General features: G+C 47.2%; 104 protein-coding genes and 1 tRNA gene (2 of these 105 running past the window's edge). 51 read left to right on the forward strand and 54 right to left on the reverse strand.

From position 1 onward, the window contains the following. Positions 1-2,724, reverse strand: the 5' portion of a protein-coding gene (gltB, locus tag KME11_14195) for a glutamate synthase large subunit (GenBank protein MBW4516357.1). The gene continues 1,875 nt to the left of window position 1, outside the view; the window shows 2,724 of its 4,599 coding nt (coding positions 1-2,724); its start codon is at positions 2,722-2,724; the stop codon falls past the left edge of the window. 337 nt (positions 2,725-3,061) lie between these two features. Here gltB and KME11_14200 point away from each other — a divergent pair, with 337 nt between their 5' ends. From KME11_14200 to cysE, 3 genes are all read left to right on the forward strand, one after another. Beyond that, positions 3,062-5,113: a sensor histidine kinase gene (locus KME11_14200; GenBank protein ID MBW4516358.1), complete on the forward strand. Its 2,052-nt coding sequence runs from the start codon at positions 3,062-3,064 to the stop codon at positions 5,111-5,113. A gap of 64 nt (positions 5,114-5,177) precedes the next feature. Then, on the forward strand, positions 5,178-5,540 hold the full coding sequence (locus tag KME11_14205; GenBank protein ID MBW4516359.1) for a resolvase: 363 nt from the start codon (positions 5,178-5,180) through the stop codon (positions 5,538-5,540). A gap of 157 nt (positions 5,541-5,697) precedes the next feature. Then, a complete protein-coding gene (gene cysE, locus KME11_14210) occupies positions 5,698-6,432 on the forward strand; it encodes a serine O-acetyltransferase (protein ID MBW4516360.1) in 735 nt (244 codons plus the stop codon). Positions 6,433-6,476: 44 nt separating this feature from the next. Here the strand turns inward: cysE and KME11_14215 are convergent, their stop codons facing one another. Both KME11_14215 and KME11_14220 read right to left on the reverse strand, forming a co-directional pair. Further along, positions 6,477-7,058: a pyridoxamine 5'-phosphate oxidase family protein gene (locus KME11_14215; protein MBW4516361.1), complete on the reverse strand. Its 582-nt coding sequence runs from the start codon at positions 7,056-7,058 to the stop codon at positions 6,477-6,479. Positions 7,059-7,228: 170 nt separating this feature from the next. Then, positions 7,229-8,293 carry a pentapeptide repeat-containing protein gene (locus KME11_14220; GenBank protein ID MBW4516362.1) on the reverse strand — a complete coding sequence of 355 codons (1,065 nt, stop codon included), beginning with the start codon at positions 8,291-8,293 and terminating at the stop codon, positions 7,229-7,231. Positions 8,294-8,443: 150 nt separating this feature from the next. On the opposite strand from KME11_14220, the gene ybaK reads away from it, so the two are divergent. Continuing rightward, positions 8,444-8,920 (forward strand): Cys-tRNA(Pro) deacylase, encoded by a 477-nt coding sequence (ybaK, locus tag KME11_14225; protein ID MBW4516363.1) that lies wholly within the window; start codon positions 8,444-8,446, stop codon positions 8,918-8,920. A 196-nt stretch (positions 8,921-9,116) separates the two neighbouring features. On the opposite strand, the gene thyX is transcribed toward ybaK, so the two are convergent. Together thyX and KME11_14235 are read right to left on the reverse strand one after the other, a co-directional pair. Next, on the reverse strand, positions 9,117-9,842 hold the full coding sequence (gene thyX, locus KME11_14230) for an FAD-dependent thymidylate synthase (GenBank protein MBW4516364.1): 726 nt from the start codon (positions 9,840-9,842) through the stop codon (positions 9,117-9,119). A gap of 40 nt (positions 9,843-9,882) precedes the next feature. Further along, positions 9,883-10,740, reverse strand: coding sequence for a hypothetical protein (locus KME11_14235; protein MBW4516365.1), 858 nt, complete (start codon positions 10,738-10,740; stop codon positions 9,883-9,885). A gap of 223 nt (positions 10,741-10,963) precedes the next feature. On the opposite strand from KME11_14235, the gene KME11_14240 reads away from it, so the two are divergent. Next, positions 10,964-11,272: a methylated-DNA--[protein]-cysteine S-methyltransferase gene (locus KME11_14240; protein ID MBW4516366.1), complete on the forward strand. Its 309-nt coding sequence runs from the start codon at positions 10,964-10,966 to the stop codon at positions 11,270-11,272. Here the strand turns inward: KME11_14240 and KME11_14245 are convergent. Then, the gene (locus tag KME11_14245; GenBank protein MBW4516367.1) at positions 11,241-13,559 is read right to left on the reverse strand and encodes a CHASE2 domain-containing protein; all 2,319 of its coding nucleotides are present in this window, start codon (positions 13,557-13,559) and stop codon (positions 11,241-11,243) included. The two genes, KME11_14240 and KME11_14245, sit on opposite strands and share 32 nt — an antisense overlap. Positions 13,560-13,978: 419 nt before the next feature. Here KME11_14245 and glgB point away from each other — a divergent pair, with 419 nt between their 5' ends. Then, on the forward strand, positions 13,979-16,282 hold the full coding sequence (glgB, locus tag KME11_14250; GenBank protein ID MBW4516368.1) for a 1,4-alpha-glucan branching enzyme: 2,304 nt from the start codon (positions 13,979-13,981) through the stop codon (positions 16,280-16,282). Positions 16,283-16,471: 189 nt separating this feature from the next. Then, a complete protein-coding gene (locus KME11_14255; GenBank protein MBW4516369.1) occupies positions 16,472-16,954 on the forward strand; it encodes a sterol desaturase family protein in 483 nt (160 codons plus the stop codon). A gap of 13 nt (positions 16,955-16,967) precedes the next feature. Here KME11_14255 and gyrA read toward each other — a convergent pair whose 3' ends face one another. Continuing rightward, a complete protein-coding gene (gyrA, locus tag KME11_14260; protein ID MBW4516370.1) occupies positions 16,968-19,484 on the reverse strand; it encodes a DNA gyrase subunit A in 2,517 nt (838 codons plus the stop codon). Between the two features lie 200 nt (positions 19,485-19,684). On the opposite strand from gyrA, the gene KME11_14265 reads away from it, so the two are divergent. The 4 genes from KME11_14265 to KME11_14280 all read left to right on the forward strand — a co-directional run bounded on the left by KME11_14265 (position 19,685) and on the right by KME11_14280 (position 22,594). Next, positions 19,685-20,083: a response regulator gene (locus tag KME11_14265; GenBank protein MBW4516371.1), complete on the forward strand. Its 399-nt coding sequence runs from the start codon at positions 19,685-19,687 to the stop codon at positions 20,081-20,083. A 70-nt stretch (positions 20,084-20,153) separates the two neighbouring features. Then, positions 20,154-21,473, forward strand: coding sequence for an aspartate aminotransferase family protein (locus KME11_14270; GenBank protein ID MBW4516372.1), 1,320 nt, complete (start codon positions 20,154-20,156; stop codon positions 21,471-21,473). A 63-nt stretch (positions 21,474-21,536) separates the two neighbouring features. Then, positions 21,537-22,190 carry a uracil phosphoribosyltransferase gene (gene upp / locus KME11_14275; protein MBW4516373.1) on the forward strand — a complete coding sequence of 218 codons (654 nt, stop codon included), beginning with the start codon at positions 21,537-21,539 and terminating at the stop codon, positions 22,188-22,190. Between the two features lie 56 nt (positions 22,191-22,246). Beyond that, entirely contained in the window at positions 22,247-22,594 is a 348-nt protein-coding gene (locus tag KME11_14280) for a hypothetical protein (protein MBW4516374.1), read from the forward strand. On the opposite strand, the gene mscL is transcribed toward KME11_14280, so the two are convergent. From mscL to tmk, 3 genes are all read right to left on the reverse strand, one after another. Further along, on the reverse strand, positions 22,591-23,013 hold the full coding sequence (gene mscL / locus KME11_14285) for a large conductance mechanosensitive channel protein MscL (GenBank protein MBW4516375.1): 423 nt from the start codon (positions 23,011-23,013) through the stop codon (positions 22,591-22,593). The genes KME11_14280 and mscL overlap by 4 nt on opposite strands. Positions 23,014-23,155: 142 nt before the next feature. Next, positions 23,156-24,118 carry a DNA polymerase III subunit delta' gene (locus KME11_14290; protein ID MBW4516376.1) on the reverse strand — a complete coding sequence of 321 codons (963 nt, stop codon included), beginning with the start codon at positions 24,116-24,118 and terminating at the stop codon, positions 23,156-23,158. Continuing rightward, positions 24,115-24,777 carry a dTMP kinase gene (tmk, locus tag KME11_14295; GenBank protein MBW4516377.1) on the reverse strand — a complete coding sequence of 221 codons (663 nt, stop codon included), beginning with the start codon at positions 24,775-24,777 and terminating at the stop codon, positions 24,115-24,117. Before tmk ends, KME11_14290 begins: the two co-directional genes overlap by 4 nt. Positions 24,778-25,108: 331 nt before the next feature. On the opposite strand from tmk, the gene KME11_14300 reads away from it, so the two are divergent. From KME11_14300 to KME11_14315, 4 genes are all read left to right on the forward strand, one after another. Further along, entirely contained in the window at positions 25,109-25,456 is a 348-nt protein-coding gene (locus KME11_14300; protein ID MBW4516378.1) for a hypothetical protein, read from the forward strand. 266 nt (positions 25,457-25,722) lie between these two features. Further along, positions 25,723-27,633 carry a GAF domain-containing sensor histidine kinase gene (locus KME11_14305; protein ID MBW4516379.1) on the forward strand — a complete coding sequence of 637 codons (1,911 nt, stop codon included), beginning with the start codon at positions 25,723-25,725 and terminating at the stop codon, positions 27,631-27,633. Between the two features lie 3 nt (positions 27,634-27,636). Next, the gene (locus KME11_14310) at positions 27,637-28,521 is read left to right on the forward strand and encodes a YihY/virulence factor BrkB family protein (GenBank protein MBW4516380.1); all 885 of its coding nucleotides are present in this window, start codon (positions 27,637-27,639) and stop codon (positions 28,519-28,521) included. A gap of 129 nt (positions 28,522-28,650) precedes the next feature. After that, positions 28,651-30,276 (forward strand): AMIN domain-containing protein, encoded by a 1,626-nt coding sequence (locus tag KME11_14315; GenBank protein ID MBW4516381.1) that lies wholly within the window; start codon positions 28,651-28,653, stop codon positions 30,274-30,276. A 43-nt stretch (positions 30,277-30,319) separates the two neighbouring features. On the opposite strand, the gene KME11_14320 is transcribed toward KME11_14315, so the two are convergent. The 3 genes from KME11_14320 to KME11_14330 all read right to left on the reverse strand — a co-directional run bounded on the left by KME11_14320 (position 30,320) and on the right by KME11_14330 (position 32,044). Continuing rightward, positions 30,320-30,973 carry a glutathione S-transferase family protein gene (locus tag KME11_14320; protein ID MBW4516382.1) on the reverse strand — a complete coding sequence of 218 codons (654 nt, stop codon included), beginning with the start codon at positions 30,971-30,973 and terminating at the stop codon, positions 30,320-30,322. Positions 30,974-30,985: 12 nt separating this feature from the next. Further along, the gene (locus KME11_14325; GenBank protein ID MBW4516383.1) at positions 30,986-31,210 is read right to left on the reverse strand and encodes a ferredoxin family protein; all 225 of its coding nucleotides are present in this window, start codon (positions 31,208-31,210) and stop codon (positions 30,986-30,988) included. Positions 31,211-31,276: 66 nt separating this feature from the next. After that, positions 31,277-32,044, reverse strand: coding sequence for a methyltransferase domain-containing protein (locus KME11_14330; GenBank protein ID MBW4516384.1), 768 nt, complete (start codon positions 32,042-32,044; stop codon positions 31,277-31,279). A gap of 61 nt (positions 32,045-32,105) precedes the next feature. Between KME11_14330 and sixA the strand changes: the two genes are divergently transcribed. Continuing rightward, positions 32,106-32,603 (forward strand): phosphohistidine phosphatase SixA, encoded by a 498-nt coding sequence (gene sixA, locus KME11_14335; GenBank protein MBW4516385.1) that lies wholly within the window; start codon positions 32,106-32,108, stop codon positions 32,601-32,603. On the opposite strand, the gene KME11_14340 is transcribed toward sixA, so the two are convergent. Both KME11_14340 and KME11_14345 read right to left on the reverse strand, forming a co-directional pair. Then, on the reverse strand, positions 32,600-33,799 hold the full coding sequence (locus KME11_14340; protein MBW4516386.1) for a site-2 protease family protein: 1,200 nt from the start codon (positions 33,797-33,799) through the stop codon (positions 32,600-32,602). The two genes, sixA and KME11_14340, sit on opposite strands and share 4 nt — an antisense overlap. Positions 33,800-34,194: 395 nt before the next feature. Then, positions 34,195-34,452, reverse strand: coding sequence for a hypothetical protein (locus KME11_14345; GenBank protein ID MBW4516387.1), 258 nt, complete (start codon positions 34,450-34,452; stop codon positions 34,195-34,197). 129 nt (positions 34,453-34,581) lie between these two features. On the opposite strand from KME11_14345, the gene KME11_14350 reads away from it, so the two are divergent. From KME11_14350 to KME11_14375, 6 genes are all read left to right on the forward strand, one after another. Further along, positions 34,582-35,421 (forward strand): DUF1186 domain-containing protein, encoded by an 840-nt coding sequence (locus tag KME11_14350; GenBank protein MBW4516388.1) that lies wholly within the window; start codon positions 34,582-34,584, stop codon positions 35,419-35,421. 63 nt (positions 35,422-35,484) lie between these two features. Next, complete coding sequence (locus KME11_14355) at positions 35,485-36,096, forward strand: hypothetical protein (GenBank protein ID MBW4516389.1); 612 nt, start codon at positions 35,485-35,487, stop codon at positions 36,094-36,096. Positions 36,097-36,343: 247 nt separating this feature from the next. After that, a complete protein-coding gene (locus KME11_14360; GenBank protein MBW4516390.1) occupies positions 36,344-36,613 on the forward strand; it encodes a hypothetical protein in 270 nt (89 codons plus the stop codon). Next, on the forward strand, positions 36,610-37,029 hold the full coding sequence (locus KME11_14365) for a PIN domain-containing protein (GenBank protein ID MBW4516391.1): 420 nt from the start codon (positions 36,610-36,612) through the stop codon (positions 37,027-37,029). The genes KME11_14360 and KME11_14365 overlap by 4 nt, the downstream gene beginning before the upstream one ends. A gap of 1 nt (position 37,030) precedes the next feature. After that, a complete protein-coding gene (locus KME11_14370) occupies positions 37,031-37,183 on the forward strand; it encodes a hypothetical protein (GenBank protein ID MBW4516392.1) in 153 nt (50 codons plus the stop codon). A gap of 30 nt (positions 37,184-37,213) precedes the next feature. Next, complete coding sequence (locus tag KME11_14375; protein ID MBW4516393.1) at positions 37,214-37,690, forward strand: hypothetical protein; 477 nt, start codon at positions 37,214-37,216, stop codon at positions 37,688-37,690. Positions 37,691-37,784: 94 nt separating this feature from the next. Here KME11_14375 and KME11_14380 read toward each other — a convergent pair whose 3' ends face one another. From KME11_14380 to KME11_14395, 4 genes are all read right to left on the reverse strand, one after another. Continuing rightward, positions 37,785-38,192 (reverse strand): type II toxin-antitoxin system VapC family toxin, encoded by a 408-nt coding sequence (locus KME11_14380; protein MBW4516394.1) that lies wholly within the window; start codon positions 38,190-38,192, stop codon positions 37,785-37,787. After that, positions 38,189-38,413, reverse strand: a complete 225-nt coding sequence (locus KME11_14385) for a hypothetical protein (GenBank protein ID MBW4516395.1) — start codon at positions 38,411-38,413, stop codon at positions 38,189-38,191. Before KME11_14385 ends, KME11_14380 begins: the two co-directional genes overlap by 4 nt. 21 nt (positions 38,414-38,434) lie before the next feature. Beyond that, positions 38,435-38,506, reverse strand: a tRNA-Thr gene (locus KME11_14390). An 82-nt stretch (positions 38,507-38,588) separates the two neighbouring features. Then, positions 38,589-39,830 (reverse strand): molybdopterin molybdotransferase MoeA, encoded by a 1,242-nt coding sequence (locus tag KME11_14395; protein ID MBW4516396.1) that lies wholly within the window; start codon positions 39,828-39,830, stop codon positions 38,589-38,591. A gap of 79 nt (positions 39,831-39,909) precedes the next feature. Between KME11_14395 and KME11_14400 the strand changes: the two genes are divergently transcribed. Continuing rightward, positions 39,910-40,470: a restriction endonuclease subunit R gene (locus KME11_14400; GenBank protein ID MBW4516397.1), complete on the forward strand. Its 561-nt coding sequence runs from the start codon at positions 39,910-39,912 to the stop codon at positions 40,468-40,470. A 115-nt stretch (positions 40,471-40,585) separates the two neighbouring features. Here KME11_14400 and KME11_14405 read toward each other — a convergent pair whose 3' ends face one another. Continuing rightward, positions 40,586-41,518 (reverse strand): site-specific DNA-methyltransferase, encoded by a 933-nt coding sequence (locus KME11_14405; protein MBW4516398.1) that lies wholly within the window; start codon positions 41,516-41,518, stop codon positions 40,586-40,588. Positions 41,519-41,612: 94 nt separating this feature from the next. Between KME11_14405 and KME11_14410 the strand changes: the two genes are divergently transcribed. Both KME11_14410 and KME11_14415 read left to right on the forward strand, forming a co-directional pair. Continuing rightward, on the forward strand, positions 41,613-42,908 hold the full coding sequence (locus KME11_14410; protein ID MBW4516399.1) for an adenylosuccinate lyase: 1,296 nt from the start codon (positions 41,613-41,615) through the stop codon (positions 42,906-42,908). A 220-nt stretch (positions 42,909-43,128) separates the two neighbouring features. Further along, positions 43,129-45,435 (forward strand): NACHT domain-containing NTPase, encoded by a 2,307-nt coding sequence (locus KME11_14415; GenBank protein MBW4516400.1) that lies wholly within the window; start codon positions 43,129-43,131, stop codon positions 45,433-45,435. Positions 45,436-45,714: 279 nt separating this feature from the next. Here the strand turns inward: KME11_14415 and KME11_14420 are convergent, their stop codons facing one another. Further along, on the reverse strand, positions 45,715-45,924 hold the full coding sequence (locus KME11_14420; GenBank protein ID MBW4516401.1) for a hypothetical protein: 210 nt from the start codon (positions 45,922-45,924) through the stop codon (positions 45,715-45,717). 223 nt (positions 45,925-46,147) lie between these two features. Between KME11_14420 and KME11_14425 the strand changes: the two genes are divergently transcribed. Next, a complete protein-coding gene (locus KME11_14425; protein MBW4516402.1) occupies positions 46,148-46,549 on the forward strand; it encodes a fasciclin domain-containing protein in 402 nt (133 codons plus the stop codon). A 516-nt stretch (positions 46,550-47,065) separates the two neighbouring features. After that, the gene (locus KME11_14430) at positions 47,066-47,620 is read left to right on the forward strand and encodes an NYN domain-containing protein (protein MBW4516403.1); all 555 of its coding nucleotides are present in this window, start codon (positions 47,066-47,068) and stop codon (positions 47,618-47,620) included. 19 nt (positions 47,621-47,639) lie between these two features. Here KME11_14430 and KME11_14435 read toward each other — a convergent pair whose 3' ends face one another. From KME11_14435 to KME11_14465, 7 genes are all read right to left on the reverse strand, one after another. Beyond that, entirely contained in the window at positions 47,640-48,686 is a 1,047-nt protein-coding gene (locus KME11_14435) for a chemotaxis protein CheB (protein ID MBW4516404.1), read from the reverse strand. A gap of 10 nt (positions 48,687-48,696) precedes the next feature. Then, positions 48,697-52,905: a PAS domain-containing protein gene (locus KME11_14440; protein ID MBW4516405.1), complete on the reverse strand. Its 4,209-nt coding sequence runs from the start codon at positions 52,903-52,905 to the stop codon at positions 48,697-48,699. Between the two features lie 84 nt (positions 52,906-52,989). Further along, on the reverse strand, positions 52,990-53,259 hold the full coding sequence (locus KME11_14445; GenBank protein ID MBW4516406.1) for a helix-turn-helix domain-containing protein: 270 nt from the start codon (positions 53,257-53,259) through the stop codon (positions 52,990-52,992). A 551-nt stretch (positions 53,260-53,810) separates the two neighbouring features. After that, positions 53,811-54,668, reverse strand: coding sequence for a polysaccharide pyruvyl transferase family protein (locus KME11_14450; GenBank protein MBW4516407.1), 858 nt, complete (start codon positions 54,666-54,668; stop codon positions 53,811-53,813). Positions 54,669-54,738: 70 nt separating this feature from the next. Next, positions 54,739-55,158, reverse strand: coding sequence for an acyl-CoA thioesterase (locus KME11_14455; GenBank protein MBW4516408.1), 420 nt, complete (start codon positions 55,156-55,158; stop codon positions 54,739-54,741). Then, complete coding sequence (locus KME11_14460; protein MBW4516409.1) at positions 55,148-55,642, reverse strand: DUF4149 domain-containing protein; 495 nt, start codon at positions 55,640-55,642, stop codon at positions 55,148-55,150. The genes KME11_14455 and KME11_14460 overlap by 11 nt, the downstream gene beginning before the upstream one ends. 141 nt (positions 55,643-55,783) lie before the next feature. Next, positions 55,784-56,428 (reverse strand): TonB C-terminal domain-containing protein, encoded by a 645-nt coding sequence (locus KME11_14465; protein MBW4516410.1) that lies wholly within the window; start codon positions 56,426-56,428, stop codon positions 55,784-55,786. Positions 56,429-56,515: 87 nt separating this feature from the next. On the opposite strand from KME11_14465, the gene petN reads away from it, so the two are divergent. Next, positions 56,516-56,605, forward strand: coding sequence for a cytochrome b6-f complex subunit PetN (gene petN / locus KME11_14470; GenBank protein ID MBW4516411.1), 90 nt, complete (start codon positions 56,516-56,518; stop codon positions 56,603-56,605). Positions 56,606-56,643: 38 nt separating this feature from the next. Further along, on the forward strand, positions 56,644-56,796 hold the full coding sequence (locus KME11_14475; protein ID MBW4516412.1) for a hypothetical protein: 153 nt from the start codon (positions 56,644-56,646) through the stop codon (positions 56,794-56,796). A 4-nt stretch (positions 56,797-56,800) separates the two neighbouring features. Here KME11_14475 and hppD read toward each other — a convergent pair whose 3' ends face one another. The 3 genes from hppD to KME11_14490 all read right to left on the reverse strand — a co-directional run bounded on the left by hppD (position 56,801) and on the right by KME11_14490 (position 59,740). Next, positions 56,801-57,859, reverse strand: coding sequence for a 4-hydroxyphenylpyruvate dioxygenase (hppD, locus tag KME11_14480; GenBank protein ID MBW4516413.1), 1,059 nt, complete (start codon positions 57,857-57,859; stop codon positions 56,801-56,803). 59 nt (positions 57,860-57,918) lie between these two features. Further along, the gene (locus KME11_14485) at positions 57,919-58,737 is read right to left on the reverse strand and encodes a hypothetical protein (protein ID MBW4516414.1); all 819 of its coding nucleotides are present in this window, start codon (positions 58,735-58,737) and stop codon (positions 57,919-57,921) included. Between the two features lie 190 nt (positions 58,738-58,927). Further along, on the reverse strand, positions 58,928-59,740 hold the full coding sequence (locus tag KME11_14490; GenBank protein ID MBW4516415.1) for a WecB/TagA/CpsF family glycosyltransferase: 813 nt from the start codon (positions 59,738-59,740) through the stop codon (positions 58,928-58,930). 705 nt (positions 59,741-60,445) lie between these two features. On the opposite strand from KME11_14490, the gene KME11_14495 reads away from it, so the two are divergent. Then, positions 60,446-60,925: an ATP-binding protein gene (locus KME11_14495; GenBank protein MBW4516416.1), complete on the forward strand. Its 480-nt coding sequence runs from the start codon at positions 60,446-60,448 to the stop codon at positions 60,923-60,925. On the opposite strand, the gene larC is transcribed toward KME11_14495, so the two are convergent. Further along, on the reverse strand, positions 60,890-62,314 hold the full coding sequence (gene larC, locus KME11_14500) for a nickel pincer cofactor biosynthesis protein LarC (GenBank protein MBW4516417.1): 1,425 nt from the start codon (positions 62,312-62,314) through the stop codon (positions 60,890-60,892). The two genes, KME11_14495 and larC, sit on opposite strands and share 36 nt — an antisense overlap. 42 nt (positions 62,315-62,356) lie before the next feature. Between larC and KME11_14505 the strand changes: the two genes are divergently transcribed. From KME11_14505 to KME11_14515, 3 genes are all read left to right on the forward strand, one after another. Continuing rightward, positions 62,357-62,995 (forward strand): threonylcarbamoyl-AMP synthase, encoded by a 639-nt coding sequence (locus tag KME11_14505; protein ID MBW4516418.1) that lies wholly within the window; start codon positions 62,357-62,359, stop codon positions 62,993-62,995. 462 nt (positions 62,996-63,457) lie between these two features. After that, positions 63,458-64,684 (forward strand): HetZ-related protein, encoded by a 1,227-nt coding sequence (locus tag KME11_14510; GenBank protein ID MBW4516419.1) that lies wholly within the window; start codon positions 63,458-63,460, stop codon positions 64,682-64,684. Positions 64,685-64,900: 216 nt separating this feature from the next. Beyond that, positions 64,901-65,503 (forward strand): ABC transporter permease, encoded by a 603-nt coding sequence (locus KME11_14515; GenBank protein MBW4516420.1) that lies wholly within the window; start codon positions 64,901-64,903, stop codon positions 65,501-65,503. Between the two features lie 430 nt (positions 65,504-65,933). On the opposite strand, the gene KME11_14520 is transcribed toward KME11_14515, so the two are convergent. After that, positions 65,934-66,632: an ABC transporter permease gene (locus KME11_14520; protein ID MBW4516421.1), complete on the reverse strand. Its 699-nt coding sequence runs from the start codon at positions 66,630-66,632 to the stop codon at positions 65,934-65,936. Between the two features lie 252 nt (positions 66,633-66,884). Here KME11_14520 and KME11_14525 point away from each other — a divergent pair, with 252 nt between their 5' ends. Further along, positions 66,885-67,175, forward strand: a complete 291-nt coding sequence (locus KME11_14525; protein ID MBW4516422.1) for a DUF3598 family protein — start codon at positions 66,885-66,887, stop codon at positions 67,173-67,175. A 129-nt stretch (positions 67,176-67,304) separates the two neighbouring features. On the opposite strand, the gene KME11_14530 is transcribed toward KME11_14525, so the two are convergent. Next, a complete protein-coding gene (locus tag KME11_14530; GenBank protein MBW4516423.1) occupies positions 67,305-67,580 on the reverse strand; it encodes an HU family DNA-binding protein in 276 nt (91 codons plus the stop codon). Between the two features lie 269 nt (positions 67,581-67,849). Then, complete coding sequence (gene fba, locus KME11_14535; GenBank protein MBW4516424.1) at positions 67,850-68,932, reverse strand: fructose-bisphosphate aldolase class II; 1,083 nt, start codon at positions 68,930-68,932, stop codon at positions 67,850-67,852. Positions 68,933-69,251: 319 nt separating this feature from the next. Between fba and KME11_14540 the strand changes: the two genes are divergently transcribed. Beyond that, positions 69,252-71,399, forward strand: coding sequence for a polyribonucleotide nucleotidyltransferase (locus tag KME11_14540; GenBank protein ID MBW4516425.1), 2,148 nt, complete (start codon positions 69,252-69,254; stop codon positions 71,397-71,399). 38 nt (positions 71,400-71,437) lie between these two features. Here KME11_14540 and KME11_14545 read toward each other — a convergent pair whose 3' ends face one another. Beyond that, on the reverse strand, positions 71,438-71,989 hold the full coding sequence (locus KME11_14545) for a GNAT family N-acetyltransferase (GenBank protein ID MBW4516426.1): 552 nt from the start codon (positions 71,987-71,989) through the stop codon (positions 71,438-71,440). A 67-nt stretch (positions 71,990-72,056) separates the two neighbouring features. Between KME11_14545 and KME11_14550 the strand changes: the two genes are divergently transcribed. After that, positions 72,057-75,284, forward strand: coding sequence for a DEAD/DEAH box helicase (locus KME11_14550; GenBank protein ID MBW4516427.1), 3,228 nt, complete (start codon positions 72,057-72,059; stop codon positions 75,282-75,284). Between the two features lie 34 nt (positions 75,285-75,318). Here KME11_14550 and KME11_14555 read toward each other — a convergent pair whose 3' ends face one another. The 5 genes from KME11_14555 to KME11_14575 form a co-directional block, all read right to left on the reverse strand. After that, entirely contained in the window at positions 75,319-75,969 is a 651-nt protein-coding gene (locus KME11_14555) for a Uma2 family endonuclease (GenBank protein MBW4516428.1), read from the reverse strand. A 68-nt stretch (positions 75,970-76,037) separates the two neighbouring features. Beyond that, positions 76,038-77,174, reverse strand: a complete 1,137-nt coding sequence (locus KME11_14560; GenBank protein ID MBW4516429.1) for a geranylgeranyl reductase family protein — start codon at positions 77,172-77,174, stop codon at positions 76,038-76,040. A 115-nt stretch (positions 77,175-77,289) separates the two neighbouring features. Further along, positions 77,290-77,838, reverse strand: a complete 549-nt coding sequence (gene frr, locus KME11_14565; protein MBW4516430.1) for a ribosome recycling factor — start codon at positions 77,836-77,838, stop codon at positions 77,290-77,292. Further along, positions 77,825-78,553 carry a UMP kinase gene (pyrH, locus tag KME11_14570; GenBank protein MBW4516431.1) on the reverse strand — a complete coding sequence of 243 codons (729 nt, stop codon included), beginning with the start codon at positions 78,551-78,553 and terminating at the stop codon, positions 77,825-77,827. Before pyrH ends, frr begins: the two co-directional genes overlap by 14 nt. A gap of 140 nt (positions 78,554-78,693) precedes the next feature. Further along, on the reverse strand, positions 78,694-79,230 hold the full coding sequence (locus KME11_14575) for a thioredoxin family protein (protein MBW4516432.1): 537 nt from the start codon (positions 79,228-79,230) through the stop codon (positions 78,694-78,696). 127 nt (positions 79,231-79,357) lie between these two features. On the opposite strand from KME11_14575, the gene selD reads away from it, so the two are divergent. Further along, entirely contained in the window at positions 79,358-81,607 is a 2,250-nt protein-coding gene (gene selD / locus KME11_14580) for a selenide, water dikinase SelD (GenBank protein ID MBW4516433.1), read from the forward strand. Positions 81,608-81,698: 91 nt separating this feature from the next. Here selD and KME11_14585 read toward each other — a convergent pair whose 3' ends face one another. The 10 genes from KME11_14585 to KME11_14630 all read right to left on the reverse strand — a co-directional run bounded on the left by KME11_14585 (position 81,699) and on the right by KME11_14630 (position 93,646). Then, on the reverse strand, positions 81,699-83,684 hold the full coding sequence (locus tag KME11_14585) for a glycosyltransferase family 39 protein (GenBank protein ID MBW4516434.1): 1,986 nt from the start codon (positions 83,682-83,684) through the stop codon (positions 81,699-81,701). 8 nt (positions 83,685-83,692) lie between these two features. After that, positions 83,693-84,556 carry a class I SAM-dependent methyltransferase gene (locus KME11_14590; GenBank protein MBW4516435.1) on the reverse strand — a complete coding sequence of 288 codons (864 nt, stop codon included), beginning with the start codon at positions 84,554-84,556 and terminating at the stop codon, positions 83,693-83,695. Positions 84,557-84,600: 44 nt separating this feature from the next. After that, the gene (locus tag KME11_14595) at positions 84,601-85,995 is read right to left on the reverse strand and encodes an FAD-dependent oxidoreductase (GenBank protein MBW4516436.1); all 1,395 of its coding nucleotides are present in this window, start codon (positions 85,993-85,995) and stop codon (positions 84,601-84,603) included. Between the two features lie 67 nt (positions 85,996-86,062). Beyond that, positions 86,063-87,052 carry a class I SAM-dependent methyltransferase gene (locus KME11_14600; protein ID MBW4516437.1) on the reverse strand — a complete coding sequence of 330 codons (990 nt, stop codon included), beginning with the start codon at positions 87,050-87,052 and terminating at the stop codon, positions 86,063-86,065. A gap of 40 nt (positions 87,053-87,092) precedes the next feature. Next, positions 87,093-88,073, reverse strand: coding sequence for a polysaccharide deacetylase family protein (locus tag KME11_14605; protein ID MBW4516438.1), 981 nt, complete (start codon positions 88,071-88,073; stop codon positions 87,093-87,095). 34 nt (positions 88,074-88,107) lie between these two features. Further along, the gene (locus KME11_14610; protein MBW4516439.1) at positions 88,108-89,448 is read right to left on the reverse strand and encodes an NAD(P)/FAD-dependent oxidoreductase; all 1,341 of its coding nucleotides are present in this window, start codon (positions 89,446-89,448) and stop codon (positions 88,108-88,110) included. A gap of 128 nt (positions 89,449-89,576) precedes the next feature. Next, positions 89,577-90,197 (reverse strand): N-acetyltransferase, encoded by a 621-nt coding sequence (locus tag KME11_14615; protein MBW4516440.1) that lies wholly within the window; start codon positions 90,195-90,197, stop codon positions 89,577-89,579. 17 nt (positions 90,198-90,214) lie between these two features. Beyond that, the gene (locus tag KME11_14620; GenBank protein MBW4516441.1) at positions 90,215-91,237 is read right to left on the reverse strand and encodes a Gfo/Idh/MocA family oxidoreductase; all 1,023 of its coding nucleotides are present in this window, start codon (positions 91,235-91,237) and stop codon (positions 90,215-90,217) included. 76 nt (positions 91,238-91,313) lie between these two features. Next, positions 91,314-92,549 (reverse strand): DegT/DnrJ/EryC1/StrS family aminotransferase, encoded by a 1,236-nt coding sequence (locus KME11_14625; protein ID MBW4516442.1) that lies wholly within the window; start codon positions 92,547-92,549, stop codon positions 91,314-91,316. Positions 92,550-92,617: 68 nt separating this feature from the next. Next, the gene (locus tag KME11_14630) at positions 92,618-93,646 is read right to left on the reverse strand and encodes a glycosyltransferase family 2 protein (GenBank protein MBW4516443.1); all 1,029 of its coding nucleotides are present in this window, start codon (positions 93,644-93,646) and stop codon (positions 92,618-92,620) included. 947 nt (positions 93,647-94,593) lie between these two features. Between KME11_14630 and KME11_14635 the strand changes: the two genes are divergently transcribed. The 14 genes from KME11_14635 to cysC all read left to right on the forward strand — a co-directional run bounded on the left by KME11_14635 (position 94,594) and on the right by cysC (position 113,584). Further along, complete coding sequence (locus KME11_14635; protein ID MBW4516444.1) at positions 94,594-96,828, forward strand: polysaccharide biosynthesis tyrosine autokinase; 2,235 nt, start codon at positions 94,594-94,596, stop codon at positions 96,826-96,828. Between the two features lie 34 nt (positions 96,829-96,862). After that, positions 96,863-97,963, forward strand: a complete 1,101-nt coding sequence (locus KME11_14640; GenBank protein ID MBW4516445.1) for a polysaccharide export protein — start codon at positions 96,863-96,865, stop codon at positions 97,961-97,963. A gap of 84 nt (positions 97,964-98,047) precedes the next feature. Then, the gene (locus KME11_14645; GenBank protein MBW4516446.1) at positions 98,048-99,847 is read left to right on the forward strand and encodes an ABC transporter ATP-binding protein/permease; all 1,800 of its coding nucleotides are present in this window, start codon (positions 98,048-98,050) and stop codon (positions 99,845-99,847) included. Between the two features lie 95 nt (positions 99,848-99,942). Beyond that, entirely contained in the window at positions 99,943-100,911 is a 969-nt protein-coding gene (locus tag KME11_14650; protein ID MBW4516447.1) for a glycosyltransferase family 2 protein, read from the forward strand. A 62-nt stretch (positions 100,912-100,973) separates the two neighbouring features. Further along, positions 100,974-102,272, forward strand: coding sequence for a glycosyltransferase family 4 protein (locus tag KME11_14655; GenBank protein MBW4516448.1), 1,299 nt, complete (start codon positions 100,974-100,976; stop codon positions 102,270-102,272). 1 nt (position 102,273) lies between these two features. Then, on the forward strand, positions 102,274-103,596 hold the full coding sequence (locus KME11_14660) for an O-antigen ligase family protein (protein MBW4516449.1): 1,323 nt from the start codon (positions 102,274-102,276) through the stop codon (positions 103,594-103,596). A gap of 65 nt (positions 103,597-103,661) precedes the next feature. Continuing rightward, the gene (locus KME11_14665) at positions 103,662-104,666 is read left to right on the forward strand and encodes a glycosyltransferase (GenBank protein MBW4516450.1); all 1,005 of its coding nucleotides are present in this window, start codon (positions 103,662-103,664) and stop codon (positions 104,664-104,666) included. Positions 104,667-104,733: 67 nt separating this feature from the next. Continuing rightward, positions 104,734-105,837, forward strand: coding sequence for an endo-1,4-beta-xylanase (locus tag KME11_14670; protein MBW4516451.1), 1,104 nt, complete (start codon positions 104,734-104,736; stop codon positions 105,835-105,837). A 98-nt stretch (positions 105,838-105,935) separates the two neighbouring features. Continuing rightward, a complete protein-coding gene (locus KME11_14675) occupies positions 105,936-107,084 on the forward strand; it encodes a glycosyltransferase family 4 protein (protein ID MBW4516452.1) in 1,149 nt (382 codons plus the stop codon). A gap of 309 nt (positions 107,085-107,393) precedes the next feature. Then, positions 107,394-108,605: a glycosyltransferase family 4 protein gene (locus tag KME11_14680; GenBank protein MBW4516453.1), complete on the forward strand. Its 1,212-nt coding sequence runs from the start codon at positions 107,394-107,396 to the stop codon at positions 108,603-108,605. Positions 108,606-108,669: 64 nt separating this feature from the next. Next, positions 108,670-109,887 (forward strand): glycosyltransferase family 4 protein, encoded by a 1,218-nt coding sequence (locus KME11_14685; GenBank protein ID MBW4516454.1) that lies wholly within the window; start codon positions 108,670-108,672, stop codon positions 109,885-109,887. Positions 109,888-110,318: 431 nt separating this feature from the next. Next, positions 110,319-111,776 carry a sugar transferase gene (locus tag KME11_14690; GenBank protein ID MBW4516455.1) on the forward strand — a complete coding sequence of 486 codons (1,458 nt, stop codon included), beginning with the start codon at positions 110,319-110,321 and terminating at the stop codon, positions 111,774-111,776. 61 nt (positions 111,777-111,837) lie between these two features. After that, positions 111,838-112,887 (forward strand): tRNA 2-selenouridine(34) synthase MnmH, encoded by a 1,050-nt coding sequence (gene mnmH, locus KME11_14695; GenBank protein MBW4516456.1) that lies wholly within the window; start codon positions 111,838-111,840, stop codon positions 112,885-112,887. A gap of 154 nt (positions 112,888-113,041) precedes the next feature. Next, entirely contained in the window at positions 113,042-113,584 is a 543-nt protein-coding gene (gene cysC, locus KME11_14700; GenBank protein MBW4516457.1) for an adenylyl-sulfate kinase, read from the forward strand. A gap of 15 nt (positions 113,585-113,599) precedes the next feature. Here the strand turns inward: cysC and KME11_14705 are convergent, their stop codons facing one another. The 3 genes in view from KME11_14705 to hrcA are tightly spaced (at most 53 nt apart) and all read right to left on the reverse strand, a layout consistent with a single transcriptional unit that may run on beyond the window. Beyond that, the gene (locus KME11_14705) at positions 113,600-114,526 is read right to left on the reverse strand and encodes an FTR1 family iron permease (protein ID MBW4516458.1); all 927 of its coding nucleotides are present in this window, start codon (positions 114,524-114,526) and stop codon (positions 113,600-113,602) included. Between the two features lie 53 nt (positions 114,527-114,579). Then, on the reverse strand, positions 114,580-115,017 hold the full coding sequence (locus tag KME11_14710; protein MBW4516459.1) for a bacterioferritin: 438 nt from the start codon (positions 115,015-115,017) through the stop codon (positions 114,580-114,582). 48 nt (positions 115,018-115,065) lie between these two features. Continuing rightward, on the reverse strand, positions 115,066-115,343 hold the 3' end of the coding sequence (gene hrcA / locus KME11_14715) for a heat-inducible transcriptional repressor HrcA (GenBank protein ID MBW4516460.1). 802 nt of this gene lie beyond the right edge of the window; only the last 278 of its 1,080 coding nucleotides appear in the window; its start codon lies off the right edge, out of view — the gene reads right to left on this strand; it ends in the stop codon at positions 115,066-115,068.

The raw sequence follows: 115,343 nt of genomic DNA on the forward strand, positions 1-115,343 counted from the left end.
GCCCAAGCGGTTCATGGCGATCGCCAACGATTCATGCGCCTCCTGCGAGATCGAGCCGTAGCTCATTGCGCCTGTTTTGAACCGTTGCACGATGGATTCCACCGATTCTACTTCTTCAATCGGCACGGCTTCCCGTTGCTTAAACTCCAGCAATCCTCGCAGCGTGTAATGGGTTTGGTTTTGCTCGTTCACCAGCGCCGCATACTGTTTGTAAACTGCGTAGTCATCCGTGCGTACCGCTTTTTGAAGCGTGTGAATGGTTTGAGGACTAAATAAATGCGCCTCGCCTTCCTTCCGCCATTGATATTCGCCGCCCACATCTAAGGTATGCCCGTTGACTTGGCGATCGGGGAAAGCGTGGCTGTGGCGGAGGAGAGCTTCCTTTGTAATGACTGCCAAATCAACGCCTTCAATCCGAGAGGCTGTCCAGGTGAAGTAGCGATCGATCACGGCTGCATTCAAGCCTACTGCCTCAAAAATCTGTGCGCCTCGGTAGCTTTGAATCGTTGAAATGCCAATTTTGGAAGCCACTTTTGTAACGCCTTTAGTTGCCGCTTTGATGTAGTTTTTACAAGCGGTTTTGTAATCGACATTCACTAGCAAGCCTTGCTGAATCATGTCGTCTAATGTTTCAAAAGCGAGGTAGGGATTAATGGCACCGCAACCATAGCCAATTAAAAGGGCATAGTGATGAACTTCGCGGGGTTCGCCAGATTCTAAAACCAGTCCGACGCGGGTACGAGTGCCTGTGCGAATGAGGTGGTGATGGAGTCCGGCAACGGCGAGGAGGGCGGGGATGGGGGCGCTTGTAGCGTTGATGGCGCGATCGCTCAGAATCAAAATATTGGTGCCGTCTTCAATCTGCTGATCGGCTTTAGCGCAGATTTCAGCGATCGCCGCTTCCATCCCTTGCACACCCGCTTTAGGATCAAACACAATCGACAGCGTCACCGACTTAAATCCGTTCTCCGAAACATACTTTAATTTCGCCAGTTCAGCATTGCTCAAAATCGGCGTTTTTAGCTCAATTAAATGACAGCTTTCTGGCTCTGGCTTCAACAAATTGCGTTCAGAGCCGATTGTCGTTTCAGCCGATGTAATAATTTCTTCTCGAATCGAATCGATCGGCGGGTTTGTCACCTGGGCAAAAAGCTGTTGGAAATAGTCGTACAGCAGCTTGGGGCGATCGGACAACACCGACAGAGGCGTGTCTGCCCCCATTGCCCCGATCGCCTCTACGCCATCCCGCGCCATGGGAGTCAGCAGCAAGCGCAGATCCTCGAAGGTATAGCCAAACGCCATTTGACGCTGAATAATCGTCGTTAGATCTGCCGACGAAATTTCTTCTACAGCAACAGGCGCATCGGGCAACTGAGCAATCTCAACCATGTGTTGATTGATCCACTCTCGGTAAGGATGCTCTTTAACAATCTGGTTCTTAATTTCCTCATCAGCGATAATTCGCCCTTGCTTAGTATCCACCAAGAACATCCGCCCCGGCTCCAGCCGACCCTTTGCCGCCACCCGCTCTGGCTCAATGGGCAAAACGCCTGCCTCCGATGCCAGAATCACGAGATCGTCCTTAGTAATGTAGTAGCGCGAGGGACGTAGACCATTGCGATCGAGCACTGCCCCAATCATGGAGCCATCGGTAAAGGCGATCGAAGCAGGACCATCCCACGGTTCCATCAAGCACGAGTGATATTCGTAAAACGCCTTTTTCTCGTCGCTCATAGACTCGTGAGCCGTCCAGGGTTCGGGGATCATCATCATCATGGCGTGGGGGAGCGATCGCCCCGACAGCACCAGTAGCTCTAAGGCATTATCAAAAATAGTGGAATCGCTGCCCTCGACATTGATGACGGGCTGAATTTTCTTCATATCCTCGCCAAACAATTCCGACTCAAACATCGACTGCCGCGCCATCATCCAGTTGATGTTGCCGCGCATCGTGTTAATTTCGCCATTGTGGGCAATGTAGCGATAAGGGTGCGATCGCTCCCAGCTAGGGAACGTATTGGTACTAAATCGCGAATGCACCAGCGCCAGGGCACTCTCCATATCGGGATCATGCAATTCTGGATAATACTGTCCCACCTGCACAGGCATCAGCATTCCCTTATAAACCATCGTCCGACAAGACAGACTTGATGGATACCAGCAAGGATTTTCCCCCGATGCCCGCAACGCCTTAAATGACAGTTTCCGAATGACATACAGCTTCCGCTCAAACGCCACCTCATCCATCCCGGCTGCCCGTTGGATAAACACCTGCTCCATAAACGGCTCACTCGACTTTGCCGTGTTGCCCAGGGAGGAATGATCCGTAGGAACATCGCGCCAGCCCAGTACCTTCAAGCCTTCTGTCGTCACAATCTGCTCAAAAATTTGACGGCTTTTATCTCGAACATTGGCATCAGGTGAAGAGTAAATCATGCCCACGCCATACTGCCCCGATTCAGGAAGGGTAACACCTTCTGCGGCTGCCACTTTTTTCAGAAACTTGTGGGGCACTCCCATCAAAATGCCTGCACCGTCGCCCGTGTTCGTTTCACAGCCGCACGCCCCGCGATGGTCTAGGTTCAACAAAATTGTCAAAGCTTGCTCAATGATATTGTGTGACTTCTGCCCTTTCATTTGGACAATAAACCCAACACCACAGGCATCGTGCTCGAACTGAGGGTCGTATAGACCCTGTTTGGGTGGCAGGTTATTGCTGTGCATTTTTTAGATATCCTAATCTAGTGTCTGGCTGAGGGGCTGTTTGGAGCTAATTGAATTTTCTAACGACGAAGGCTTCCAAGGGCAGTCCTTAATAAAGGTTTTAGCTGATACCGATCGCTCTAGATCATCTCATGGGAGATTACTGATCTCCCATCGCTCGTTACTAAAGATTCTGAGGGTATAGCGCTATTCTCTGCAACGTCAAGCAGGTAACATTTTGTTGCTGAATTCAGCAACGCCCTGATCGTATCAATGGATGATTGGTAAAACCTTATCCTGATTCAATAGACTGATGCAAGTTAAGCTTGATGCTATGGGTCTTAATGCATCTTTTCCTATGGTCTTTCCGTTGTTGCGCCCAGTTCTAAGCAAGATTTCTAGGAAAGTCTCTCTTCAGGTCATTCTTGCTTGTTTAGTGCTGCAAATTCCGGCAATGGTGGGGCTAACAGGCTATCTATCTTTCAAAAATGGTCAAGAAGCCGTCGATGATCTCGCGAATCAACTAACGAATAAAATTGGCGATCGTGTAGAACAGAAACTGAAAGACTACTTGATTGTTCCTCAATTAATCACTCGGCTTAATGCCAATCAGGTGCGCGCCGGAACGTTAGACCTCGACAATTTATCCGAAGTGCAACTCTACCTATGGCAACAGTTTCAGCAGTTTAACGATCTCAAATTCAACAACCCCACCTTTATCACTATTGCGACCGAAACAGGTAACTCTATTGGCATTGGCTATCGCCCTTTCAATCGCCTCGTCGTTGACATTCGAGATTTAAGCAAAGGTAAAAAAGTAGAGGTTTGGCGGCTCAATGACTGGGGCGATCGCGTCCGTCTCCGTCAAGTCTTTGCTAATTATGATCCGCGAAAGCAGCCTTGGTATCGAGCGGCTCTCGCAGCGGGCAAGCTGTTTTGGGTCAATCCATCCGTTGGCATAGGCGAGGACGATTTATTACTCTCCGTCGATCGCCCCCTCTACAATCGTCAAGGCAAGTTGGTCGGTGTTACTCATGCCGCCCTTAGCCTGAGTGATGTCAGTCATTTTTTGCGAAAGCTAGAGATTGGGCAAACAGGGCAGGTTTTCATCATGGAAACCAACGGGACCTTAGTGGGTACCTCCACATCTGAGAAAATTTTTTCTGGTAGCACCATTAAAAGTCAACGAGTTAATGCCTTAGAAAGCAAAAATTCTCTCACGCGCCAAACTGCTGGCTTTCTGGAGAAACGCTTCAATGGCTTTACAAGTATTAGTCGTCCCCTATCGGTTCAATTTAACGCTTCTGAAGATGGGCAAACCCATTTTGTTGCAGTCCGTCCCTTTCGGGATTACCAAGGATTAAATTGGTTGGTGGCGATCGTGATTCCTGAACAAGACTTTATGGGAAAAATTCACGAAAATACGCGCCACACGGTTTTGCTCTGTTTGGCGGCGCTGGGGGTTGCCGTTGCTGTGGCGATCGCGACTAGCCGTTGGATTGCTCGCCCCATTTTGCAACTCAGCGCTGCCGCCGAATCCCTTGCCCAAAATGACTGGCACTATCCCATCACCATTCAACGCTCTGACGAACTCGGCATCCTTGCTTCCTCTTTTCAACAAATGCGCGATGAACTACGGCGATCGCGCTTGCTGCTCGAGGAATATGCCTCTGGTCTGGAACAAAAAAACGAGAAACTCAGCACCCTGGAAGCCGAACTGCGCCAACAGCTTAATCTATTTCTGCACGCTGTCTCCCACGACCTTAGAAACCCAGTGATTGGCACCTCCATTGTGCTGAACAACCTCAATGCCCAGCCTGGAGAAGCGATCGCCGTTTCCCGCTTAGTGCTGCACCGCATGATTGACAGCAACCATCGGCAACTTGAACTGATCAATTCTCTTATTGACACGCACGCTGCCGAAATTTGGGGCATTACCCTCCACTGTCAAAGCCTGGTGCTGAGAGATCTGGTAGAATCTGCGATCGCCGACCTCCAGCCCCTGATTGAGCGAGAAAACGTCCTCCTCAAAAACCTTATTTCAACTGCACTTCCACTGATTCATGTAGACCCTCTTCAAATCGCCCGCGTCTACCAAAACCTGATCGCTAACGCCCTCAAACACAATCCCCCTGGAGTGATCCTCAACCTCCATGCCCAGCAAGTACCGGGCTGGATCAACTGCTCAGTCTCCGACAACGGCGCTGGCATCAGCCCAGAACAATGCGAAAAGATCTTCAACCCCTACTTTCGGGGCAACCCCCGAACAAAATCTGTTGGTTTAGGCTTAGGTCTTTATCTTTGCCAACAAATTGTGCAAGCCCATGGTGGTCGCATCTGGGTTGAAAGCCAGCTTGGGCAAGGAACCACCTTCTGGTTTACTCTTCCCATTGACAAGTTAGCAGCATGATACGCCTGAGTCTCACTATAATACAGAGCGTATTCCTAATCCCTTCTTTTAACGACCCAGAATGATGGACACCGAAGCCACAAATCCTCAAGGACTCATGACCATTGAGTCCCTTCAAAGAATTCTGAACCGCTCCCGCGCCTCGGTTTACCGCTATGCCAATACCGAATCTAACGACCTCAATCCGCCCTACAACCCTCAACGGCTCAACCCTGAACTCCGCCTCAACAAAGATGATCCCCTCTTGTTTCACCCCAATGAAGTTGCCCGCTTTGCCAAAGATGCTCTAGGTATCAAACAGGTCACCATTGAAGTTCAGCAACCCACCGAAACAGTTACTCAAGACTTGCTCCGAGAAATTTTGAATGAACTGCGAAAAGTCCGAGCGGTACTAGAAGCAGAGCGATCGCCAGCAGCGCCAAAATAAGCTCTGTTCAAAATTCGGTTTCCTTATTCGGTTCTACCTACTATCTAGAACTCCATCAACGCTAAGATAATTGAGGAGTTTGTAGGCTCACAATCTGTGAGGCTACTCACTTAATCACAGAACTTGCTAGACAGGGTAGTTATTTGTGCAAAAAACCATGCTCAAAACCTTAGCTGCTGATTTCCAAATTATCTTTGAACGTGACCCAGCGGCTCGGAGCAAGCTAGAGGTACTATTTTGCTATCCTGGCTTTCAGGCATTAATTTTCCATCGATTTGCTCACTGGCTGCATAAATTGCATCTGCCCTTAATTGCCCGTCTAACCTCTCATTTAGCGAGGTTTTTAACTGGCATTGAAATTCACCCTGGCGCTTCAATTGGGCAGGGAGTTTTTATTGATCACGGCATGGGCGTGGTTATTGGCGAGACGGCAATTATTGGCGACTATGCCTTGATTTATCAGGGAGTGACTTTGGGTGGAACGGGTAAAGAATGCGGTAAGCGGCACCCAACCTTGGGGGAGAATGTGGTCGTTGGAGCAGGCGCTAAGGTTTTAGGCAACATTCAAGTTGGCAATAATGCTCGAATTGGCGCCGGATCGGTAGTCCTGCGCGATGTGCCTGCTGACTGTACAGTGGTCGGGATTCCGGGTCGTATTGTCTACCGAGCAGGCGAACGAGTAGGGCCCTTAGAGCATGGCAGTATGCCTGACTCTGAAGCGCAAGTGATTCGGGCGTTGGTCGATCGCATTGAGGCGTTAGAGCAACAAGTCCAGGGTTTAAACCCGCCCGTTGCCCAACCCGAACTGGTCATGGCAGGCACCTCTCTACCGGCTCGCTGCCGCATTCAAGACAAAGTCTTTGAGCAGTTTTTTGACGGTTCAGGGATTTAATAGATTAGTCGTCTGATTGCTCAAAGATCTGATGAATTGCAGCTTTAAGGATTCACTTCTTCCATAGACCAGTCTTCTAGATGAGGCTCTTTTTTAGAGTAAAGATAACGATTTTGTGGATCGCCTCGTAGCTCTAAATGGTCAACTTGAGTCGGTTCTAGCAAGAGCAGGCAAAAGTTTGATAAGGGAGTCAGTGGCTCGGGAGTCGTTTGTTCAAGCGGCTGGGTTTTGGGCTGTTTAGGATGCGCCCAAGCAAACTGCGATCGCCCCGCGTCGGATAAATCGTGCCACAGCATTTTTCGAGCTTTCAGCAATGCTTCATCGCCATAATCTGCTGACACCACAATTAACTTCCCCAATATCCGAAACTGTTCGCGGGTTTTAGGAAAGTACCAGCAAATTTCTCCCCAAGGCTGAGCTTGAAGCTGATCTATTTTTTCACTGCGGCTATCTGCAACAAACCGTAGATGGTTAGTGTTTTCTAAAAAACCACGGAATACTATGGTGCGATTGGCAGGTCGCCCATCCATCCGGGCGGTTGCAAGCTGCATATAGCGAGCATAGGGGAGAGCACGATTACGATGAAGAGCGTGGGTTAGGGGCGATCGCCAGGGCGCTAAAGGCATAAAGGAAAAGTTAAAAGGTCAAAAACTCTAGTCAAAGGACAAGACACAATCAATATTTTTTTGTCCTATCGCTTTGCACTGATCAAACCGTGATTGCGCATGTCCGACCATAAAAATAAGTGCCCCGACAAAAACCACTGCAACTAACTTATCCACACTTATCATTCAATTTATCTCCTATACCCACTAGCGCCCAACGGCTCGTCAAGAATAGCCCCCCGTGCCTTTAAGTTGACCTTCTCTGTCGATTTCAGCCCAAAGTTATTGCTAAATCGAGCGCCTTTCACCAAAATAACGCTTAAATCTACTCCGCTAAAGTTTGCTCCATTCACTGTTGCTTCCCGAAAGTCTGCACCACTTAAATCTGCATGACTCAGGTCAGTATCATTCAGTTGAGCGCGCCCCAAACTTGCCCAGCTTAAATTGACGCTACTCAAATCAGCCCGGCTCAGCTTTGCCCAGCTTAAGTCTGCTGCACTCAGGTTGGCTCCACTCAGTTTGGCTTCCCGTAAGTCGGCTCCACTTAAGTCGGCTCCGCTGAGGTCAACTTCTCGCAGGTCGGAACCCCGCAAAACTGCCTCACATAAATCGGCATCACTCAAATCTACGCCTCGCAGATCGGCATTTTGGAGGTTGGCTCCGCGCAAAATTGCTTCTCGTAAAATGGCTCCTCGGAGGTCAGTGTCGCTCAGGTTAGCATCTCGCAGATCAACTCGACTTAAGTTTGCGTGGCTGAGGTTGGAGTAGCTTAAATCTGCGTCACTTAAATCAACTTTGCTCAGTACTGCCCAAAGAATGAAGAGCATGTTGGGGTTTGCCCAGAGGATGTATGCTCCTTCGGCATAGACCGAAACGCGGAGCGACCACAGGAGGGCTGCCCACACTAGAATAATGCCAATCAAGACGGCATTTCTAAGGTTAGTCCCGCGCAAGTCACCTTGGTTAAAACTGACCTCGCGCAAATTAATCCAGACTAAGATGCTCCAGATCAAATTTGCCCAAACTAGGATAATTCCGGGTACGCCTGCTGCGTTAAAAAATGTCCAAATAATGACAGCCCAACCAAAATTGGCACAAAGGAGCATATTGCCAATCAAATCGACTCGGGTTAGATCAACCCCTCTTAAATCAATGGCGTTAAATTTCTTCTTGCCTCTCCAAATCGCAAAACGAGTACTCAAGCCCCGGAGGAGTCTGGGCGATCGCGCTTTATAGTCAGTCTGGCTGTTATTCATAGAGATCCAGGAACGATGGGAGGGCTTAAGTTAAAAAATTATCAAGCTTTAGGATTCATCTGATGAATATCAATCGATCAGGCTGTTTATCGGCTTTATCTAGCTTCATACAACCATAACTTAGACCGAATCTATCGCTGCATTTTGCGTATGAAAACTAATGCTGTCCGTATCCTAGATAACCTGGGCATATCCTACCATCTCCTTTCTTATGAGGTTGACCCCAATGACTTAGCCGCCGAACAGACTGCCCTTAAGGTTGGCTTACCGCCAGAGCAACTCTTTAAAACATTAGTGGTGCGGGGCAATAGCATAGGAGTTTTGCTTGCGGTTATTCCCAGTCATTATCAACTCGATTTGAAGCGGCTGGCTAAGCTGACGGGCGATCGCAAAATAGACCCTGTTCCTCTCAAAGAAGTACAGTCGTTGACAGGCTACATTCGCGGTGGGGTCACAGCGTTAGCCTGTAAGCGGGAATATCCCGTTTACGTGGAAGAAGTGATTGCAGTATTTGACCAAATTGCGGTTTCTGCGGGAGCACGAGGACGGCTAGTGCAGCTTACCCCGGCTGATTATCTGCAAGCAGTTCACGGAAAATTAGGGTCAATTTCCATAGAAAAACCTTAGTTGCGGCTGACGCGACGAGGCGTAAAGAACACCCGACCTGCCAAGCTTTGAAAGTAGGTTGATCCAAGGGTGAAGAGGAAAAGGAAATAGGCGATCGCTCGGACAAGATAAGCCGTTCAGCTTATTCAAACAAGGCACTTAACAAAGTTCGGTTCATACCCTAATTCAGCAACGCCGAAAAAGATTGCAGTAGTGCTTAGGGTGATAGTTTTGCTTTCTTTAAGCGGTTTGCTTCGTACCAGGTGGCGATCGCTGGAACCCACTGCTTAAAAGGCTCCCACATTAACTCACAAAGCTGTTGCGCCTCCAGTTGAGCATCTAGTTTCCAGCGCAAATCTAACAAGTGCAACATCGATCGCACATTTGCTGACATGACCCAATGCTGCCGAACATCAAACGCAATCAACCCGCGTGCGTGTTCTTCTGAAAAGCCCTGGTTAATTCGCTCTTGATAACGCTTACAGCCCATCAAACACCACTCCAAATCTTGTTGCCGCAGTGCTTCAGTATATTCGTAGCGCTTGCCCTGGCGATCGCTGTACGCTCCTAAGGGACGCAGGTAAAACACCTCTTCAATATCTCGCTGACCGTCTACAACCTCAATAATTCGGTTTCCGGTATAGCGGAAAGACTGGACATCAAAAGAAATTCCGACGCGATGAGTTCGCATCTGTTGCATCGTCGAGTGGGGAAAGAAACCGCAGTTTAAGGTAATTTGCGGATGCTCCAGCGGTCCATAGTGTCCTCGGTTACCTGCCAACAGTTGCTTAACGACAACTTCGCCACTTTTGTCTTCAGAGGGGAAGCGATCGCGCTCTGCCCAGACAAATCCTTCTGCATAATCTTGATGCATTGCAGCATAGATAGTTTGCTGAGGGTTAGCAGTTTGAGAAATAACCTCGACAGTAAAAAAACGATCCATATATTCAACTCTCACAAAACCTTCAACTCTCACAAAACCTTTACTCTTCTATGATCTGTCGCATCGCTGTTACAGAAACTGCTTGCCGAGTTGCAGCATTCAATCGCCCTTGCCCCAGGCTTTGCAGCCCATCCAGCAGCGCGCTACAAACGCTCGGCTCAGTCTCCCGATTCAACATCAACCGAAAACAATCTGCCAGGTCAGCAGGCGATATTGAGTTTGAAGCAGGCGAAGCTTCTGTCAATTCGACCTGAAGCCGATGAGTAATCTGTCGAACCGCAATCAAACGCTTTAGCGGGTCGGCATCTGATAGACGATCCAAAAGGCTATCCAGCTGCTGGTCTTCTCTCAGACCTGCTGTCTCAAACTGCCGATTCAAGGTTTGCCAGGTTAGCAGTAGTAAAACTGTCAACGTGCCAAAGCCTTGCAGAATTACGCCTAAAGCCAACCAAGACCGCTCTGCTTCCAGCCAAATTCCTGTAGTGACATAAGCACTAAAAGCCGCAATCCCGCCACTGGCGATCGCCAATGTCAACGGACGATGAGAACCTGTCCACAGCCACCGCCAATCTATGTTAGGAATTTTCCATTGTCCTTGCTGTGCCAAATAGATAACTACAAGGACTACGATCCCAATAGCCAGCGCCAGCACCAACTGCCAGTTCCAAATCAGCAGTGCAACCACAATCGCAGCGCCCCAAAGCTGCTCTGGAGAAAACCAGCCTTGTCTTAAAAAGCGACCCAGCCGCCGAAACTCTCTGGAATCCGCGATATGGAGAGAGGCGGATTCAAGCCAATGAACGAATTGTTGCAACTGTGAAGAAGCCTGTGACACGATGCCAAATAACCAAGAGGGAACTGCCTTTAGAGCATACCAGAGGAACCGAAATCTAGACATGACAGAACAGATTCGGTTAGGTTAGGGGGTTGCGTGAAAATAACACCCCAATGGGATGCATTGACTTATCAGCCCCCTAAATCCCCCATTCTGGGGCAGGACTTCCGAACCTGTCAAAGTCCCCCAGAATGGGGGATTTAGGGGGCGGTTCGGGGCGTTATTTAATTGCAACTCCCTTAACTGTTCTACAAGTCCTCCTGCAAATTTCCTTTTGTGTCAAGTTGTGTCAAGCTACCCCGCTATCTACAGAGTCGTTCGCCAAATTCCCTATGGCAAAGTGGCAACCTATGGGCAAGTTGCAGAATTAGCCAATCTCCCTCGCCGAGCCAGGCTGGTGGGCTATGCATTGTTTCGGGTAGACATTAGCTCTGATGTGCCCTGGCACCGGGTGATTAATGCTAAAGGTGAAATTTCAGAGTCGCCCTTTCGTCAGGGTGGAGACTACTTGCAGCGATCGCGCTTAGAATCTGAAGGTGTTGAATTTAGCCCTCAAGGAAAAATCAATCTACAGAAACATCAATGGCGGCCGTAGCGATCGAGGGCTGAAAAAATGCGTAACAATTCTTGCCCTTCTTTTTGGCTTGGTACATGGCTGTATCTGCCTGGTTGAGCAAACTCTTCATTTCCTGATCTTCCCCTTCTCTCTCTCCCGCATTGTAGTTAGCAAAACAGTCGTTGGGATAGATGCTGATGCCAATACTTGCAGAAATCGACATTGCCTTGCTATCAAACACAAAGCTTTGATTCAGCGTCAATAAAATCTTTTCAGTGACTCGACAAACTGTTGATACACTCGGAATATTGGGAAGAATTGCCACAAACTCATCGCCTCCTAGCCGCGCCACAGTGTCGCTACTGCGCAGACAATTTGTTAGACGGTGAGCAACTGCTTTAAGCAATGAATCGCCTACTTGATGACCATGGGCATCATTGACCTGCTTAAAACCATCTAAATCTAAAAATAAAAGCGCAACCAAATGACCTTGCTCCCTCGCCCGATCCAAAGATTGCTGGAGTTGCTCGTGGAAGTGCTTGCGGTTGGGTAAGTTTGTTAAATGATCATGGTGGGCGATATGAGACAACAGATCCGTTGCTTTTGCCAGTTCAGAGTTAGAACGCACTAGTTCTTCTGCGGTACTCCGTAGCGCTTCCTCCATCTGTTTCCGATGGGTAATATCTCGAATGACTCCGACCAGAAACAAATCGCCTGCCGTGTTTTGGTAGAGCGATCGCTTGGTTGCGACTAAATAGGTTTTTCCTTGAGCATTGGTTAGCTCCTCCTCGCACTCTTGCTCCACTCGGCTGTCAAAGGTCAGTTCATCCTGTTGCCAAAAATGTGCCGACTGCTGAGGAGGAAAAAAGTCTTGATCAACTTGATTGATCATCGTCTCGCGCGATCGCCCAATAAAGCTACAGTAAGCATCGTTGACAATGACCCAATGATGTCGCTGATCTTTAACATACACAGGGTCGGGAATTGTGTTGATGATAGAGCCGAAAAACTCTTTAGACTTTTTCAATTCTTCTCGCAAACAAGAAAAGTACGCTGTCACCCCTGCCGCCGAACCAATCAGAGCCACCAGAGGCGGCACCAGGGGCAACCACCAGCCCCACTGAAACGCCAAATTACAGAAACCAAATAAGCCCGTACCTGCCAGCAGTATCCCAGCGGCAGCTTTTTGAGGGGCTCGAATTTTCCAACTCAAGAAGGCTCCTATCCATGACCAGCCTAAAATCCATGACCATTCCATCGGGTCATCCCAGAACCGAATCAGCGATCGCCCATCTAACACAGCACTTAAAATCTGGCTCACGAACTGCCCTTGTAGCTCTACCCCCGACATGCGCTCAGCATTGCCGCCTTTGCGGCTGCTATGGGAAGTCAAGAAAAAATCATTAGAACTTTGAGCAGTACTCCCTAATAAAACAATGCGATCGCTTAGTAAATTCGTCATCTGCTCCTGGCTCTGAGGCGATCGGTTCGATGCCAAGAGTTCTGATAAAGATACTTGCTTGAACGGTGATACCTGATGCTTGATCGGCAAAGAACTGCGAGGATTCGCCAAGATCTGATAACCCCTCAGCGCGTCAGCATTGATATACGCGCCATCATTAGGATTGAGGGGAGGAAACTCTACACCCTTTAACTGGGTATGTTTCGAGCGGTTCACCTTCAGCCTAACGTTATCAGGCTCTAAATACTTCAACACCAGTTTTAAGGCAAAACTTTGATGAACAGGCTGACCTGTGGGCTTAATGAATAGCGTGTTCCTTCTCACTAACCCATCTAAATCAATGACCACATTGTTAAAGCCGACTTGCTGTTTTGCCTTTAACTCAGGTGGAGGCATAACGGCCGCAAAATCTGAGTCGGAAAGGGTTTCTATGCCAATCAATTGAGGGGTATTTTGAAAAATTTCTTTTAATTGCTTAGAGCCAGGGGGAACTGGGAGATCTCGGTAAATATCTAAGCCAATGGCTCTAGGCTGACGGATCTTAATCAGAGTCAAAACTTCTGCTAACCGTTGATCTGAAAGCACTCCACCTATGCCCAACCGCTGAAGATCAGCGTCATCAATACTGACTAACACAATCCGGTTATCTTGAGGCTCTAAGGAACGCCTCTGAAAAAGCTGATCATAGGCAGTCAACTCGAATAACTGAAAAACACCAAACCCTCGCAGCACAATTACTGCTCCAGCGACTCCAATTGCAATTCTGCTCAGCCAACGACCCTTGCGGTATCTGCGAAGCAGCGCACTCCAAAACCATTTACTCAGCCGTTTTCGGGAAGCTGAGGCTTGAACTATTTGCGCCATATTTAGAGGCAAAAACGGAATTTCAGGACACTTATAATGGAATACATAGAGCCTCTGCTAGGGAGTTAAAACCGTGAAACCACGGGTTTTCTCCGGCTACCTGGGCTTTTTTTAGAGGAGCGAGCCAGAAAAACCTGCGGTCAAAGAGGCTTTGAATGGTAAGCTAATCGCAACACTTTGTTAAAGTTTGTAATGAGTTGTATATAAAAGCTGACAACGAGGTAGACGCATTTCGCTATCATGCTTTTTGGCGATCGTACTTATATATTAGAAAACTATCTGCAGTGTGATCTCAGATGCATTTTGTCAGCTTAAACTAATGCGAATTGCATAGCACGTCAGTAGCACGTTAATAGATTTTCTGGGAAATTCAATCCCCACCCTGCCCCTTAAATAACTTGTTTAGATAGGTAATTCTCATGACCATGACCGTCACTCCAGAGCAGATCGAACGGATTGTTTGGAACCAGCACCACGACCCGTTTGAAGTCCTGGGCCCTCACCTCATTGAGCAGGAGGGTAAGTCAGTCTGGGTGATTAGGGCTTACTTGCCCCATGCCGATGAGGCTTGGGTCGTTTGCCCCGAAACACGGGAAGAGTTTCCCATGCATCAGATTCATGATCCTCATTTCTTTGAATGTGTTCTAGGGGTTGAAACGCTTAGCAATTATCAATTTCGCGTTAAAGAAGGTGAGCATGAGCGGGTCATGTACGATCCCTATGCCTTTCGATCGCCCCTCATGACCGACTTTGATGTTCACTTATTTGCCGAAGGTAATCATCATCGCATCTATGAAAAATTAGGGGCACATGTTACCCAGCGAGAAGGGGTTCAAGGTGTTTACTTTGCAGTTTGGGCACCCAACGCTCGCAACGTTTCCCTCCTAGGCGACTTTAATAACTGGGATGGTCGTCAGCACCAGATGCGTCTACGCGATGGCGGCATTTGGGAACTGTTTATCCCAGGCTTAGACGTGGGCACTCACTACAAATACGAAGTTAAAAACCAAGCCGGACACATTTATGAAAAGTCCGATCCTTTTGGGTTTCAGCAAGAAGTGCGTCCCAAAACAGCCTCGATCGTAGCAAATCTAGATGACTATCAATGGCAAGACAGCGAGTGGATGGAAACCCGCCGCCACACAGAACCGTTAGTTCAACCTGTCTCGGTTTACGAAGTCCATCTGGGTTCCTGGCTTCATGGTTCTGCATCTCAACCTGGATTAGATGTACAGGGCAACCCTGTTGCTCCCGTAATTGTGGCAGACCTTAAGCCCGGCGCACGGTTCCTGACTTATCGTGAACTTGCCGATCGCCTCATTCCCTACGTCAAAGAGATGGGCTTTACCCATATTGAAATCCTTCCGGTTGCTGAACATCCTTTTGACGGCTCTTGGGGCTATCAAGTCACGGGCTACTATGCCGCTACCTCTCGTTTCGGTAGTCCTCAAGACTTGATGTACTTCATTGATCAATGCCACCAAAACGGCATTGGCGTGATTGTAGACTGGGTTCCGGCTCACTTCCCCAAAGATGGACATGGGCTGGCTAACTTTGATGGCACCCACCTCTACGAACATGCTGACCCCCGGAAAGGTGAGCATAAGGAGTGGGGCACCCTAGTCTTCAACTATTCCCGTAACGAAGTTCGTAACTTCTTGGTGGCAAACGCGCTGTTCTGGTTTGATAAGTACCACATTGATGGGGTTCGCGTTGATGCTGTAGCCTCTATGCTTTACCTCGACTATTGCCGTAATCCAGGTGAGTGGGTCACCAACCAATACGGCGGTCGAGAAAACATCGAGGCTGCCGACTTCTTGCGCCAACTCAACCATGCCATCTTCAGCTACTTCCCTGGCGTACTCAGCATTGCCGAAGAATCGACTGATTGGCCTATGGTGTCTTGGCCGACCTACCTGGGTGGGCTAGGCTTTAACTTGAAGTGGAACATGGGCTGGATGCACGACATGTTGGATTATTTCCATATGGATCCTTGGTTCCGACAGTTCCATCAAAACAATGTCACGTTCAGCATTTGGTACGCCTTCAACGAAAACTTTATGTTAGCGCTCTCCCATGATGAAGTCGTGCATGGTAAAAGCCCGATGATTGGCAAAATGCCCGGAGATGAATGGCAGAAGTTTGCCAATCTCCGCTGCTTGTACACTTTCATGTTCACCCATCCTGGCAAGAAAACGCTGTTTATGAGCATGGAGTTTGGGCAGTGGAGTGAGTGGAATGTGTGGGGTGATCTGGAGTGGCAGTTGCTGCAAAACTCTGCTCATCAAAACCTTAAATACTGCATCAGTAAGCTTAACCACCTCTATCGCACCGAGCCAGCGCTTTATACTCAAGAGTTTTCACAAGATGGCTTTGAGTGGGTAGATTGTACTGATAACCGTCATAGCGTGGTGTCTTTCATTCGGCGGGCAAAAGATTCTGAGGAGTTTATTGTGACGGTGTGTAATTTTACACCTCAACCTCATTCTCACTACCGAGTTGGTGTGCCTGAGCTAGGGTTTTACACCGAGCTCTTTAACAGCGATGCCCGTGAGTATGGGGGTAGCAATATGGGTAACCTTGGTGGTAAATGGGCTGAAGAATGGTCGTTCCATAATCGTCCTTACTCGATCGATTTATGCTTGCCGCCTTTGGGTGTGTTGGTGTTAAAGATCGATCGCCAAAAAACACTTGAAGCAACTCAGTTAAAGCCTGCTGAATAGGCTTTAGAGGGTTTTATCCTCATTCAAAACTTTTCTCCTATTCGAGGGAGAGAAGTTGGAATCAACGCTGAAAAACGGTAGACAGTTTCTCTCTCTGACCCTTCTGCGCTGAACTCTTGAGCGAGAACCGTTAAAATACTGAGAATAGTCTTTGTATTTTTGGGTGTGGGGAAAGTTATGGCTATGTGGATGGTTGCGATCGCCTGTTTTATAGCTGCATTTATTCTGGCAAGCCTAGTCGAGTATTGGCTGCATCGCCTCATGCACGTCTCGCCCAAAATTGGCGAACGCCACCGCGACCATCACCGTCGCAATGAAGGGCAGGGCGTTCTGTGGGAGTTTTTAGACTACGTTAAGGGCAGCATCATTGTCATGTGCCTGGTGTTTTTTGTGTCTTGGCAGGCAGGACTGGGCTGGTTTTTGGGAGCATTATCCTTTGCTGCCTTCTCAGCATATGCCCACCAGCTTCAGCATGAAAATCCGGCAAAGGTATTTTGGATGAAGATGCCCGTGCATTATGTTCATCACAAATACGGGATGTGGCACCACAACTTTGGTCTGGCTGTGGATTGGTGGGATCACGTTTTTGGAACTTATAAACTGGTGGAATGGAATACTGAGGAGGAGCAAAACCGTCCAGCGCTAGGTTACTTAGAATTGCGCTGGTGGTAGGTTTGAGGGTTTTTTAATCTACTACGGGTTCAATATCAGCGATCGCCACTTCCTTCACCACTTCTTGTTTGTTTAACTTGAGCAAGCGATCGCCCTTCCCTTCTCTGCCCTGTTGAGGAATTGCCTCAATGGGGTTTTTCATCATGCGGTCTTCACTGGTCATAAACGTGACTTCAGTGTCGGGAAACGCCGGGGCGATCGCTGCCAGAGCATCGGTTTTCAGGGCAAATTGCATCCCCTGAATCCCTAAGTCTCCTCGCTTGATGGTGCGTACCAGCTTCACCTGCATTCGCTTCGCATAGCCTTGGGCAGACACCAGCAACATTTCGTCTTCAGTGCCCAAAGCCACACAGCCGACCAAGGCTTCTTGCTTCCGCAACCGCACAATTTGTATCCCTTGCGCCGCCCGACCCATCACCGGAATTTGCTCATCATCAACCTGAAACCGCAAGATCCGTCCACCCGTCGTGGCAATCACCCACTGATCGCCCACCTGGACTTGAATGGCATAGGCTAATTCGTCATCTTCTTTGACTTTTGTAGCCGTTAAACCTCGTCCGCTGAGGTTCGTAAATTCTGATAGAGCGACCCGCTTAATCCGTCCCTGTTGTGTCAGCATTGCCAAATACCATCCTTTCAAGTCCTCCGGGTCGCTAGGCAAAACAAATTGCGCGACAACCGTTTCAGCTTCACCCTGCGTGGTGGGGAGAAGTGTAACCGTAGGAGTTCCGCTAGACTGGCGCGGCGTTAAGGGAATATCGCCAACATTGATGGTGTAGGCTTTGCCGCTGCGGGTCAGGACTAAGAGTTGCTGCTTTTCGATCGCCCGATGCATTTCAGTTGTAAAATCATCGCTTTCCACTAACTTGCCCATGGGCAGTTCCTCTAGCTTCGACTGCTGCCGCTTTTGAAATGCCTTAGGGGTAAAGCGACGCACATAGCCGCGTTGCGTGATCTCAACGATCGTTTCCTCTGCCACCAATTCTTCAGCCGCAATTTCAGCAAGTTGAGCCGTTTCGGTCGCGCGTTCAGTGGCAGTCAAAATCCGGGTGCGGCGCGGGTCGGCGTATTTGCGTTTGAGCGATCGCAAATCTTTTTTTAAGGACTTCAGCAACTCTTTACGGTTGTCGAGCAGCGTGTGCAGTTCCTCCATGCGCCGGCTTATTTCTTCAAACTCGGTCTGAAGATTTTGCCGCTCTAATCCAGTCAACCGACGGAGGGGCATTGAAAGAATGGAATCGGCTTGGCGATCGCTAAACTCCAACTGCTCTTTCATTTGTATTTTCGCCGTTGTCCCATCTGGGGCATTGCGCAAAATATGAATGACCCGATCCAAATTTTCTAGCGCCAACAACTGCCCTTCTAAAATATGGGCGCGCCCTTCAGCTTTCTCTAGCTCATGGGAATATTGCCGAGTGAGGGTTTCTTCGCGGAAGTCGAGGAAGGTTTGCAATAGCTCTCGCAGCGGCAACTGGCGGGGCTGACCGTTGACGATCGCCAGCATAATCACCCCAAAGTTACTTTGCAGCGGCGTGAGTTTATAAAGCGTATTCAGCACTACCGCAGGCTGGGCATCACGCTTTAGCTCAATGACCACGCGCATTCCATCGCGATCGCTCTCATCTCGAATATCAATAATTCCTTCAATTCTGCCCTGATTTGTCAAGTCAGCAATTTTTTCAATCCAGCTTGCCTTATTCACCTGAAACGGTAGCTCGGTGACCACAATTGCCATCCGCCGCTGTCGTCCTCGCCCCGTTACTTCTTCTAGAGCCGCAACTCCTCGCACCGGAATACTGCCTCGCCCAGTCGTGTAAGCATCCTGAACGCCCTCCAGACTCAAGATTTCACCGCCCGTAGGAAAATCCGGCGCGGGAATCAGCCGGAACAAATCAGCATCGGGCAAGTCTGGACGATCAATCAGGGCAACTAAACCATCGACCACTTCGCCCAAATTGTGGGGCGGAATATTGGTCGCCATGCCGACTGCAATCCCAGAACAACCGTTCAGTAGCAAGAAGGGCAACTGAGCGGGTAGAACGATCGGTTCTTGCTGGGAATTATCAAAGTTCCCAGTAAAGTCAACGGTCGCTTCTCCAATCTCGTTCAGCAAGCCTTCATTACCCACTGATGCCAGCCGCGTCTCGGTGTACCGCATTGCCGCCGGAGGGTCATCGTCCACTGAGCCAAAGTTGCCGTGCCCCTCTAATAACGGGTAACGGCTGGAGAAGTCCTGCACCATTCGCACCAGGGCATCGTAAACCGACTGATCGCCGTGAGGGTGATATTTACCCAGTACATCTCCGACGACACGGGCGCATTTACGATAGGGGCGATCGGGCGTTAAACCCAACTCATGCATGGCGTACAAAATCCGTCTGTGCACGGGTTTGAGTCCATCTCGCACATCGGGTAGCGCTCGCCCCACAATGACACTCATGGCATACTCCAGATAAGACTGTTGTACTTCAAGGTGTAATGCGGTCGGAATCACCTGCCCTGCGGGGAGAATGCTTAATTGGTCAGCCATGAGATCGGGTTCCTGAAGATTAAAAAAGTGGAGAAGACGAAGCGAATGAGAAGCTTAAAGGGTAAAGTGAGCGTTCCTGTTTTTTTAACAGGTTGTTTTAACAGTAATATCGTAGGCTTATGAATAGGCATCTAACTGTAGATTGATTGATAAAAAACTAGCAAAGTACAGCATTTTGAGATTGAACAGGTAGACAGCTTATGAAGACGGTTCTGATAGTAGAAGATGATTTGATTAACGCACGCGTGTTTTCCAAGATTTTGACGAAACGGGCTGGGCTGGAAGTTAAGCATACTGAAAACGTGGATGAGGTGATGAAAATTGCCCAATCGCGGGAAGTAGACTTGATATTAATGGATGTTTCGCTCTCTCATAGCGTTTATCAGGGTAAGCCAGTCGATGGTATTCGGATTACGCAAATGTTGAAAGCCGATCCAGAAACCGCTAGTTTGCCTATTATTTTAGTAACCGCTCACGCTATGGAGGGCGATCGCGAGAACTTCCTGTTACAAAGCGGTGCAGATGATTACATCTCTAAGCCTGTAGTGGATCATCAACAATTTGTGGATCAAATCGTGGCATTGCTCCCTCAAGCGTAAGTTGTTTTAGAAGTCATCAGCTTCTAAAACCAGGTTATCTCAAATAGTATACACGTACTAACTAAAAGCCATGCACTCACTCACCCGCCCCGATCTAGAAGCATTCTGGATGCCCTTTACGGCGAATCGGCAGTTTAAAGCTGCCCCGCGCATTATGGTATCGGCAAAAGATATGCATTTCACCACTGAAGATGGACGACAGGTGCTAGATGGCACGGCGGGTCTGTGGTGTGTCAATGCCGGGCATGGGCGAGAGACGATCGCCAACGCAGTTCAAAAGCAGGTGATGACGCTAGACTACGCCCCTGCTTTCCAAATGGGGCACCCTGGCGTTTTTGAACTTGCCGATCGCCTCGTCAAACTAGCGCCGTCTGGATTTGACCATGTGTTTTTTGCCAACTCTGGCTCCGAAGCAGTTGATTCAGCCCTCAAAATTGCGATCGCCTATCACCGGGTTTGCGGGCAAGGCACGCGCCAGCGGCTTATTGGACGGGAACGCGGCTATCACGGGGTTGGCTTTGGCGGCATCTCAGTGGGCGGCATTGGCGGCAACCGCAAGTTCTTTGGAAGTCTGCTTAACGGAGTTGATCATCTGCCCCACACCCATAGCCTGGAGCACAATGCCTTTAGTCGGCAGCAGCCAGAATGGGGTGCCCATCTCGCCGATGACCTAGAGCGAATTGTAGCGCTCCATGATGCCTCTAATATTGCCGCTGTTATTGTTGAACCTGTGGCGGGGTCAACAGGAGTTTTGATTCCGCCGCAAGGTTATTTACAGCGGTTGCGATCGATTTGCGATCGGCATGGAATTTTGTTGATTTTTGACGAAGTGATCACAGGTTTTGGCAGGCTGGGAGCCAGTTTTGCCACTGAATATTTTGGGGTAATGCCCGATATGATGGTCGTTGCAAAAGGCATTACAAACGGGACTGTGCCGATGGGAGCCGTTTTTGTCCGTCCTGGCATTTACGATGCCTTTATGAGCGGCGCAGAAAATGCGATCGAGCTATTCCATGGCTACACCTACTCAGGTCATCCGGTCGCCTGTGCCGCCTCACTAGCCACGTTAGATATTTACGAGCAGGAAGGGCTGTTCCAGCGATCGCAAGAACTGGCGGGCTATTGGGAAGAGGCGGTTCACTCTCTCAAAGGTCTGCCCCATGTAATTGATATTCGCAACTTGGGCTTGGTTGCAGGTATTGAACTGGCGGCAATTCCAGATCAGCCGGGTGCTCGTGGCTTTGATTGCTTCCTACGCTGCTATGAGAAGGGCTTACTCACCCGGACAACGGGCGACATTATTGCGCTTTCGCCGCCGCTCATTATTGAGAAACATCACATTGATCAGATGATGGGAATGCTAACAGACATCTTGAAGGAATTGACCTAACTGCCTACTGCTCCCGATGAATGGTAATGTAATCGGTAATCTAATCGTGACCTTTATCATTCAATGGCTCTCCAACTCCGCGTCTATGTTCCGCCCCATCCTCTGATTCAACATTGGCTAGCCGTTGCCCGCGATGAAGGAACGCCTTCAGTTTTATTTCGCAGCGCCATGACTGAGTTGGGTCGATGGCTCACCTACGAAGCCATCCGAGACTGGATGCCAACGGTGGCAACTACGGTTAATACGCCCCTTGCCCCTTGCCCTGCTACCTTTATTAATCCAGAAGCGCCCGTGGCGATCGTTCCTATTTTGCGGGCAGGGCTGGCGCTGTTAGAAGGGGCGCAGTCGCTTTTGCCCCTCGCTTCGATCTACCATATCGGGGTCGTTCGCAATGAGGAAACTTTAGAACCTGCTGTTTATCTCAACAAGCTGCCCCAACAGTTTACGCCAGAAACACGGGTCTTAATTACAGAACCGATGCTGGCAACGGGGGGCACGATCATGACAGTAATGGGAGAACTGATAAACCGAGGAATCGAGCCAGCACAGGTACGGATTATCTCGGTTGTAACGTCACCGACAGCGCTACAAAAGCTGAATGTGGCGTATCCCGGACTAGTCATTTACGCTGCCGCGATCGATGAGGGCTTGAACGAGGTTGGCTATATTGTGCCGGGCTTGGGAGATGCGGGCGATCGCACCTTTGGTACGCTCTAATCACTACTGCATTTAGGACAGTTCACATTCAATTTAGAATCATAAGGGGATTCAGAATGAGCCAGCAAGATGATAACTTTTTCGGTGGGTTTATTTTAGGAACTATTGTCGGCGGTGTTGTGGGAGGCATTGCGGGTGTGTTGGTTTCATCGCGACTTTCTCAGCCTGAAGAGTTAGATGCAGATGGGTTAAAAAAACTGGACTCGAAAGCGAACAAAAAGCGCCGTCTAAAAGCCCCTACCGAGCAGACTATGGAAGTTGCAAGGCGGGGGCTAGAAGATAAAATTGCGCAATTGAATGATGCGATCGATGATGTTCGTCAGCAACTGGGCGCAGTGAACGGCAACACAGCGGTCGAAAGCAGCGATCGCCCTCCGTCTTCAGAAATTCGTAGCAGAGATTAACGAGACTCGATCACTTGAGACAAACGCTCGACCGCAGTAGTCAGACGCTCTTGAGATAACAAAAGCGGCTCAACTGCTTCTTCCACCACTTCATCTTGCTGCCGTAAAACTCTTCTCTTTGCTGCTTCAAGCATCCGAATTAAGACAAAAATTGACAGAGCAATCACAAGAAAGTTGAGGATCGCTGCCAAAAACGAGCCATACCTGATCGTTCCCGCCGTCAGTTGTGACAAGTCATCAACATTCGCTGCTTGTAGCGCTGGCGTAAGAATAGCAGGCGTAATTACATCTGACACAAAAGAATCGACGATTTTGCTAAAAGCAGTCCCAATGACCACAGCAACCGCCAAATCGACGACGTTGCCCCGCTGAATAAATTCTCGAAAATCTGACAGAAAATCAGTTGCATGTCTTGCCATAGTTGCATTATCTCAACTTCAGATGTACGTATAGGGGGCTTTAACGTTGTAGGTATTTAAACAGTATTGCTACTGTTCATCTAACAAACAAAAGTATATTAGCAGCATTTAATTAATGTGATGTGTTTATTCTTTTACAGGTTCAGAAATGATCATTCTCACCTTGCATTCCTAAAAACGTTACTTCCCAGACCAAACGCGGCTGCACATATTGCAACAGATAACGACGAGCTTTCTCCAAATAATGTAAATAAGCAGGCTGACGATGGGTTTCCCAGTAGTGATATTGCAGGTAGTCCAATAGCCAAAGCTGCGATTCGGTATCTAACGATTGAACAATTTGCCGAGCCAGGTCGAGGGCACTTCGCAGCGACCTAGGCGGCTGAGAGACTGCTTCTAGAAGCTCCGGCGGGATTGCTTGGATTTGTTGCCATTGGGCGATCGCCTCGCCGGGACTGCCCTGCGCCAGCGCCATCACTTCTGGATGCTGCAAAATTTCGCCATGACCCGTCTGGTTTAGCACTTGAGCGATCGCCTCCCTGTCCAACCGTCGAAACGGAATGCGCTGGCACCGAGACACCAAGGTTGGTAGTAAACTCTCCGCACTGGGCGCAATCAAAATTAGCGTTGCCCTGCCTGGCTCCTCCAAAGTCTTCAACAGCCCATTCGCTGCCGCCTCTGCCATCGTTTCGGCATCCTCTAACACCACCACCGATCGTGGCGCTTCAAGGGGCGGACGACCCAGAAACCGCGCCACCTCTCGCACTTGCTCCAAACGAATCTCGGGCGGCGATTTGCGCTTGACCCCTTGTTCCACTGCTTCTGCTGCCGAGAGGCGCTTGCCCTGGTGCAGATAAGTCGGTTCTACCCAAAATAAATCAGGATGGTTGCTTTGCTGGGCGCGGGTTGAAATATTTTTTGAGGACTGCCCCCCCTGATTGAGAGGAGCCAGTAGAAGTCCCGCAAAGTCTCGAGCGGCAAGGCTGCGCCCTACGCCAGGTGCTCCGGCAAAGAGATAGGCGGGTGCAACACGGTTTTGAGCGATCGCGCTGCTCAAGAGTTCTACCGCCTGGGATTGTCCAATCAGGGTAGAAAAGGCGGTCATGATTCGCACCAGGTTTTAATTCGGGTTGCTAAAACTGCCTGTACTTGGTCAAAGACCTCTGCCTCCGTGCGGCTGGCATCAATGCGGACAATGCGCTGAGGATAGGCTTGGGCAAGCTGGGTAAAGCCTTGTTGAACGCGCTGGTGAAAGGCAATCGTCGCTTGTTCAATGCGATCGCGCCCTCCTCGCTGCTGCGCCCGAGCTAAGCCAATTTCCACGTCCACATCTAACCACAGTGTTAAGTCGCTCTGTAGTCCACCTGTCGCAATTTGATTCAATTGGTCAATCAGTGACCGATCTAAGCCCCGACCATACCCCTGATACGCAATAGTGGAGTCGGTGTAGCGATCGCACAGAATCAGCGCTCCTAGGGCAAGCTGGGGTTTCAGTAGCCCTTCCACATGCTGCGCCCGATCCGCTGCATAAAGCAATAGCTCTGTTCGATCCTGCATTGGTTCTTGAGTAGAAGGAGTTAGCAGTAATTGTCGAATAGACTGGCATAAATCTGTGCCGCCCGGTTCTCGAGTCACAATAAGTGGCATAGAACTCAAAGCCTTGTTACTTCTAAGCAACTCTGTGAGCCAAACTTGCGATCGCTTCACCTGTGTTGTTTTGCCACAGCCTTCGACCCCTTCAAACACTAGCAATCGACCCTGCATGAACATTCCTTTTTGAGTTATTCGCAAATATAGAAATTAATGCCAAAGTAGTCTAGATGACAACAGCAAGAAATAAAATTTTCCGGGAAAATGCTCATGGCATACGAACTTCTAAAGCAGATGCAAGATTAGCCTGTTTTGACAGGCTAATCCAGTATTTAACTTGACTCACTTAAGGTACTCGATGCTACAGGCGCAAGAAGCTGCTTAAAATCGGCATTGATCAAATCCGGCAATTTACGCTAGGGTTTTACTACTGCATCTTGGCGATAGATCTGAAAATGAGTCAATCATGACTAGAAAACCTACAAGTTAACCGTCGGGGTTGCCTATGGCTCGTTATACCAGTCTTTATACTGTCGCAGTGTCGCTAGATCGCTTCCGGCAACTGCTCACTGATATTCTGTGTTCCTGTAGCCTAGATGTAATTTATGCTTCGGAAGATTACTGGGTTGCCCGCGAACTACCGGGGCATGTTTCTTACGCAAAATTAGTAACTGTGGAAGTTCTGATTGATCAACCTCAGACTCCGAATGCAGAAGTCAAAATGAATTTTGTGGTCAAAAATGAAGAATTGCCGCTAAAGAGTAACAATCATTGTCGGCAAATTTTCAACTTGGTGAATCAAGCGATCGCCGAAAATCGTCATTGGCACTTGATCGAGAGTGTTGCGAGTTAACCTTGCCTCACCATTAAGACTGATTTTTTCCAAACATGGGGATAACCGCCGAGTTATCCCCATGTTTTTTAAGTTTTATTTAGGGAACACTAACGGCTAGTTATCTCTTTGGATAGTGAAAAATGATTAAAAATTTGTAGTATAAAATCGCAATGTTCGCTTTTTACTCAACCGCACCCTATTCTTGACACTAATAGGCGATTGCGGTCAGCATCAAAATTAAAGAGAAACTGGGTTTGGTTTCCAAGGCATCAGGAACAAAGAGTATGGCAATGAGTGGAAACATTGAAGAAATTACAACCATACAAACATCGCGCTCAGCGACCCAATTGCATCATCTTGATAATAGTATGGCGGCTTATCATCAAGTAGTCGAAGAGCTAAACTGTTATCGCAACATGGGTAGAATCGCTCAGAATTTTCGGCAGGCTTTGCACCCTAATGAAGTTTTGAAGCAAGCGGTAGAAACTGTTCGGCAACTGTTTGGGGTCGATGGTGCAGTGCTTTATCGCTTTCAAACCTCGGAAGAAGCGATCGCCGCTATTGAATCTACGCCCCATAGCAGCGTTTCTATCTTGTTTGACCCGGTTGATCAAGCCACAGCCCAAGACCTCAACAAAATTTTTCACCAGTTATCTTTATTTATTATTGACGATTATCAATCAAAAGACTGTCCTGTCGAGATCTATCGCTTGATGCAGCAGCATCGGGCAAAAGCAGCGCTGATTACTGTGATTCAGGGGGAAGGTGAGTTACTTGGCATTATTTGTGCTTACCAAATAAACCAAATCCGTCACTGGAAAACTTTTGAGGCAGAAGCTTTGCAGCAACTTTCGATAGAAGTGGCGATCGCCTTGCAACAAGCTGCTCTTTATCAAGAAGCCAAACAGCTTAACGTGCAAGTGCAAGAGCAGACTGTTGAGTTAAAGCGATCGCTTGACTTTGAATCGGTTCTGCGTCGGATCACTGACAAAGTTCGCGATTCTTTAGACGAAACTCAAATTCTTCAGGCAGCAGTCGAAGAACTGACCTTAGGGCTGAAGCTGGGCGGCTGTAATGCCTCGCTCTACGATTGGGCAGAAGGCACCTCGACTATTCGCTATGAGTACATTCACTCCATTCCCACCTATTGGGGAAGAGTGGCGCAAATGGCAAACTTTCCTGAAGCTTACCAACAACTTCGGCAGGGACAGTACTTTCAGTTTTGTTCGCTTCTGCCCAACCCCGATCGCGGCAGGGTTTCGACATTGGCTTGTCCCATTTTTGTTGATGTTGAGTCGGCGGAAAGCATGGAACAAACCGTTTTGGGCGACCTTTGGTTAATCCATCACGAAGACTATATCTACAAAGAGTTTGAAATTCGCTTGGTTGAGCAAGTGGCAAACCAATGCGCGATCGCCATTCGTCAAGCTCGTCTCTATCAAGCTTCCCAGGTGCAAGTCCAAGAACTTGAAAAGCTCAACCGACTCAAAGACGAATTCCTCAGCACCGTCTCTCACGAGCTCCGCACACCTCTCGCCAACGTCAAAATGGCGATCAAAATGTTAAGATTAGCGCCCACCGAAGAAAAGCGCACTCGATACCTGGATATTTTAGAGGAGCAATCTTTGCGCGAATCTAACTTGATCAACGACCTCCTGGAATTTCAGCGGTTAGAAGGAGCTTCCTGCGCGATCGCTCTTCAACCCTTACGTCTACACCCGCTTGCGCTCCAGCCCTTACGCCTACAAGAATGGTTGCTAGAATTAGTCGAACCTTTCCAGGCTCAATTCATTACCCGTGAGCAAACCTTTATCTTAGATTTACCTGAAAACTTGCCCACCTTATTTTCCGATATCATCATCTTGCAGCGAATTCTATTTGAGCTACTGAACAATGCCTGCAAATATACTGTTCCTGGCGGCAAAATTTGTCTAAGCGTTACTTACGAACCGACCGAGCCCCCTACCGTTATCTTTCAAGTTGGCAACTACGCCCAAATTCCTCAAGCAGAGTTAGCTAAAGTGTTTGATAAATTCTATCGCTGCCCTAACGCCGATCCTTGGAGTCAAGGGGGAACAGGGTTGGGTTTAGCATTGGTTTATAACCTGGTTAAGCAATTACAGGCAGCGATCGCTGTTGATAGTCAAAATGAGTGGACTACATTTACTGTCAAACATCCCATGAGAATAGAGTAACCAATGGGCAAATCAACGGGCAGGTGGGGTAGTTTCTTTCATCACTTCACACCCAAAACCCTACGCAAAGTCATTGTTGCCTCTAATCGCCGCCGCCTCTCAGGTTTGGCATCAGAAATGGCGTACAACGCGATGCTGGCTCTTTTCCCAACCATGCTGGCAGTCTTAACCGCGATCGGCTTATTTAAGCCCCTTCAAACAACATTTCAAAACTTTGCAGGGAGAATTAGCGAAGTTGCACCTGTTGAAGCGCTTAGTTTAGTCACAAACATTGCCGAGCAGATTAGCGCTAGTCAAAACGGCGGGTTGTTTTCTTTAAGCTTTATCTTTGCTGTTTGGTCGGCATCGGGTGCTTTAACGACTGCCATGGCTGCTCTCGACGAAATCCATCAAACGCCTCGCAAACTCAAGCGTCCGTTCTGGAAAGCAAGACCCATTGCTATTTTGCTGACAGTGAGTGCCATTTTGATGCTGATGCTAGCTGCTACCCTAATTTTTGTCAGCGATATTATTGTTCGGGCGATCGCCAACCAAAGCGGCGTTTTTTCAGGCAATTTGCTTGCCCTTTGGTGGCTGCTAAGTTTTCCCTTAGCCTTGGCGACGATGGCAGTATTGTTTGCCTTCATTTATCGCTTTGGCCCTAGTCGATGGAACCCAGGGCAACCCATTATGCCAGGAGCGGTTTTAGCGGCAATTTTCTGGGCAATTCTTTCTAATGTGCTGCGCATTGCTGTTCGGTTCGTTGGCACCAATCAGGTTTATGGCGTAGTTGGAGCCGTAATTGTTCTATTACTTTGGCTCTATATGAGTTCATTGGCGCTGTTGATTGGCGCTCAAATTAATGTAACGATTGGCAGTGAGATTCGACGTTCGCGCGTGCAGGTATGAAGCGATCGCTTCAATTTATCGTGACAAAACTGAAATTCTTTTCTAAGAAACGTGTCAACTTTTTGGCAAGATGATATAACCTTTAGGACTTGAAAAATAGACCTAGAGTTAATCAGTCGTGAGGACGCTATGCGGAGCGCTACGGGACAAAAGTTTTGGCTGAGCCTTGGGCTAATGACAGCGATCGGTAGCCCTGGAATCGTTGCGGTAGAGATTTTGGGAGCTATGGGCGCGATCGCCTTCACTGCAACTGCTGCCCAAGCTGCTACCCTCAGCAATTGGAGCTTTAATCCCAATACTAATCAGTTAGAAGTTTTACTCCCGGCAGGCGTTCAGCCTCGCTACTTCTTAGTTGCAGAACCCGCCCGTATTGTTTTAGATTTACCCAGCACTCAAGTTGGGGCAGTTCCCACTGAAGGCAGCTATGGCGGAGCGATTCAACAAATTCGTGTCGCGCAATTTCAGCCAGATTTAGCACGCATTGTCCTTCAGCTTTCTCCTGATACTGTCCTAGCGCCAGGACAAGTCCAACTCGAAAAAGTTGGCTCTGTTGAGCAAGGCGCACAGCGTTGGACGCTTCGCCCACTGGTTGCCGATGCCGCCTCGCCCATTACTGCCTCTGAACCCGCCCAGCCTGCACCGACTGCTATCGCCCCTCCTTCTATCATTAGCCCTGCTCCTACTCCCTTACTCCGCTCGGAGGTGAGTACGATTCCAACTGGCTTACCGCCTGCGCTTGCTCCGATCGCCCCAAGCCCTTCTACAGTTGCGGTGCCTGAGTCAGCGAGCTTGCCTCCCGTTTCTCCTGGAGCAGTCTCTATCCCCGTAGAAAATCCTCCTGAAGAACCGCGTACTCGCCCTTCTGCCAGCGATCGACGATCGGCTAGCAGAGGGGCTCGCCAAGCCCGCCGAGATCGACAAGAAGCTCGACGAGTTGAACGTCAGTCTGTTGCACAATCTACTCCCCAACCTGCCTCACAGCAGCCCCCGATCGCTCCAGCCTTACCTCCTGCCACATTTACGCCTCCTGTCGCTAGAACAGTCAACGTCCCAGCCCTCAATCCCCCAGTAGCCCCTATGACTCTGGCTGCTAATGATTCTATTCCTTTTGGACAACCGCTCCCAGGTAGCCCAGTAGATACGCCATCAGCCCAGCCGACTCAGGAACCCACTCCCCCTCAGGAGCCCACAGTTATTCCCGATCGCCCGAACGATAGTTCCACAAATTCTGCGCCGCCAATCACTGAGCTTTCAGTCGATGCCACCTTCAATACGTTGATTCCTGCTGATACTGAGTTAAGCCTCTACTATCCTCAAGACACCCCTTTAGATCTAACAACCGAGCCCCAAGACGAAGTTTTATTTCTGGCTCAAAATGTGCGCGATCGGGCAGGCAATCTGCTGGTTCCGGTCGATAGCCAAGTAATTGGGAGGTTTGAAAGCAATAGCGATGGCAGTCAGTTTATCGCGCGATCGATTCGGATCCAGGGAGAGAACCGTCCTGTTTCTGCCGAATCAGACTTCCTGGGCGGCGGACGTGAGGAGGCTTCTGGCAACCGAATTGTTCGTAACTCTGCTGCGGGGGCAGTGGTTGGTCTTTTGCTAGGATTAACGACTGGGATAGGCGTATTGGCAGGGGTTGCCTTAGGCGCTCTTTCAGGAGCAGGCAGTGTTCTCGTCTCAGATCCGCAGACTGCCGTTATTCAACCTAACCAAGTTATAGAAGTGCGGCTCTTAGAAGACTTACCTCGGTAAAGACTTACCTTGGTAGACAGTTCAAAGCTTAAGCTGAACGTCTTTAGGGTTTAGAAGTCTCAATGTGTTCTGCTTCTGCTTCCGCCTCAGCTAACCATTGTTTCATGCTGGGAAGCGCCCAAATAGTCTCTACGTAGGCATGAGAAATAGTATCTAGCGGAACGCCATAGGTCACGAATCGCGAAGTAACGGGTGCAAACATGGTATCGGCAATGGTGAAATGCCCGAAGAGAAAGTTTCCACCTGTGCCATATTGCTGACGGCAGGTTCGCCAAAGCGTTTTGATGCGATCGATATCGTTTTGAACTTCTGATGAAAAACTTGAGTTGGGAAACCGCTCGCGACAGTTCATGGGTAAATGCTCGCGGAGGTATTGAAAACCCGAGTGCATTTCGGCACTAACCGCCCGCGCGATCGCCCGATTTTCTGGGTCTTGAGGCCATAGCAGCCCTTCTGGAAACCGTTCTGCTAAATGTTCACAAATCGCTAACGAATCCCATATCTTTAGCGTTCCATACTGCAAGATCGGAACTCTGCCTGTCGGTGAATATCGCAAGATTTGATTGCGTGTCTCTGGTCGATTGAGCGGTATTCTGATTTCAGAAAAATCAGCGTTCACTTGCTTCAACACTAGCCAAGGACGCATTGACCACGAGGAGTAATTCTTGTTTCCAATAATTAGGGTCGGCGTAGACATAGAGTGTTCTTCCTACGGTGTAGCTTGCAAATCAGGACGTTCTTCTGGCACGATCGCCCCTTCTACGGGGCAGACTTGCAAACAAATCCCGCAGTCAATGCAGGTTGCAAAATCAATCCAATACCAGTCGGTTCCTTTAGTGTTTTTGCCAGGGCCGTCGTGAATACAGGCGACAGGGCAAGCATCCACGCAGTCTGCAATGCCTTCGCAAACGTTTGTCACAATTGTATGAGCCATAGCAGTTCTCTCCGTGTTCTCTTTTTCTTTAGCCTATCAGGTTCTTGGCTGTTGCCTTGAAGCTCATCAAGCAGGCTCAGGCTTTTGAAAAAACATCATGTGCTGTTGGGGGAGCAGGTCTTTCGTTTCTTGCCACGCTAAGCCTACTGCCTGCATTTCTTTCTTAACCTGCTTTTGCGACATTTTATGGAGACCCTTAATGGGAATCAAAGGATTTTCGCCCCGATATTCCAGCAGCACCACTTGTCCACCCGGCTTGAGGGCATTAAAGATTCCTGCCATGATTTCCTTAGGATACTCAAACTCGTGATAGGCATCGACCAGCAGCGCCAAGTCAACGCTATTGGCAGGCAAGTTAGGATCGGTGCCGCTCCCTAAAATGGGTTCAACGTTATCTGCTTGATTTTCGTTTTTAAGGAAGTTGAGAATCTCGATCATTTCGGGTTGCACATCCACCGCCAGCACTTTCCCTTGAGAAACGTGGGGGCTAATCCGAAAGCTGAAGTATCCGGTGCCTGCGCCAACGTCAGCAACGACACTCGTCGGTTTTAGGTCAAGTGCTGCGATCGCCGCTTCGGGTTGTTCTTCAATGCCTCGGCTAGAGCGCTCCAGCCATGCCGCCCCTTGATGCCCCATCACTTGCGCAATTTCTCGACCCATATAAAATTTGCCAATTCCATCGGGGTGATGAAGCGATCGCTCCTCGTAGGTTTCGGGCTTACCGCCCAAGGTTTGCCCAGCGAAAGAAAATGCCTCAGCCGGGAAAGGGTTGAGCAGCAGAGACAAAACGCTTACGATAACGAGTAAACTGCGCAATAAAAAAGTCTTAAGCATCTAGAAATTACTCAAATAGACTATTAAATATACCGATATCTTCCACTCAAATCGCAATATTATGACTACTACAGAGCTTTATATTATCCGTCATGGACTCGCTGGGGAACACGGAACCTATGAAAACGATGGCAATCGCCCCCTCACGCCTGAAGGTATTCGCAAAACCAAACAGGTTGCTAAACGCCTGCTTGAGTTAGATTTGCAGTTCGAGTTGATCCTCACCAGTCCCTACGCACGGGCATTGCAAACGGCTGAAATCCTTCAGTCCACTGGGTTAAGTCAGCAATTGGAAACGTCAGTAGATCTTTTACCAGAAGGAAATTTTGAAGCGTGGTTTAATTGGTTTGAGGGGTGGCAAAGTGCTGATAAAAAGGCGTTGGCGATCGTGGGGCATGAGCCGGGTCTAGGACAATGGGCAGAGCTCCTCATTTGGGGAGAGGTGCGGAACCGACTGAAGTTAAAAAAGGCAGGGATCATGGGTATCAATGTGCCGTTAGATGACCCAATTAGCAACAGTGAGCTATTTTGGTTGGTGCCACCGAAGGTGTTACTTTAGTTCGCAGATTTGGCGATCGCGTGGAGTTGCAATCCAGGAGGATACTCTCCCTCTGCTTTGATTCGCTTAATCACATCGTCAGGAATAGGAATATTAAGATTTTGGGCTAGGGTTCGGACAATATCGCCCCGGTCAATCACTCCTGCAACAGCACCAGCAGGCGAAAGAACCGTAATGCGACGGAGCGAGCATGACTCTAGTAAATCAACAACCTCAGTAAGAGACGCTGCTTCTAGCACCGCAGGAAGTGTATCTAAAGGTCGAATAATGCATTCCAAGGTTTCAGATTCCCACAAACTCCGCTCTATCTCACGCAGTCCCTCAGGTGGAACCAATCCTCGGTAACGTCCTTCAGAGGAGGCATAATAAGTGACCGACTCAGCTTCATCCAACAAATACTTATCAGCAAACTGCCGCAGCGTCATGTGAGCATCAACCACCCGAAATTCTCGGCTCATTGCCGCTTCTGCCTTAAGCCGTAATAGCCCTTCTTGTAAATCGCTAATACTGCTATAAGCACTAGCATTGCGAATGCCGAACCAGCCCATTAAGGCAATCCACAGAAAGCGAGGACCGATCGGGGTAAAACAGGCTCCTATGCCCAAAATTAGCGCAAACCAGCCTAAGGTCTGTCCAATCCTTGCTGCCCAACGAACGCCTTTAATGCGGCTGCCAGTTGCTTTCCAAATGGCAGCTTTAAGCACTTGTCCGCCATCTAAAGGCAAACCCGGAATCATATTAAAAAGAGTCAGAATGAAATTGAGTCCTGCTAGCTGTCCTACAACCGCTTCAGCAGGAGCAGCAAGGGAAAAGGTAGCACCAATGATGGCGAAGATGATGAAGAGACTGAAGCTCACAGCAGGGCCCGCGATCGCCACTTGGAATGCCTGCATCGGCGTTTTAGATTCTTGATCAATAGAGGCAATGCCACCAAATAGAAACAGTGTAATCGAATTGACTGTAATTCCCTGCGATCGCGCCACCAAACTATGCCCAATCTCATGCAGTAGCACCGAGCCAAAGAGTGCCAGCGCCATCACTAACCCAGCAATCCAGGCAGTCCCAGCTGCGCCCCAAGGAGTCGATCGCCACGTCGAACCGTAGAGATAGGTAAAGAACGCCACAATAAAGAACCATGACGGGTCAAGGTATACAGGAATGCCAAAGATTGACCCAACTTTCCATCCTGACTTCATGATATTTTTCCTACTCAATGGCGATCGTTGCAACTCATTGCTGAAACTCCCTCCATTGTAATGAAGTTATGGGTAAGGAATTGGAGGAAATGCGATCGGTTTCTACGGTGCCGAATGGAGAGCAGGATTTCAAAGAGATCTTTAGGGAGTTGCGTGAAGAAAACCAGTGAGATGCATTAACTTTTCAGCCCCCTAAATCTCCCAGAATGGGGGACTTAGAAAGGTTCGGAAGTCCCCCAGAATGGAGGATTTAGGGGGCAATTCGGAGCGTTATTTAATTGCAACTCTCTTAGTGAATTGATCCCTCTTTGCAACAAAAGACTGAGTTTTGACTACAATTGACGCTAAAGATTCAAAGTTTCAATCCAATGTGCAAACCAATGTGCAAACCATTGTTAAAGAACTGTCCACTCTGCACCCGACCATAGTTCAGTTTCTATTTGACGAGTTATTTTGGTCAGGGAATCGTTCGTTTCATGCAGTTCCTCGTGTGCGATCGCCCATTCTACTTGCAGGTTCAAATAATAGTACTCAGGCTGGTCAGATGGATGGTCCTCCGCATCTCTTTTCTCGATCGCATCAGAATCAGAGAAAAGTTCGATCGTATGTTTTTCATAGCTGTCACCCACCGAGCTACAAGATTGGTAAAGCATTGCAAATAACAAGAATAGTACAAATATAGTACATTATTATGCCTGTTTTTCCAATCAAATCTGAGCAGAGTTTCTGGGCTAATCTATTCTAAATACAGCAACCTCTGAATACAGTAACCCCCAGAGTTTATGATGACTTCCCAATACTCACCCCCGGTAGATCAACTCTTCTCCTACGGCGGCGCTCACGACAGTATCGGCGACTGGTCTGGTTATCTGAATCTTGGCATTACCTCTGACCACGTTCCTGACTTAATTCAAATGCTGTCGGATGAGTCTTTGTACCAATCAGAATCGGAAGAGGATGATTATTGGGCAGTCGTTCATGCGTGGCGAATGGTATCAGAACTAAAGGCAGAAGCTGCAATTCCGGCTCTAGTTTCTGCCTTGGGTCGTTGGGGCGATGACGAAGCTTGGTGGGAGTGGATTAATGAAGAATTCCCAGATGTGTTTAAGGCGATCGGCGTAGCAGCAATCCCGGCATTAGTTGATTTTTTGAGTGATGCGACGCAGGCAGATTTTCCACGCGGTACAGCGGCTCGTTCTTTGCTAGAGATTGGGCAACAATATCCCGATAGCCGTCTTCAGTGCATTGAGGGCGTAACTCGGCAACTCCAGGCTTTTACTAACAACACGTCAGAGCTAAATGCTTTTCTGGTTGACGTGCTTGTTGAATTAAACGCGATAGAGTCTGCGGCGGTCATTGAGCAAGCCTTTCAACTCAATTGTGTCGATGAGTCTATTATGGGCGATTGGGATGAGGTGCAGGTTTCTCTAGGGTTGAAAACCCGTGCAGAAGTGCCCTTAAAACGATTTAACCTCCTACCAAATGAGCCTAGCAGGCGAGAGCGGTATTCCCCGTTTCCAGAATCTGAAGGCTTTGGGGGGGCATCGAAAAAATCAAAGACGAAGGCAAAGCGGAAGCAGCAGAAGGAGTCGCGGAAGAAGAATCGGGGAAAGAAAAAGTGATAATTGAGGCTATGCCAAAGCTATACAATGGGCTGAGTGAACCTACAGATGAGGATCAGCCCGATGACCCAGGCGACTCAAGAACGTAAGAAGAGTTTCTCCAGTTTTACTTACAAAGAAGCGTTTAAGCAGTTGGGCGTGAATGAATTACAGCGATGGACGATCGCAGCAGAACCTGTGCCGATTAGCGATTTCTTTAGGCAACGGTTAGAACGGCTTCAGCAGTTTGACTTAGAAAGTCTGGAAGGTTCTAAACCGCTGCTGATTGATGCTATCTGTGAAGAGGGATTGGAAGGGTTTCAGCGGCTCAAGGTGTGGAAGGGAGCTTATCTGGAAGGGGAAGGGGTTTGTGGTAATGCCGACTATTTGATTGCTAAGCGTCGAGCCTATCTGGAAGCACCATTTGTCTGTGTGATTGAAGCAAAGAAGGATGATTTCGAGCAGGGAACCGCACAGTGTTTGGTGGAGATGCAGGCTTGCCAATGGGGGCATCGGCAATTGGGAAAGGTGATTGATACTTATGGGATTGTGACGAATGGGGAGGGGTGGAAGTTTTATAAGCTGTTGGTGACGGGTGAGGTTTATGAGTCGCTGCTCTATGGCGTTGGGGGAATGCCGATTTTACTGGGACTGCTGCGATCGCTTTTTCGGCAGTGTGAACAAAATCTAGATTAGAACCCATGCAAGAATTACGGTACGGAATCAATTGATTCGTATGTTTACGAAAATCTTTTGCATTACATAAAACTCAAGCGATCGATATGACGTTAGGATTTCTTGATTTGAGTGAAGTAGAGATCATTGTCCAGAGGATGTTTCCTAGGCGCAGGCGAAATCTCGATTTAGCACAGGATCGCAGCGTTAGAAGAGATAGAATTTGAGGTAAGGTTAAATTGAAATAAACGAGAGGTTAGAGCACGTCATGTCATCTACAAAACAGCAACTGCTAGAGGCGATCGAGACTGCGCCTGAATCTGTTTTAGAAGAACTACTGACTCTACTCCAAATTCGTATCCAAGCCACTTCGCTATCTCTCCCTCCTCTCAACCCGCCGCCTCAGCCCGAAGATATTCCCCTTTGGGCGATCGCTGAGCAAATTCGTAACACAGTTTCACCCGAAGAGTGGTCAGCGCTCCCTAGCGACCTCGCCATAAATTTTGACCAGTATCAAAAAAGGCATCATCAACTGTGAACGCTCTCTTCGCCGATACGGGTTACTTTATTGCCTTACTCAACCCTGGTGATCAACTACATTCTCAAGCGATTCGTCTTACCCAAACTCTGACCCGTCAAACAATTCTTACGTCAGAACTGATTTTAATTGAACTCTTGAATGACTTCAGCGATCGCGGGGCTTTCTTCCGACACACTGCTGGACAGTTCGTTAACCAACTTCAAACCAGCCGTTCTACTCAGGTTATTCATGTAGACTCGCATCTCTTTGAGAACGCTCTCACGCTCTACAATCAGCGTTCCGATAAAGCATGGAGTCTAACGGATTGTTCCTCTTTTTTAATCATGTCGCATTACGGTATTACTGACGCGATCGCTCATGATAAACACTTCATTCAAGCTGGTTTTCGTGCTTTGCTGAAGATTGAGAAATGATGTGAGTCAGCAAATCGGCGATCGCATCCGTCATCCTCTAAGCTGGGGAGGCGATCGCGGGGTAACAGCACTCGGATACTGCGTGGTTGTCCGGCTTCTCGTGAAATCAGTCCTCGTCAGATTAGAGTTGAGCTTAACGCTTATGATTTCCTAAATACTAACCACTAAGCTTTGTAACCCTACTATGACAGATAAGAATCAAAACATAGTGACAGTCAACCGTGAGTTCTTAATTAAGCAAAGCGAGATGTTGCAGGGAATTATTACCCGTATGGCGAATAGTTCTCTCACAGTTAAACAAGTGGGTATTGGAATTTGGTCTGCTCTAGTAGGTTTCGGCTTTACCCATAAAGTCCGACCCTTGTTTGTCCTTGCACTCATTTCCTTCGTAATGTTTGGATTGCTAGATATCTATTATCTGCTACTGGAGCGGCGATTTCGAGATAACTTTAATAGACTAGCGCGAGTCATTATGGGGTTTGAGCCTGAAACGCCTCAATTAATGATCAGATTAAAAGGTAACTTCCTAAAGCCAGATAAAATCAGTCGTCTTCAAGCTTTGAAACAATATTTGGATGCCTTCAAGTCTTGGGCAAACCTTCCTTACCTCGTGATTATTTTAATTACATTGATAATTCTGACCCAGCCTTTACCTAATTAAAAAGGAAACGAGATTCTATTCCATAGAAAGGCGAGCCTTATTCAGAATGAAATAACCCTGATTGAAAACCGCTCTCCTGCGATCGCTTCTGTACTCAAACCTCAACCTCCCAATCCTCAATCTGCAAACCATCAACTCGCTCAAATTCTCGTGTGTTGTGCGTCACCAATGTTAAATTATTGACCAGCGCGATCGCCGCAATCTGCAAATCATAAGCTCCAATGGGCGTGCCTTTAGTCTCTAACTGCGCTCGGACTATCCCAAAAATAGTAGCTGCGGAGTCATCAAAAGGGAGAGAGACAAATTGACTCGAAAACTTTTGTTGTAGAGCGAAGTTGCGTTCTGGATTAGCACTTTTCATCGCTCCAAAGCAAAGCTCCGCTTTGACAATGGAACAGATTGCGATCTCTTGGATATTAACCGCTTCAAGCTCCTGCTTCAAGTTCAAATTTTTGCCCTTCAAATATATGATGCAAACGTTTGTATCAAGAAGATAATTCATTCCAAGCTTTCCCGTTCAGGCTGCTCGCCTTGAGGATATCTAATCAATGAATCATCTTGGATGCATCCGTAAAACTGGGACAAAGATACAGCTTCAGAGACATGAGGCTGACTAATTTGATAGACAATAGTAACCTCAACATCCGTATCCCTCATATCGGGTAGACGAATCGTCAAAAGACCATCGTTACCAATATGCGATCTTAGGGTGATGCGGTTCATAATTTTCACTCTATTCCTACAAGCCGATGATGAGAGTTGAACTCACGACCGTTCGATTACGAATCGAATGCTCTACCACTGAGCTACATCGGCAAACGCACTTTAGTATAGCAAGCAACCGCTCCAGCGCACCAATTTTTCGATCGCGCCGATCGCTGATTTCTTAATAATGTCCCTAGCCGACTTGTAAAATGCTGACCTCGGCTCCAGCCGCGATCGCCGTTTGTTCCATAGGAATCATCGCTAAACCATTGGTTTGAGCCAAGTTAATTAAATTTCCAGAACTATGGGAGCCGCCTGCAAGCTGAAATTGATATTCGCCTTGAACTAGACTAACCTGCCCCCAAAGATAGGTTTCACGCTTGCCATCAGAACGCAACTCTTGGAGCGATCGCCCTTTCACAAACATCGGTTCCCACCCTGCCGATCGCCCCGACATTTTCTTAAGAGCGGGTAAAACAAATCGCCAGAAAGTCACCATTGCCGAAACAGGATTGCCCGGTAAGCCAAAATAAAGGACAGGATTTTCAGGGTTTAAATTTTGGAACGTGGCAACAGTTAAAGGTTTTCCAGGTTTGACGGCAACTGCGCGAATGTGAATTTCTGCGCCCAAATCTGCCAGAATTTGATCCACATAATCATAGTCGCCCACCGAGACTCCACCTGAAGACAACACCATATCTGTAGACCGAAGCGCGATCGCCATAGCCGCCTTTAGTTCATCGGGCTGATCGGGCACGATGCCTAGAAGGATAGGTTCGGCTCCTGCACTTGCCACTAAAGCCGCCAACGCATATTGATTAGAGTCAACAATTTGTCCCGGTTGCAATGGCTGATCAGGGGCGACCAATTCGCTACCTGTGGAAAGAATTGCCACCCGCAGACGACGGTAAACTGCAACTTTGACACACTGCGCTGCCGCCAGAACAGCAATATCCGAAGCACCTAGAACGGTTCCGGGTTGCAGTAAAGAACCACCTGCCTTATAAAATTCGGCACGGTGACGAACAAAGGCTTGAGGTTTGGGAGCAGAAAGAATGGTGACAGAATTGCTTTCCCGCTGAGTTTCTTCTTGAATAACGATCGTGTCGGCTCCATCTGGCATCATCGACCCGGTTAAGATTCGAGCCGCTTGTCCAGCTTGTACCGTTTTCTGAGGAAGGTAACCCGCCGGAATTTCTTCAATTATTTTTAGCGTGATGGGGCGATCGCCACAATGTTGCACATCTTCGTACCGCACTGCATAGCCATCCATTGCCGAGTTATCCCAATGAGGAAAGTCGAGAGCGCTGCTGACCGGGGTTGCCAGGATGCGACCATTGGCACAGAGCAAATCGAGAGTTTCTATATTTTGCTGAGGATTGAGCGATCGCACCAATCCTAAAATTATTGCTTCAGCTTGATTAGCAGGTAGCATTGGCTCCATCCCGAACAGAAAGTTTCTCACATAAAAGATAGCGCTAAAATCGATAGTATTTGATGGAGTTAATGAGTCGATGATTTCACTCAGTGCCAGTGATTTGACTTTGGATGAAGTTCATAAGCTGTTGTTGCTTGAGGAACGGGAAGGTCTATCGTTTGAATCCTTGCTAACTCTAGAGCCAATTACTGAAACCGATCGCCATAATCTTGAGCTAATTAGGATGAATTTTAAGCGTTATCTCAGTGCAGGCAGAGCCTTAAAAGGGGTCGTTCGATTCTTGGCGATCGCGCCACTGCTGCAACTCAGCGGCTTCTACTCACCTTTAATTACACTCAAGGTTGAAGAAAACATCGCACCGATTAACCTGGAAGGAGAGAAGACTAAAATTACTGGACGTTTTGACTTAGTTGCGACTAAAAATCTAGAAAATGGCATGGAATTTTGGCTGCTAGTCATTGAAACTAAGGAGGGTTTTGCTGCGCCTCGGATCGGGTTGCCCCAGGTCTTAACCTATAGTTACACGAGCTTAGAGAGTCAGCCATCCGTTTTGGGTCTGACCACCAACGGAGACAGTTATCGGTTGTCTATCTTCAAGCAGGTCATCCTCCCACCTATTCTTTGCTACCAGAATTGAACTTAACAGATTCAGATCGAGCAATCCAGCTTTTACAGGTTTTGAAAGCAGTTGTTAAAAGCTAGCAGGCAGGTCGAACAGATTCAAGCAAATTTTAATTCAGAACTGAAGCGACCTACGGCTTAAGTGAGTTGCGCTCCCAGAACACTCCCTCTGCATAGCCTTGAATCGCGGGGTTGTCAGCCGCGATCGCCAATCGTTTTTCTGCCAAACAGCAATAAGCCAAATCCCTCTCAATTCCTACATAGTGCCTGCCCGTCTTCTTCGCCACCACCGAAGTAGTTCCAGAACCCATAAACGGATCAAGCACGACGTCACCTACGTTAGAACTCGCCAAGATAATTTTTGCTAACAGCTTTTCTGGCTTCTGGGTTGGATGATCCGTGTTCTCAGGCATCGACCAAAAGGGAATCGTTAAATCTGTCCACAAATTAGAAGGATGCGTCAGCCGATAGTTTCCTTGCTGCGTTTTCTGCCAGTCTTTAGGTTTTCCCTGAGCATCAGTATAAGGAGCCATAACCCGCCGCTTTAGCTTGACAGCATCCAGGTTAAAAGTGTATTGATCAGAAACCGTACAGAACCAAATTTGTTCAGAACAATTCTTCCAATTAGCGTTAGCGCCTCTGCCTTTTTCTCGTTCCCAGGTAATGCAATTACGTACCTTTAGATACTTCTCGGTAACTAAATGAATAGCGGCTGAAGAATGCCAATCGCCGCAAATATAAACAGATGCCGTGGGCTTAAGAGTTCTGAGAAGTTCGGGCAACCAGGATTCTAGCCATTTTTGATAAGCCAAGAGCGATCGCTCCTTAAACTCGGTTTCGCCAAAGGTCTTCGTCAAGTTATAAGGCGGATCAATAAACAGCAAATCTACAAATGCGATCGGCAGTTTATCCAATACTTCCAGCAAATCCTGATTAATGGTTTGATTCAAAACCGCCTCAGCTTCAACCGCACCATTCAACTTCAGTAACCACTGTTGATAATGCTCAAGCTCTTCGGTTGATAAGGTTAATGTGCGATTTCTGGGCGCTCTAGATTTATCCATTGGCTCTTTCAATCACTGCGGTCATATTAAAGGCATTTAGCCACCAATCACCAACAGTTGTACAATAGTCACTTGTCTTTTGGAAGTATCAGCCTTGATAGAACGTTATACCCTGCCCGAAATGGGCGAACTGTGGACAGAAACCCATAAGCTCAAAACCTGGCTCCAGGTCGAAATCGCTGCTTGTGAAGCGCAAGCAGAACTGGGCTATATTCCTGCCGAGGCAGTTGCAGAAATCAAGGCAAAGGCAAACTTTGACCCGCAGCGGGTTTTAGAAATTGAAAAAGAAGTCAAGCACGATGTAATCGCGTTTCTTACCAACGTCAATGAATATGTTGGTGATGTTGGGCGATATATCCACGTTGGTATGACCAGTTCTGACGTATTAGATACCGCCTTGGCGCTGCAACTGGTCGGCAGTCTTGAACTAATTATGTCGCAGCTTGAAACTTTAATCCAAGCGGTACGGCAGAAAGCCCAAGAGCATCGCAACACAATCATGATTGGGCGATCGCACGGTATCCACGCTGAACCCATTACCTTCGGGTTTAAGCTAGCAGGTTGGTTAGCCGAACTCTTGCGCCACCGCGATCGTCTTTGCGAGTTACAAAAGCGAATTGCAGTCGGCAAAATTTCGGGAGCAGTGGGCACTTACGCCAACGTTGATCCACAAATTGAAGCGATCGCCTGTCAGAACTTGGGCTTAGAACCCGACACCGCTTCGACTCAAATTATCTCGCGCGATCGTCATGCCGAATTTGTTCAAGTCCTAGCTCTGGTTGCCGCCTCCATCGAACGCTTTGCCGTAGAAATTCGCAACCTGCAACGCACCGACGTTCTAGAAGTCGAAGAGTTCTTTTCTAAAGGGCAAAAAGGCTCCTCCGCCATGCCCCACAAGCGCAACCCCATTCGCTCCGAGCGCCTGACTGGGATGGCACGCATCATTCGAGGTAATGCGATCGCCGCCCTCGAAAACGTCGCCCTCTGGCACGAGCGCGACATCTCCCACAGTTCTGTCGAGCGCATGATTCTTCCTGACTCCTGCACCTTGCTACACTTCATGCTTGTAGAAACAACCGACCTGGTTAAAAACCTTCTGGTCTACCCAGAAAACATGAAGCGCAACATGAACCTTTACGGCGGCGTAGTGTTCAGCCAGCGGGTAATGTTAACGCTCATCGAAAAAGGAATGCTGCGAGAAGATGCCTATGCCTTAGTGCAATCCTGCGCTCACACCGCATGGAATCAGCCCGACGGTGATTTTCATAATTTAATTGCCAGCGACCCCAGAGTAAAAGCTCAACTCTCTGAAGCAGAAATAGAGTCCTGCTTTGATCCACAGCATCACCTAAAAAATTTAGATCGGATTTATCAACGGTTGAATATTTAGCATTTTATCTAGAATAATGACAGAGCAAGAATTTTTGGTCTAAATTACTACACACCCGCAAACCCTGTACAGAAGAAAATAGTCACTTTGAGCCAAAAGGTTTAGCCCTAGACCTGAAAATTTCAGTCAATTAGTAGATGGTTGAAGTGAAAGAAAAATGTAGACTGAGGCGGTTTAGTAATGTATAAGTTCTTGAAGCTGAGACTAGGAGTGTCGTCTCATGGTCAAGAGATCGCTCCAAGCATCGCTTTCTGGAATACAACAGGCTAAGCAAGCTTTTGATTGTAAAGGGTGGACGCAGGAAAATCTAGCAGAGGAGGTGGGCTTGAAGACACGCCAGCCAATCTGGCGTTTTTTCACGGGTCAACCAGTTGAACGCCACTGTTTCCTGGAGGTTTGCTTACTATTAGGACTAGATTGGCGAGAGATTGCAGTCAATCCTCCAGTCGAACTTCCTGAGCCTGTAGAACCTGCTGGAACTCCTGTTGCAGACATCGATACTCTAGTACAACAGGTCAGGTTGAAGCGGTATGGTAGAATTCAAGACCGATGTGGCACCTTGCATCTGTTGGACATTAGCCAACTCGTTAGAATTGATGACCTGTATATTGATGTCAATGTTCTAGAGGAGATTCCTAGCCAGCAGTGGTTAGAGTTATCTGATCTACAACGTTTCGCGCCTGACGAACTGGGGCGTTTTAGTTTAGGAGAGGTATCTCAATCTCAAATTGAAGGTATGGGAGCGGTCAAAATTTACTCAAAGCTCCGGATATTGGGTAACCCAGGATCGGGTAAAACTACCTTTTTGAATCATCTCGCCATTCAGTGCAATCGAGGTCACTTTGCTGCTAATCGGGTGCCTATTTTTGTTACTTTGAGGGATTTTGCCGATGAGTCTAGAACAACAGGCAAGTTTAGTTTACTGAGTTATATCGGTGAAGAGTTTCTTACCTCTGGAATTTCACAAACCTTTGTGCTGGAAACTCTGCTGCGAGAGGGCAGAGTGCTGCTGCTACTAGATGGGTTAGATGAAGTGCTTTATCAAGAGCGTAAGACTGTTGTGAAAGAAATTCGCAGACTTTCTGAAAAATATCAACAGAATTTGTTTGTCGTGACTTGCCGCACAGCGGCTAAAGCCCTTAGCCTGACTCGCTTTACAGATGTTGAAATTGCTCCATTTACCCCAGACAAAATTAATGGCTTTGCCCAAAAGTGGTTTACAACATTGACGAAGACAAACAGTTACAGTGGACACAAACTGGCAAATCAGTTCATTGAAAACCTAGACTTGCTTGAAAATAAGCCACTCCGTGAACTTGCCATTACTCCTTTATTTCTACATCTTGCTTGCCGGGTCTTTCTTCATCAACAAAAATTTCCGACCAAACGATCGGAGTTTTATAAGCAGTGTTTAGACCTTCTGCTTAGTAGATGGGACGAAACTAGGGGGGTTGAGCGGGACGAAATATACCAAAGTTTTTTGTTGCCGCAAAAGCTGAAGCTACTCGGTCAGGTTGCCACAGCAACGTTTGAACAAGGTGATTATTTCTTTGAACAACATACCGTTGAACAATATATTTGTGACTATCTTCGTGATTTACCGAATGCCTCGACGGAGCCTGAAGAATTACAATTAGAGAGTGAGGCGATACTTAAGGCGATCGAATTACAACATGGGTTGCTAGCCGAACGTGTACAAGGAATTTTCTCTTTTTCACACTTAACTTTTCAAGAGTATTTTACGGCTCGAAAGATTGTTGCCAGTTGTAATTTACAGGCATCGGAACAAACATTAGAACAAGCATCGGAACAGCCTCTAGAACACTTAGCGACTCATATTACTGACCCTCGCTGGCGGGAAATCTTTTTGTTGGTGATCACCATGTTGCCTAATGCAGATGCTTTGGTGCGGTTGATAAAACAACAAATTGATGCGATCGTGGCTGAAGATCCTTATCTACAAGAATTTTTAGCCTGGGCAAGCCAGCAGTCTTTGGCTACACCATCGCCTGCGGCTGTTCGTGCCTTTCACCTTGCTCTCGCCCATAAACCTCATCTCGTCCCGCACTTGGCACTCGCCTCTCCCCTGGATCAAGGGATTCTTCTAAATATGGTGCTGGATGACTTAGTACAGAAGTGTCTTGCTGCTACTACTGATTTTGTCTTGCTCCGAGCCTGTGTCGATGCCCTCAACAATGCTCTAATTATGGTGCTTGATCTTGAGTTCCATCAAGCGCTGCAATGCCTCAAAGACCAACTCCCCAACTTGACAAAGCACCCAGACAAAGTTCAGTCATGGTGGCAAATAAATGCTTTTGATTGGACGGAGCGGCTGAGAGCAGCGATCGCCCAGCATCATAACATTTCGCATGATTGGCACTTCAGCTTAGAACAACAACAGTTACTACAACGCTACTACGATGCGAACCAGTTGTTGAGTGATTGCCTCAATAGCAATTGTGAGTTGACAGATACTGTACGACAAGAGCTTAGAGCAACCCTACTATTACAGAGTCAGCAAAGATGACGAACCTTCTGATAGGGCAGGAGGGCATAGAGTGTAAGGGTGAATTGTCCAATCCAATGACTTAATCGGAGATTGCTGGGAAGAACGACCCCGTGAATCGCGTCATGAGCCACAATGAACAATCCAGACTGGATAAAAGTTCGCCCTAAAACAGCCAGCAAAACCCCTAGGGGTGACAATTGCTCAACGTTCAGTGTTGAGAGAAATCCTAGGCTACCGATCCAAATAGCTACGATCGCGATAGCAAAAAGAAGTCCTATCAGTGGCTTGATCTTAGAATCAGGTTGCACTCAAATCTGCCTCATTCAAAACAACCATCGTTTCTGCACCCACTCTCCCGAACTCAGGTTCTACTCCTAACTCCATTTCAATGAGATAAGTCCAAGTCCCAGATTCAGATTTAAAGTTTCGTACGATTCCGGCTCCGCCCACAAAACTGACTCGCTGCGTATGGCAAAAACTGGGTGCTTTCATTGAAATGGCAATCATAAAGTAAGGCTCGTAAGTTGATGCTTCTGTTTTAAGAGAAGAACTTAACGATGTTTTGCGTCTTTTTAGGTAAAGAACCTGAACCCGCTCTGTGTCTTCAGACTGTTTTAGTGCAATTTGCACAACTTATACGTAAATCAAACGCTTGCTGAAACGTGATTTCTAACAGCAGGATGCAAAACTATGTCTTGTCTACGAATTATGACAAAACCAAGAGGAAACTATGGCTGACATTGTAGATACTGCGGTAATGGCTGGGTCATTTAATACCCTCGTTGCTGCTGTTAAGGCGGCTGGTTTAGTTGATACGCTTAAGGGTGCGGGCCCATTCACCGTGTTTGCACCCAGTGATGAGGCGTTCGCCAAGTTGCCAGCAGGGACAGTAGACGCATTGCTAAAAGATATTCCTAAGCTCAAAAAGATCCTTACCTATCACGTTGTGTCAGGTAAAGTGATGGCGGCTGACGTTGTGAAGCTGAAATCAGCAACAACGGTCGAAGGTTCAGACGTAAAAATTGATGCCTCAAGCGGTGTCAAGGTGAATGATTCTACAGTCACAACGCCAGATGTTGTGGCTGATAACGGAGTCATCCACATTATTGACAGTGTGCTGATGCCTGCGTAAGCGATCTCTTCGAGATACCCGCGAGGGGTCGCTGCGAGTTACCTGCGAGGGGTCGCGCCAACATCAACAATGCTCCTACTATTCATTGGTGAACCTGCGTCTTAATTGATTCAGGTTCACCTTTCTAAAATTAATTCAAACTTAAAAATGGAAACTTCTTCAAAGGATTTGTCAGGTTTATTAAGAGATTTCGAGCGACAGGGAATGTCTCCACCCTTCAGTCAATCTTTGCTTAGTGAGCCTAATTGCCCTTGCTGCTCAGACGCACTACTCCGTCCTATGCGTTTGGAAGAAATCTACTGGCGTTGTAGTTGCCGCTATCAGAATAAATTTATTTAAGAAACGCGATCAAATTGCAAAACGCGATCGGTACAACTTCCGCTACCAGGAGACTAACAATTGATACACACAGTCTACAAAAAAAAGATTTTAGATGGAGCCATTCAGGAACCCTCTCATCACAGATCAAATTCTACAAGCACTCCGGTTCAAGATGGCACGACCAATTTAGATAACATTACTAAAAAAAATATTTCTGATCCAGGCGATCGCGGTCGAGTCATCGTTTTTATCGATGGTTCAAACCTATTTTATGCCGCTTCAGATCTCGAAATTGAGATTGATTATGTCAAGCTGCTAAGTTATTTAGTAGATAAAGCTTATCTCGTTCACGTACTTTTCTATACAGGAAATGATCCTGAGAATAAGAAGCAGTGTGAATTTCTTAAGTGGATGAGTGGTCATGGGTTTCGAGTAATTGCTAAAGCTCTGACACAAGCTCCAAACGGTGTTAAAAAAGCCAATCTTGATGTAGAAATTGCAGTGGATATGATGATGCTAGCTCGGTATTGCGACACAGCCGTTCTAGTGAGTGGCGATGGAGATTTCGCTTATGTGGTGGATGCTGTTGCTAAACAAGGTGTTCGGGTTGAAGTGGTTGGGTTGCGATCGATGACCAGTGGTACTCTGATTGATGTTGCCAACCGTTATATTAATCTCGCCGACATTCAACAAGCCGTTAAAAAGATTGATAGTGATGTTGCTTGCTCATTGGTTAATGCCAAAGAATGAGCAGATGATTCCATCAATTTTATTGTCGCTCTGACGATTCTGCATCTGCTTTAGGAAGGGTACGTTTTGTGGAAAAACCGTTGAGAATAATGCCCCGAACTATTGACACTTCTTCATTCAAGCTATCTGCATGGTCTGTGTATTCTGTTGCTGCACTTTGGAGGTCAATGGCTTTCATTCGCTCAGACATCTGACGCAGGAACGTTACCTTTTCGTCCATAATGCGAGTCGCTGACCACAAAGCATTTTCGAGATTTTGAGTCTGCTCTGCTAAAAAAACATCTGCGGTAAAAGAGTGCCCTGTATGACACCGAAGCCGCACGGGTTCTTCTTTGCCGATTTGCCAAATGCTGCCGTTGCATTCTGGGCAAGTATAAGTGGTGCGGGTGCCAATTAATTCAACGTTCTCTAAAAATTCTTTGGCATTGAACTGCTGTTCGACAATCTTAGATTCGACTTCTATCTCTGCGGTTATGGGATAAGCTTCCTCATTGTTAGTAGGTTCATGCGATAGACGCACTAAAAGGTCTGAAATTTCTACCATTGGAACGCAGTAATCAACCTTAACGTACCGCAAGGCACTCTTTGCCATGCTGGGGTATTCTGCTTCTTGCGGGTCTTGCACGATCGCCACACCGCCTCGTTTTTTGACTGCCTGTAACCCTACGGTGCCATCGTCTAAGTGCCCTGTGAGGACAACTCCTACTACTCTTGAACCATAGGCGCGTGCGGCTGAGCGAAATAAAGCATCGATCGCGGGTCTGAAGCGATTCTCTTGAGGTCCACGCACCACCCGGATCGAGCCTTGATTGACTAACAGGTGATAATCGGGAGGGGCAACATAAATTCGCCCTTTTTGAATTCTTTCTCCATCGACCGGGTGGGAGGCTGGAAACGAGCTAACGTCTGTCAGAATCTTGGGGAGGATACTGGGTTTATCGGCTGCTAGGTGTTGAACAATAAAGAGAACTGCATCAATGTCAGCAGGCAGCGCGCCTAAAATCATGCCCAGTGCCTTGAGTCCACCTGCTGAGGTTCCAATCACAATAACGTCGTGTTCCGGCATAAAGTTCTTCCTAACTTTCTTTCACCAGGGTTGCAATTAGCAATATCAATGGATCTAAATCAACAGGTTTTGCAACATGAGCTTGAAACCCAGCGTCAATTGCCATTTGACGCTCTTGCTCACTCGCGTAGGCAGTAATCGCGATCGCCGGAATCTGTCCTCCAGCTTCGGCGTTGAACGCTCTGATTTGGCGAATTAATGAATAGCCATCTTCTTCTGGCATCCCGATATCGGTTAGCAGCACATCATATTTACCAGGATTTTCAGTAAAAGCCGCGATCGCCTCTCTTACCGATGCGACGATGAGCACTTCTGCACCAGCTTCTGCCAACGTATATTCCATCAAGGCACGACTGTCTTCCTCATCATCCACTACCAGGATGCATAAGCCAGCAAGAGCAGGAGCTTCAGCAATCGATGTTGATGGCGCTGCGGTAGATGATTCTCCAGTATCCGTTGGCTCTATCGATCGTGTATCTGCCAAAGGTGACGATCGCAAAGGCAACTTAACTATCATGGTGGTGCCTTGACCCTCACCTGCACTCTCTGCTTCAACCGTACCGCCATGAAGCTCTACTAGCTGACGCACAATCGATAGGCCCAATCCTAAACCTGCGCTAGCTTTTGTCGTGCTAGAGTCGCCCTGGCGAAAGCGATCAAAGATGTGGGGTAACAAGTCTGCTGAAATGCCTCGTCCTGTATCGCTGACTCGAATCTGAGCTTGCTGATTTACAGCTTCCAGAGTAATTTCTACTTGCCCACCAGCGGGGGTAAACTTGATGGCATTAGACAGGATATTCCACAGAACTTGCTGTAAGCGATCAGGATCTCCTAGAACAGATACGGTTGTTAGATCTGAAACGATTTGAACCGCTTTTGCTTCTGCCGCCGGCTGAATTGACTCGATCGCTACCCTCACCACCAAAGCCAGATCAATCAGCCGAGTTCTTAACTGTAGCTTTCCGCTAACGATACGTGACACATCCAGCATATCGTCAATTAACTGAGATTGCGCTCTAGCACTCCGTTCAACAGTTTCGATCGCCCGTATAGTGGCAGCTTCATCAAACTTGCGAGTGCGGAGTAAGTTTAACCATCCCAGCATCACGTTGAGCGGATTCCGCAGCTCGTGAGAGAGATTGGAGAGGAAGACATCTTTGGCACTATTTGCGGTTTCCGCTTCCTGGCGAGCGGCTTGCTCTTGTCTCAGTAACTGCGATCGCTCTGTTTCAAACCGCTTGCGATCGGTGATATCTTCAATCGCTAGCAAAATTCTCTGGGCATCCCCATCCTCGACAATTTTCCAGGCATTCAGCAGCATGGTTTTCTGTCCAATTTTCTCAAACTGATGCTCAATTTCAAAGTCTTCAATGACCGTATCATCAGCAAAAGCATTGTTGAGGAGCGATCGCAGTCCCGGCAGATTCCATTGTCCGTTTCCGAGTTCAAAAAGAAGCGTTTGCGCGGTTTCAGCAGGCGAAACCTGGAATGTTTCATAGAACGCTCGATTGGCTTTGTTCACACGGAAGTTAGACTCCAGCACAATCAGGGGAACTTGGACTGTTTCCACAATTGCTTCGGCGTAATTTCGGGCAGCTTCTAAAGTAACTGCACTGCGTTTGAGGTCATCAATATCAAACAGCACCAACACCACCCCATCAATCTGGTTTTCGACCGTGCGGTACGGACGAATCCGCAGCATATAGCAATGACCGCCTGGGGTTTGAACTTCTAGCTCTTTGACAGTCAGCGTCTCCAATACTTCCAATATCAGAGGTTCTAAATCAGGAGAGTTGAGATTTACTCGGATATCACTTAGAGGTCTGCCGGCATCAGTGGGAATGAAATTAAAGAGGCGCTGCGCCATGGGCGTGAACCGCCGAATGTGTAAATCGTTTGACAACATCAAAATCGGAATATTGATACTGGCAAGTAAATTGGTTAAATCATTGTTGACCTGGTAGAGTTCCGAATTGCGGCTGCGAAGCTCTTCGTTTGTCGTGTTGAGTTCTTCGTTAGTTGCTTGAATCTCTTCTTTGGCAGTTTCTAGCTCTTCGTTAGTGCTTTGAAGTTCTTCATTGCTCGATAAAATTTCCTCGTTGGCGACTTTGAGGTCTTGATTGACGTGTTCCTGCTCTTGAATCACGACTTGCAGGTATTCTTGAGTTGCTGCCTGTTCTTGAATGGAGGCTGCAAGCGCTTGCTGCAATCGAGCGATCTCCTGCTCCAGGTTTTCCTGTTGGCTTTCAAAATCAACTGGAGCGATCTCTATTAGAGGGACTTCTTCAAACAAAACTAAAAAGTGGCGTTCCTCAGTCGCTGAAGCCTGAAACGGAATCACTTGAAGATTGACCATTCTAGAGCTATCACCCTCTGCGATACATAGCTCGTTTTTTCGGACGAGAACATTTTGCCGTTGTGCCTGATAAATGGCAGCGCGTAACTCAACTAGCAATCCCTCTCGTACCATGTTGAATAAATTGTGGGTGGCGGTTCCAGAAACCAGCTTAAGGTAGCGATCGATATCTCCCCGCAGTTGCAAAACATCCATCTTGTCGTTAATGACTACACCCACAGGAGCGTAATAGTTCAAGATCACCTGATCAGTCTCTTTTTGTAAGTCAAACTCATTAGTCGAAGATTGAGCGCCCTTCAAGCGATCGCTTGGCTTAATACTTCGATAACTGCTAGTTACAAAGGAAAATGTGGGACGAGTAGCGTTTGGCTTCTTAGCGTAAAGCTTGTATTTTCTGTCTACTGAAGTAAACAAATCTGAGTATTGTCCAGTACCTTCTGCTGTGCCCAATAGCAGGAAGCCTTTTGAATTAAGGCCGTAATGGAAGATCAGCATAATTCGTTTTTGCAGGGCTTCTCCTAAATAAATCAGCACATTCCGGCAGCTCACGAGATCCAAGTTGGAAAAAGGCGGATCGCTACCTAAGTTTTGGCGGGCAAACACGCACAGTTCACGCACTGCTTTACCAACTTGATAGTTGCCTCCTTCCAGCGTATTGAAAAATCGTTGGCGGCGCTCTGATGAAACTTCTAACATCTGATTTTCCTGGTAAATGCCTGCCCTTGCCTTTTCAATTGCCGTCTCGCTAATGTCTGTAGCAAAAATTTGGATCGTTGGTCGAGTTGCTTTACTATCCAAAAACTCCAGCAGACAAATGGCGATCGAATACACTTCCTCACCCGTCGAGCAGCCCGCCACCCAAATCCGAATCGGAAACTCTAGCGACTTGTTTTGCGTAATGGTGGGAAAAACTTGCTCTTTTAACTGTTGAAACGCTTCAGGGTCACGGAAAAAACTGGTGACATGAATCAGGATTTCCTCATAAAGTGCCTTCACTTCTCCTGGATGCGCTTGCAAATATTGAGCATAATCCTCCAATCGTTCCAGCTTATACAACAACATCCGTCGCTGAATCCGGCGATCGAGCGTATTTGGCTTATAGTGGCTGAAGTCAACGCCTGTAGCCGATCGCAGTAACCTAAAAATGGTTGTTAGGGCATCCTCAATTTCGGGAGATTTCTCAGCCGTTATGAGAGGTAGCACGCAAGAGAGAAAGGGATTGCGACTCAGAATTGCTAGTTCCTCGGCAATTTTTTGGGGCGGCAAAGCAAAGTCTACACTACCCGTTGCTACGGCTGTATTGGGCATACTATCGAATTGTGCTGTGTCTTCACATTGAGCAAACGTTACACCTCCCGCCGCTTTCACCGTCTTTAGACCCAGTGCGCCATCGCCATCCGTTCCTGACAAAACAATGGCGATCGCTTTATGTCCCCGATCTACTGCCAGCGATGAAAAGAACACATCTGCTGGCATATATTTTCCATGAACCTTCTCGCGTGGGCTTAATTGCAGCACGCCGTCTACCAGCGTCATTTTCGTGTTGGGTGGAATGACATAAACCTGATTCGGCGCGATCGCCATCCCGTCTTCTACCTGAGTAACTGGCATTTGAGTTGTCCGATCCAAAATCTCGCTCAGCAAACTCTTATGATCAGGAGCTAAGTGCTGAATCAACACAAATCCCATGCCAGTGTCGATTGGTAAATGTCTAAGTAATTGCGTGAAGGCTTCTAACCCCCCTGCCGAAGCAGCAATGCCAACGACCGGAAAAGCAGCTTCGACCTGGGCTTGTTGGGCTACGTCGATCTCATTCTCAACAGATTCAAGGGTTGACGGATTGGGGAATTGCTCGGAGGTCATAGGATGAAGCTTACTTCGTGAAGATGTGGCAGCTAAGGGAGATTATTCAAGTGGTGTTGACCACAGGAAGCAGCAGAGTAAGATTTAGGGTTTTTTAGGAAAGTACTGTTCGAGCAGGAGATGAGCGATCGCCTGGTCAGTGTCATTCTCAGACTGATTCATTTCTATCAACAAAACTTTCACTTGCTGGAGGGCTAAAGGCATGGGTTTAGCTCGATAATTCTCCCAGCGATTAACCGTTACAACAGTCACGCCTAACCGAGCGGCAAATTGCCCTTGAGTGAGTCCACACAACTCTCGTAGAGGGCGAATCAAGGCGTTTGTATCAATATCAAGAGTTTTAACTTTGCTCATGATTAATAACGCTCATTATTGATCGTCAGATTAACGGATGATATATCATCTGTCTCTCTATCAAAAGGAATGAAGAACTTAAGTATGCCTTTTAAGGAATTTGAGTCGCCCTTTGTCTTTTCTGGCAGTCAGGCAAAGTCAAACACAATCACACAGAAAAGTAAGACGATCGATACTAGAAGCTCTCTTATTAGAGCCAGTCCGACACAACGGAAAGCTATGTTTTTTGCCGATACTAGTAACTTCTGGCGGAAGTTCACCTATTGACGAACCAGGGGCTTAAGCCCCTGGTTCGTTATCGTTAGTTTAAACATGCTAACAGTAGCTGTACTTATTTATATAGCCTTTCTGTTTGTATTGAACGTGATAGCTGAGAATCTAAGGGAGTTGCGATTAAATAACGCCCCGAACCGCCCCCTAAATCCCCCATTCTGGGGGACTTTGAAAGGTTCGGAAGTCCCTGCCCCAGAATGGGGGATTTAGGGGGGCTGATAAATCAATGCATCCCATTGGGGTTTTATTTTCACGCAACTCCCTAAGTAATAAACTGTCTATAAACAGTTCATCACTTGTTCATAAAACCACTGATTCCGTTCGCGACATTCCTCAAGACTTTCTGGAGAAGTTAGGCAATGTTTTAATTCAGACTGCCAGCCCTCTGTTGAACACAGCAACTTATTCTGATTCTGAGACTCATAAATTACTTTGCTAAAAAATCGGATTTTTCTTGAAGAACTTGACCACTTTTTTACCGGATACAAACCTGGCTGATGCTTAAACGTAGCGAACTTACTGCTGAACGGAAAAGCTAACACTTTTCTTCCTAAAAGCGTTCCCCAGTAAGCACCGTGGTAAGAACTCGTCAAGATTGTTTCACCAGAACCCAAAAAGTCCAGCACTTCATCCAAGCTGTCGTTAGCATGAGTCATGCGCGGAAACTGGTCAATGTGGATCTGAAATTTTCTATGGGAAAATACCACAAACGGATGCTTAATTGCTCGCGGTTTATCGAACGACGAATGCATACAACTTGCACAAGGCACCCAGTGGTAGCCACTGTTAATATCTCTAATTCCCACTAGATCAAAGCGATCGAGATACTCAGCATAATTAAAAGATCGAATGCTGTTTTGATCTGTAGCGCCATAGGCTTGTTGACCGATACCCCAGGCAATTAACTTGCCGCGCGATCGCATTTTCACAAGCTGTTGAATCGGTTCTAGAAACCGGGGGAACAGTAATCCGCCCCCACCCACAATCAGGTTACTACTGAGCGCATGATCTGAAATACTGCGCAAATCAGCCGATGATTTTTCGTAACCTGGAAACGGAAAATAATGAATCGGAGCCGATAGCAAATCACCAATGTTGTGTGGATCAATCACGTGCATATTAATGATTGAATTCATGGGATGTTCCTATCGGGCGAAAAACAACACCTTTAGTAATCCCCAAATCCTTCAAAAACCGAGCATTGACTCACCCCGGTATTCTAGTCAGTGCCTCTTGAATGATGGGCGGCAACTGTCGCATAATTTTCGCTTTGTGCCAATCGATCGCCACTATCGTTACCCGTGCTGTAACGTGCAATCCTTCAAGCGATTCAATGCGATAGTCCCAGTTAATGCGTACGCCCTTAAGTTCGCAAAGGCAGGTCTTAACAACAACTCCTGCTGTCCCCATCTTAATTGCCCGATGGTAGCGAATTGATAAATCCACCACAGGCAACTCACAACCAGCCGCTATTAGGTCGGCGTACTCTATACCCAATGCCCGGAGATACTCGACTCTCGCTTCTTCCAGCCAAACTACGTAAGAGCCATGCCAAATTACCCCGGCATAGTCGGTTTGGTGAGGATGGACTCTTACAGGATACTCAAACCAATAATCAGCCAGCATTCTGACGCAGGCAGAACTTGATTAACGTGCCACAAGCAAGCAACTTGAGCAGTTCCAAAGCCCAGTACTCTCCATGCATGAGGTTCATCAAAGCAGGAGGTTTAACAAAGTCTAGGCTGAGGGGAAGCCCGAGAGCGCTCATTTGGGGGGTTAACGCATAAGTGTAGATGAGGGCGATCGCCAACAGAGCGATCGCTAACAGCGTGCCCTGTCGTCCACCAAATTTAGCTGCCTGAGTTAAGCGTAGGGTAATAGCTCCAGTTAAAATGACTGCCGCACAAAGAACCTCAATGTGGTTGAACGCTCCGAACAAGGAGTAGCCTGCACTGGCAAAGCTCGGCTCAACCATCATGCCCGTGAAAAACATAGAGGGCATAATCACAAAGTCTAAAAGAATGCTACTGCTGAGCCAAAAAGCCAAGCTAGAAACAACAATCATCTGCCAGTTAAAGCGTTTGGGGTCTGAGGTGATAAAAGCAGTCATAATTGTTCTCGCCAAAAACGTAGTTCTCGTCAAAAATATTCCTGTACTTCGAGCTTAGCCGATTCCACCTGAAGGAAACATGAACTATCGTTGCAAAGTGTTGTGTTTGCAACATAATTGCCCGTACTGGGTTAAGGACTATTAAGGAACGCCAGAAGCTTCAAAGGTAAATGTGACACGAAGCCGATCTTCTGCCGATGCCAGCGGGAGTTGGGCAAATGGAGCAGCTGTTTGCACTGCTTTGACAGCCGCTTGATCAGCGCTCACATCACTTGAAGATTGGACTAACTCTAAGTGGATGAGGTGCCCCTGGCGATCGATGATGAACCTGACTTGAGCAGGGCGATCGGTCTTGACAGATAGGGCAGCTTGCCATCGTTGATAAATCTTCTCTTTTAGAGTGGCAAGGTACATGTCCCAGACTTCATCCTTCACTGCTGCAACCGAAGGGAGAGAGGCGGGCGGAAGCGTTTTCGGCTGATCAGGTAGAACAGCAAGAGAAGCGGGCGATCGAGTTGTTCCGGTCAATGTGGAGATGACTTGAGGGATTGGTTGTATCGGGCTGGTCAAAGAACGGGTCGTAGCGAGTTTATTGGAGGAGATCGGTGAAAAATCAGACTGGTCTATAGCGATAAACTGAATCGGGTCTATGGACGTAGAATGCTTTGTCCACGGCTGGATGAGAGCGATCGCCCCACCATGCAGCATTCCAGCCGCCGCTAGACAAAGCCTAAGACGGTTGCGTTGTCTTACGACGGCTTTCAGGCGATATTCAGCAAGGTTCATAGATCAGGTAACCGATAAATCTCAAGTCCAATTTGGATTATGATGAAAGTGTGCAAAAAATCTTGATTACCATTTTGGCATTACGTTATGGACATTTTGACTTTTGGTTGGATTTCACTATTGACCGTTTTTACTTTCTCAATTTCTATGGTGGTTTGGGGTCGTAACGGTTTCTAAATTTGCGCATCTTAACTTCTAGCCATGTCAGACTAGCCATGTCAGATTTCAACCTGGAATCCTCCCTTCTAAGTGTCCTTGCTGTCCTATCAGTAGGGCTATTGGTAGCAGTTACGGGTGGAGTTGCCTATTTGACCACGATAGAATGGCGCGATCGCCGTCGAATTGATAACGAAAAGCGGGGTCGCTAGCGGCTTAGTTCAAGCTTCCCCGCTTAATTTGCTCTCGTTCAATTGCTTCAAACAATGCCTGAAAATTGGCTTCCCCAAATCCCTGGGCAACTTTCTCCGTTGCTCCTGCCCAATACCGTCGTCGCTCAATCAACTCAAAAAAGAAAGTGGGTTGAGAAAAAATGGGTTGGGTAAAGGCTTGCAATAGCAAAGCTGGCGATTGATCAGCCTGCCAATCGACGAGGACTTCTTGACTGGCGATCGCCTTCCACTCTGCCTCTGTAAGTTGAAAACCTTGGCGCTGACGAAGTTGCTCATAGTAGCTCAGGGGAACTCGTAAAAATGCTAGCCCTTGTTTGCGAAAGTGGGCGATCGCTTCAACAATTCCCTCTGTCCTGAGTGCTAAATGCTGAATTCCGGCTCCACCGTTAAGGTCTAAAAACTCTTGAATCTGGGAACCTTCGGTAGCAGGTTCATTAATGGGCAGCTTAATGGCTCCATCTGGATGAGTAAGCACCTGGCTGCACAAAGCGGAGCGATCGGTGCGAATAGCAAAAGATTGTTGACGCTGAAACCCAAATACTCGTTCATAGAAGGCGATCGCTGGCTCAAGCTCTCCTTTGGCAACATTGAGAACAACGTGATCAATGCCTGTAATGGCGGTTTCCCCCCTTATCACGGGCATTTCTATCACGGGTATAGGAGAGGAAACTTCCACCAAAGTATGCCGCAGTTTTCCCCAACCAACAATCTGACAAGCTTTAGCGAGATCGAAAGACTGAATAATAGTGGCGTTGGCATCTAAGGCACGAGCGATCGCTGTTGCCATATCCTTGACTTGAAATGCCACATCTACTATTCCAGGCGGATGACACTGTAGATATGTAGCAACAGGGCTTTGTGCAGTTAAAGCTGAAGAGAGCCAAAAGGAAACCGCTCCACTGCTAACCACTTCTGTTTGAGTATGGCGATCGGTTTGACTAGAAAACTGACTAGAAGCAGATTGAAATCCTAAAACCTGGATAAACCAGTCTCGCCAGAACGGGGCATCTTCAACGTAAAAATGGACGTGATCGATGTTCATGAGTGAGGCTGTGGTTCAAAACCTCTCTAATATCACCCATTCTGGAGCTATTCCTGACACTAAGAGTGCCAAACTTTAGGTTGGGCGATCGCTTCAGACCGGTGAGGAGTGGCGATCGTCTGATTCTGGCTTCTAGAAACATAGGTTTCGGCAGGATATAGCTCAATGTGACGAAATAGGGCGATCGGATGGGTCGTTCGCCAGGTAAAAAACTCAACAGCAGCTTGTCCATCTGGCATAATTTTGACTTTAGGAGCCATATCAGTGGGCTGCTGATGTTTCCATTGCCATTCAGCCTGCCCTGGAACTGCATCAATTAACTGATGATGCCCCCAATGACAACGTTGACCCAATTTTCCAAACTCCTCCAGCCCTCGGCGCAAGAGAGAAGCCACTACAAAGGAGACGGCAGAGCGATCGCCCCTAATCGCTTCCATAAAATGACCCAAAGCTCCTTCTGGTTGAGGCGGTTGAGAAGCCTCTTTGCTGGCGATCGCGTTTTCCAACGCAAACGTTGTGCTGAACTGTTTAGGAACTGCCCAGACTGCTCCCAACCCATCATCTTTAAATTGATAGACATATCCCACCAGGCGCATCCCAGGTTTTAAGCTAATACCCGGTAGCTTAACTAGTGCAGCGCCCGGATTAACAGTGCTTACGACCCAACTGCCGTGGCAGTGAAGCTGTTCTGGAGATAGACTGCCAAACGCAAATATGCTGCTCAAGTTATCTACAGACGCAGGCTCGGGCAAATCATCAAAATCATCCAGCATTGCCCAATCTTGAAATTTTTGATCAACATCTGTCAGAGTGATTGTACTTTTAATGTACTGCCGCACCTGCTGAAGCGCTGCCAATGGTAGCTTTTGAATGGACATATAGAGGGCGTAATGCTAGCTGATACTTCTGCTAAAGCATAGTGTTCCCAGATTAGGCGGTGCTAGAGAATCTGACGAATGGAATACAACTCCAATTTGAAGCAGATTCAAAAAACAGAGTCATCGCTGATAAGTGACCCAATATCTCTATGCTCTCTTTCAACTCCGCTGGATAACTCTGCTAATGCCCTCAAATATCCATTACTTTACTTAAAGGATTATATTTAGCATCACTCTTAAGTGATGCCTCAATTTCCTTAAACGGGTCAGTGTAGAGATTAAACCTCTGCAAAATCGCTAGCCAAAAGAACTGAGGCCCCTCTACCAAATAACGTTTCCACAGCCTCCGAGGTTCAGAAAGTAAGCGATAGAGCCATTCCAAGCCCATTTCGCTAACCCACTTGGGAGAACGTTTGATATTGCCAGCCTCAAAATCAAGAGTCGCACCTACTGCCATAAAAATTTTGATCTTTTTGAATCTGCTTTTGTACTTATAGATGAACTTTTCTTGCTTAGGCGCACCAACCCCAACTGCCAAAACATTGGCATCTGATTGATTAATCAGGTCAATGATTCTCAAACACTCTTCCTCGTCTTGCTCAAAACCGAAGGAAGGAGAATGAACATCGACAATGATGGCTCGACCTGTTTTCGCATTAATCAGTCGCTGGGCTTGGGCTGCTACGCCTTCTCGAGCGCCCAGTAGAAAAATCTTGATGTCAGGATTGTGACGATGATGCCAGTAGAATGCGGGGAAAAGATCAGAACCTGATATTTTTTCCTTCAGTGGCACCCCTAGCAGCCTAGACACGTAGAACAAGATTTTGCTATCACAAGTTTTAAAGTCTGCTGAATGATAAGCCTCAAAAAACTCTTGATCTGACTGTAACTTGACAAGATGGTCAACGTTAGGGGTAAAGACGACCCCTCGAGTTAATGCCTCTAGGAGCTCTGCCATTGATACGTCATCAATGACTGCATTTAGTACTTTTACTCTACTCATTCAGAGTACCTCTCCCTTGGAAGCTCTTGACTAAAATTCTCTATAGATAAAAACTCTGGTATTGCTACCTGCTCAGATTTGACTAGTTTGCTAGACCTAATACAACCGCTTTTTGGAATAGAGCAAAAAACAAATTAGGTTCTACCAGACCTTAGTATCAATAATAGCAATTTTACCGATGTGCGCAAATATACTGAGATTGCTCTTAGGTATCTTCTCTTAGGTATCTTCAATGAAGTATCAAAACTGAGTGCTTGAGGTCTTAAGGCATATGCTTACAACGTTGGCATCTTACTTCTGAAAAGGCTAGTGGAATCACTGTAAGTTCATCGAAAAATTATGGCATCTCATAAAGCTTGGCTTTAGATCACGACTCTCCCATACAAGGTCTAAAGATATGACTCTTTTAGAGACTAAAGGAATTTTGAGAAATTGCTTTTTCAAAACTCTATATTTACCAAACCTTCATAAAAACTTTGTATCAATCTATTACTTTTAATATTTTAGGTCTTAGCCTCATAGCTTTATACCGCCCTGGACAGATGACATCTTTGGAGAGAATCTCGCAGAAAAAGGGTACTGAACTTAGCCTGGTTTCATATAAATCAAGAACGACTCTGATATCATAGGAAGTAAGGCTTAGAAAAGTTAAGCTAAGACGTTCGTGCTCCAGCCTATCTACTTTAAAGTTCTGAGGATTTTTGAGTGATTGCTACATCGATGCGTCCATTCAATCGCAAGTGGAGTACAGTTAGTTTTGCTTCCACTCTTCACTTGAGTCCTGTGCTAGAGCTACTCTTGGCAGATGTCCCCGCAAAGTGGCGACCGGATCTGCATCTAGGTTTGCAAGAGGCTTTAGTCAATGCGGCTAAGCATGGCAATAACTTAGATCCGAGTAAGACAGTATTAGTTAAGTTCTTTACGTTAAGTAATCAACGCTGGTGGATCATTGCTGACCAGGGCTCTGGATTTTCTCCGGGTTGTTGCTGCGTCTCTCAGGTGGACTCAAACAGCCAGGAGTTGGCTGACGTTGGTGAGTGTGGTCGAGGGCTTTATATTCTTCACCAGATCTTTGACCAGGTTCTTTGGAACAAACAAGGGACAGAGTTACGTTTATGCAAGGAAATGGGCAACCGAGCCAGGCTGCCTTTAGTGCGTCCGAGACAACTGATACCAAGCTTCTAGCGCTAGACGATGAATTTCTTGCCAGGGAATTTGGGTTTGGCGAGCTAGTTTTGCACAGTCTTCGTATTCTGGCTGCACGTTGAGGATTTTGCCCACGGCAGATTGCCGCGCAACTTTAACTCGAATAATTCCATGGTCGATCGCCACTTCTTGTATTTCTCTTTTCAACACAGTTCGCTGTTGGATAGTGCGGCGGATTCCCAGAGTCGTTGTCTCTTGAAAGACGATCGCCTCACAAGCTTCTACCTGCTGTGGCTGACAAATCACCGATAGCAGAATGCCAGGACGCGATTTCTTCATGCCGATCGCCTGGGTAAACACATCTAACGCGCCTGCCGCCAAGAGTGCCTCAAAGACGTAGCCAATTACTTGAGGGTTAACGTCATCTAGTTGAGTCTCTAGAACTGTGACCGATTCTTGTTGATCTTCATAAGCGGAAGGGTGTTGTTTAAAAGAGTTCACTTGAGCTAGCCTACTTTCGGTTTCACCAATCCAGAGCCGCAAAATGTTAGGAATTTCTAGATCAATGGAGCCTGCGCCTAATCCAACTTGCTGAAGGGTCATTGCTGGAGGTGCGCCAAATTGAACCGCTAAAGTGGTGGCGATCGCTGCTCCAGTAGGAGTGACCATTTCTCGATTAATACCATTGCTGTATAGGGGAATTTGTCGCATTTCCCATAGCTTTAGCACAGCCGGAGCCGGCACAGGTAGCCGACCATGCGCCGCCCGAATCGTGCCGCCGCCAATGGGTAAAGCTGAGCAATAAAGCTGGTCGATACCGAGCCAATCTAGTCCTAAGCAGGTGCCGACAATATCAACAATGGCATCAGTCGCTCCAACCTCATGAAAATGAACTTGGTTGGCAGAGATACCATGTACTGCGCCTTCAGCGATCGCCAAGCGACGAAAAACGTCCAAACTCCAAGTCTCTGCACGCTGGGGCAGGTTAGCAGATTGAATCAACTGCTCAATTTCGGGCAAATGCCGGATTAATGAAGCGGTTTCATGCCTCTGCTCGTGACTCTGCTCCTCTCCATGCTCGTGGTGCGGCTTAGGGTCATGGTGTGGCTCATGCTCGTGGTGTGGCTCAGGATCCTGAAGAGATTTACCTCCTTTCTGCCGCTCCTGCTTCTGCCTATCGTGCTGATGAGACTGCGCAAAGGTAAACTGGGGATCGCTGTTGTCAGACAAAGCTAAGTCTACGTGGACTTTTGTGGCTTGCTGCCCGTTGCGAAGAACCCGTTCTGCCCACAGCTTATATTCTGAGGCAATTCCCAACTGCCCAAGTTTCTCAATGAGATAGGTTAAAGGAACTCCAGCATGAACTAAAGCTCCCAGGCACATATCTCCTGCAATCCCAGTCGGACAGTCTAAATAAGCAACTTTCATACGCCCATTGCCTCACTAAGAGGTATTCAAAAAAAGGTCATCATGGCTACTGTTTACAATCTTCATCCCGATACGCCGCAAAATCGTCAGGTCGAAAAAATTCGGGATGCGTTGCGCAGTGGAGCCGTCATGCTTTACCCAACCGATACAGTGTACGCCATTGGTTGTGATCTCAATGCTAAGTCAGCAGTGGAACGGGTACGGCAAATTAAACAACTTTCCAGCGATAAACCCCTAACGTTTCTCTGTTCTTCGCTGTCTAATATTTCTGAGTATGCGCAGGTTAGCGATTCTGCTTACCGACTCATCAAGCGCCTGATTCCAGGGCCCTATACCTTTGTATTGCCCGCTACCAAGGCGGTACCGCGTTTAGTGATGAATCCAAAACGCAAAACAACGGGCATTCGAGTCCCTGATCATGTCATTTCTCAGGCGTTGCTACAGTCGTTAGGTAATCCTATTATTTCAACGTCGGCAACGACAGCCGCTCAAGCTGAGACGAAGATGTCACAGGCAGAGCTATTTGATCAACTCGACAAAATAGTAGACCTGATTATTGATGATGAACGAACCTCTGTGGGCTACCAAATGTCTACTATTTTGGATTTGACTGAGACAGAACCTCAGGTCGTGCGCCAAGGGCTGGGCTGGGAGGCGATCGCCGATTGGATTGAAGGATAAAGCCCCAAACTCAGGGATGAAGTTAACTTACTTACTTTCCCAGAAGGCAGGTTCCCGATCTCAGCAGAAATTGCAGCATCTTCACGAAAAAACTTTTTTTATGTTTCTTCTCAGTAGCCGGATTAAAAATTGCCCCTTTGGCTGCCCAACATTTTAAAGTTCTCATAAACAAGACAGTTGCCTGGGGAAGCCTTCTCACCAAAGAAAAATCATGATCTCAAGTTGGATTTTGGACATTTGCTTGCAGGTCTTTATTGGCGAATCAGGAAACCACCTAGAAAAGTGACATAGCTCAACCGAGGTTTAACCGCAGTTTCAAAAAAAAGCTTGTAGAAGAATTCATCAAGGCAGAAACAACTCTGCAAGTTTTGAGTTCTAAGGTTTTAAGCCGGGTTAAATGGCAGCACACATTGCCCCAGTCATTAACTCTCTTTTCGCCATGCATCCACCCGTAGGAAAGTTATGAATCTCGATACCAACACCCCCACGCCAAACGGCTCCGTTCATTCGCCTGTTGAGACACCGATCGCCGCTAGTGGTGACACAGTAGTTTCAAAATTAGCACAAGTTTTATTGACCGAATTTCAAACTGATTTGCCCAAGCCTTCTAGCAATGTCTGCTCGGTGATTACTCGGATGGTTGAGGAAGTAGAGCGAATTTGTGAAAAGAGCGATCGCATTCAAAGCTCTGGACAGGTTCAAAACTGGCAATTAACTTTAACGCGTCATAAAGTCCAAAAATGTTTAACTTATTACCGCTTAGGGTCAAAACACGGTCGAATAGAACTTCATAGCCATCTGAGCACGATGGTTTATCGCCACATTGTGCTGAGCCAAGCTCAAATGGGGTTTGGGGCACGTTATACCCTGATCGAAGATTTCTTACAAGGTTTTTATATCGAAGTCCTCAAAGCGTTCCGCCGCGAACATCAGCTTCCGGCAGACTATAGCCCCCGGACTCGCTTAGAACTAGCGGAATATATGGCATTTACTGAGCATTATGCAAAACGGCGTATTACCCTACCCGGTCGCCGCAGCCAGCAGTTGATTGTGTTAAGGGCACAGGGATTTGCTCACCGTCAGCCCCCTGAAACTTCGATGGATTTAGAAATGGCGATGGAATCGGCTAAGGGCGAAGAAGCTGAAATGCAGAGTCGATCGCCTCTGGCGCAGCAGCTTCGTGAGCACCTAGTAGCAGATGTGACTGATCCCTCGGATTCAGTAGTGCGCGATCGGGTCATTCAAGACCTCACTGAGTACCTGGAAGCACAAGGACAAAGTGATTGCGTCGATTATCTTGCCCTTAAGCTTCAAGACCTATCTGCCCCTGAAATTGATGACATTTTGGGGCTCTCTTGTCGGCAACGCGACTACTTGCAACAGCGCTTTAAGTACCATGTTGAAAAATTTGCCCGATCCCATCGCTGGCAGCTTGTTCATCAATGGCTAGGAGCCGACCTCGACCAGAACCTAGGGATGCCTCAGCAACAATGGGAAGCCTTTGTGCAAGAGCTTTCTGGTGATCAACAGCGGCTACTCACGCTCAAAGGGCGGCAAGTAAACGACTCAGACATTGCTAAAATCTTGCACTGCACTCCCAAGCAAGTTCATAAACGCTGGGTGCGGATCTTAGAATTGGCATGGCAAGTTCGCAACAATGCTGATCCCGTAAGTTCTAGTGAGAATTAACAGTCAAAAATATACTTTCATTAACTAGGACAGGAATAATAGCAAGTGTTGCCAGTTCCAACTATGGCAGTTGCTTAGGAAGAAATGAAAGAACAGTAAGTATCGAGGTTATGCTGAGATTTGCTGTTCTTTCTATACTAGTGGGGACATTAAGTGAGCACTTTTATTCAGGCTTATGATTACGCAATTAATCATGCTGATGACTTGTTAACCGCAATGCAAGAACACTTACTTCTGGTGCTTGTACCGATGTTAATAGGTTTGTTGCTAGGGCTGCCTTTAGGACTTTTGAGTGCGCGATCGCGCTTTGCTTCTATAGCTCTAATCAATACCTTTAATGGATTACGAGTTATTCCAAGCTTGGCAATTTTGTTTTTAGCAATCCCCTATTTTGGATTGAGCTTTCAATCGGCAGTTATTGCTCTAACACTATTGGTAATGCCTCCTATTTTGATGAGTACTGACATTGCTTTTCGTTCAATTGATCCAATGATTCGGGAAGCAGCTTATGGGATGGGAATGAGCAACAGACAAGTATTACAGCAAGTTGAAGTGCCTTTAGCGTTGCCAGTAATTTTAACGGGAATTAAAACAGCGGTGGTAGAAGTCATCGCTAGTGCTACGTTGGCAGCATTTATTGGGGCAGGTGGCTTGGGAATATTTATCGTCCGAGGATTTGCGTTGTACGATAATGCAATTCTACTGGTCGGGGCGATTCCTGTGGCGCTACTAGCATTACTTACAGAAATCACTTTAAGCGCACTCCAGAGAATAATTCAGCCTTTTCAAGGCAGTCTTTCTACCCCTCTTGCTGAGTAGTTTTTTTACATCAGTTTTTATTGCCTAATTTTTTATTACTGAGTCTTTTTTGTAACTTACTGATCAATCTAAATCAACATATCCTATAGCGGCAATATATACCGACGACAACAATTGATGATTTAGTAATTGAGAGGTTTCGCAAGAAGTTATTGGTATAGAAGATGATCCATTTGAATGATTATTGATTCTCAATCCATTGTTAACATTAAGGAGATAGAATACGAACAAACTGACCTAGCTCAAGTATTTTCTTCTACCATTTAATGTGGGACTTGTGTCACTATGCTTCCTGCCCAGCGATCGAGCTTGTCTGCGTACTTGAGAGGGTTTAATCTTTCGACTATTGGGTCTAGTTTTCGAGCCTGGATCCGTCATGAAATCGTTGATGACGATCCCTGGGATACAGAAACTTTGCATCCTTTGTCGTCTATATCTTCAGAAAAATCTGTCCTCGAAGAAACCGACCTAGAGGAGACGACCCCGGAGAAGACGACCCCGGAGAAGACGACCTTCTAGCAGGTGTCATCTTTTCCAATACCAGCAACAGCCCATTTAGGGTAAGCGCGAGGATCGTTACGGCGATCGCCCCTGCCCAAATTTTGTCAGCCCGTCCGGCTTGAGCAATTCCTTCAAATAAAAGAGTCCCTAATCCACCTGCTCCAAATTTTGCGCCAATGGTGCCAGTCGCGATCGCCACTACTGCGGCAATTCTAAGACCTGCCAGAAAAATCGGTAGCGCCAGCGGCACTTGAATTTGCCACCAACGCTGCCAGAGGTTCATCCCCATGCCTCGTGCTGCTTCTAGGATGGAAGGTTGAATAGACTGCAACCCAACCACTAAACTGCGGACTAAAATAACTTGGGAATATACCACCATCGCTACAATCACAGAACGGACATTTAACCCAAAAATGGGGATGAGTAAAATGATCAATGCCAGGCTAGGGATTGTGTAGAGAATGCCTAAACTTCCTAGAATGGGCAGATTGAGCCAGCGGTAGCGAATCACTAGCAAGGCTAACGGTAAGGCGATTAAAACAGCGATGGCAAGCGTTAGGATCGTCATGCCAAGATGAGCCAGGAGTAGGCTCCAAACCGTTCCAGGATACTTCAGAATGTAGCTCATCAGAGCATTCTAAAGCAAGGTGCGAAGAGTCGCACGGTAATTCAGCTTAGTAGAGTCATTAAACTCTTCTACACCCTGGTTGAGAATGAGACAATCAACAAAAGATTTTAAGATCTTCAAAAACTAGACAAAGTAATTCAATAATAATTCATTTAAAGCGCTTAATTTAAGACACTAATTGCAACAGGTTCTTGAACAGAACGAAGAACAACGCGATCGCGCCTTTAATGCTTCGGTTAGTCTAGGTAAACCATTGTCCAACCTTGCTTCAGCAATGCCAAAAAAGGTTTTATCAGGCTCCGGGTTCAACATGACGAGACTGGGCGATCGACCCTTTGTCGTTACCTTAGAGAGACACCCCAAAGCGCTGCATTAGAGTTTGAAATTGAAGGACAGGTTTATCAAACGTTACTCCTACCCGATGGCGCTTCCACCACTTGTCCAAAGCAAATTACTGGGGGAACCCCTTCTTTCGAGAGAGCAGTTGGTTGCGTCCGCCTGTCAGTCTCCCAAAGAGCTTGCCCATTGCCCGACAGCGGTTGATTCGTCGGTATGACGAGAGGGGTGAGTGGATAAGCGAAAGTGTAAAAAGGAGCCAGAGCTTATGACTGTCTGATGCTCTAACTCCCCTCGTCTATGGATTCCCCTCGTCTATAGATACAGTGATAAAGCCTACTCTGCCACCATTTCTTTAAACTGCTTCCCTGCTGAGAAGGCAGGAACGGTGGTTGCAGGAATTTGGATAGTTTGTCCGGTTTGGGGGTTGCGTCCATCTCGAGCTGCTCGTTGGCGAGGCTCGAAGGAGCCAAAGCCGACCAATGTCACTTTTTCACCCGCTGCCACAGCTTCCATGATGGAATCAATTGCAGCCGATAAAACTGCATCAGCTTCCTTCTTGGTTACTTCGGCTTTGGAAGCCACTGCATCAACCAATTCACCTTTATTCATACGGTTTGCCCCTTAGGGGTACATGAGAAACGTTTTGAATTGTAGTGTATTCTTTCCAAAATGAACGTCATTTGCAGAGAAAATACCCACTTTTTTATCGAAATTGAAAATATTCCGTTACACAGAACGCACCATCCTACTGAACATACTTTCTAAACTAATGACCCATCTCAAAATTTCTACTAAAAAAGCCGAGTCGCTCAGTGCCACTCGGCTTTATCGAAATGAGTTGATCAAACGTCAGCTTTGCTCAGGTTGCTGAATTGATGCTATACACCCAAAGCAGCCTTCGCAACTTTAGCTGCCAACTCGCCCTTGGCATACTTCGCTGCATAATCTTCTAGCGAAACTTGCTTAATTTTGCTGGCGTTGCCTGCGGTGCCGAACTCTTGATAGCGATCGCTGCACACTTTTTGCATGTACTTAATCGATGGCTTGAGGAAGTGACGGGGGTCAAATTCCTTGGTGTTTTGCGCCAAGGCTTCGCGCACTGCGGCAGTAATGGCTAAGCGGTTATCGGTGTCGATGTTGATCTTGCGCACACCGCTCTTGATGCCCTTTTGAATTTCTTCAACAGGAACGCCGTAGGTTTCTGGAATGGTACCGCCGTATTGGTTGATCAGCGCTAGCAAATCTTCGGGAACGGAGGAGGAACCGTGCATGACCAAGTGGGTGTTGGGCAAGCGATCGTGGATTTCTTGAATGCGGCTGATAGCTAAAATTTCGCCCGTAGGTTTGCGGGTGAACTTGTAGGCTCCGTGACTAGTGCCGATCGCTACTGCCAAGGCATCAACTTGGGTTCTTTCGACAAAGTCAACTGCTTCATCAGGGTCGGTCAACAGCATGGAGTGATCCAACTCACCCTCAAACCCATGACCATCTTCGGCTTCGCCTTTACCCGTTTCGAGAGAACCGAGGCAACCCAGTTCACCTTCAACGCTGACTCCAATAGCATGGGCGACTTTGACGACTTCTAGAGTTGTCGAAACGTTGTAATCGTAGCTTGCAGGAGTTTTAGCGTCTGCTTGTAAGGAGCCATCCATCATGACACTGCTGAAGCCGTTCTTCATAGCAGAGTAGCAAGTGCTAGGCTCGTTGCCATGGTCTTGGTGCATGACTACAGGAATGTGAGGATAGGTTTCGATCGCCGCCAAAATTAGGTGACGGAGGAAGTTTTCACCAGCATAGTTACGAGCGCCCCGTGATGCCTGTAGGATGACCGGGCTATCCGTTTCATGTGCAGCGTACATGATGGATCGAATTTGCTCTAGGTTGTTGACGTTAAATGCAGGGATACCGTAGCCATTCTCGGCGGCATGGTCCAGCAGTAGTCGCATTGGCACTAATGCCATAAGAAATTCCTCCTAATTTGGTGTGATCAACGGGCGCTTTTAAAACACTCAATGCTTACGACAATCTTAAGACAGATTGCCCCTCAGGTGAATCTGATCTTTTTAACCTAATGATTCAACCTAAGGATTCTCAGGCTGAATCTCCCTCGATCTGTAGTAAGTCGTAATGTTAAGTATAAATGCTTAACTGCAAACTTCTGCTAAAAAATGTATCAACGTTTAGCGTAAATTGTGCCCTCAGATCCTTGTTAGAAGATGAGTGCTACCATAGCCTGAGAAGAAAAAAAGGACATAAGTAATAAGGATTGAGCGCTTCATGGTGAATGAAATAACAAAGTCAATATCCTACGCTGGAAGGGATATTAGGCTCACCGTAGGTCTGCTTGCACCGCAAGCAGGCGGTTCTGTGTTGATTGAATCGGGCGAAACGTCAGTACTAGTGACCGCTACAAGAGCTGCTGGACGTGAAGGAATTGATTTTCTACCGCTGCTCGTAGACTATGAAGAACGCCTTTATGCAGCCGGTCGGATTCCGGGTGGTTTTTTGCGGCGCGAAGGTCGTCCGCCGGAGCGAGCAACGCTGATTAGTCGGCTGATCGATCGCCCCATGCGTCCCCTTTTTCCAGGGTGGCTGCGGGATGATATTCAAATTGTTGCAACCACAATGTCAATGGATGAAGCGGTTCCGCCAGATGTACTGGCAGTTACAGGTGCTTCGATCGCCACTTTGCTAGCCGGAATTCCCTTTTATGGACCTATGGCAGCTGTCCGAGTTGGGCTAGTAGGCGATGACTTTATTATTAACCCAACCTATGCCGAAGTTGAATCAGGCGACCTAGATTTGATCGTAGCTGGCTCTCCTGATGGCGTAATCATGATTGAGGCTGGTGCAAACCAACTGCCTGAGCAAGATGTGATTGAAGCGATCGACTTTGGTTATGAAGTCGTGCGTGATTTGATTCAGGCGCAGCGCGACCTGATGGCAGAGTTGGGAATTGAGCTAGTCACTGAAGAGGCTCCCGTTGTTGACCCGACTCTAGAAGATTTTATTACCGCCCGAGCCACAGATGCAGTCAAGCAAATCCTGGCGGAGTTTGAATTAACGAAGCCTGAGCGGGATGAAAAGCTAGATGGGGTCAAGGCGACAATTGTGGATGCGATCGCCGAGTTATCTGAAGAAGATGCGATTCGGGTCGCGGCTAGTAGCAATCCTAAAGCATTAGGCAACACGTTTAAGAGCGTCACCAAAAAGCTGATGCGCAAGCAAATTGTGGACGACAATGTGCGGGTTGATGGACGCAAACTTGATCAAGTTCGTCCTATTTCTTGCCGTACTCAGGTTTTGCCGCAGCGGGTTCATGGCAGTGGACTGTTTAATCGGGGGCTGACCCAAGTCTTGTCGATCGCCACTCTGGGTACTCCTGGCGATGCCCAAGACATGGATGATCTGCATCCTGATGAGCATAAGCGCTATATGCACCACTACAACTTCCCGCCATACTCAGTTGGAGAAACTCGCCCCATGCGATCGCCTGGTCGGCGCGAAGTGGGTCACGGTGCTCTAGCAGAACGCGCTTTAGTTCCCGTCCTTCCTCCTAGAGAAGCATTCCCTTACGTTCTCCGCGTTGTTTCCGAGGTTCTTTCCTCCAACGGGTCTACCTCAATGGGTTCAGTGTGTGGCTCTACTTTGGCACTGATGGATGCAGGTGTTCCTATCACTAAGCCCGTTAGCGGTGCAGCCATGGGCTTGATTAAAGAAGGCGAAGAAGTCCGAATTTTGACCGATATTCAGGGCATTGAAGACTTCTTGGGCGACATGGACTTTAAGGTGGCTGGAACCGAAACAGGCATCACTGCCTTGCAAATGGATATGAAAATCTCTGGCTTGCCCCTAGAGACGATCGCGGCTGCCATCACTCAAGCTAAGCCTGCCCGAATGCACATTTTAGAGAAAATGCTAGAAGCGATCGACAAGCCCCGTGAAGAACTGTCGCCCTGGGCACCTCGACTCCTGACCATCAAAATTGATCCTGAGTTTATTGGCATGGTGATTGGGCCTGGCGGTAAGAATATTAAGGGCATCACCGAGCAAACTGGAGCCAAGATCGACATTCAAGACGATGGCACCGTGACGATTTCGGCAGTGGATGGGAGCAAGGCAAAACAAGCGCGCGCCATTATTGAAGGCATGACTCGTAAGCTGAGTGCAGGCGATGTCTATGTGGGTCGTGTGGTGCGGATTATTCCGATTGGCGCATTCGTAGAATTCCTGCCTAATAAAGAAGGCATGATTCATATCTCTCAGCTTGCCGATTACCGCGTGGGTAAAGTGGAAGATGAGGTGGGAATTGGCGATGAGGTGATCGTCAAAATCCGTGAAATTGATGGTCGGGGGCGAGTGAACTTGACCCGATTGGGAATTCATCCTGATGAGGCAACTGCGGCTAGAGAGGCTGCTGCTGTCTAGAACAGAAAGTTTAAGCAGAAAGTCTACCGCCGATCGCATTATTCCAACGCCCGATACATAATCACGGCATCTGCCTTCTTTCCGTCGATGAAGTTAACGGCGTTGGGAATAGTTCCAACAATCGAAAAATCTAGGGATTTCCAAAGGTTAAGGGAGGGAGTATTGGTCGAGAAAATGACATTGAACATGACGGCGGTATAGCCTTTAGCACGGGCGATCGCCAGCATCGTTTCTCCCATATATCGTCCAATCCCCAGCCCTCGCGCTGAAGGTTGTACAATAAATCCAGCATTGCAGATATGGCTGCATCGTCCGGGGAAGTTAGGTCTAAGATAGAACGCTCCCCAAATCTTCTCTCTCAAGTTTGTTCTTCCTGCCGAATCGTCCACTAACCTGACGACAAATGTATCTTGACTCATCCAGTAAGCTGCAAACTCCTCTTCACTCAATGGCTGCGCTTGCGGATAGGTTTGTCCTTCAATGATGACTATGTTAAGCAATGCTCTAACATCTTCTTTTTCATCCCCACTCATTTCGTCGAGCTCAATTCGAGTGCCGTCTTTAAGAGTTGTCTGAATCGGTAATTGCATTGTCTCGTCTTCCTGAATCTCACCGTTGTTCTCTAATCTCAGACCGCTCTAAGGATTTAGACCCAGCATGGCAATTCTACACGGCAGTTGGATTTCCCAATCTCAGGCTTCCGAAGCTGCGGAGCATTTCTTTGTTTGGGGAGAAACCTGGCGCAGAATTGACCCCATCGAGATCCCGATCGCATCTTCCAGTATTCCTCATCCCTTTGCAATGGCTGAGGAGGAATTGCGGGAGTTACTGCGATCGCTCCACGCCGCTCAATCTCTCACCTGGGATGTTGCCGAGTTTCCGCTGCAAGAATTAGTCGCCGCCGGACAACCTGGCACTCGTAAACGGAAGACAGCACCCCTCGCTTCTGCGGAGGCTTCTAGGCGATGGCAGGCGATCGGGTTTACGGTTCCCACTCAACGGTTTGAGAATACTGCTCTTCCTCAGCATTCTGCCTCCAGCGAAGAAGATGCTCATCTTTCTTTAGATCTGTTCTCATGGCAAGTTCAGGGGATACGGCTAACGGCGATCGAAGCATTGCAGTTTCTCCAATCTCTTCCCTTAAGCTCGGTTTTAGATGATGAGAATTCTTGGCTAGGCGATGACTTGCGGTTCTGGTCACACATTGCGCGATGGCAGTTAGATTTGTCGGCACGCGCCAAGTTTTTGCCAATTTTAGAAAACGGGGTTGTGCGGTGGCAAGTGTTGTTAGATAGCGCGATCGATCAGGCACATTTTGATCGATTTTGTCGGCAGATGCCAGGAGCTTGTCGGGCGTATGGAACGACTGCGGATCATGATTCAGAACTTGATGTCTCGATCGCGCCGTCGCAAGGGTTAATTTTTGATTTTTTGAACAGCACGATCGCGGCACAAGTTCGGGCGATCGCTGTCCAAACGCCAGTGCCAAGCGCGATCCCCAAAGATTTGCCCCTACGCGAATGGCTGCAAGCGTTAGGACAAAAATCAATGGAGGAAAAAAGTGAGCGCCTAGAGTCTGCTCTAGCTCAATGGATTGAGCCACTTCAGCAGCATCTCACCCCACAACTTGCCTCTTTCCGCACCTGTTTTTATCTGAATCCGCCTGCACCCGGACAGAGCGAATGGATGTTGGAATACTTTTTACAGGCGATCGATGATCCAGAATTTTTAGTTGGCGCTCGCACAGTTTGGAATAACCCCGTTGATCACCTTAAGTACATGGGGCGATCGATCGAACAACCTCAAGAAAGCTTGCTGGCAGGTCTGGGGTTAGCTTCTCGTCTGTATCCGTTGATAGAACCTAGTTTGCATGTGCCGCAGCCCCAGGCTTGTCGGCTGAACCCGATGCAGGTTTACGAGTTCCTTAAGTCAATGGCTTGGCGGTTGCAAGACAGTGGATTTGGCGTAGTTTTGCCGCCCAGTTTGTCTAATCAGCAGGGCTGGGCAAACCGTTTGGGGCTAAGAGTTCAGGCAGAAACCCCAACTCTCAAGAAAAATCAGCGCTTGGGCTTGCAGAGCTTGCTGAATTTTAAGTGGGAACTGACCATCGGCGGACAGCGCTTATCGAAAGCAGAGTTCGATCGCTTGGTCGATTTGAATTCGCCCCTCGTTGAGATCAACGGCGAGTGGGTAGAGCTACGGCAGCAAGATGTTAAAGCAGCACAGACTTTCTTTGAGAGCCGCAAAGATCAGATGGCGCTTTCTTTGGAAGATGCCCTGCGGATTAGTACGGGCGATACGCAAATGGTCGAAAAGCTCCCAGTAGTAGGCTTTGAGGCAAACGGTGCCCTGCAAGAACTGATTAATGCGCTGACTTCAGGCAATCAAAATGTAGAGGCGATCGCCATTCCTGATACCTTTCAAGGGGAGTTGCGTCCATACCAAGTGCGAGGTGCATCCTGGCTGGCGTTTCTAGAGCGCTGGGGCTTGGGCGCTTGCTTAGCAGACGATATGGGATTGGGCAAAACAATTCAACTGATTACCCTAATGCTACACCTAAAGGCTGAAGCGGTCTTAGAGCATCCGACGCTATTGGTTTGTCCCACTTCTGTGCTCGGCAATTGGGAGCGAGAACTGAAAAAGTTTGCGCCTAGCCTAAAAGTGATGCTGCACCATGGCGATCGTCGTCCTCAGGGCAAAGCGTTTGCCAAAGTCGTCAAGGGTCAAGATTTAATTATTACCAGTTACTCCCTGGTTCATCGAGATACGAAAGACCTGCAAACTGTCAAATGGCAAGGCATTGTGCTGGATGAAGCACAGAACATCAAAAACTCAGAAGCCAAGCAATCCCAAGCCGTCCGCCAACTCGAAACCCAGTTCAGGATTGCTTTAACGGGCACCCCCGTTGAAAACCGCCTGTCCGAACTCTGGTCAATTCTCGATTTCCTAAACCCTGGCTACTTAGGACCGCGCAACTTCTTCCAGCGGCGGTTTGCTATTCCCATTGAGCGCTACGGCGATACGGCTTCATTACAGACCTTACGCGGACTCGTTCAGCCCTTTATCCTCCGTCGTCTTAAAACCGATCGCTCCATCATTCAAGACTTGCCTGATAAGCAAGAAATGACGGTATTCTGCGGTTTGACGGCAGAGCAGGCGGCTTTATATCAGAAATTAGTCGATCAATCTTTGGTCGATATTGAATCAGCAGAGGGAATCCAGCGCCATGGGTTAATTTTGGCGTTGCTAGTGCGATTGAAGCAAGTTTGCAATCATCCAGGTTTACTGAAAGGCGGTTCCCCCAAAGGTGAATTGGGAGACACAGCGCTTCAGGTGCATTCAGGAAAGTTGCAGCGTTTGGAAGAAATGCTTGAAGAAGTTCTCGCAGAGGGCGATCGCTGTCTGATTTTTACGCAGTTTGCCGAATGGGGAAAATTGCTTCAGGCTCATCTGCATCAACGCTTCAACCGAGAAGTGCTGTATCTCTATGGCAGCACTTCTAAAAAGCAGCGCGAAGAAATGGTCGATCGCTTTCAAAACGATCCCCAGGCGCCCCGCATCTTTATTCTTTCCCTTAAAGCGGGTGGTGTGGGCTTAAACCTGACTCGTGCCAACCATGTCTTCCACTTCGATCGCTGGTGGAACCCGGCAGTCGAAAATCAAGCCACCGATCGCGTCTTCCGAATTGGACAAACCCGCAACGTGCAGGTGCATAAGTTTGTTTGCACTGGCACCTTAGAGGAGCGCATTCACGAACTGATTGAAAGCAAAAAGGCGCTGTCTGAACAAGTAGTTGGCGCAGGCGAAAGCTGGTTGACGGAATTGGGAACCGATCAGCTACGGAGCTTGCTACTGCTCGATCGCACGGCAGTGATTGAAGATTAGGCAACTAATTTGGTGCAGACCGCTCAAAGCTATCTCAAGCCTGGTATTTTTTAGTATCCTGCTGTCGCACCCATTGGCGAAAGTTGATTTCTGCAGCTACTTCGTCGAGTAAAGCTGTTTCTAAAAACTGGTAGAGATCAGTTTTCTCCGTAATGGGAAATATGGGTGAGCGATCGCACTCGACATATCTCCCATCTTGCAGCTTCAGGATATTCCATAGATGACCATTAAACCGCCAAAACTCTTGCACGCCCATCATGGCATAGAGCGTGTTTTTATTGAGATCCGTATTAGTAATATCGACTTCTACGACTAAATCGGGCGCTGGGTCAACATTCAAGTTAATTTCATGATCAGCCACTAAAGAGCAGTTTTGGATGTAGTAACCATTATCTGGCTCTGCACTTTTGAGTAAATCTTCTCGCTCTAATGTGGTCGATCCCATTGTCTTGATTTTCATTCCCATCTCAACCACAAGAATCAAGATAAACCGCTCAATCAATCTTGCAAAGCGCTCATGTCCTTCCAAGGGCATGGTAATTTCTAGCACTCCATTATCGTAGGTAAAACGGGCATGAGTGCGCTCAGTTAGCAAACATTTAACCTGTCGAAAGGAGTGCCAGTCGAGATCTCGAAAAGTCAAACGCTTTTCACCGATGAGTTTGGGAGGAGGGCTGAACAGCATCAAAATTACCGCTCTTTACTTGGAGCTTATTTTAGCTTGTAACTAGCAGCTTGTCGTTTAACCGTTTTTCAGCCCCCCATTCCTGGAATTAATCCAGAACTTAATCGCTTTAACGCCCGATTCGCCACATCGGCGTAGCGCAATTCGCCACACAGCACTTTAGCCATTTTCTCAGAGGCAGAAGGACGTTTGATTCCTACCTTGTACGCTACGCCAGGAACCCGATAGAACACGCTTGCGAGCCGTTGCGCCCACGCCATATCCTCACCCCATTCGGTGTTGATAATGTTGGTGTATTCCTCTAGAGCGTTGGCGTTCCCCGCGATCGCCCCATCAATTGCCTCTGCCGCTTTAACTCCTGTAAAAATTGAAGGACGAATTCCCTCAGCAGTCATCGGATCAACCACACAGGCAGATTCTCCGACCAGCAGCGCGTTCTGAGTATGCAGCTTTTGGTTCCCATCCCATAAACAGATAGGATGCCCGTACTGTTTGGTCGTTTTCATATCGATGCCAAATAAGGTGGCGTATTCTGCCAAAATGGCTTTGAAGTCTTGCTTTTGGTCGCCCCCCCGGAAGGTGCCGATGCCAATCGAGTAACCATCAGCTTTAGGAAAATTCCAAATATAGCCATTTTTGACCATCCCAAACTCAAAGTGAACGGCTTGAGTCCCGGTAATTTGTGCCGAAGCTTCAGCTTCCAGCGCCCCGGCAAGACGGCGTTTGCGGTCTTTAAACCCTAGCCAATTTGCCATCATGCCTTTAGCGCCATCGGCAGCCACAAGGTAGCGACCTTCAACGGCACCATCAGCGGTATTAACTAGCCAGCGATCGCCCTGCCACTGAATCCCCTTAACTTCGGTGCTGTCTCTTAGCTCTGCGCCTTGCTCCTGAGATTTTTGCACCAGAAAATGATCAAAATGATCGCGCCGCACCAGCCAAATCGGTTCCGTATTTTCCAGGTTGGCATCGACCGGATCGCCCATTTTCCAGGTAAAACGAAGGGACGAGACTTTGAGAGAAATGACGGGCGAGAAATCAAAGTCAAACCATTGGGCGACTTGAGGCGAAACACCGCCGCCGCAGGGCTTGTAGCGAGGTAAAGACTCTTTTTCTAGAATGAGGACAGAGCGTCCTTTTTTTGCTAGATGGTAGGCGGCAGAACCGCCTGCTGGCCCCGCGCCCACAATAATGCAGTCGTACATTCAGCTTCACTCCTAAGTGCGCCAAGTTTACTCGGTTTTTTGCAACTGCCCTCTTCCTACGGAAAAGGGCGGTTCCAACCGGAAAGTTTTCAAAAGGATTAAGTACCCTTCACATTTAAAGCGTCATAATGTCCTTCTCTTTTTCACCTAAGACTTGGTCAACCTTGCTAACATACTTATCGGTCAATTTTTGGATGCCGTCTTGCAAATCACGGGATTCATCTTCAGGCAAGTCGCCCGCTTTTTCTTGTTTCCTGACTGCATCAACGGCATCTCGGCGGATGTTGCGGATGGAAACTTTGCCCTCTTCGGCAAATTTGGCGGCAACTTTGACCAGTTCTTTACGCCGATCGCTCGTTAAAGGCGGAATATTGAGCCGAATGGTAGAACCATCGTTGTTGGGCGTTAAACCAATGTCAGACAGAGAAATCGCTTTTTCGATGAGTGCCATCGCGCTGCGATCGTAGGGCTGAATGGTAATGGTACTAGAGTCAGGGGTGTTGATGCCCGCAAGCGACTTCAGCGGGGTTGGAGTGCCGTAATATTCTACAGAGATGCGATCGAGGATGGCGGCATTAGCGCGCCCAGTACGAATCGTATTGAAGGAGCGTTGAGTAGACTCAACTGCCTTCTGCATATGGCTTTCAACTTCAGATAATTTCACAAGACTCTCCCACGAACGTTCCAATTGATTCCCCTAGCAAAGCTCGACGCACATTTCCTGGAACAGAGAGGTCGAACACAATAATAGGGATATGATTATCTTTACACAGAGAGATCGCCGCTGTATCCATCACTCGCAAATCTTGGGTGATGGCATGATTAAAGGTCAAGCTTTTATAGCGTTTAGCATTAGGGTTGACCTTCGGGTCTGAGTCATAGACCCCATCAACCTTAGTGGCTTTGAAAACTACCTCAGCATTAATTTCTGCCGCTCTGAGGGCTGCGGTAGTGTCGGTTGTGAAGAAGGGATTGCCTGAGCCTGCACCAAAAACGACGACTCGACCTTTTTCCAGGTGACGGATGGCGCGACGGCGAATGTAAGGTTCTGCGACTTCTTTCATTTCGATCGCAGACATTACGCGGGTGGGAACGCCATCGCGCTCTAGAGCATCTTGAATCGTCATGGCGTTCATGACGGTCGCGATCATGCCAATATAGTCTGCGGTTGCCCGATCCATCCCAGCGGCTGCGCCTTTGACCCCTCTAAAAATATTGCCTCCCCCAACTACAATCGCAATTTCTACGCCCTGTTTTGCAATGTCTTTCACTTCTTGGGAAATGCCTTGAACAATGATAGGGTCGATTCCGTAGGCGAGATCGCCCATCAATGCTTCACCGCTTAGTTTCAGCAAGATCCGCTGGTAAGTTAAGCCCATGTAGTGTTGGTTCTTCTAGCTCTAGAGTTCTCATTCAACTAAAAGATAACAGCAGAAAGATATTTTGCAAAACTGTGGGGCTTTATACGCCCGTTTTTGTAACGTGAACTTGATTAGTGAGTTGCTACCTCTTACTGAAACTACTTGCGCCATTTAACAGAGCAACCGATCGCACTCGTTGCTGAATTTACAATGGTTTGATTAGACAGGAGTTGGGCGATCGCATCCCTGGCGTAATTGACTTTAACTGCGCCTGGATTTTGCGGATTGTCATCCACTGCACCGTTGTAGCAAATAATACCAGAGCGATTGATAATGAATATTTCGGGAGTGCGTTCGGCGGCAAAACTCTGGGCGACATCTTGCGTAACATCTCGCAAATAAGGAAAGTTAAGACTTTTTTCTTGAGCGAAAGTTTTCATCTTTTCAAAACTATCAGCGGGGTATTGCTGCTCGTCGTTGGCATTGATACCAATTAGGGTGAAGCCCTGGCTTTGGAAGTCAGTTTGAATTTGCTTGAGCCGATCGACATACAGATGAACGTAAGGGCAGTGGTTGCACATCATGACTACCCCCACCGCCTGGAATTTCTCCAGGTATCGAGCCAAGTGGTGTACGGTATCATCAATTCCAGGGATCTCGAAATCTGGCGCGTAGTGACCAATTTTTTCCATCATTGCCTCTTGCTCTTGAGTAGATGACCAAAATCCAACCGCCATACTAGCCTAAGCCGCGTGTATTCTGCTAAAACCCATTCTGTTAACAGCCTCTTGCTCACCTTTATAGCTTCTAAGCACAAGTTCAATGCAAGTTCCTATTCGTAAAGACCTGGTGCTACTTGGCGGTGGTCATAGCCATGCGATCGCGCTCAAACAATTTGGTATGAATCCTGTTGCGGGTGTGCAACTGACGCTGATTACAGATGTGTCGCACACGCCCTACTCTGGAATGTTACCGGGGTACGTTGCCGGACTGTATGACTTTGATGCTTGCCATATTGATCTGCGTCCATTGACCCAGTTTGCACAGGTGCGAATGATTGTGGATCAGGCAATAGGATTTAATGACGTGACCCATGAGGTGCTGTTGCAAGACCATCCGCCGATCGCCTTTGACTTACTTTCGATTGACATTGGCAGCAATCCGGCAGCAATAACAGTTCCAGGTGCGGCAGAATATGCGATCGCCGTCAAGCCAATTTCGCAGTTTTTAACGCGCTGGGATCAGCTAGTGGCGGAGACGACTCAAAATCCTGAACGGTCAATTAAGGTAGCGATCGTAGGCGGTGGAGCCGGAGGCGTAGAGTTAGCGTTTAATATCCAGGCACGGCTCCTGAGGATTTTAAGTCAAGCGGGACAGCCAACCTCTCACCTGGAATTGCATTTGTTTCATCGGGGCGATCGCCTTTTGCCAGAACGTCATCTGGGGGTGAGTCGTCAAGTTCAAAAGCTGCTGGCACAGCGGGGCGTTCACATTCATTTGCAGCAATCGGTTACAGAGATCAAGGCAGCATCGGTTCACTGTGAGTCGGGGTTGACAGTGGCGTGCGATCGCATTTTCTGGGTGACCCAAGCGGCGGCGGCTCCCTGGCTGAAAGCGTCTGGATTAGCCACAGATGAGCGGGGCTTTATTTTAGTGAACGATCAGCTTCAGTCAATTTCTCATCCGCAAATCTTCGCGGCGGGGGATGTGGCGACGATGGTTCACCAGGCTCGACCCAAGGCTGGGGTGTTTGCCGTGCGACAGGGCAAACCTTTGGCAGAAAACTTACGGCGCGCTGTGCAGATACCGCAAGGGTCGCTTTTATCCCAGCCGTTGAAGTCTTTTGTGCCGCAGAAGGACTTTTTGATTTTACTCGGAACGGGCGATCGTCGGGCGTTGGCATCTTGGGGTGCAGTGCGGCTACCGCTTCATCCGTGGCTTTGGCGCTGGAAAGATGGCATCGACCAAAAGTTTATGGATCAGTTTCGGAATTTGACGATGGAAAGCCGGGAGAATCAGCCATCGGTAGAGATGCCAATGCACTGTGCTGGCTGTGCCTCTAAGGTGGGTGGGGCAGTGCTGGGGAAGGTGTTGGCGCGGCTTGGATCAGGGCGGGTTGAGCGGGATGATGTGTTAGTGGGGTTAGCGCCAACAGATGATGCAGCAGTGGTGACGGTTCCGCTAGGAAAGGTGATGGTGCAGACGGTTGATCATTTTCGGGCGTTGGTTAATGATCCGTTTTTATTTGGGCAGATTTGCGCCAATCATTGTCTGAGCGATTTGTTTGCAATGGGGGCAATGCCGCAGAGTGCCTTAGCGATCGCCACTCTCCCGTATGCCTCAGAACTGAAACAAGAGGAAATGCTCTACCAGCTTTTATCAGGCACCCTTAAAGTCCTCAATCAATCTCAGGCAATGCTAATAGGTGGGCACACCACAGAAGGAGCAGAGCTTTCTTTAGGTCTGTCGTGCAATGGTTTAGCTGATCCTGAAAAAATTTGGCGTAAAAGCGACATGAAGCCGGGACAGGTTTTAATTTTAACGAAGGCGCTAGGGACAGGCACTCTGTTTGCGGCGGATATGCGACTGCAAGCCAAAGGACGATGGATTGAGGCGGCGATCGCATCTATGCTACTTTCCAACCAAGGTGCAGCAGAGTGTTTGCGAACCCATGGTGTTACGGCTTGTACGGACGTAACAGGGTTTGGGCTATTAGGACATTTGGTAGAAATGGTACGGGCTTCTAACGTGGCAGTAGAGCTACAGATTGACGCGATCGCCGTATTGCCAGGTGCCTACGAAACTATTCAAAAAGGAATTCTCAGTTCTCTCCATCCACAAAACTTACAAGTTGCTTCATGCATTCACAATCTCGGTCAGATTGAATGTCATCCGCTGTATCCGCTGCTGTTCGATCCGCAAACATCGGGCGGACTATTAGCAACAGTTCCAGCAGAACAAGCGATCGTTTGTCTCAAGGCTCTACACTCAGCCGGATATACAGAAAGCCGAGTAGTCGGAAAAGTCATTCCGCTGTCGGATTTTCCACCTGTAACCTTTACGCTAAGCTGATGTGCTGCTGAAGCATCGATTGATTCTTTCCTTTGCCTGTGTCTATTTTTCAGAGCCTGAGCACGGTGCCTAGAACATCAGTTGTCCCTTCTCAAACCTCATTAATTAACTGGTAGATGTACAAATTTGTACCGGGTCTACGAACATTTTTAAACCCAGAAAAAGGCAGGTAAAAAGCATCTTGTTGATCAAAACGGTTCTGGGGATCATCAATTTCCATTGCCTCAAACGATCGCTTGAGAACATAGGATTTTTGAATAGTTTCAGCAATGCTTGCCTCTAAACGCTCTTCTGAATCAACAGCATTTTCTTGCACAATGATAAAATCAGGCAGTCTGTTCTGAGGCTCTTGGGCAAAGTAAAACCCATTTTCATTGAAATCATAATCCCATTGGAGATAGTACTCTACTTCATCATTCTGTATCGACTGAAGCTGAGCTATTAAAGATTTTGAACCATTGATTTGAGGTGATTTTAATTGTTCAATGACCTGCCTAAGCGATCGATCTGGCATGACTTGACCATAGATAAGACCCGTTTGATAAATTGAGCTATTCTGAGACGCATTTTGACGCAACCATTCAGCCGCCTCGACCCGATTATCTAAAGTGGCGAACAGGCGATCGGATTGGGCGACCGCCTGAGCCGACTGAAAAATGATCAGAGTGGTCAATAAGAGGGCTAAAGATTTCTCTGGCGATCGCATGGGTAACTGCTTGAGTAACTGCCATTTAGACAACTGTTCAATTAGCATCGTCACAAAAATTGCAGCCGTCATACAAGCAAAGGGTACAACCGGAACCATGTACCGCGATGGTACGACAAAGCTACTTCCCACCAGGAGATAATAGGTCGCTGGAAACGATAATAAAATGGTTGCCCGGATGATATTGAGCTTGAACGCTGCAATGATGCCCAGCAGTGCGGCAACAAACAAACACCAGCCTAAGCCCAGCGGCAATGTAAACTGAAAGTGATATCCTAATCCTGTTCCTAAGTAACGATCAGGGGTGCTTTGGGTAGCAGAGTGAATCACGCTGGAAAACTCTGCCACAAAAACTTTAGGATCGAGCAGTGCGAACGGAGTGCCAACAAAAAAAGCAGCTAAGAACCCCCCGAAAAAGGTAAAAAGATGAGGCTCTAGTAAGGCGGCAAAGAACTGAAAAGCCTTTACTAAAACAGATAACGTTAGAGACGATCCTCCCAGAATACTCAGTATTTTTTGAAGAGCAGGTAAGCGTTCAGGGTTCTCAAGGTTGCCATCAACAGTGAGGTATTGGGTAACGAAGTCGGGTGTTAGAGCGATCGCTCCCGTCAATAAAATTACCCCTACTAGAACCAGTCCTACCTGGGTAGAACGAACTAAACTACGATTATCAACGATCTTGCTTTTCCAGCCTTTCTGCTCTTGAATGACCTTCAGCGAATGCGCGATTAGTAAGGTTCCAATTAAGGGCAATGACGTATATTTTGTAGAGAAAGCAAGCCCTGAGAAAATGCCAGCATACAGATAGGTTTGAAAGGCAGCTTTAGCCGATTGATCGGTTTCAGAGATCTGAAGAATGAACAAAACCGCAGTGACTATCAGGAAAGTTTGGACAACATCTGTAACACCAAAGTGAGAGTTGCGGACATGAAGATATGTCAGGCTGAGGAATAATGATGCGATCGCTGCTGCTTGTCGATCAACCAACTTTTGAATCATTAAATAAACGACTGCGATCGTCATCACACCAAAGCTTAAAGACAAACATCGGTTAATCAAATAAAGATGACTGGGATCATAAATAAATTCACGAATTAAATCGTCAGTAGATACATAGCTGCCAAACAGATGACCTATGCCATAATACGCTCCATAAACCCCAAACAACAAATACATGTATAACGTGGGATAAATGAAAAAGTGAGGATTAAGATCACCAGAGAAAAACCCAAGCGATCGCGAAATGAGTGCGGTTTCGTCGGGGCGACATTCGGTATGAGGTAGCCCAAAGTTGAGTCCCCAGACCCGAACGATCACTCCAATCAGAAGAATCGTAGGCAAAACCCAGCCTGTTTCTTTAACTTTATCCATCTTCGCTATCACCATAGCTTTTTATAAATTACCCAGAACTGATCAGTTGCAGGATAAGGAATGGCAACCCGATTTGGAACAAAGGCTAGGAGTAGCAGCGCTAACTTAGCTAATAAGGAACCCTTTTTTTGTCGAAGTGAAAATTTAGCATGGGCGGCATTGATCCATTTGCGGGGTTTACCCCGTACCACTTCTTGAAACCCATATTGTGCCGCTAGCCGTTTCAAATCCTTGGGTGAAAACCAATGTAAGGTGCTGGGTGGATGATAGACCTGCCAATTTTCTCCTAAAAGCCGTGCTTTGAGGCTATCCCGGTTGCCTGTTTCAATGAGCCAGAACCCTTTAGATTGGGTGGCTTCGGCAGCAATGCGAAACGCTTCTTGAACATTGGTAAAATGAGCGATGACTTGGATAAAAGTAATCAGGTCGTATTTTTCGGTCGTCCGAAATTCTTCCATCGTGTCTTGCACCACACGCAGCCCAGATTTCTTAGCCTGCTCTGCCATATCAGCATTAGGTTCAATGCCACTGCCTTTCCAGTCGCGATCGATAAATCCTTGTAAAATAAATCCCGCCGCTGCCCCTACGTCTAAAATCCGTCCAGGTCTTTTAAAGTATCGACTCATCAGTTGAGCGTAGTGCTGTCCCTTGAGCTTGAGAAACCTTGCCTCACCCAGATAATCGGCATAGTCCTCTTCTTTTCCTGGCAAGTGAGGCTCATCGATAGGCTTTGGTCGAGGCTCCATCTCAACAAATTGATGGGCGCAAACTTGGCAACGTCGGATCGTGTAATGATTAATAGCTAGGAAGTTTCGAGTGGTGCTATTGCAAACTGGGCAAGTTTTTATAGCCCGATCGGGAGTCACTGTCATGATTTTATGAAGGTGAAAAAGCTGAATGAATTAATAGGCTGATACTAAGCTGATACTAAGGACGGAACCAAGGGCTGAGGAGTTAGCAACTGTAGCATTTTGCGTTGGGTGCGCCAATAAACGTCTTCCATGAGGCTATGGCAAAATTCTCCATTGCGCCCAATGGTGTGCAGTCCTTCTACACCAGTAGAATGTTCGAGATGCTGTCGAGTTTGCTCGTACTGATTGAGAAAGACAGGATAGGCAATGGGAGTCCGCAGCACGCGACAGCCTTGGTATCTCTGTGCTGCACTAGGAATAATAGGCTTGAGATGTTCGAGACAGAGCTTGCCGAGGCTGTCATCATCCATTCGCCAAATTTCATCGCCCACTTCACAGCCAATATCAACTGTAATTAAAGTCTTACCAGAGGGTGCAAGCCAGGGCATGGATAGGGCAGTTTCGGTGAGTCGGAAAAATGGAAACGCTGATTCAGGTGTCCAAAGGACAGTGTCTTTGAGTAGACCTCGACCTTCAAAGCGCATGTTGACAAAGCTCATAGGGCGATAGCGAAACTTTGAAAGCGGCTGAAGAGCATCGGTGCCCTTAACCATTTTTGCTAGAAGGTGGCAAGGGGCAGTGCTAATTACGGCTGAAACCGCTTGCTCTCTACCATTGACGCGGATAGATTGAACGCGCGCGGCTCCGCCGTTACCGCAAGGGTCGCCCTCCACATTAATTTCTTCCACAGGCGACTCTAGACGAATGGCATCTTCTAGCCCAGTTGCCAACCGCTGACAAAGCAACCCCACGCCCCCCTCAGGATAAACGTGCCACACGTGGGAATTTTCTGAAACTTCGTGGCTATAGCCACAGGCAACGGCTCGACCAGTTAGATAGCTAGCTGTTTTAAGCTTTAAAGTTTGACCAATGGTGTTTTGCAGTTTGCTGCCTACTGACGCGGAAAGTTCTGAGGCAGATACACCCGACCAAGCCTCTAAGAGTGGAATAGCAACCTCGTTGGCTAGGGTTTTACCGTAGTTAGCACGGAACCACTCTGCTGCTGAGCTATTCATTCGCTCTACGTTCGTAGGCAAGACCTTACTGGCAAGTCCACTGGCAAAGTAACGAGGATTTTGCAGCAGTCCAAAGGGGTAGCTATAGGTTTTACCGCCCACAAGAACGCTTTCACCATGGTATTTAACATCACGGCACTGTGCGCCAATACCGATCGCTGCTGCCAGTCGATTAGTAATGAAGTGTGCGCCAAAGTCATAGGTAAATCCATCGGTGTCATGAAAGCTAGAAGCGAGTCCAGCAATTTTTTTACCAGCTTCGTATAGGATAAAAGGAACCTGGTGTCGTCTTAAAAAAGCTGCTGCAGTTAATCCGGCTGAACCGCCACCAATAATGGCGATCGGTTTCTGTTTAGAATAAGAATTTTGAGTAGGGTAGGACATAGAAAGCACTGATGAATGGTTGCAACCTGAAGAATCATTTTAGGGTTAAATAAGTTTAGAATTAACGTTAATGCGATCGCTTTAGGACGGCTCTCATTAACGCCCCTCGTCCCATCCATTGTTGCACTTGATCGAATAGGGTAAACACGCCTAATGACAGGGTTGAACTGAGGCTGAACTGGTTAATCAGCCACTGGGGCGCTTGGCGATCGACCAGGGCATTGCGGATGGAGTAGACCCAGTTGACGGGGCTGATAATCGTTGTTAATGTCTCAATTTCTAAACCTGTTTTTTGGGCGATCGCCGCCATCGTTGCCGAGTTAAACAAATTCCAATGGCGAGGAAAGTGATACCCGCCCCAATGCCGAGTGCGCGATAGTTGAAAATCTAAGGTATCGGTGTTGTCGGTGACAATAACCAGTCTACCGCCTGGTTTAAGCAGCGCTCGCACCGCTCTTAACACAGCCGTAGGATCATCCACATGCTCGATCGTAGCGATCATAAATGCCAGGTCGTAGCTAGACTGAGGCAGATCTAAATTTTGGACGATGCCTTGATGAATTTTTAGTCCCTTGCGTCTGCCCATTTCAACGGCGCGATCGTTGGGTTCAATGCCTTCTAATCTCCAACTTTTTTGCCCAAAATCTTGTAGCAAACTTAAATGAAACCCGTCGCCACAGCCCACATCAAGAATCCGGGCATCCTTCTTTAATCCTCGGCAACAATCCAACAGGCGGCTAGCTTCTAGCTTGCAGCGAACTTTGTAAACAAAACCATAGCGTTCTGCCGAAAATTCAAAGGCGTGATAGTCGGCTGGATAAATGCGATCGAGTTCGGTAAGGGCGGGGCGAGGATTGAGATAGACTAAGCCACAGCGTCGGCAACGGACTGCTAAAAAAGTGTCAGGACTGGTGCGATATTCAAAGTCTTCTCCGACCCCAAGAGGTTCGGCATCGTCGACATCGCAGATGCAGCACTTGACCAACTCCAAGGTTAGTGGATCTGTGGAACCGGGGCGACAGGCGGCTCCAAAGCGCGGGAGAAGTTGTTTAACCATAGGTAGAGACAAAGGGGCTAAAGAATCTAGCTGACTAGGATTACCGGGCACCAACGGGAGTTCTGTCTTGAGGAATTAGGGTCGGCAAGGCTCCAGAAACAAGCCGAGCATGTTGACCCACGGTGCGGACAGTGAACTGACGAGACAAGAGTTGCAGCGATCGCTTCAAAACCCGCAGCTTTTTGTAACTGGGTTGGTTCATTGCCGGAAAAAACCCTAACTCAGGTACATCTTCACAGCCTAGAAAATCTAGTGGGTGCAGCAGCATGGAGGGCTGGGTGCCAGTCGTCTTGCAGAGCCACAGCGCAATTCTAAAATACAAGAGCGCCAAACTCGGAGAAAACCCGCTGATAAAGAGGAGGTAGCTAAAGTGAATGGGCACCTTAAAAATGGGCATGGTAGTCACCGGAATTTCGGTGAGGCGCTCATTGCCCAAACGCCATTGGTAGGGCTTCAGCGGCTGAAAGCCATCTTTGAAGCTCCCAAAGAGCGCCTTTCGTTTTTGCCGCTCTTCTTTGCTCATCTTGCTGGTCATAAAATAATAGGCTCTAGCCAGCGGCCCTAGAAAAGTGGGAAATGTCGAAGCGTCATACTGATAACCTCGGCGCTTCAAAACTTTGAGAACGGCGGGAGAAAAGCTGTAGCCAGGACCCCGAAAGCCAACCGGATGTTGCCCCGTGACTCGCTCAATGTGCTCTTCAGCGATCGCAATTTCCTGTTCAATTTCAGCTTCAGAATACAAGTGCAACCAAGACTCGTGGTGAAAAGAATGATTACCCACTTCATGCCCTGCTAAGGCGATCGACCGAATCGCACTTGAGTTTTTGGCGAGGGCAGCATCCTGTCCCACAATGAAAAATGTGATGGTCAAGTTGAGTTCCCTAAACATTTCTAGGGCGCGGGGAACCATGAGATCAAGGTATGACGGAAATTGATCCCAATTGGGATCACCATGGATCTTCATATAAGACCATTGGTTGTCGAGGTCGAGCGATAGACTGGCGATCGGCTTCCGGTTCATAAATGTTTCTCCCTGTCGTATTCTGTTGTCATCCTTAAACCATCGTGCCCTGAGGCGATCGTAGGCTTAGCAGGTCAGCGGCAGCGTTCTCGGCAAGCTGTACCGTTTCATTCACATTCAGCGTCCCATTGAGAATGTGGGCAGAGTTAATGATATGAACTCCGGGCGTTGACAGATGCATGGGGGGTAAGTTCTTGGAATAGTTCAACGTTGAGATCGCTACCACGTACTTCACCCGTGAAACTCGAAAACTTAGAATGTCCTCCCGGTTGAAATGGGGATACATGATTTCTAAAGCTCTAACAAAGGTTTCCTCGATCTCATCGTCGGTTAAGTTAAAGGCTGGATCATTCGGAACGACGTACTTGGGCAGGTAAACTAACGTTCTGCCATTGAAGTATTTGGGATCAACTAACGTGGTCATCTCAATGATGCCAGTGAAGGGTACCCAATCATCGGTGATGTTGGTAACGTAGTAGGGCGAAAGGGGTTGCTTCAAGAGTAAGGAAGCACAGATGATGCCCTGGTACTGAATGCCTTTGAGTCGATCGCGCTCATCTTGAGTGAGATCCTGACAAATTTCTGCGGCGATCGGGGCAGCAGCCGTAATCACCACTTGGTCAAAAGTGTCCTGATAGCCATCACAAAACTCTATTTTTACCTGTCCAGTAGATGGCTTACTAACTCGTTGGGCAATAGAGCGAAGACGTATTTTTACTCCTTCTTCTGCCAGCACCTGCCCAAATCGCTGCAAAATTCGGGCATATCCACCCAGCAGGTAGCCAAACATTTCTTTCTTTAGCCCTGTTCTTCTGGCTGCATATAATCGGGCGATGGTTGACCAAATAAATGAGGCAGAGGCTTTTTGATAATTCTCGCCCAACTTCGCCCGCAGCAACGGCAGCCAAATTTTATGAAACGTACGCTGTCCCGACCAGCGCTTCAGCCAATCGGTTACGGGAATGGTTTCTAACTTTTTCCAATTCTTGATGCGTGAGCCATAAATAATGGTGAAAGCCAATCGCAGTTTATCAATTAACCCTAAGGGAGGAAAGCGGAGAAACTCTAAAGAGCTAGACATAGAGTAGAGTTGCCCATCTGTATAGAAGCCAGTTTTGGTTTCTACCCATTGCATGTCTTGCTCTAAATCGAGTTCTTTGAGGAGCGATCGCACGCACCCATCTGACAGTAGCGTCACATGGTAGTGCTTATCCCACACAAAATCACCCAATTGCCAGGCGCTTGCTAATCCTCCTAGTTGCCCTGCCCCTTCAAAGAGGGTCACCTGCTTGCCATTTTGCGCCAGTCGATGGGCAAGTGTCATCCCTAAGATGCCACCGCCTATTATCGCCCAACGTTCAGAAGTTTGTGTCATGGTTACAGGGAAATGGAGGTAGAAGAGCCAATTAAAACTACGGTTTAGCATGTGAGGTTGAGAACACCCTCGCTCCTATCCTTACTGAGGCTGGCATCTCCGGGTCTATCCCAAACTTATCTCGGGGTTTAGGGCGGCGTTAACTCAGTCACATCTTGGGAAGCGATTTGGTATTTTAAGCCACAGCGAGAACAGCTTAGGGTTTTTTCAAACTGAGCAACTTCAGGAAATCGCATGAGAAGCTGCCCGCAGCGGCAAACGGCACCGACCGATCGGGCAGGGGTGCCAATTACTAAATGAAAGTCGGGCACCGATCGCGTCACTAACGAGCCCATGCCCACCATGGCGAACCGCCCAATCAAGAGATCATTCCCAATGGTGCAGCCTGCACCAATTGTTGCGCCAGCTTTTACTAAGGTAGGTAATGTGTGTTCATCAGGATCGGAAGAACGGAGTTGCTGAAGGTCGCTAGTGGTTGCCCTGGGAAAGCGATCGTTCGTAAAAATAGTGCCTGCGCTAATCATCACTCCGTCTTCGATGGTGACGGCGTTACAGATATACACGAAAGCGTTGATTTTAACGCGATCGCCAATCTTAACACCGTAGGCAATGTGGGTTTTCTCACCAATAATGCACTGTTCGCCAATTTGGGTAGAGTGGCGAATATGAACATTGTCCCAAACAGAGGTATGTGCCCCAATCTGAACCTGCTCTTCAATAATTGCAGTGGGATGAATTTTAGCGACCATTAGACATTCCTTGAAATCTAGACAGGAATCAGCGTTTTAACACCGTGAATGCTGCCCGCAATGGGTGTCCAACGGCTTTGATTAAGGGCTGAATAGGCGGCTTCAATGGCGGCTACAGAAGCGATCGCATCCTCTGCGGTAATCAACAAAGTCTCTTGTTTCAGGATGGCTTTAGAGAAGTTATTAATTTGGCTGCGGAATGCCTGAACTTTGTCATAGCCTTTACCAAATACCACCCAGTCTTGTCCCGAAGACTGACGATATTTTGACTCTTTCCAGCCTATGGAAATAGTGCCCTGGGAGCCATAAATTCGGATGTAGTAATCTAGCTCTTTGTTGATGCTCCAAGAGAGATCGACATTGCCGATGACACCGCTTTCGCTCTTGGCAAAAATCCGGATAGTGTCTTCTACAGGCAACCCTTGGACGCGCTTACCCTCAACCACCTGCACCTCTGCTAAGGGGCCCAGAAAATAGCGCATGATATCGAGAGAGTGGGTGCCGTTATCAATTAAAACACCACCGCCGCTAATGGCAGGTTTCGCATTCCAACGAGTAGACATGTCTACCCGAGCCGTGAACGCATTCTCAAATAATACGATTTCACCTAAAATACCTGAAGCCACGATGCTCTTGGCTTTCACAACATCTTCAACATAGCGGAACTTGGAAGCCATGGTCAGAAGAACCCCGGCTCGACAGGCTGCTTCTTGCATTTCGATCGAACTTTTAACGCCAATGCTGAGGGGTTTTTCGCACAGAACGTTGACTTTGCGATCGAGGAAATCGATGCAAATTTCTGGGTGAGTCACGGGCGGCGTACAAACAATTACGGCATCCAACTCTATTGCCTGTGCCATGGCTTGATACGAATCAAAGCTCTGGCACTTGGCTCGCTCTGCCATGGCTTGAGCCGCATCAGAGCGAACATCTGCCACAGCAACCAATTGAGCAACAGTGCAGCCTTCAAAGGCTTGAGCGTAGGATTGGGCAATGCCGCCTGCGCCAATTAATCCAAATTTTAAGGGTTGATCGGTCATGGTGTTTTCTCGTCTTCAACAGGGAATGGGCAAAAAATCAGGGAATGGTCAAAAAAATCAGGCAGCGCTTCTGTCCTTACCGGGCAATTTGAGCCACTGCCTGTTGAACTGCATCGGCAATATAGTCAATGTGTTCATTGGTGTAAGCTTCGTTCCAAGGCAAGACGAGAACCTTCTCTAGTCCTTCAAATGTTCCAGGGAAGCGATCGCGGCTGTAGTCGAGGGCTTCGGGTGTGGCGAGGGTAAAGGGGAAGCGAGAGTTGCCAAAAGTGCGTTGCTTCTCAAAGATTTCGCATTGAAAGGCGGGTTTTTGAATATAGCGAGGCGCAGAAAAGATGCCCTTCTCTTCCTTGAGTTTTTTGGCTAAACCCACTGCCCCGTCAGTGATCACATTATCATCTACCCGCAAGCAATATTTCCAGTAAACATGAGTGTCAAGGGGAGCGTGAACGGGCGTTTCTAACCCCGGAATGCCTTGAAGTTTCTGGGTGAGTTTAGCAGCGCTAGAATAGCGTCTCTCCACAATTCCTTCTAGCTTCCTTAACTGTGCGGCTGCTACTGCTCCTTGCAGTTCAGACATGCGGTAATTGAGCGCAATAAAATAATGATCAGGATGGGGATCACCGTAACCAAAGGCTTTGTTGATGTAAAGGAATAGCCGACGAGCGATCGCATCATCGTTAGTCGCCACAATCCCCCCTTCTCCGGTCGTAATATGCTTGCCTTGCTGTAGGCTAAAGCAACCGACTTTGCCAAAGGTGCCCGCATATTGCCCGTTGTGCTTCGACAAAAACCCTTGAGCCGTGTCTTCAATGACTGGAATGTTGTGGGCATTTGCTAACGCCATGATGTCAGTCATGTTGCAGGGGTTGCCAAACAGGTGAGTAACAATAATTGCTTTCGTTCGTTCGTTAATACAGCGTCCAATTGTTTCTGCTGTCACGTTCCAGGTGAGTGGATCAACATCGACAAATCGGGGAATTGCGCCCTGGTACAAAATGGGGGTAAGCGCTCCCATATCTGTAATGGAAGTGGTGATAATCTCATCACCCGGCTCTGGATCAAGTGCTGCGATCGCCGTGTGAATTGCTGCGGTACCCGATGAACAAGCATAAGCGTACTTTACGCCTAACAGTTGGGCAAATTGTTTTTCTAACGCTTTGACAAAGGTGCCCTTAGTGCTAGTGAGGGTTCCACTTAAAATCGCTTCAGTCACAAACGCTATTTCTTCTGCTCCTAAAGTCCGCCCAGAAGCCTCTTGGTCATTCGGTAGCTTGAGCAAAGACTGAGGGACAGGAATCGTATTAACCATTGACTTTAATCTCCAAATTACAATAAATCTATAGATTATTTGACCGAGATTTAGCTTTGATTTAGCCTTTACCGACGCTGGGTAGAGCGATAAATAGCTGTGCCTAGATAGAAAACTTCTTCAAAATAGCGCTTGTTCTGAACCGCCAAAACGCCTAAGCTAAACAACTGAATCGAAACCATTAGCAACATGCCGCTAATTGCAAACGTGTGGGGAGACTGCTGAAAAGCGAGGGCGATCGCATCCGTTGGATCAGGAAATTGCACCGTTTGAGTCAGAGCTTGGTAGCTCGTCCAGGAATGAAGCACTGCCCAACCTATGGAGTAAAGCGTCAACATAAAACAGAACAAACTTGGGATGATAAAAAACATGACGGGACGAAACACAAAGCCATAATAAAAAGTCACCCAGATATGGCTCAAAATTTTCATGCTAGACTTACGGCGAGCAGACTTAACCGCCTTTTGAGCAGTCGGCAGAGGATTACGCCAATGAAGATGAGCCGGGATCTCTTCAATCTTGACTCCCAAAAGCATTGCCTTGTGGACAACTTCTGGATTAATGTCCATGCCTGCTGACCTGAGATTCAACATCTTTAAAAACTCAGAATCGTAAACTCTTACCATTCCAGTTAAAGTCGAGACATTGTGCCGAGCCGCCACGGATAAAAAACGATTTGCCCAAAGGCTCAAAAGCAAACGCAGGCGAGGCACATTGGAGACCTTGCCACCCTTCATATAGGGTGAGGTGACGACTAGCTTAGCCCCTGTTTGACAAATCTTAGTCAAAAGTGCCTCAATGTGCTCAGGCGCATAGCTCAGATCCAAATCTAACGTGATGATATAAACTCCTTGACTCTGAGCAAAGCCCGAACGGAGTGCTTGACCTAAACCCGCATTTCTGACGTGGTGAATGATATGAACATTATCCCGTGAACGGGCAAACTCCTCTGCCAATTCTCCTGTGTTATCGCGGCTGCCATCGTTTACTAAAATGAGTTCCCACTGATACTCATTTTCCAAACACTCTAAATACTGGCAGAGATCAACCAGGTTATTTTGAATAATTGCCGCCTCATTATATGCCGGGGCAACAATTGAAACCAAAGGTTTGCCATCGCATGATTTTGGATGACGCACGCTTTTGATATCATAACGAGCTCGACTCGTTGTCTGCTGATCAGAAGAACGCTCAGAACGAAACTGATGTAGGGGAGTTGAGTCTAAAACCATCCCTTAAACCTCATAATAAGGAATTGTTTTCGCATACTATCTAGAAGGGTGGCATCCATGAAATCTACTCATGAGACTCACCCAATTACACATTAAAATATGTCTCTACTTCCCCATTTGTTGTTACAAATCGGAGATAGAAAAGAACGCGTAGTTTTGCAGTTGAAACAACTAAAGTATAAAGGTAAAAACAACAGCTACCTGCTTGACAAACTCAAGGCAAATCGCACTGTTGAGAAGAAAACCCTCAGTAAAATCCGGCGACTTATCAGAACGCATGATACATTCGTGTGTACTGAGTTGCTGGTAAGAATTTACATTACAGAGAAAAATGCGTAATGTCAATTACACTGATACGGATATAGATAAATAGGTCACAATTCCCACAAAACCCAACAACTTAAGGTATCTTAGTCCGGCGATCGCGTTGCTTGACGAGCCTAGAAGTCAGTGATGACAGGGAAAATAGGAGCTTCATCTCTACTTTATAAAATTTATCTCTACTTTATAAAAAAAATATAATTCTACAGAGAAATTATGATTCAATAGTAGGCGAATGTACTGAAAGACACATCTACTTTTGCGGGGAGTTGCTTACTATGTAGTATTAGTGACAGCAAGTTCTCTTCTGATCAGTATTTGCTAGGTAAGTCCATGTCTCTCTAACAGAGCGCTTAAGATTGCATTTCTTGCGTTGCCTTGCTGCAACTAAATCAGTCACCACAGAGGTGAGTTAGGACGGTATTTTGAGTCAGTTGCTGGAGTCTCTATAGTCAAGTTGTTTAGGCGATATTGCAGGTTTGTCTAGTGCTATGGAAATCAAAGACTATTCTTCTGAAGAAATAGATGTTCAGAGGTATTGGCTAATCTTGCGACGACGCTGGCTGGCTGCTGTTGGGATTTTAAGCGGAGTTGTCGCGATCGCCACAGCATATGCTCTGATGCAACGACCTGTTTACCGAGCGGAGGGAAAGCTACTGATTAAGTCGAGCAGTGCCTCAGAGCTAACAGGTTTAGGAGAAACACTGGGACAACTCAAAGCATTAGGAGAGCAAAACACGCCTTTGGATACTCAAGCGGAGATTATTCGATCTACTCCTATTGTTCAAGGCGTGATTGAGTCACTGAGCTTGAAAGACTCTGACGGCAAGCCTTTGGCAGCAGATGTACTTGCTAAAAATCTTAAAGTGAAGGGTGTTACAGGTACAGATGTTTTACAGATTTCCTATGAGTCTGAGCAACCCCGAGAAGCGTCTAAAGTCGTTAACCAACTCATTGATCTGTTTCTTAAAAATAATGTTCAGGTTAACCGGGCTGAAGCTATCTCAGCTCGTAAGTTTATTGAAGAACAACTTCCTAAAACAGAAGATTCGGTGCGCCAGGCGGACTCTGCGGTACGCAAGTTTAAAGAGGAAAACAAGCTGATTTCTTTGGAAGAAGAAGCAGGGCAAGCTGTTAAGTTGATTGGAGATTTAGAGGGGCAAATTACCCAGACTCAAGCCTTACTGGCAGATGCAAATGAGCGATCGCAGCAGTTGCGCAGTCAATTGGGTTTAGATTCTCGGCAAGTGGTTATGTTTGCTTCTTTAAGCCAAGCGCCTGCGGTTCAGGAGGTGTTTGTTCAATTGCAACAGGCGCAAAGCCAGCTTGCTATTCAGCAAACGCGCTATCGAGCGGGGCATCCAACGGTAACGGCGCTGCAACGCCAGGTAACCGCGTTGAACGCCCTGCTAACCGAGCGCGTGGCTCAGGTGTCAGGCAATTCTCAATCTGTCTCTCCCGGAAATCTTCAAGTTGGGGAACTTCAACAAGGGATGATTAGCGAGTACGTGCAGTCTGAGTCTGAGCGGCTAGGCTTAGCCCAGCGGGTGTTGTTATTATCGAATGCTCAGGCACAGTATCGACAGCGTGCTAGCGGTTTACCAAAGCTTGAACAAACCCAGCGAGAACTGGCTCGGAAGTTGGAAGCTGCCCAAACAACCTACGAAACACTTTTGGCTCGGCAGCAAGCGATTCAGCTTGCAGAAAACCAAACCATCGGGAACGCACGAATTTTATCTGCGGCGGTGGTGCCAACTCGACCGATAGGGGCATCAAAGGCAATGATTGTCGCAGCAGGGGGTGTCGTGGGTTTGCTCTTGGCTGCTGCCACTGCCCTTATCTTAGATCTGCTGGATCGGTCGGTCAAAACTGTCAAAGAAGCACGGGAGCTATTTGGTTATACTTTATTGAGCATCATTCCAGCCTTCGGTCGGGATGGTAAAATATCTACTTATGCAGGTGGGTTAGACCAGCCTGTCCCACGGGTTATTGTCAAAGATGCGCCCTGTTCTGCCATTGGCGATGCATACCATATGTTGCAAGCCAATCTTAAGTTTTTAAGTTCAGATGATGAATTAAAGACAATTGTTGTCACCAGTTCTGTCTCGAAGGAGGGACGTTCAGAGGTTGCAGCAAATTTAGCAGCCGCGATCGCCCAAGTAGGACGACGCGTGCTTTTGGTAGATGCCGACATGCGCCATCCTGCGCAGCATCATATTTGGGACTTAATGAATCTTGCTGGATTAAGCAATGTCATTGTTGATCAGGTGGCGCTGGAGGCAGCCGTGCAGCAAGCCATGCCGAACCTACGGGTGTTAACGTCTGGCGTTATGCCACCTAACCCCATTGCTCTACTGGACTCTAAGCGGATGAATTCATTAATAGCAACTTTTTCAAGAGATTATGATTTCGTTATTTTTGACTCGCCTGCAATGGCGGGTACCGCTGATTCAGCGGTGCTAGGTAAAATGGCAGACGGCATTTTGTTGGTTGTGCATCCTGGCGTAGTCGATTCTGCTAGCGCCAACTCTGCCAAAGAATTCATTGCTCAGTCTGGACAAAAGGTTTTGGGCATGGTGATTAATGGTGTGAACGTCCGTAATGAGCCTGATAGTTACTTTTACTATGCAGGGGATCAAGTTGAGGAAAATTCTGAACCAAGCCAACGTTCAGGAAGTTTCCTGGGTGTTCCTTTTCGGGTCGCAAACCGTCGCGATCGCTCTTAAAGCAGCTCGTATCTACATCACTTATTGTCACTCTATGTTGAATCAATCTGCGTTCTATAGGGCATTGCAATCGGGGGCTAAGCTTATTGCTTTATGGCTTCTTGCAACTGTCGTTTCACCGGAGCTAAGCTGGTCTCAAGAAACTTCTTCTCAACCTACTGTTGCCAATAGCAATAGTTTGCCAAGCTCGCTGCTACCTCAGTTCTTTCCCCATTCAGCGTCTTCTACTGCTACCCAGGCTGGCTATGTTCTAGGATCGGGTGATCACATAACTGTGAATGTGTTTGGCTATGAGGAATATACAGGCGATCGCACCATTCTCCCTGATGGGACAATTACCCTTCCCCTACTCGGATCAATCAGGGCTGCTGGTCGAACTACTGATCAATTTGCTCAAGAGTTAACGACTCGTTTACAGCCTTTTCTAGTTGATCCAACTATTACCGTTAATTTATCTATTCTCCGCGCCGTCTCTGTCAACGTTGCAGGTGAAGTCCTTCGTCCTGGACGGGTGCAGCTTCAAGGACTTCCTGTCGGGGGGGTAACGCAGCAACTTGAACAGCCTACCCTCAGTGTGGCACTGACAAAAGCAGGTGGGATCACGCAATATGCCGATATCCGCCAAGTCATTTTGAAACGTTCTAGTCCCGATGGCATTTCTCAATCAACGATAAATCTCTGGGATGCGATCGGGTCACTGAATGCGCCGCCAGAGGTGATTTTACAGGATGGCGACTCGATATATATTCCTCGTTTGGTCGCAGATGACACGAGTGTTGATCGACGGCGTGTCGCTCAATCTAGCTTTGCGCCAGCAACAGTGCGCGTTAGAGTCGTCGGTGAAGTCACGCAGCCGGGGGAAGTGGCAGTGCCGCCCAATAGCTCTGTTTCTAGTGCCGTGGCGATCGCCGGAGGACCGACTCAAGATGCCCGCTTGAGCCAAGTTGCGTTTGTGCGTTTGAACCCGACGGGACAAATCGAACGACAGATTTTAGATTTGCGCAATTTAACAGATGACTATCAAATTCAAGACGGAGACGTAGTTATTGTTCCAAAGCGAGGCTCATCCTCATTCATTGACATGGCAGGGCGTGTTCTGAGTCCTTTAGGTCTTCTGTTTGGAATCTTTCGCTAATTCTTAATTCTCGAACGCTTGATCAGCTAAGCCCTTTGAGTCGTTGAACATCAGGCAGTTGCATTTTCCTAGGAAACTCACGGTATGGTCAAGTATCTATCAAAGTTCTTATATGTTTTAGGAGATGCAAAAACAACGCTGTTTCTGCTGCTGCTCATGTTTGTCCTCGTGTCTGTAATGGAAACGTTTGGGATCGGGATGATTGGTCCTTTCTTATGGCTGGCATCTAGTCCTGATAAAATAGACAGCATTCCTCTTTTACAAGGATTGTACAGGTTTTTTAAGATATCCTCTCCGGATCAATTTATTCTGCTGTTAGGTGCACTTTTGGTAGTGCTTTTTTGCTTTAAATCCTTACTTTATTTTTGTACACGCTCTTATATTTATCAATTCAGTTTTAATCAGCAGGGTCGGCTAATTTCTCGTCTGTTGAACACCTATCTATCAGTGCCTTACAGTTTTTATTTGAACCGAGATACGGCAAGTATTATTAAAAATATCATTGTAGAAGCCCAAGGATTCTGCTATAAGTCCATGCTTCCCCTGCTAGAAGCAACTGCAAATTTAATTGCGACTATTTTCCTACTTTTGCTGCTTGCCAAGGCTGACCTGGTTTTACTGGTGATGATTCTAGGTGTGTTGCTACCGCTCTGCATTTTATTTTACCAACTCCGAAATAAGGTTAAGCAATGGGGGCGGCAGGAGTCGGAAGCGTATCATGGGATGATTCGGGTTATTAACCATAGTTTGGGTGGTGTTAAAGAGACTTATGTCATTGGCTGCAAATCTTATTTTCAAGAGCAAATGCAGGCTCAGGTCAGTCAGTATGCCAGCGCAGCGGCTAAAGTTATGAGCTTTCAGCTTTTGCCTCGGACAACGCTGGAAACATTTTTAATTGCTGCGCTGGTTTCATTTGTCTCTGTCTATCAGATTTTTTTTAAACAAGAAATTGAGCAGCTACTCTCGGTGCTGAGTATTTTTGCAGTTGCATCGATTCGCCTCATGCCTGCTGCCAGTCAGGCTCTTGCTGCGATCGGACAGATTCAAAGCGGTAGCTACGCTCTGGATTTGCTTTACGCGGATCTCAAAAATATTCCCCAGTCTGTGCCTTTAAAGCATCCTCCTGCCCTGGTTCATCAAGAGCGTTTAAGGGAGGGATGCAGGCAAATGCCCTTTGAAACCAAAATAGAGCTTCAGCAAGTCACCTACTGTTACCCCAACTCATCCCGGCGATCGCTCGACAATGTGTCTTTGAGCTTCCATCAAGGGGAGTCGATCGCCTTTATTGGTAAATCTGGGGCGGGTAAAACCACTTTAGTGGATGTCATCCTGGGCTTATTGGACTGTACTTCAGGGGATATCCAGGTGGATGGAGTCTCGATTTATTCAGACCTGCGGGCATGGCAGAATGTCATTGGCTATATTCCACAATCTATTTTTTTGATGGATGATACGATCGAATGCAACATTGCCTTTGGCGTTCCTGAAGCGTTAATTGATTCAGAAAAATTGATTCAAGCGGTGCAAGCTGCCCAATTGACAGAAATGATTAACAAATTGCCGGAAGGTCTTAAAACCCAGGTTGGAGAACGGGGAGTTCGGCTTTCAGGTGGGCAGCGACAGCGGATTGGGATTGCCAGAGCGCTTTACCACGAACGGGAAGTTTTGATCTTAGATGAAGCAACAGCAGCTTTAGACCATGAAACAGAGCAGTTGGTTACCGATGCGATTCGTTCTTTAAGGGGTACAAAGACAATCATTGTGATTGCCCATCGCCTGACCACAATTCAGCACTGCGATCGAATTTATAGGATGGAAAATGGTCGAATTGTTAATTCTGGAACTTACCAGGAGGTCGTACTGAAAGAACAGAAAATATCCTGATTGAATCACTTCTTTAAGTTTTGGCTCTCTTAATGCTGGTGAGCCATCGCAATAAACTTTTTTAGAACACTTCTTACCTGTTGAGGTTAATTGTAATGTTTGATCCTCCTTTAAGAACGCCAGTTGCCTTGATCATCTTTAAACGCCCAGAGACAACCGCTAAAGTTCTTGAGATGATCCGACTCGCTCGACCTTCTCAATTATTTGTTATTGCGGATGGGGCGCGCCCTGAGTACCCAGGAGAAACCGAAAAGTGTGCCGAAACCCAGGCAGTTATTGAACAAATTGATTGGAATTGTGAAGTCCTCAAAAACTACGCAACCGTTAATTTAGGGTGCGGCAGGCGGTTGCCAACGGGTCTAGATTGGGTGTTTAGTCAGGTCGAAGAAGCGATCGTTTTGGAGGATGATTGCGTTCCTCATCTGACATTTTTTCGATTTTGTGAGGAGTTACTACAACGCTATCGTCACGATTCTCGCATCACTTCCATATCAGGACAGAATGTTCAGCTTGAGCAATCACACATTCACCACAGCTACTATTTCTCTCGCTATAACCATTGCTGGGGGTGGGCAACTTGGAAACGAGCTTGGCAGCATTTTGATTTTGATCTGGCTGCTTGGCCAGAGGTTCAGCAACAGAATCTTCTCTATGACATTCTTAAAGACGCTGATGCCGTTAAGTATTGGAGTCAAAAATTTCAGGAAATATATGAGGGGCAAGTCACCACTGTCTGGGATTTTCAATGGACTTTAGCCTGCTGGCTGCAAAATGGGTCAGGTATTCTACCTAGAGCCAATCTAGTTTCCAATATCGGCATCGGAGCAGATTCAACTCATTTTACTAACGCTCGCCCTGATCCTCACGTCAACTTACCTACCCAATCGATGAAATTTCCCTTGCAGCACCCTCCTTTTGTGGTGCAAAACACAACGGCTGATGACATTACTCATCGGCTTTTGTTTCGTCCTCCTTTGCTCAAGCGGGCTCAAATGAAGCTAGAACGGCAGTGGGATCAACTCTTGAAGTCTTCATCTAAACGGGATGTACTCACTTCGCTTTAGAGGTTTTGTTGGTTCACTCCTCAAATCTGTCTTGTCCTTGAGTCTCTCTAGAGGTTTTTACTGTGAATGTTCTCCATCTCAGTTCCTACGATATTAATGGCGGTGCCGCGCGAGCCGCTTATCGTCTGCATCAAGGGCTGCAAGTTAATGGCGTTCAGTCTCAAATGTATGTTCAAGAAAAGTTTAGTGGCGATCGCTCGGTGGTGGGCCCTAGCGTGAGCCTCATGCAGGGCTTCGCGCGGAGTAAAATGACGCTTGATATCCTTCCCCTCAAGCTACTTTATCGGCAGTGGCAACGCTCAGATCCCTTCTCCCTTCAGTGGTTGCCCGATCGCGCCCGCACGCCGATCAATCGCCTTCATCCCGACGTAATTAATCTCCATTGGATTGGGGCTGGCTTCATTCAACCCCAAACCTTAGCCCAAATCCGACAGCCTTTGGTGTGGACGCTGCACGATATGTGGACTTTCACAGGCGGCTGTCATTACAGTGGAGACTGCGATCGCTATCGAGAAAGCTGTGGTTCCTGTCCAGCACTGCACAGTCACTCAGAGCAAGATATTACCCGCCATCTCTGGCGTGCCAAAAACAAGGCATGGTCAGATATCAACTTAACGATCGTTTCTCCCAGTGAGTGGCTTGCTAAAAGCGCTGCCTCAAGTTCGTTGTTGAGCACCGCTCGAATTGAGGTGATTCCCTACGGTCTTGATACGCAAGTGTATCGTCCTATTCCTCAACATTTTGCCCGTAGTTTGCTGCAACTCCCCACCGATAAAACCCTGCTTTTATTCGGGGCAATGAACGCCACCAGTGATCAACGCAAAGGGTTTCATTTGTTGCAGCCTGCTTTGCAAAAGCTGAGTCAGTCTGGCTGGGGCGATCGCCTGGAACTGGTGGTGCTAGGGGCATCTTCGCCGGAACGACCCCAAGATCTAGGATTTAAAGTCCACTATCTGGGCAAGCTCAGTGATGATCTCTCTCTGGCGGTCACCTACTCAGCGATCGACGCTGTCGCAGTCCCTTCCCTCCAAGACAATTTACCTAACGTCATTCTGGAGGCAATGAGCTGTGGTTCTCCCTGCATTGGTTTTAATCTGGGCGGCATTCCCGATATGATCGAGCATCAGGTTAATGGTTACCTCGTACAACCCTTCAGTGTGGAAGACCTAGCAACGGGTATTGCCTGGGTTTTAGGCGACAAAGACCGTACACAAAATCTCTCTCAACGTGCCAGAGCCAAAATAGAACTCGCCTTTAATCTCGAACTTCAAGCTCACCGATATCAATCTCTTTATCAAGAATTGTTAGCCGCGAGCAACGGAAATCTGTCTAACAGTTCGTTTAGAAAAACGGAGCGGTAGCTTGAACTCTCAATCCTATCAAATCAACTCTTTTCTAAAAAAGCTAGAAGTTGTTCTATCCATAGGTCTACTGACGATTATTCCAACGATGCGCTCTCAGCCCCGCATTGTTGAACTATCAGTTAGCTTAATTATTTACACATTTATTTTTAGCATTTTTGTCAAAAGCTGGAGACGAATAATCTACGTTGCTTTTAGCGATTGGATTCTATTGTCGCTGTGTCTCCTCGCCGTTCTATCATTCACGTGGTCTGTTAACCCTTCTAGCACTTTATCTGAACTTAAGTTTTTACTCCGTGGAACCATCTTTGGCATCTATCTCGCGCTGCGATATAGTCCCAGAGATTTACTGCGGCTGTTGGCTTGGACGGCTGGAATTTCTATGATTCTTAGCATTTTCATGGCTCTGTTTATTCCTGCCTATGGTTTACACAATTATGATGGGGCGCTGGTTTGGAAAGGAATTTTTACCCATAAGCAAGGTCTAGGCGCTTACATGGGTTTGTCAGCCTCAATTTTTATTACCCATTTCATTGATCCCAGAAGCAACCGTTGGCTGGCGGGTTTGGGTCTTGGGACAGCCTTTCTACTCATTGTGCTATCCGATAGCAAAACAGGGATGTCCCTGCTGCTGCTGTCCTTGGTTTTTATCCCGTTGTATCAAGTTGTGAAACAGCAAGGCGCATTGAGGACTTTTCTTCTACTTTCGGCGCTCACCTTGTTTGGTGTGATCGCAATGACTATCGTCATGAATTTTCAGACCATCGTGGTTGATTACATGGGCAAAGACCCAGAGTTAACGGGGCGAGTACCCTTGTGGACCTTGGCGATCGCCAAGGGAATGGAACACCCTATTCTAGGATTTGGCTATAACGGGTTTTGGAGTTCCGACGCTTCAGATATCGTCATCTTTCATTCCTGGGCAGTCAGAGATCCTTACTTCAGAGATCGCTCCATTCTCTTCCATGCTCACAACGGTTTAGTTGACCAGTTCCTACAATTTGGCTTCGTGGGTCTAACTCTATTTTTTCTCAGCATTTTCACATTCCTCATCCGAGTCATTAAACTGACCTTGATCAATCGTTCTGCCGAAGATTTTTGGGGATTTCTGTTTATCGTAATTTTCTTGTTCAATAACGTCACGGAGGGCAGAATCATTTTGTATCAAGATTATCTCTGGATTGTTTATGTTGCCTGGGCTTATTCAACAGCCCTACGAGAGCAATTCTTAGATCACCAGAATAAGTCCTGGCTAGCTGAGAGAAGAAATCAAATTATCCCCTCATCGCTCTCGTCGAAGTCATTGCTAAATAAAGTTGGATGACCTATTGCAAGCCCAGTATTGAAGCATTCTATACAACTTCACACAACATTTAAGGATTGAAAGATATGCATTCTCTGCAACAACGTCATCTAAGCAAACCTGAACCGTTAGAACTACCTAGCATCTCTATTGTGGTGCCCAACCATCAAGGGGGTCTAACCATTGGTCAAACCTTGCAAAGCTTGCTCGACCAAAACTATCCTAATCTGGAGATTATTGTGATAGATGGAGGTTCGACGGATGACAGTATTAGCATCATTCGGCAGTTTGAATCTCATCTGACTAAATGGATCAGCGAACCCGATCGCGGTCAATCCCATGCTATTAACAAGGGCTTTGCTTGCTGTACAGGCGACATTGTGAATTGGCTATGTAGTGATGATCTCCTGGCACCCAATGCCCTCCACACAATTGGCAAAATTTTTACGAGTGATCCTGAAATTGATGTTCTCGTAGGACGTTGTCGTATCGAATATCTAACCGACGAGAACCCAGGGATTCCCCTGAAGGCTTCGCGCTTCTGGCTTAACCTCTTACAACGGTTCATGCCCCTAGGAACGATCGTTCAGGAACCTGACAATGACCACGTTTTTATTCGCTCAACCACCCTAGAACAAATTAATTTGATGCCCGCTAGTGTGCCTATTCACCAGCCTAGCTGCTTCTACCGCCGCCGATTATTAAATCGAGAGCATCCAGTCAACGAAGACTACCATTACACAATGGATATTGAACTATTCAACTATTTTTATGCCTCTGGTGTGCGCTGGCAAACTACGGATGCAGTTCTTAGCATTGCCCCAGTGAGTGGTCAGAATAAGTCAAGTCTGGCAGGGATTAAAGCCACCTATGAGCTTGAAAAAATTTATGCCACCTATGTCCAGGAGCGCATTCCCCTGACCTACTGGCATCGTCATTTACGATATCCCTTGGAGCGTTTCCTCAAGCAAAATCAGAACACTCTGTGGATTTATTTAATTGGGCCTTTATGGGTCGCTATCACACTACTGTTGGCTCCTTTCTATGGTTTTAAACGGGCTTGGGCGTTGCGCTGGACATCTTGGATTTAAGGAACTCTCTCTTAAAGCTTCTCTCTCTCGATAAAGTTGCTATCTCTGACTCAGGTTTTAACATTTCATGCAACGACGAGATTTTCTAATGGGTTTAAGTATTTTGGCTGCTGTATCTCCTGCTCTAGCGAGAGATTTGTCCGTCGAAGCGTCTCTCCATCTTCATGCTCTCAAGAAGGGATTGATTTTTGGTGCTTGTCCAGAACTCGATTCTCTGAGCCAAGACCAAGCCCTATTGTTAGCCTTTCTGCGAGAGTGCGGAGCAATGACGATCGAAACGTTTTGGGCGCTGATTCGCCCGACGGAAAATAGCTTTGATTTTTCAGTCATTGATCAATTTGTTGAATTCGCTCTTGATCGTAATTTACTGGTTCGAGGTCATCCTTTGATTTGGCATCTGCTTAATCCTGAGTGGTTAGACGCTAAGTTGATAGATTCTGGGACAACGGTTAGTCAGGTTGAAGAACTCTTGTTCAATCACATTTCTACTGTCGTCGGTCGTTATGCTGGCAAAGTCTGGGTTTGGGATGTGGTCAACGAGGCGATCGAACCTGAGGATGGACGAAGCGATGGACTAGCACTGCGTCCTTGGTTCAAATGGCTGGGTTCCGATTACATTGATCTAGCGTTTTGGACTGCGGCTCAAGCTGATCCCCAAGCCTTATTGGCGTATAACGACGGAGGACAAGAGTATAACTTACCCCTAAATGAGGCAAAGCGAGATGCGGCGCTCCAACTGCTGGAACGATTGACATCCAAAGGCGTGCCTATCCATATCTTTGGATTGCAATCTCATCTGAAGGGATATCCTGAAAATTTCAACCCCGATAAACTTCGTCGCTTTCTTCGTGATGTTGCAAGTTTGGGTTTGAAAATTATGATCAGTGAGTTAGATGTGATTGATCGCCTGCTGCCTGCTGATACCACCGATCGCGATCGCCAAGTTGCCAGCGTGTATAAAGATTATCTTGATGTCGTTCTAGACGAACCCGCAGTTTTTTTTGTCAACACTTGGGGCATCAGCGATCGCTATACCTGGCTCGCTCAGCAAGAACCTCGCTTAGATGGTTTGTCGGTTCGCCCGTTACCCCTAGATGACCAAATGAATCGGAAACCTGCTTGGTATGCGATCGCTCAAGCCTTCGACCAGTGTCCTCACCGCAGAGTTTAACGGGATCTTGAACCCGAATATTACAAAGAACCGAATATTACAAAGAATTTGACGATCCTCTGAAACCCTTATCCCTTAAATGCATCTTACATATGGCTATAAGAGTTGCTTACGTTACAACCTACAACGCCCAACAGATTAAAAGCTGGGGAGGCGGAACAGCCTATTTTATGGCTCAGGAATTTCAAGAACAAGGAGTCGGAGTCGATTATATTGGTCCACTCACAGAAAATCGACAACTGACCGGACTCAAGTGGCGCTTTTATCGGCATATCTTAAAGCAAAACTACTTTTTAGAACGAAACAAACGGGTTGCCCAAGATCTAGCAAACCAAGTCTCTAAAAAACTCATCGCAACCTCTGCGAATGCCGTCCTTGCGCCTATTCCTACACCCATTTGTTATCTTGACTGCCAACAGCCCATTACCCTTTGGGCAGACGCAACCTTTGCAGGTCTAGTCAACTTCTATCCCGACTTTTGTAACCTCTCCCAAGAATCATTAAAAGATGGACATAATAGTGAGCAAGCGGCTCTAGATCGCTGCCGTGTCGCAATTTTCTCATCAGATTGGGCTGCCAAAACTGCTGTAGAGCACTACAACCTCAATCCCTCTAAAGTCAAAGTTGTGCCTTACGGCGCAAATCTGACTGGCTCCCATCGAGATTACGACAAAATTAAAAATATTGTTTATACTCGACCTTCCAACCAATGTAAGCTACTGCTTCTAGGAGTGGATTGGGTTCGTAAAGGAGGCAGCCTTGCCTTGGATGTTGCCAAGATGCTCAATCAAGCTGGATTAGAGACCACTTTAACAGTCGTGGGATGCCATCCTCCTTCAGAGCAACCTATTCCCAGCTACGTTCATTCCCTGGGTTTCATTGATAAATCTACAGCCGCAGGCACTCAAAAAATTAATGACTTACTTGCTGAATCACATTTTCTGATTCTCCCCTCTAGAAGTGACTGCACGCCTATGGTTTTTGGTGAAGCAAATTCCTTTGCTTTGCCTTGCCTCACAACTGATGTCGGCGGCATTCCCACTCTCATTAAAAATGATTTGAATGGGAAGACTTTTTCCTTGCAGTCTCATGCGGCTGATTACTGTGATTACATACTCAGTTTATTCATCAATTTTTCGAGATATCAAGAATTGGCACTGTCATCTTTCCAAGAATACGAAGCGCGCTTGAATTGGTCTGTTGCTGTCAAAACTGTTAAACAAATCATGTCTGATACTATGTCATGAGAATTACTTGCTGAATGTTTCTCTTATTGTTATGATCTTGACCGTTATCAAGCTATAAATAGTCGTATATTTACGTAGTCCAGTTTGTTTGCAGAGTCTATTGATGAAAAATGGTAGCGATGATGTTCATCACTGTTCAAAGGATTTAGCAAGTACTCTGACTCATTAAGTTGTTAGCTAGGCTGCCAGAACCCTGTTTCCAGTTTTACCAATAGTTATCTATAACGCTTTTTTATAGTGAACTGCTGTCATCCTTCTTTCCAGGGTGACCAGGGAATAAGCCGCATTCAGTCCTAGATTCTAAACGCCATGCGCAAGCCCGTTATCACCATTTTTTATCAGTTTGACCCCTGGAATCCAACCATTGGGGGCATTCAATCGATCGTCCGCTATTTTCTTAAGTATGCGCCCCCTGAGTTTGCGTTGCGCTTTGTAGGAACCACTGCCTCATCTGACCTGGCGATCGGGAAATGGCATGTCAAAGAATTAGAAGGACGTGAGCTATTGTTTATGCCACTCCTCTTTTTAGAGAATGACAACATCAAACAGCGAGTCCCAACCTCTGTTCGCTATACGCAGGCTTTGATGACTCGTCAGCTAGACTCTGATTTTATGCATTTTCATCGGATAGAGCCAACCTTAGTCACTCGGAGTTGGTCAGGAGAAAAAACGCTGTTTGTTCACAATGATATTTATCAGCAGATGTCGTCAAATGACGATCACAGCGCAATTTCGTGGCGACGATTTCCTCAAGCTTATTTTTTCTTGGAACAGTCACTCGTCAAGCAGTTTGACCAAATTATGTCTTGCAATTCTGACTCGATGAAACTTTATCAAGAACGCTACCCGGACATTGCCAGTCGCATCCGATATATTCGCAACATTTTTGATGATCAGGTTTTTTACCCGCTCTCATTACTAGAACGAGAACAGGCACGACAATCTTTTGCCCGTCAACTCCAGCTTGCAGATGATACTCAATTCATTCTTTTTGCGGGGCGACTACAGCCTCAGAAAGATCCTCTGCTGTTGATTGATTCTATCGCGGCGCTGAACCAACCTAATGTTCATCTATTAGTAGTAGGAGACGGAGATTTGATGAAACAGGTTCAGAGCCGCATTGCCGAACAAAACTTGGCTCAGCAAGTCACTTTGTTAGGAGCCTTAGAGCAAAGAAAGCTGGCTGATCTCCATCGTCTTGCTAGTGTTTGTGTTTTGACCAGCATCTACGAAGGGTTGCCTGTCGTGGCGCTCGAATCTCTGGCTTGTGGGACTCCTTTGGTCACTACACGCTGTGGCGAAACTCCCAATCTATTGACGGTTGATAGCGGCATTATTTGTGAGGAGCGATCGCCTGAAGTCATTGCCCAAGCTCTGCGCCAAGTGCTTAACCATCCAGATCACTATACTGCTTGCGTCGAAGTTGTTCAGCCCTACAGTGCTCGGCATGTCGTTCATAGCACTTACGCCAGTATGTTACACCGTTGGGAGCAGCGCACCTCTGCCTCAGCTGTAGCCTAGCTACTTCTTAATTTTATCCCGACCTATTCCTTGATTCAGCAAGCGACCCGGAGAAACAAAATCTATGAAAATTGCTGTGATTGGTGCAAGGGGTCTGCCTCCCATTCCTCAAGAGGTTGCTAGTCTAGATCATGATGATGTTCGTCATGGGGTGCCATTCCAAGGTGCGGCAACCAGCGGAATTGAGCATTACTGTGCAGAATTGTATCCACGGGTTGTTGAGGCAGGACATACTGTTGACTTATTTGCCCGTTCTTCCTACGTTAATCGTTCGTGGTACCGCCATTTTCACGATCGCGGCGTTAGAGTAATTCCCATGCCCTGCCTCAATAAGCGAGGAGCAGACGCATTGATTAGTTCATGCTTTGGTGCAATTTCTTCTGTCCTTCATCATTATGATATCGTTCATTTCCATGCGCTAGGGCCTGCACTTTTTAGCTTTTTACCCCGCATTGCAAGCTCCTCAAAGATCGTTGTTTCTTGTCATGGATTAGATTGGCAGCGCGTTAAATGGGGAAAATTTTCTAGCCGATTGATTCGTCTGGGTGAAGAAACTGCCGTTCGCTACGCCCATGAAATCATTGCTGTTTCTCAACCCCTTCAAGGTTACTTTTGGAAAACCTATGGGCGGCAAACCGTTTATATCCCTAACGCGCCAGCCACTTACGAGGCTTCTGATCCCGCTTTTCGGTTCGGCTCCGCTCTAGGGTTACGACCCAAACGCTACATGATTTATCTAGGACGGTTGGTTCCAGAGAAAGCACCAGATTTGCTGATTCAAGCCTTCCAAAAATTGCAGCCTCCAGGATGGACGCTTGTATTCATCGGTAAAAGTAGCGATACTTCGTCATTTACTTCTAATCTGCTAGCTCTTGCCAATAAAAATCCAAATATTGTTTTCACTGGAGAGCTATCGGGAGGTCGTCTAGCGGAAATTGTTCGAGGTGCAGGTCTATATGTCTCAGCTTCTGAATTAGAGGGTTTACCACTGTCGATGTTAGAAGCAATGCAAGAAGGTATTCCGATGTTGGCTAGCGACATTCCTCCCCATCAACAGTTGGTGGGAGACGATCGCGGCGTTATGTTCCAAACGGGTAATCTTGATTCTTTTGTAAGTCAGATGGATTGGGCAATTTCTAATCCTCAGGACATGGCGGAACGAGCCAATCGAGCCCAGGAGTTCATTCGTTTGGGTTATCAGTGGGATGCGATCGTCACTGATACGATCAAACTCTATCGATTTCTAAAGAGTGAACAGGAATATAATCATTCAATAATTTAATTTTTTATACAGCCTTGGAAATCTGTAAAATCTTATTTTCTTTACTTTCCTCACATTTTAGTCTTGAGTCTTCGTTATTCATCCGGTATAATATGTGTGATTCATTGCACGGTTCTCAGTATAACTTCGGTCAGTCAACTATAGATTTCTATATTTAGGTTTTCTGCTTTTGGGGAAAGTAGAGGTCGTAGCGTTAAAGTCAATTCAATGCTTGAAAAAATACTATCCTGGTTCCAAGAAAATTAGCGAACATATCAACGTCTTTGAACAGAGTGTGTAGGTTATTTTTTATCAACTAACAGGCAAATTACTTGTTTCTAGCACAATAATTCTGGCAATTGTTCAAGTGACCTATCACTTCATTGCAGTACTTTATCGTTTTCTAACAGAACAAAAATTGTTAAAAAAAACCTTGAGGGGGCATAGTCACAATGGCTTCCAATTATTTGTCGACACTAAAGCCTGATTTGCGATCGCTAGGTTCAGATCTGCGCTCTCCCTCCATCACAAGATTCCGACGAGGAATTGTCATCAAGTGGTTGCGAGTCGCCCTCCTGGTCATCTCTGATGCAGTCGGCATTACTTCAGCATGGTGGTTAGCATCCTTGTTAGGAACACCCTTAGCTTCCCCTTGGCATGTCTCTCATAGTTCTCAGGGTGCCACATTATTGCCTCTTATTCTGGCAGTCATCATTGGTATTGTGGGCGCACGCGGGCTGTACAAAGCTGGTAATCATCGGCGAGATTATTTAGCCTTAATCAAGTCTGTTTCCCTTGCTGAAGTTCTTCTGCTTCTCATCGCTTTTCTATACGAGCCAGATCAAACTATTTCACGATCAACTTTTTTACTATCTTGGTTTTTGACGGCTGTATTCACAAGTGCGGGACGTTTTTGCTTAGATTTTACTACTCACTTCCTTCGCAAGCTGGGTGCTATTCGTTACTCTGTGTTTCTCATTTCTGAAATAGAGAACCGCGATCGACATTCTCATCTAATTGAACAAGAGAGCCACTACAACATTGTAGAAACAGCAGATGCGAGTGCTTTAGATCGAGCCAATCGGCAGAGAACTTTTGAGAGCTTGAGAAGTTTAGGCGTTGTTGAAACCTTTGTTTCTTGGCAAGCTATTCATCGGCGGCTGTATCTCTGTTGGCACTTCCAAAGGGCTGGAATTACCCTGCGAATTTTACCAACAAACTGGGAATCTTTTTTTCCTAGATCCGAGTTTCAGATGTTGGGAAACGTTCCTGCCCCTGCCATCACTGCTCCACTGATCGTGGGGAGCGACTACTGGGTTAAGCGCTGTCTTGATTTTTGCTGTGGGGCAGCCTTGTTTGTTGTGCTGTTTCCGCTTTACTTGGTTTTGGCGATATTGATCAAGCTAGACTCTCGCGGACCTATCTTTTTTAGACAAACTCGAATTGGTTTGCATGGTCGAAAGTTTAAGGTTTGGAAGTTCCGAACAATGGTGATTAATGCTGATCAGCTTCAGGTGACGTTGGAGTCTAAAAATGAAATGAAAGATGGCATTTTGTTTAAGATTAAAGATGATCCTCGCGTTACCACAATAGGCAGTGTTCTACGGCGTTACAGCTTGGACGAATTACCGCAGCTTTTCAATATCTTATTAGGGGAAATGAGTTTCGTTGGACCTCGTCCTTTGCCTGTCAGAGATGTAGCACGATTTGAGGAGAGGCACTTTATTCGGCAGGAGGTGCTTCCTGGAATTACTGGACTATGGCAGGTTTCTGGACGCTCTAACATTGAAAGCTTTGAAGATGCGGTCAATCTTGATATTAGCTACATTGCTAATTGGTCACTGTGGCTTGATTTAAAGATTTTAGTGCAGACAGTGCAGGTCGTTCTGCAAAGGAAGGGCGCTTATTAGTAGTAGGATGGCACTGTGAGGGGTTGCAACTCCTCAGCTTCTCTTATATCTTTTGTGCCCAGTGCCTCACTTGCTGACTGTTGAAACATTTATCAATGCCCCTGGAATTCTCTTGGATGTGCGCAGTCCATCTGAATTTGCTCAAGGGCATATTCCCGGTGCCGTAAGTTTTCCATTGTTTAGTAATGATGAACGATCGCAAGTTGGGATTTGTTACAAGCAAAATGGGCGGAATGCCGCAGTAGAGCTAGGATTTGCGATCGCGGGGTCAAAGTTTGCGGGTTTTATTGCAGAGGCAAAACAGTTGGCAGGCGATCGCCCTATCCGCCTTTACTGCTGGCGAGGTGGAATGCGAAGCGAAGCAGTCGCTTGGGTGCTAGAAATGGCAGGCATGAATGTTTCCCTATTGGTAGGTGGGTATAAAGCATTTCGCAACTGGGCACTCTCCCAATTTTTGATCCCTAAAAATGCAGTTAGTTTGGGTGGCATGACGGGAACCTGCAAAACAGATATTCTTACTGCTTTAGCCCAGAAAGGCGCACAGGTCTTAGATTTAGAAAATTTAGCCAATCATCGAGGTAGCAGTTATGGCGGAATCGGTCTATCGCCCCAGCCTTCCACCGAACACTTTGAGAACTTGATTGCAGTGCAGTGGGCAAAGTTTCACCCTGAGCGGACTGTCTGGATTGAGGCAGAGAGTAAACGAATTGGAACTTGCCGGATTCCGGAAGCGCTTTTTCAACAAATGGAAGAAGCAAAGGTCATTGAAATTTGCCGTCCTCGCTCAGAACGATTAGCGTCTCTCGTTCAATTGTATGGAGTCATGGATCGAGCAGATTTGATCGCTGCAACTGAGAGAATTCGGAAGCGCTTAGGTGGGCTGCGAACTCAACAAGCAATTGAGTTACTGCAACAAGGACAGATCACTGAGGCCTTTAATATTGTTCTAGACTATTACGACAAAACTTATACCTATGATTTGCAGCGACGGAAGAGCATGATTCAGCCCCTTGATGTTACGGGTCTTTTAGCAAGCTCAGCAGCACAAGCCTTACTAGAGCAGGAACAGTCATTGAACAATTCAAAAATTTTACAGACCGAAACTTTATAAACTGAGCAATGATGAGAACGCTGGTTTGCTGAAAGAGTGGTGATCAAAACATCATTATCTTTGGGAAGATGGGCAAGTCATAAGATGTGCTCGTGAACCATCAATACGGCAACCTAGCGCAGGTTTGGACGTTTATTATAGATAGGAGAAAAACATGGGCGGCGTGACAGTTTGGTTTACAGGTTTAAGTGGGGCAGGCAAAACCACCATACGGATGGCGGTAGAGCAAGTGTTGCGCGCCCAGGGGCACAAAGTCGAAGTTTTGGATGGTGACATTGTGCGGGAAAACTTGACGAAAGGGCTGGGCTTTAGCAAAGCAGACCGAGACGAAAACATTCGCCGGATTGGGTTTGTGTCTCATTTATTAACCCGTAATGGCGTGATTGTGTTGGTTTCGGCAATTTCACCTTACCGCGAGATTCGGGATGAGGTGCGGGGACGAATTGGGGATTTTGTAGAAGTCTTTGTCAATGCTCCCTTGGAGGTTTGTGAAGAGCGGGATGTGAAAGGGCTTTACAAGAGGGCACGATCTGGAGAACTGAAGCAGTTTACTGGCATTGATGATCCGTATGAAGCGCCTCTTTCACCTGAGATTGAATGCAGAACAGACTTAGAGACGCTAGAGGAAAGTACTGAAAAGGTTCTTCATTACCTCAAAGAACTGGGCTATTTGCCGGAAAACTCAAAGGCGGCGTAGAGATTTGGGATGCAGCTAAGTCTCTGTCGCCTGTTTCGCGGGCAATGGAGACCAACCTGTAATGCTGCGAAAATACAGCCCTCCTACTGTTCCTAAAAACATGAGATAGCCGATCGCCTGTACCAGATAAAGCTTTTGGGTATAACCAAAAAATACTTTAAGCAAAATCCCTGGAAATTGGCGATCGGGCAGAACGCCACTAGCATCCCACACTTGCGACCCTAGAATGCAAGAAGGACTGGCATTGGAGCAGAGATAAGCAAACTGTGGATCAACGTGCGATAAGACCGCGATCGCGCCATCAAATTTTCGCAGAGCCGTCACGACCAAACCGGAAACAATCAACAGCAGTAAAACTCCCATGACCTGAAAAAAGCGACGCAGGTTGATTTTTACACCCAGTTGGAACAGGAGAAACCCAATGCCTGTTGCGCCCATTAAGCCAGCCATAGCGCCTAATACAGGCATCCAGCCTTGCTGAAATTGAGCAGCAATAAATAAAACTGTCTCGAATCCTTCTCGTAAAACTGCGATCGTCACTAACCCAAACACGCCCCAGCCTCCTCCTTGGGCTCCTTCTAGAGCAGCCCCGATCGCTCCTTCTACTTCTGCTTTGAGAAAGCGTGCTTGCTGGGTCATCCAAACCAACATCCAACTCAGGAGGGCGATCGCCACAGTGCAGAAAATCCCTTCCAATAAAGGCTTGAGCACCCCTGCATAGGGCTGATTGGAAGTTGCTAAGGCTAGCAGAATGCCACTGAACAAAATCCCAATCAAAACGCTGGCTCCAACGCCAACTCCAATTCCAGCGTAGACCCAAGCATTCAGGCGGGTTTGATTGGCTTTTTTAAGATAAGCCAGCACAATTCCAACAACCAAAGCTGCTTCCACCCCTTCTCGAAGGGTAATGACAAAAGTCGGTAAGGCTGCACTAAAATCGATCGCCATTTTTTCCTCAGAATATGGATATGCGAGTCTTTCCTGAATTCGCACCCTTAACTAAAATCTCGTAGCATCTTCCGCAACTCTAACGCGTGCATTTCTTCATTGCTAATCATTGTGCGGGCAAATTCTTCGAGGTAAACCGATGCATCTTCAACCACTTCTAGTAAAGCTTTATAAAGGTTAAGAGCTTTGCTTTCATGCCCCAGACTTTCCGCCAAAATATCTTTAATAGAATGCTGATGACTCTCTTCAATTGGAGCAATTTTCAGGCTTGGATGTCCGTCGTCTAGTCCGGTAATAATTTCGCCAGCTTGCTGGGCGTGGAGCAAAGATTCGGTGGCTTGGGCTTTAAGAAATTGCACAATGGGAATCCGATTCGGTCCCGTTACCATCAGGGAGTAATGGGTGTAGCGCACCACTCCTGCTAGCTCAAACTCCATAATGAAGTTGAGCAGTTCAATGGTTTTTTTTAGATCAAGTTCTCTCATTCTGGGCGCTTCTCAAACAACTTTTTTAAGATAACGGAAATTGTGCCTTCAAGTAGATTGGCTCAACGTTTCAGATAAATAGTCTGCCGTGGCTTCGACTAGCGCGATCGCATTCTCATACATCATGCGGGTGGGCCCCAGCATTCCGACACTGCCCACAGGCACCGAGCCGCGTTGGTAGGTAGCAGATACCAGAGTACAGGTGCGAAAAGGCTCTAAAGGGTTTTCGGCACCAATTCTGACTGTCACCCGCTTACCGCCTGGTTCTGCGGTTTCAAAAATCAACGACAAAATTTGATCTTGCTCAGATTCGAGCAATTGCATAA

The sequence above is a fragment of the Timaviella obliquedivisa GSE-PSE-MK23-08B genome (genome assembly GCA_019358855.1).
GTDB lineage: Bacteria > Cyanobacteriota > Cyanobacteriia > Elainellales > Elainellaceae > Timaviella > Timaviella obliquedivisa.

What these genes read in the sequence shown, in the direction of transcription:
- KME11_14200 (MBW4516358.1), top strand. Translation starts at nt 3,062, where the DNA reads ATGGTCTTTCCGTTGTTGCGCCCAGTTCTAAGCAAGATTTCTAGGAAA.
- KME11_14205 (MBW4516359.1), top strand. Translation starts at nt 5,178, where the DNA reads ATGGACACCGAAGCCACAAATCCTCAAGGACTCATGACCATTGAGTCC.
- cysE (MBW4516360.1), top strand. Translation starts at nt 5,698, where the DNA reads ATGCTCAAAACCTTAGCTGCTGATTTCCAAATTATCTTTGAACGTGAC.
- KME11_14215 (MBW4516361.1), bottom strand. Translation starts at nt 7,058, where the DNA reads ATGCCTTTAGCGCCCTGGCGATCGCCCCTAACCCACGCTCTTCATCGT.
- KME11_14220 (MBW4516362.1), bottom strand. Translation starts at nt 8,293, where the DNA reads ATGAATAACAGCCAGACTGACTATAAAGCGCGATCGCCCAGACTCCTC.
- ybaK (MBW4516363.1), top strand. Translation starts at nt 8,444, where the DNA reads ATGAAAACTAATGCTGTCCGTATCCTAGATAACCTGGGCATATCCTAC.
- thyX (MBW4516364.1), bottom strand. Translation starts at nt 9,842, where the DNA reads ATGGATCGTTTTTTTACTGTCGAGGTTATTTCTCAAACTGCTAACCCT.
- KME11_14235 (MBW4516365.1), bottom strand. Translation starts at nt 10,740, where the DNA reads ATGTCTAGATTTCGGTTCCTCTGGTATGCTCTAAAGGCAGTTCCCTCT.
- KME11_14245 (MBW4516367.1), bottom strand. Translation starts at nt 13,559, where the DNA reads ATGGCGCAAATAGTTCAAGCCTCAGCTTCCCGAAAACGGCTGAGTAAA.
- glgB (MBW4516368.1), top strand. Translation starts at nt 13,979, where the DNA reads ATGACCATGACCGTCACTCCAGAGCAGATCGAACGGATTGTTTGGAAC.
- KME11_14255 (MBW4516369.1), top strand. Translation starts at nt 16,472, where the DNA reads ATGGTTGCGATCGCCTGTTTTATAGCTGCATTTATTCTGGCAAGCCTA.
- gyrA (MBW4516370.1), bottom strand. Translation starts at nt 19,484, where the DNA reads ATGGCTGACCAATTAAGCATTCTCCCCGCAGGGCAGGTGATTCCGACC.
- KME11_14265 (MBW4516371.1), top strand. Translation starts at nt 19,685, where the DNA reads ATGAAGACGGTTCTGATAGTAGAAGATGATTTGATTAACGCACGCGTG.
- KME11_14270 (MBW4516372.1), top strand. Translation starts at nt 20,154, where the DNA reads ATGCACTCACTCACCCGCCCCGATCTAGAAGCATTCTGGATGCCCTTT.
- upp (MBW4516373.1), top strand. Translation starts at nt 21,537, where the DNA reads ATGGCTCTCCAACTCCGCGTCTATGTTCCGCCCCATCCTCTGATTCAA.
- KME11_14280 (MBW4516374.1), top strand. Translation starts at nt 22,247, where the DNA reads ATGAGCCAGCAAGATGATAACTTTTTCGGTGGGTTTATTTTAGGAACT.
- mscL (MBW4516375.1), bottom strand. Translation starts at nt 23,013, where the DNA reads ATGGCAAGACATGCAACTGATTTTCTGTCAGATTTTCGAGAATTTATT.
- KME11_14290 (MBW4516376.1), bottom strand. Translation starts at nt 24,118, where the DNA reads ATGACCGCCTTTTCTACCCTGATTGGACAATCCCAGGCGGTAGAACTC.
- tmk (MBW4516377.1), bottom strand. Translation starts at nt 24,777, where the DNA reads ATGCAGGGTCGATTGCTAGTGTTTGAAGGGGTCGAAGGCTGTGGCAAA.
- KME11_14300 (MBW4516378.1), top strand. Translation starts at nt 25,109, where the DNA reads ATGGCTCGTTATACCAGTCTTTATACTGTCGCAGTGTCGCTAGATCGC.
- KME11_14305 (MBW4516379.1), top strand. Translation starts at nt 25,723, where the DNA reads ATGGCAATGAGTGGAAACATTGAAGAAATTACAACCATACAAACATCG.
- KME11_14310 (MBW4516380.1), top strand. Translation starts at nt 27,637, where the DNA reads ATGGGCAAATCAACGGGCAGGTGGGGTAGTTTCTTTCATCACTTCACA.
- KME11_14315 (MBW4516381.1), top strand. Translation starts at nt 28,651, where the DNA reads ATGCGGAGCGCTACGGGACAAAAGTTTTGGCTGAGCCTTGGGCTAATG.
- KME11_14320 (MBW4516382.1), bottom strand. Translation starts at nt 30,973, where the DNA reads ATGTCTACGCCGACCCTAATTATTGGAAACAAGAATTACTCCTCGTGG.
- KME11_14325 (MBW4516383.1), bottom strand. Translation starts at nt 31,210, where the DNA reads ATGGCTCATACAATTGTGACAAACGTTTGCGAAGGCATTGCAGACTGC.
- KME11_14330 (MBW4516384.1), bottom strand. Translation starts at nt 32,044, where the DNA reads ATGCTTAAGACTTTTTTATTGCGCAGTTTACTCGTTATCGTAAGCGTT.
- sixA (MBW4516385.1), top strand. Translation starts at nt 32,106, where the DNA reads ATGACTACTACAGAGCTTTATATTATCCGTCATGGACTCGCTGGGGAA.
- KME11_14340 (MBW4516386.1), bottom strand. Translation starts at nt 33,799, where the DNA reads ATGAAGTCAGGATGGAAAGTTGGGTCAATCTTTGGCATTCCTGTATAC.
- KME11_14345 (MBW4516387.1), bottom strand. Translation starts at nt 34,452, where the DNA reads ATGCTTTACCAATCTTGTAGCTCGGTGGGTGACAGCTATGAAAAACAT.
- KME11_14350 (MBW4516388.1), top strand. Translation starts at nt 34,582, where the DNA reads ATGATGACTTCCCAATACTCACCCCCGGTAGATCAACTCTTCTCCTAC.
- KME11_14355 (MBW4516389.1), top strand. Translation starts at nt 35,485, where the DNA reads ATGACCCAGGCGACTCAAGAACGTAAGAAGAGTTTCTCCAGTTTTACT.
- KME11_14360 (MBW4516390.1), top strand. Translation starts at nt 36,344, where the DNA reads ATGTCATCTACAAAACAGCAACTGCTAGAGGCGATCGAGACTGCGCCT.
- KME11_14375 (MBW4516393.1), top strand. Translation starts at nt 37,214, where the DNA reads ATGACAGATAAGAATCAAAACATAGTGACAGTCAACCGTGAGTTCTTA.
- KME11_14380 (MBW4516394.1), bottom strand. Translation starts at nt 38,192, where the DNA reads ATGAATTATCTTCTTGATACAAACGTTTGCATCATATATTTGAAGGGC.
- KME11_14385 (MBW4516395.1), bottom strand. Translation starts at nt 38,413, where the DNA reads ATGAACCGCATCACCCTAAGATCGCATATTGGTAACGATGGTCTTTTG.
- KME11_14395 (MBW4516396.1), bottom strand. Translation starts at nt 39,830, where the DNA reads ATGCTACCTGCTAATCAAGCTGAAGCAATAATTTTAGGATTGGTGCGA.
- KME11_14400 (MBW4516397.1), top strand. Translation starts at nt 39,910, where the DNA reads ATGATTTCACTCAGTGCCAGTGATTTGACTTTGGATGAAGTTCATAAG.
- KME11_14405 (MBW4516398.1), bottom strand. Translation starts at nt 41,518, where the DNA reads ATGGATAAATCTAGAGCGCCCAGAAATCGCACATTAACCTTATCAACC.
- KME11_14415 (MBW4516400.1), top strand. Translation starts at nt 43,129, where the DNA reads ATGGTCAAGAGATCGCTCCAAGCATCGCTTTCTGGAATACAACAGGCT.
- KME11_14420 (MBW4516401.1), bottom strand. Translation starts at nt 45,924, where the DNA reads ATGATTGCCATTTCAATGAAAGCACCCAGTTTTTGCCATACGCAGCGA.
- KME11_14425 (MBW4516402.1), top strand. Translation starts at nt 46,148, where the DNA reads ATGGCTGACATTGTAGATACTGCGGTAATGGCTGGGTCATTTAATACC.
- KME11_14435 (MBW4516404.1), bottom strand. Translation starts at nt 48,686, where the DNA reads ATGCCGGAACACGACGTTATTGTGATTGGAACCTCAGCAGGTGGACTC.
- KME11_14440 (MBW4516405.1), bottom strand. Translation starts at nt 52,905, where the DNA reads ATGACCTCCGAGCAATTCCCCAATCCGTCAACCCTTGAATCTGTTGAG.
- KME11_14445 (MBW4516406.1), bottom strand. Translation starts at nt 53,259, where the DNA reads ATGAGCAAAGTTAAAACTCTTGATATTGATACAAACGCCTTGATTCGC.
- KME11_14450 (MBW4516407.1), bottom strand. Translation starts at nt 54,668, where the DNA reads ATGAATTCAATCATTAATATGCACGTGATTGATCCACACAACATTGGT.
- KME11_14455 (MBW4516408.1), bottom strand. Translation starts at nt 55,158, where the DNA reads ATGCTGGCTGATTATTGGTTTGAGTATCCTGTAAGAGTCCATCCTCAC.
- KME11_14460 (MBW4516409.1), bottom strand. Translation starts at nt 55,642, where the DNA reads ATGACTGCTTTTATCACCTCAGACCCCAAACGCTTTAACTGGCAGATG.
- KME11_14465 (MBW4516410.1), bottom strand. Translation starts at nt 56,428, where the DNA reads ATGAACCTTGCTGAATATCGCCTGAAAGCCGTCGTAAGACAACGCAAC.
- petN (MBW4516411.1), top strand. Translation starts at nt 56,516, where the DNA reads ATGGACATTTTGACTTTTGGTTGGATTTCACTATTGACCGTTTTTACT.
- KME11_14475 (MBW4516412.1), top strand. Translation starts at nt 56,644, where the DNA reads ATGTCAGATTTCAACCTGGAATCCTCCCTTCTAAGTGTCCTTGCTGTC.
- hppD (MBW4516413.1), bottom strand. Translation starts at nt 57,859, where the DNA reads ATGAACATCGATCACGTCCATTTTTACGTTGAAGATGCCCCGTTCTGG.
- KME11_14485 (MBW4516414.1), bottom strand. Translation starts at nt 58,737, where the DNA reads ATGTCCATTCAAAAGCTACCATTGGCAGCGCTTCAGCAGGTGCGGCAG.
- KME11_14490 (MBW4516415.1), bottom strand. Translation starts at nt 59,740, where the DNA reads ATGAGTAGAGTAAAAGTACTAAATGCAGTCATTGATGACGTATCAATG.
- larC (MBW4516417.1), bottom strand. Translation starts at nt 62,314, where the DNA reads ATGAAAGTTGCTTATTTAGACTGTCCGACTGGGATTGCAGGAGATATG.
- KME11_14505 (MBW4516418.1), top strand. Translation starts at nt 62,357, where the DNA reads ATGGCTACTGTTTACAATCTTCATCCCGATACGCCGCAAAATCGTCAG.
- KME11_14510 (MBW4516419.1), top strand. Translation starts at nt 63,458, where the DNA reads ATGAATCTCGATACCAACACCCCCACGCCAAACGGCTCCGTTCATTCG.
- KME11_14515 (MBW4516420.1), top strand. Translation starts at nt 64,901, where the DNA reads ATGCAAGAACACTTACTTCTGGTGCTTGTACCGATGTTAATAGGTTTG.
- KME11_14520 (MBW4516421.1), bottom strand. Translation starts at nt 66,632, where the DNA reads ATGAGCTACATTCTGAAGTATCCTGGAACGGTTTGGAGCCTACTCCTG.
- KME11_14530 (MBW4516423.1), bottom strand. Translation starts at nt 67,580, where the DNA reads ATGAATAAAGGTGAATTGGTTGATGCAGTGGCTTCCAAAGCCGAAGTA.
- fba (MBW4516424.1), bottom strand. Translation starts at nt 68,932, where the DNA reads ATGGCATTAGTGCCAATGCGACTACTGCTGGACCATGCCGCCGAGAAT.
- KME11_14545 (MBW4516426.1), bottom strand. Translation starts at nt 71,989, where the DNA reads ATGCAATTACCGATTCAGACAACTCTTAAAGACGGCACTCGAATTGAG.
- KME11_14550 (MBW4516427.1), top strand. Translation starts at nt 72,057, where the DNA reads ATGGCAATTCTACACGGCAGTTGGATTTCCCAATCTCAGGCTTCCGAA.
- KME11_14555 (MBW4516428.1), bottom strand. Translation starts at nt 75,969, where the DNA reads ATGCTGTTCAGCCCTCCTCCCAAACTCATCGGTGAAAAGCGTTTGACT.
- KME11_14560 (MBW4516429.1), bottom strand. Translation starts at nt 77,174, where the DNA reads ATGTACGACTGCATTATTGTGGGCGCGGGGCCAGCAGGCGGTTCTGCC.
- pyrH (MBW4516431.1), bottom strand. Translation starts at nt 78,553, where the DNA reads ATGGGCTTAACTTACCAGCGGATCTTGCTGAAACTAAGCGGTGAAGCA.
- KME11_14575 (MBW4516432.1), bottom strand. Translation starts at nt 79,230, where the DNA reads ATGATGGAAAAAATTGGTCACTACGCGCCAGATTTCGAGATCCCTGGA.
- selD (MBW4516433.1), top strand. Translation starts at nt 79,358, where the DNA reads ATGCAAGTTCCTATTCGTAAAGACCTGGTGCTACTTGGCGGTGGTCAT.
- KME11_14585 (MBW4516434.1), bottom strand. Translation starts at nt 83,684, where the DNA reads ATGGATAAAGTTAAAGAAACAGGCTGGGTTTTGCCTACGATTCTTCTG.
- KME11_14590 (MBW4516435.1), bottom strand. Translation starts at nt 84,556, where the DNA reads ATGACAGTGACTCCCGATCGGGCTATAAAAACTTGCCCAGTTTGCAAT.
- KME11_14595 (MBW4516436.1), bottom strand. Translation starts at nt 85,995, where the DNA reads ATGTCCTACCCTACTCAAAATTCTTATTCTAAACAGAAACCGATCGCC.
- KME11_14600 (MBW4516437.1), bottom strand. Translation starts at nt 87,052, where the DNA reads ATGGTTAAACAACTTCTCCCGCGCTTTGGAGCCGCCTGTCGCCCCGGT.
- KME11_14605 (MBW4516438.1), bottom strand. Translation starts at nt 88,073, where the DNA reads ATGAACCGGAAGCCGATCGCCAGTCTATCGCTCGACCTCGACAACCAA.
- KME11_14610 (MBW4516439.1), bottom strand. Translation starts at nt 89,448, where the DNA reads ATGACACAAACTTCTGAACGTTGGGCGATAATAGGCGGTGGCATCTTA.
- KME11_14615 (MBW4516440.1), bottom strand. Translation starts at nt 90,197, where the DNA reads ATGGTCGCTAAAATTCATCCCACTGCAATTATTGAAGAGCAGGTTCAG.
- KME11_14620 (MBW4516441.1), bottom strand. Translation starts at nt 91,237, where the DNA reads ATGACCGATCAACCCTTAAAATTTGGATTAATTGGCGCAGGCGGCATT.
- KME11_14625 (MBW4516442.1), bottom strand. Translation starts at nt 92,549, where the DNA reads ATGGTTAATACGATTCCTGTCCCTCAGTCTTTGCTCAAGCTACCGAAT.
- KME11_14635 (MBW4516444.1), top strand. Translation starts at nt 94,594, where the DNA reads ATGGAAATCAAAGACTATTCTTCTGAAGAAATAGATGTTCAGAGGTAT.
- KME11_14640 (MBW4516445.1), top strand. Translation starts at nt 96,863, where the DNA reads ATGTTGAATCAATCTGCGTTCTATAGGGCATTGCAATCGGGGGCTAAG.
- KME11_14645 (MBW4516446.1), top strand. Translation starts at nt 98,048, where the DNA reads ATGGTCAAGTATCTATCAAAGTTCTTATATGTTTTAGGAGATGCAAAA.
- KME11_14650 (MBW4516447.1), top strand. Translation starts at nt 99,943, where the DNA reads ATGTTTGATCCTCCTTTAAGAACGCCAGTTGCCTTGATCATCTTTAAA.
- KME11_14665 (MBW4516450.1), top strand. Translation starts at nt 103,662, where the DNA reads ATGCATTCTCTGCAACAACGTCATCTAAGCAAACCTGAACCGTTAGAA.
- KME11_14670 (MBW4516451.1), top strand. Translation starts at nt 104,734, where the DNA reads ATGCAACGACGAGATTTTCTAATGGGTTTAAGTATTTTGGCTGCTGTA.
- KME11_14680 (MBW4516453.1), top strand. Translation starts at nt 107,394, where the DNA reads ATGCGCAAGCCCGTTATCACCATTTTTTATCAGTTTGACCCCTGGAAT.
- KME11_14685 (MBW4516454.1), top strand. Translation starts at nt 108,670, where the DNA reads ATGAAAATTGCTGTGATTGGTGCAAGGGGTCTGCCTCCCATTCCTCAA.
- KME11_14690 (MBW4516455.1), top strand. Translation starts at nt 110,319, where the DNA reads ATGGCTTCCAATTATTTGTCGACACTAAAGCCTGATTTGCGATCGCTA.
- cysC (MBW4516457.1), top strand. Translation starts at nt 113,042, where the DNA reads ATGGGCGGCGTGACAGTTTGGTTTACAGGTTTAAGTGGGGCAGGCAAA.
- KME11_14710 (MBW4516459.1), bottom strand. Translation starts at nt 115,017, where the DNA reads ATGAGAGAACTTGATCTAAAAAAAACCATTGAACTGCTCAACTTCATT.